112 protein-coding genes, 1 tRNA gene, 2 pseudogenes and 1 riboswitch (2 of these 116 cut by a window edge) are annotated in these 111,464 nt (G+C 57.8%); of the genes and pseudogenes, 77 read left to right on the top strand and 38 right to left on the bottom strand.

The window, feature by feature from the left end; genetic code table 11:
* From mbhE to NHF56_RS10910, 10 genes are all read left to right on the top strand, one after another.
* Window positions 1-287 carry the end of a hydrogen gas-evolving membrane-bound hydrogenase subunit E gene (gene mbhE, locus NHF56_RS10955; protein ID WP_252804238.1) on the top strand. The gene continues 2,155 nt to the left of window position 1, outside the view, so only the last 287 of its 2,442 coding nucleotides appear in the window; its start codon lies beyond the left edge, outside the window; the stop codon is at window positions 285-287.
* Window positions 288-297: 10 nt separating this feature from the next.
* Window positions 298-717, top strand: a complete 420-nt coding sequence (locus tag NHF56_RS10950) for a Na(+)/H(+) antiporter subunit B (protein WP_252804236.1) — start codon at window positions 298-300, stop codon at window positions 715-717.
* Window positions 717-1,094 (top strand): Na+/H+ antiporter subunit C, encoded by a 378-nt coding sequence (locus NHF56_RS10945; RefSeq protein WP_252804235.1) that lies wholly within the window; start codon window positions 717-719, stop codon window positions 1,092-1,094. The genes NHF56_RS10950 and NHF56_RS10945 overlap by 1 nt, the downstream gene beginning before the upstream one ends.
* A 21-nt stretch (window positions 1,095-1,115) precedes the next feature.
* The gene (locus NHF56_RS10940; protein ID WP_252804233.1) at window positions 1,116-2,690 is read left to right on the top strand and encodes a Na+/H+ antiporter subunit D; all 1,575 of its coding nucleotides are present in this window, start codon (window positions 1,116-1,118) and stop codon (window positions 2,688-2,690) included.
* On the top strand, window positions 2,687-3,160 hold the full coding sequence (locus NHF56_RS10935) for a Na+/H+ antiporter subunit E (RefSeq protein WP_252804231.1): 474 nt from the start codon (window positions 2,687-2,689) through the stop codon (window positions 3,158-3,160). Before NHF56_RS10940 ends, NHF56_RS10935 begins: the two co-directional genes overlap by 4 nt.
* Entirely contained in the window at window positions 3,157-3,489 is a 333-nt protein-coding gene (locus NHF56_RS10930) for a cation:proton antiporter (RefSeq protein ID WP_252804229.1), read from the top strand. The genes NHF56_RS10935 and NHF56_RS10930 overlap by 4 nt, the downstream gene beginning before the upstream one ends.
* Window positions 3,486-3,857: a monovalent cation/H(+) antiporter subunit G gene (mnhG, locus tag NHF56_RS10925; RefSeq protein ID WP_252804227.1), complete on the top strand. Its 372-nt coding sequence runs from the start codon at window positions 3,486-3,488 to the stop codon at window positions 3,855-3,857. Before NHF56_RS10930 ends, mnhG begins: the two co-directional genes overlap by 4 nt.
* A gap of 263 nt (window positions 3,858-4,120) precedes the next feature.
* The gene (locus NHF56_RS10920) at window positions 4,121-4,546 is read left to right on the top strand and encodes a MucR family transcriptional regulator (protein ID WP_373456297.1); all 426 of its coding nucleotides are present in this window, start codon (window positions 4,121-4,123) and stop codon (window positions 4,544-4,546) included.
* A 236-nt stretch (window positions 4,547-4,782) separates the two neighbouring features.
* Entirely contained in the window at window positions 4,783-5,274 is a 492-nt protein-coding gene (locus tag NHF56_RS10915) for a helix-turn-helix domain-containing protein (protein WP_252804223.1), read from the top strand.
* The gene (locus tag NHF56_RS10910; RefSeq protein ID WP_252804221.1) at window positions 5,264-6,070 is read left to right on the top strand and encodes a DUF6456 domain-containing protein; all 807 of its coding nucleotides are present in this window, start codon (window positions 5,264-5,266) and stop codon (window positions 6,068-6,070) included. The genes NHF56_RS10915 and NHF56_RS10910 overlap by 11 nt, the downstream gene beginning before the upstream one ends.
* Before the next feature lie 18 nt (window positions 6,071-6,088).
* On the opposite strand, the gene NHF56_RS10905 is transcribed toward NHF56_RS10910, so the two are convergent.
* The gene (locus tag NHF56_RS10905) at window positions 6,089-6,502 is read right to left on the bottom strand and encodes a SufE family protein (RefSeq protein ID WP_252804219.1); all 414 of its coding nucleotides are present in this window, start codon (window positions 6,500-6,502) and stop codon (window positions 6,089-6,091) included.
* A 141-nt stretch (window positions 6,503-6,643) separates the two neighbouring features.
* The gene (locus tag NHF56_RS10900; RefSeq protein WP_252804217.1) at window positions 6,644-7,042 is read right to left on the bottom strand and encodes a DUF5330 domain-containing protein; all 399 of its coding nucleotides are present in this window, start codon (window positions 7,040-7,042) and stop codon (window positions 6,644-6,646) included.
* 471 nt (window positions 7,043-7,513) lie between these two features.
* Here NHF56_RS10900 and NHF56_RS10895 point away from each other — a divergent pair, with 471 nt between their 5' ends.
* Together NHF56_RS10895 and NHF56_RS10890 are read left to right on the top strand one after the other, a co-directional pair.
* Window positions 7,514-9,022, top strand: a complete 1,509-nt coding sequence (locus NHF56_RS10895) for a HAMP domain-containing sensor histidine kinase (RefSeq protein ID WP_252804968.1) — start codon at window positions 7,514-7,516, stop codon at window positions 9,020-9,022.
* A complete protein-coding gene (locus tag NHF56_RS10890; RefSeq protein WP_252804215.1) occupies window positions 9,000-10,067 on the top strand; it encodes a peptidoglycan-binding protein in 1,068 nt (355 codons plus the stop codon). Before NHF56_RS10895 ends, NHF56_RS10890 begins: the two co-directional genes overlap by 23 nt.
* Before the next feature lie 59 nt (window positions 10,068-10,126).
* On the opposite strand, the pseudogene NHF56_RS10885 reads toward NHF56_RS10890, so the two are convergent.
* Window positions 10,127-10,426, bottom strand: a pseudogene (locus NHF56_RS10885) (methyl-accepting chemotaxis protein); the annotation flags it as partial.
* Window positions 10,427-10,987: 561 nt separating this feature from the next.
* On the opposite strand from NHF56_RS10885, the pseudogene NHF56_RS10880 reads away from it, so the two are divergent.
* Window positions 10,988-12,004 (top strand): annotated as a pseudogene (locus tag NHF56_RS10880) (methyl-accepting chemotaxis protein); the annotation flags it as partial.
* Window positions 12,005-12,052: 48 nt separating this feature from the next.
* Here the strand turns inward: NHF56_RS10880 and NHF56_RS10875 are convergent.
* Window positions 12,053-13,732 (bottom strand): sulfatase-like hydrolase/transferase, encoded by a 1,680-nt coding sequence (locus NHF56_RS10875; RefSeq protein WP_252804211.1) that lies wholly within the window; start codon window positions 13,730-13,732, stop codon window positions 12,053-12,055.
* A gap of 191 nt (window positions 13,733-13,923) precedes the next feature.
* Between NHF56_RS10875 and NHF56_RS10870 the strand changes: the two genes are divergently transcribed.
* Window positions 13,924-14,265, top strand: coding sequence for a DUF1491 family protein (locus NHF56_RS10870; protein ID WP_252804209.1), 342 nt, complete (start codon window positions 13,924-13,926; stop codon window positions 14,263-14,265).
* Between the two features lie 12 nt (window positions 14,266-14,277).
* Here the strand turns inward: NHF56_RS10870 and NHF56_RS10865 are convergent, their stop codons facing one another.
* Window positions 14,278-15,309 (bottom strand): DUF2336 domain-containing protein, encoded by a 1,032-nt coding sequence (locus tag NHF56_RS10865; RefSeq protein WP_252804207.1) that lies wholly within the window; start codon window positions 15,307-15,309, stop codon window positions 14,278-14,280.
* 377 nt (window positions 15,310-15,686) lie between these two features.
* On the opposite strand from NHF56_RS10865, the gene NHF56_RS10860 reads away from it, so the two are divergent.
* Window positions 15,687-15,857 carry a hypothetical protein gene (locus NHF56_RS10860; protein WP_252804206.1) on the top strand — a complete coding sequence of 57 codons (171 nt, stop codon included), beginning with the start codon at window positions 15,687-15,689 and terminating at the stop codon, window positions 15,855-15,857.
* A 94-nt stretch (window positions 15,858-15,951) separates the two neighbouring features.
* Here the strand turns inward: NHF56_RS10860 and NHF56_RS10855 are convergent, their stop codons facing one another.
* From NHF56_RS10855 to NHF56_RS10830, 6 genes are all read right to left on the bottom strand, one after another.
* On the bottom strand, window positions 15,952-16,284 hold the full coding sequence (locus NHF56_RS10855) for a helix-turn-helix domain-containing protein (RefSeq protein WP_252804204.1): 333 nt from the start codon (window positions 16,282-16,284) through the stop codon (window positions 15,952-15,954).
* Window positions 16,277-16,663, bottom strand: a complete 387-nt coding sequence (locus NHF56_RS10850; RefSeq protein WP_252804202.1) for a type II toxin-antitoxin system RelE/ParE family toxin — start codon at window positions 16,661-16,663, stop codon at window positions 16,277-16,279. Before NHF56_RS10850 ends, NHF56_RS10855 begins: the two co-directional genes overlap by 8 nt.
* A 95-nt stretch (window positions 16,664-16,758) precedes the next feature.
* Entirely contained in the window at window positions 16,759-17,235 is a 477-nt protein-coding gene (locus tag NHF56_RS10845; RefSeq protein ID WP_252804201.1) for a DUF2127 domain-containing protein, read from the bottom strand.
* 36 nt (window positions 17,236-17,271) lie between these two features.
* Complete coding sequence (locus NHF56_RS10840) at window positions 17,272-17,820, bottom strand: DUF1254 domain-containing protein (RefSeq protein ID WP_252804199.1); 549 nt, start codon at window positions 17,818-17,820, stop codon at window positions 17,272-17,274.
* On the bottom strand, window positions 17,813-18,400 hold the full coding sequence (locus tag NHF56_RS10835; RefSeq protein WP_252804197.1) for a DUF1214 domain-containing protein: 588 nt from the start codon (window positions 18,398-18,400) through the stop codon (window positions 17,813-17,815). The genes NHF56_RS10840 and NHF56_RS10835 overlap by 8 nt, the downstream gene beginning before the upstream one ends.
* Before the next feature lie 398 nt (window positions 18,401-18,798).
* Window positions 18,799-21,000, bottom strand: a complete 2,202-nt coding sequence (locus NHF56_RS10830; protein ID WP_252804195.1) for a transglycosylase domain-containing protein — start codon at window positions 20,998-21,000, stop codon at window positions 18,799-18,801.
* A gap of 478 nt (window positions 21,001-21,478) precedes the next feature.
* Here NHF56_RS10830 and NHF56_RS10825 point away from each other — a divergent pair, with 478 nt between their 5' ends.
* From NHF56_RS10825 to NHF56_RS10815, 3 genes are all read left to right on the top strand, one after another.
* Window positions 21,479-21,934, top strand: a complete 456-nt coding sequence (locus NHF56_RS10825; protein ID WP_252804194.1) for a YcgN family cysteine cluster protein — start codon at window positions 21,479-21,481, stop codon at window positions 21,932-21,934.
* 20 nt (window positions 21,935-21,954) lie between these two features.
* Entirely contained in the window at window positions 21,955-22,572 is a 618-nt protein-coding gene (locus NHF56_RS10820) for a LysE family translocator (RefSeq protein WP_252804192.1), read from the top strand.
* An 88-nt stretch (window positions 22,573-22,660) separates the two neighbouring features.
* A complete protein-coding gene (locus NHF56_RS10815; protein WP_252804190.1) occupies window positions 22,661-23,026 on the top strand; it encodes a carboxymuconolactone decarboxylase family protein in 366 nt (121 codons plus the stop codon).
* 385 nt (window positions 23,027-23,411) lie between these two features.
* Here the strand turns inward: NHF56_RS10815 and NHF56_RS10810 are convergent, their stop codons facing one another.
* Entirely contained in the window at window positions 23,412-23,612 is a 201-nt protein-coding gene (locus NHF56_RS10810) for a hypothetical protein (RefSeq protein ID WP_252804188.1), read from the bottom strand.
* Window positions 23,613-23,861: 249 nt separating this feature from the next.
* On the opposite strand from NHF56_RS10810, the gene NHF56_RS10805 reads away from it, so the two are divergent.
* The 5 genes from NHF56_RS10805 to NHF56_RS10785 all read left to right on the top strand — a co-directional run bounded on the left by NHF56_RS10805 (window position 23,862) and on the right by NHF56_RS10785 (window position 28,337).
* On the top strand, window positions 23,862-24,395 hold the full coding sequence (locus tag NHF56_RS10805; RefSeq protein ID WP_252804186.1) for a hypothetical protein: 534 nt from the start codon (window positions 23,862-23,864) through the stop codon (window positions 24,393-24,395).
* A 220-nt stretch (window positions 24,396-24,615) separates the two neighbouring features.
* Complete coding sequence (locus tag NHF56_RS10800; protein WP_373456296.1) at window positions 24,616-25,851, top strand: DNA-packaging protein; 1,236 nt, start codon at window positions 24,616-24,618, stop codon at window positions 25,849-25,851.
* Between the two features lie 42 nt (window positions 25,852-25,893).
* Entirely contained in the window at window positions 25,894-26,286 is a 393-nt protein-coding gene (locus NHF56_RS10795) for a TM2 domain-containing protein (protein WP_373456295.1), read from the top strand.
* An 85-nt stretch (window positions 26,287-26,371) separates the two neighbouring features.
* Window positions 26,372-27,022, top strand: coding sequence for a hypothetical protein (locus NHF56_RS10790; protein WP_252804184.1), 651 nt, complete (start codon window positions 26,372-26,374; stop codon window positions 27,020-27,022).
* A 160-nt stretch (window positions 27,023-27,182) separates the two neighbouring features.
* A complete protein-coding gene (locus tag NHF56_RS10785) occupies window positions 27,183-28,337 on the top strand; it encodes a phage portal protein (RefSeq protein WP_252804962.1) in 1,155 nt (384 codons plus the stop codon).
* 252 nt (window positions 28,338-28,589) lie between these two features.
* Here the strand turns inward: NHF56_RS10785 and NHF56_RS10780 are convergent, their stop codons facing one another.
* Entirely contained in the window at window positions 28,590-29,567 is a 978-nt protein-coding gene (locus NHF56_RS10780) for an isopenicillin N synthase family oxygenase (RefSeq protein ID WP_252804182.1), read from the bottom strand.
* 49 nt (window positions 29,568-29,616) lie between these two features.
* On the opposite strand from NHF56_RS10780, the gene NHF56_RS10775 reads away from it, so the two are divergent.
* The 33 genes from NHF56_RS10775 (at window position 29,617) to NHF56_RS10620 (ending at window position 59,051) form a co-directional block, all read left to right on the top strand.
* The gene (locus NHF56_RS10775; RefSeq protein ID WP_252804180.1) at window positions 29,617-29,886 is read left to right on the top strand and encodes a hypothetical protein; all 270 of its coding nucleotides are present in this window, start codon (window positions 29,617-29,619) and stop codon (window positions 29,884-29,886) included.
* A gap of 19 nt (window positions 29,887-29,905) precedes the next feature.
* On the top strand, window positions 29,906-30,214 hold the full coding sequence (locus tag NHF56_RS10770) for a DUF6107 family protein (protein WP_252804178.1): 309 nt from the start codon (window positions 29,906-29,908) through the stop codon (window positions 30,212-30,214).
* A 75-nt stretch (window positions 30,215-30,289) separates the two neighbouring features.
* Window positions 30,290-30,667: a type II toxin-antitoxin system RelE/ParE family toxin gene (locus NHF56_RS10765; RefSeq protein WP_252804176.1), complete on the top strand. Its 378-nt coding sequence runs from the start codon at window positions 30,290-30,292 to the stop codon at window positions 30,665-30,667.
* Window positions 30,664-30,999 (top strand): DNA-binding transcriptional regulator, encoded by a 336-nt coding sequence (locus NHF56_RS10760; RefSeq protein ID WP_252804174.1) that lies wholly within the window; start codon window positions 30,664-30,666, stop codon window positions 30,997-30,999. Before NHF56_RS10765 ends, NHF56_RS10760 begins: the two co-directional genes overlap by 4 nt.
* A gap of 81 nt (window positions 31,000-31,080) precedes the next feature.
* A complete protein-coding gene (locus NHF56_RS10755; protein ID WP_252804172.1) occupies window positions 31,081-31,641 on the top strand; it encodes an HK97 family phage prohead protease in 561 nt (186 codons plus the stop codon).
* A 166-nt stretch (window positions 31,642-31,807) separates the two neighbouring features.
* Window positions 31,808-33,061: a phage major capsid protein gene (locus NHF56_RS10750; protein ID WP_252804170.1), complete on the top strand. Its 1,254-nt coding sequence runs from the start codon at window positions 31,808-31,810 to the stop codon at window positions 33,059-33,061.
* Window positions 33,062-33,281: 220 nt separating this feature from the next.
* A complete protein-coding gene (locus NHF56_RS10745) occupies window positions 33,282-33,851 on the top strand; it encodes a head-tail connector protein (RefSeq protein WP_252804169.1) in 570 nt (189 codons plus the stop codon).
* Window positions 33,852-33,853: 2 nt separating this feature from the next.
* Window positions 33,854-34,189: a phage head closure protein gene (locus NHF56_RS10740; protein WP_252804167.1), complete on the top strand. Its 336-nt coding sequence runs from the start codon at window positions 33,854-33,856 to the stop codon at window positions 34,187-34,189.
* A complete protein-coding gene (locus tag NHF56_RS20890; protein WP_256995395.1) occupies window positions 34,186-34,311 on the top strand; it encodes a hypothetical protein in 126 nt (41 codons plus the stop codon). The genes NHF56_RS10740 and NHF56_RS20890 overlap by 4 nt, the downstream gene beginning before the upstream one ends.
* Window positions 34,308-34,712 carry a DUF3168 domain-containing protein gene (locus NHF56_RS10735; protein WP_252804165.1) on the top strand — a complete coding sequence of 135 codons (405 nt, stop codon included), beginning with the start codon at window positions 34,308-34,310 and terminating at the stop codon, window positions 34,710-34,712. The genes NHF56_RS20890 and NHF56_RS10735 overlap by 4 nt, the downstream gene beginning before the upstream one ends.
* A 100-nt stretch (window positions 34,713-34,812) precedes the next feature.
* Window positions 34,813-34,998 carry a hypothetical protein gene (locus NHF56_RS10730; RefSeq protein WP_252804163.1) on the top strand — a complete coding sequence of 62 codons (186 nt, stop codon included), beginning with the start codon at window positions 34,813-34,815 and terminating at the stop codon, window positions 34,996-34,998.
* A gap of 198 nt (window positions 34,999-35,196) precedes the next feature.
* Window positions 35,197-35,610 (top strand): phage major tail protein, TP901-1 family, encoded by a 414-nt coding sequence (locus tag NHF56_RS10725; RefSeq protein ID WP_252804162.1) that lies wholly within the window; start codon window positions 35,197-35,199, stop codon window positions 35,608-35,610.
* Window positions 35,610-35,954, top strand: coding sequence for a gene transfer agent family protein (locus NHF56_RS10720; RefSeq protein WP_252804160.1), 345 nt, complete (start codon window positions 35,610-35,612; stop codon window positions 35,952-35,954). Before NHF56_RS10725 ends, NHF56_RS10720 begins: the two co-directional genes overlap by 1 nt.
* Window positions 35,951-36,217: a rcc01693 family protein gene (locus NHF56_RS10715; RefSeq protein WP_252804158.1), complete on the top strand. Its 267-nt coding sequence runs from the start codon at window positions 35,951-35,953 to the stop codon at window positions 36,215-36,217. The genes NHF56_RS10720 and NHF56_RS10715 overlap by 4 nt, the downstream gene beginning before the upstream one ends.
* Window positions 36,218-36,364: 147 nt before the next feature.
* Window positions 36,365-36,943 carry a phage tail tape measure protein gene (locus NHF56_RS10710; RefSeq protein ID WP_252804157.1) on the top strand — a complete coding sequence of 193 codons (579 nt, stop codon included), beginning with the start codon at window positions 36,365-36,367 and terminating at the stop codon, window positions 36,941-36,943.
* Between the two features lie 33 nt (window positions 36,944-36,976).
* Window positions 36,977-37,603 (top strand): DUF2460 domain-containing protein, encoded by a 627-nt coding sequence (locus NHF56_RS10705; protein ID WP_252804155.1) that lies wholly within the window; start codon window positions 36,977-36,979, stop codon window positions 37,601-37,603.
* Window positions 37,600-38,487 carry a DUF2163 domain-containing protein gene (locus NHF56_RS10700; protein ID WP_252804153.1) on the top strand — a complete coding sequence of 296 codons (888 nt, stop codon included), beginning with the start codon at window positions 37,600-37,602 and terminating at the stop codon, window positions 38,485-38,487. Before NHF56_RS10705 ends, NHF56_RS10700 begins: the two co-directional genes overlap by 4 nt.
* 6 nt (window positions 38,488-38,493) lie before the next feature.
* On the top strand, window positions 38,494-38,955 hold the full coding sequence (locus NHF56_RS10695; protein ID WP_252804151.1) for an NlpC/P60 family protein: 462 nt from the start codon (window positions 38,494-38,496) through the stop codon (window positions 38,953-38,955).
* A complete protein-coding gene (locus NHF56_RS10690; RefSeq protein WP_252804150.1) occupies window positions 38,956-42,819 on the top strand; it encodes a glycoside hydrolase/phage tail family protein in 3,864 nt (1,287 codons plus the stop codon).
* A 14-nt stretch (window positions 42,820-42,833) separates the two neighbouring features.
* Window positions 42,834-43,040, top strand: a complete 207-nt coding sequence (locus NHF56_RS10685) for a hypothetical protein (protein ID WP_252804148.1) — start codon at window positions 42,834-42,836, stop codon at window positions 43,038-43,040.
* Between the two features lie 114 nt (window positions 43,041-43,154).
* Complete coding sequence (locus NHF56_RS10680) at window positions 43,155-43,403, top strand: hypothetical protein (RefSeq protein ID WP_252804146.1); 249 nt, start codon at window positions 43,155-43,157, stop codon at window positions 43,401-43,403.
* Window positions 43,404-43,444: 41 nt separating this feature from the next.
* Window positions 43,445-44,104 (top strand): response regulator transcription factor, encoded by a 660-nt coding sequence (locus tag NHF56_RS10675; RefSeq protein ID WP_252804144.1) that lies wholly within the window; start codon window positions 43,445-43,447, stop codon window positions 44,102-44,104.
* A 1-nt stretch (window position 44,105) separates the two neighbouring features.
* Complete coding sequence (locus NHF56_RS10670; protein ID WP_252804142.1) at window positions 44,106-45,527, top strand: HAMP domain-containing sensor histidine kinase; 1,422 nt, start codon at window positions 44,106-44,108, stop codon at window positions 45,525-45,527.
* A gap of 115 nt (window positions 45,528-45,642) precedes the next feature.
* Complete coding sequence (locus tag NHF56_RS10665; protein ID WP_252804140.1) at window positions 45,643-46,065, top strand: hypothetical protein; 423 nt, start codon at window positions 45,643-45,645, stop codon at window positions 46,063-46,065.
* A 73-nt stretch (window positions 46,066-46,138) separates the two neighbouring features.
* Complete coding sequence (locus NHF56_RS10660) at window positions 46,139-48,052, top strand: hypothetical protein (RefSeq protein ID WP_252804138.1); 1,914 nt, start codon at window positions 46,139-46,141, stop codon at window positions 48,050-48,052.
* Between the two features lie 83 nt (window positions 48,053-48,135).
* On the top strand, window positions 48,136-49,275 hold the full coding sequence (ccmI, locus tag NHF56_RS10655; protein ID WP_252804136.1) for a c-type cytochrome biogenesis protein CcmI: 1,140 nt from the start codon (window positions 48,136-48,138) through the stop codon (window positions 49,273-49,275).
* Complete coding sequence (gene ccmE / locus NHF56_RS10650) at window positions 49,272-49,724, top strand: cytochrome c maturation protein CcmE (protein ID WP_252804134.1); 453 nt, start codon at window positions 49,272-49,274, stop codon at window positions 49,722-49,724. Before ccmI ends, ccmE begins: the two co-directional genes overlap by 4 nt.
* Window positions 49,721-51,706 (top strand): heme lyase CcmF/NrfE family subunit, encoded by a 1,986-nt coding sequence (locus tag NHF56_RS10645; protein ID WP_252804132.1) that lies wholly within the window; start codon window positions 49,721-49,723, stop codon window positions 51,704-51,706. The genes ccmE and NHF56_RS10645 overlap by 4 nt, the downstream gene beginning before the upstream one ends.
* Window positions 51,703-52,158 carry a cytochrome c-type biogenesis protein gene (locus NHF56_RS10640; protein WP_252804131.1) on the top strand — a complete coding sequence of 152 codons (456 nt, stop codon included), beginning with the start codon at window positions 51,703-51,705 and terminating at the stop codon, window positions 52,156-52,158. The genes NHF56_RS10645 and NHF56_RS10640 overlap by 4 nt, the downstream gene beginning before the upstream one ends.
* A 155-nt stretch (window positions 52,159-52,313) precedes the next feature.
* Window positions 52,314-53,852, top strand: coding sequence for a Do family serine endopeptidase (locus NHF56_RS10635; RefSeq protein WP_252804128.1), 1,539 nt, complete (start codon window positions 52,314-52,316; stop codon window positions 53,850-53,852).
* 111 nt (window positions 53,853-53,963) lie between these two features.
* Window positions 53,964-54,653, top strand: a complete 690-nt coding sequence (locus NHF56_RS10630; RefSeq protein WP_306431163.1) for a response regulator transcription factor — start codon at window positions 53,964-53,966, stop codon at window positions 54,651-54,653.
* 2 nt (window positions 54,654-54,655) lie between these two features.
* The gene (locus NHF56_RS10625) at window positions 54,656-56,062 is read left to right on the top strand and encodes a HAMP domain-containing sensor histidine kinase (RefSeq protein ID WP_252804124.1); all 1,407 of its coding nucleotides are present in this window, start codon (window positions 54,656-54,658) and stop codon (window positions 56,060-56,062) included.
* Window positions 56,063-56,099: 37 nt separating this feature from the next.
* Window positions 56,100-59,051 carry a bifunctional [glutamine synthetase] adenylyltransferase/[glutamine synthetase]-adenylyl-L-tyrosine phosphorylase gene (locus NHF56_RS10620; RefSeq protein WP_252804122.1) on the top strand — a complete coding sequence of 984 codons (2,952 nt, stop codon included), beginning with the start codon at window positions 56,100-56,102 and terminating at the stop codon, window positions 59,049-59,051.
* Here NHF56_RS10620 and NHF56_RS10615 read toward each other — a convergent pair.
* The 3 genes from NHF56_RS10615 to NHF56_RS10605 form a co-directional block, all read right to left on the bottom strand.
* Entirely contained in the window at window positions 59,048-61,393 is a 2,346-nt protein-coding gene (locus NHF56_RS10615) for a PAS domain-containing sensor histidine kinase (RefSeq protein WP_252804119.1), read from the bottom strand. The two genes, NHF56_RS10620 and NHF56_RS10615, sit on opposite strands and share 4 nt — an antisense overlap.
* Window positions 61,394-61,616: 223 nt before the next feature.
* Window positions 61,617-64,265 carry an aminopeptidase N gene (gene pepN / locus NHF56_RS10610; protein WP_252804118.1) on the bottom strand — a complete coding sequence of 883 codons (2,649 nt, stop codon included), beginning with the start codon at window positions 64,263-64,265 and terminating at the stop codon, window positions 61,617-61,619.
* 111 nt (window positions 64,266-64,376) lie between these two features.
* Entirely contained in the window at window positions 64,377-65,372 is a 996-nt protein-coding gene (locus tag NHF56_RS10605; RefSeq protein ID WP_252804116.1) for an alpha/beta hydrolase, read from the bottom strand.
* Window positions 65,373-65,531: 159 nt separating this feature from the next.
* Between NHF56_RS10605 and NHF56_RS10600 the strand changes: the two genes are divergently transcribed.
* Complete coding sequence (locus tag NHF56_RS10600; RefSeq protein ID WP_252804114.1) at window positions 65,532-67,835, top strand: xanthine dehydrogenase family protein molybdopterin-binding subunit; 2,304 nt, start codon at window positions 65,532-65,534, stop codon at window positions 67,833-67,835.
* Between the two features lie 35 nt (window positions 67,836-67,870).
* On the opposite strand, the gene NHF56_RS20930 is transcribed toward NHF56_RS10600, so the two are convergent.
* Entirely contained in the window at window positions 67,871-68,920 is a 1,050-nt protein-coding gene (locus NHF56_RS20930) for a methyl-accepting chemotaxis protein (RefSeq protein ID WP_306431162.1), read from the bottom strand.
* Window positions 68,921-69,235: 315 nt separating this feature from the next.
* On the opposite strand from NHF56_RS20930, the gene NHF56_RS10590 reads away from it, so the two are divergent.
* Entirely contained in the window at window positions 69,236-70,177 is a 942-nt protein-coding gene (locus tag NHF56_RS10590; RefSeq protein WP_252804112.1) for a DMT family transporter, read from the top strand.
* 36 nt (window positions 70,178-70,213) lie between these two features.
* On the opposite strand, the gene NHF56_RS10585 is transcribed toward NHF56_RS10590, so the two are convergent.
* From NHF56_RS10585 to NHF56_RS10555, 7 genes are all read right to left on the bottom strand, one after another.
* Complete coding sequence (locus tag NHF56_RS10585; RefSeq protein ID WP_252804110.1) at window positions 70,214-70,360, bottom strand: hypothetical protein; 147 nt, start codon at window positions 70,358-70,360, stop codon at window positions 70,214-70,216.
* Between the two features lie 14 nt (window positions 70,361-70,374).
* A complete protein-coding gene (locus tag NHF56_RS10580; RefSeq protein ID WP_252804108.1) occupies window positions 70,375-70,545 on the bottom strand; it encodes a hypothetical protein in 171 nt (56 codons plus the stop codon).
* Window positions 70,546-70,685: 140 nt separating this feature from the next.
* Window positions 70,686-71,522 carry a uracil-DNA glycosylase gene (locus NHF56_RS10575; protein WP_252804106.1) on the bottom strand — a complete coding sequence of 279 codons (837 nt, stop codon included), beginning with the start codon at window positions 71,520-71,522 and terminating at the stop codon, window positions 70,686-70,688.
* Window positions 71,523-71,585: 63 nt separating this feature from the next.
* Window positions 71,586-72,872: an Hsp70 family protein gene (locus NHF56_RS10570; RefSeq protein ID WP_252804104.1), complete on the bottom strand. Its 1,287-nt coding sequence runs from the start codon at window positions 72,870-72,872 to the stop codon at window positions 71,586-71,588.
* Between the two features lie 150 nt (window positions 72,873-73,022).
* Window positions 73,023-73,217, bottom strand: a complete 195-nt coding sequence (locus tag NHF56_RS10565) for a hypothetical protein (RefSeq protein WP_252804102.1) — start codon at window positions 73,215-73,217, stop codon at window positions 73,023-73,025.
* Window positions 73,218-73,229: 12 nt separating this feature from the next.
* On the bottom strand, window positions 73,230-74,018 hold the full coding sequence (locus tag NHF56_RS10560) for an SDR family oxidoreductase (RefSeq protein WP_252804100.1): 789 nt from the start codon (window positions 74,016-74,018) through the stop codon (window positions 73,230-73,232).
* Between the two features lie 166 nt (window positions 74,019-74,184).
* Entirely contained in the window at window positions 74,185-74,844 is a 660-nt protein-coding gene (locus NHF56_RS10555) for an outer membrane protein (RefSeq protein ID WP_252804098.1), read from the bottom strand.
* Between the two features lie 401 nt (window positions 74,845-75,245).
* Here NHF56_RS10555 and NHF56_RS10550 point away from each other — a divergent pair, with 401 nt between their 5' ends.
* From NHF56_RS10550 to NHF56_RS10540, 3 genes are all read left to right on the top strand, one after another.
* Window positions 75,246-76,910, top strand: coding sequence for an electron transfer flavoprotein-ubiquinone oxidoreductase (locus NHF56_RS10550; protein ID WP_252804096.1), 1,665 nt, complete (start codon window positions 75,246-75,248; stop codon window positions 76,908-76,910).
* A gap of 464 nt (window positions 76,911-77,374) precedes the next feature.
* Window positions 77,375-78,478, top strand: a complete 1,104-nt coding sequence (locus tag NHF56_RS10545) for a branched-chain amino acid aminotransferase (protein ID WP_252804095.1) — start codon at window positions 77,375-77,377, stop codon at window positions 78,476-78,478.
* Between the two features lie 33 nt (window positions 78,479-78,511).
* On the top strand, window positions 78,512-79,021 hold the full coding sequence (locus NHF56_RS10540; protein ID WP_252804093.1) for a GNAT family N-acetyltransferase: 510 nt from the start codon (window positions 78,512-78,514) through the stop codon (window positions 79,019-79,021).
* 72 nt (window positions 79,022-79,093) lie between these two features.
* On the opposite strand, the gene NHF56_RS10535 is transcribed toward NHF56_RS10540, so the two are convergent.
* Both NHF56_RS10535 and NHF56_RS10530 read right to left on the bottom strand, forming a co-directional pair.
* The gene (locus NHF56_RS10535; RefSeq protein ID WP_252804088.1) at window positions 79,094-80,239 is read right to left on the bottom strand and encodes a DUF2778 domain-containing protein; all 1,146 of its coding nucleotides are present in this window, start codon (window positions 80,237-80,239) and stop codon (window positions 79,094-79,096) included.
* A 201-nt stretch (window positions 80,240-80,440) separates the two neighbouring features.
* Entirely contained in the window at window positions 80,441-81,352 is a 912-nt protein-coding gene (locus NHF56_RS10530) for a DMT family transporter (RefSeq protein ID WP_252804086.1), read from the bottom strand.
* A gap of 139 nt (window positions 81,353-81,491) precedes the next feature.
* Between NHF56_RS10530 and NHF56_RS10525 the strand changes: the two genes are divergently transcribed.
* A complete protein-coding gene (locus NHF56_RS10525) occupies window positions 81,492-81,971 on the top strand; it encodes an Lrp/AsnC family transcriptional regulator (RefSeq protein ID WP_252804084.1) in 480 nt (159 codons plus the stop codon).
* 129 nt (window positions 81,972-82,100) lie between these two features.
* Window positions 82,101-82,715 carry a L,D-transpeptidase gene (locus tag NHF56_RS10520; RefSeq protein WP_252804082.1) on the top strand — a complete coding sequence of 205 codons (615 nt, stop codon included), beginning with the start codon at window positions 82,101-82,103 and terminating at the stop codon, window positions 82,713-82,715.
* Window positions 82,716-82,780: 65 nt separating this feature from the next.
* Here NHF56_RS10520 and NHF56_RS10515 read toward each other — a convergent pair whose 3' ends face one another.
* Window positions 82,781-83,671: an EamA family transporter gene (locus NHF56_RS10515; protein ID WP_252804080.1), complete on the bottom strand. Its 891-nt coding sequence runs from the start codon at window positions 83,669-83,671 to the stop codon at window positions 82,781-82,783.
* A gap of 79 nt (window positions 83,672-83,750) precedes the next feature.
* Between NHF56_RS10515 and NHF56_RS10510 the strand changes: the two genes are divergently transcribed.
* The 4 genes from NHF56_RS10510 to NHF56_RS10495 all read left to right on the top strand — a co-directional run bounded on the left by NHF56_RS10510 (window position 83,751) and on the right by NHF56_RS10495 (window position 87,275).
* Window positions 83,751-84,236 carry a MarR family winged helix-turn-helix transcriptional regulator gene (locus tag NHF56_RS10510; protein ID WP_252804960.1) on the top strand — a complete coding sequence of 162 codons (486 nt, stop codon included), beginning with the start codon at window positions 83,751-83,753 and terminating at the stop codon, window positions 84,234-84,236.
* 101 nt (window positions 84,237-84,337) lie between these two features.
* Window positions 84,338-84,540: riboswitch (cobalamin riboswitch) on the top strand.
* A 119-nt stretch (window positions 84,541-84,659) separates the two neighbouring features.
* Window positions 84,660-85,907 carry an SRPBCC family protein gene (locus tag NHF56_RS10505; RefSeq protein ID WP_252804958.1) on the top strand — a complete coding sequence of 416 codons (1,248 nt, stop codon included), beginning with the start codon at window positions 84,660-84,662 and terminating at the stop codon, window positions 85,905-85,907.
* A gap of 17 nt (window positions 85,908-85,924) precedes the next feature.
* On the top strand, window positions 85,925-87,040 hold the full coding sequence (locus NHF56_RS10500; protein WP_252804078.1) for a hybrid-cluster NAD(P)-dependent oxidoreductase: 1,116 nt from the start codon (window positions 85,925-85,927) through the stop codon (window positions 87,038-87,040).
* 1 nt (window position 87,041) lies between these two features.
* Window positions 87,042-87,275, top strand: a complete 234-nt coding sequence (locus tag NHF56_RS10495; protein WP_252804076.1) for a hypothetical protein — start codon at window positions 87,042-87,044, stop codon at window positions 87,273-87,275.
* 16 nt (window positions 87,276-87,291) lie between these two features.
* On the opposite strand, the gene NHF56_RS10490 is transcribed toward NHF56_RS10495, so the two are convergent.
* The 4 genes from NHF56_RS10490 to NHF56_RS10475 all read right to left on the bottom strand — a co-directional run bounded on the left by NHF56_RS10490 (window position 87,292) and on the right by NHF56_RS10475 (window position 89,855).
* Window positions 87,292-88,791 carry an AMP nucleosidase gene (locus tag NHF56_RS10490; RefSeq protein WP_252804074.1) on the bottom strand — a complete coding sequence of 500 codons (1,500 nt, stop codon included), beginning with the start codon at window positions 88,789-88,791 and terminating at the stop codon, window positions 87,292-87,294.
* A 62-nt stretch (window positions 88,792-88,853) separates the two neighbouring features.
* Window positions 88,854-89,036 carry a hypothetical protein gene (locus NHF56_RS10485; RefSeq protein WP_252804071.1) on the bottom strand — a complete coding sequence of 61 codons (183 nt, stop codon included), beginning with the start codon at window positions 89,034-89,036 and terminating at the stop codon, window positions 88,854-88,856.
* 145 nt (window positions 89,037-89,181) lie between these two features.
* On the bottom strand, window positions 89,182-89,352 hold the full coding sequence (locus NHF56_RS10480; RefSeq protein WP_252804069.1) for a hypothetical protein: 171 nt from the start codon (window positions 89,350-89,352) through the stop codon (window positions 89,182-89,184).
* Between the two features lie 161 nt (window positions 89,353-89,513).
* The gene (locus NHF56_RS10475) at window positions 89,514-89,855 is read right to left on the bottom strand and encodes a DUF2147 domain-containing protein (RefSeq protein ID WP_252804068.1); all 342 of its coding nucleotides are present in this window, start codon (window positions 89,853-89,855) and stop codon (window positions 89,514-89,516) included.
* Between the two features lie 570 nt (window positions 89,856-90,425).
* Here NHF56_RS10475 and NHF56_RS10470 point away from each other — a divergent pair.
* A complete protein-coding gene (locus NHF56_RS10470) occupies window positions 90,426-90,689 on the top strand; it encodes a sel1 repeat family protein (protein ID WP_252804066.1) in 264 nt (87 codons plus the stop codon).
* Between the two features lie 146 nt (window positions 90,690-90,835).
* Here NHF56_RS10470 and NHF56_RS10465 read toward each other — a convergent pair whose 3' ends face one another.
* The 4 genes from NHF56_RS10465 to NHF56_RS10450 form a co-directional block, all read right to left on the bottom strand.
* Window positions 90,836-91,948: a pyridoxal phosphate-dependent aminotransferase gene (locus NHF56_RS10465; protein WP_252804064.1), complete on the bottom strand. Its 1,113-nt coding sequence runs from the start codon at window positions 91,946-91,948 to the stop codon at window positions 90,836-90,838.
* A 65-nt stretch (window positions 91,949-92,013) separates the two neighbouring features.
* Complete coding sequence (locus tag NHF56_RS10460; RefSeq protein ID WP_252804956.1) at window positions 92,014-92,382, bottom strand: PilZ domain-containing protein; 369 nt, start codon at window positions 92,380-92,382, stop codon at window positions 92,014-92,016.
* A 105-nt stretch (window positions 92,383-92,487) separates the two neighbouring features.
* Window positions 92,488-92,763: a MoaD/ThiS family protein gene (locus NHF56_RS10455; protein WP_252804062.1), complete on the bottom strand. Its 276-nt coding sequence runs from the start codon at window positions 92,761-92,763 to the stop codon at window positions 92,488-92,490.
* Window positions 92,756-93,835 carry an exo-alpha-sialidase gene (locus NHF56_RS10450; RefSeq protein ID WP_252804060.1) on the bottom strand — a complete coding sequence of 360 codons (1,080 nt, stop codon included), beginning with the start codon at window positions 93,833-93,835 and terminating at the stop codon, window positions 92,756-92,758. Before NHF56_RS10450 ends, NHF56_RS10455 begins: the two co-directional genes overlap by 8 nt.
* Before the next feature lie 151 nt (window positions 93,836-93,986).
* Here NHF56_RS10450 and NHF56_RS10445 point away from each other — a divergent pair, with 151 nt between their 5' ends.
* Window positions 93,987-96,173 (top strand): caspase family protein, encoded by a 2,187-nt coding sequence (locus NHF56_RS10445; protein WP_252804057.1) that lies wholly within the window; start codon window positions 93,987-93,989, stop codon window positions 96,171-96,173.
* 555 nt (window positions 96,174-96,728) lie between these two features.
* Here the strand turns inward: NHF56_RS10445 and NHF56_RS10440 are convergent.
* Complete coding sequence (locus tag NHF56_RS10440; protein ID WP_252804055.1) at window positions 96,729-97,928, bottom strand: porin; 1,200 nt, start codon at window positions 97,926-97,928, stop codon at window positions 96,729-96,731.
* Window positions 97,929-98,346: 418 nt separating this feature from the next.
* On the opposite strand from NHF56_RS10440, the gene NHF56_RS10435 reads away from it, so the two are divergent.
* The 4 genes from NHF56_RS10435 to NHF56_RS10420 all read left to right on the top strand — a co-directional run bounded on the left by NHF56_RS10435 (window position 98,347) and on the right by NHF56_RS10420 (window position 103,686).
* A tRNA-Ser gene (locus tag NHF56_RS10435) sits at window positions 98,347-98,437 on the top strand.
* Window positions 98,438-98,979: 542 nt separating this feature from the next.
* The gene (locus NHF56_RS10430) at window positions 98,980-100,755 is read left to right on the top strand and encodes an N-acetylglutaminylglutamine amidotransferase (RefSeq protein WP_252804954.1); all 1,776 of its coding nucleotides are present in this window, start codon (window positions 98,980-98,982) and stop codon (window positions 100,753-100,755) included.
* Between the two features lie 10 nt (window positions 100,756-100,765).
* On the top strand, window positions 100,766-102,517 hold the full coding sequence (ngg, locus tag NHF56_RS10425; protein WP_252804053.1) for an N-acetylglutaminylglutamine synthetase: 1,752 nt from the start codon (window positions 100,766-100,768) through the stop codon (window positions 102,515-102,517).
* The gene (locus tag NHF56_RS10420; RefSeq protein WP_252804051.1) at window positions 102,514-103,686 is read left to right on the top strand and encodes an osmoprotectant NAGGN system M42 family peptidase; all 1,173 of its coding nucleotides are present in this window, start codon (window positions 102,514-102,516) and stop codon (window positions 103,684-103,686) included. The genes ngg and NHF56_RS10420 overlap by 4 nt, the downstream gene beginning before the upstream one ends.
* Before the next feature lie 3 nt (window positions 103,687-103,689).
* On the opposite strand, the gene NHF56_RS10415 is transcribed toward NHF56_RS10420, so the two are convergent.
* Both NHF56_RS10415 and NHF56_RS10410 read right to left on the bottom strand, forming a co-directional pair.
* Window positions 103,690-104,634 (bottom strand): acetamidase/formamidase family protein, encoded by a 945-nt coding sequence (locus NHF56_RS10415; RefSeq protein WP_252804049.1) that lies wholly within the window; start codon window positions 104,632-104,634, stop codon window positions 103,690-103,692.
* 20 nt (window positions 104,635-104,654) lie between these two features.
* Entirely contained in the window at window positions 104,655-105,905 is a 1,251-nt protein-coding gene (locus NHF56_RS10410; RefSeq protein ID WP_252804047.1) for a Zn-dependent hydrolase, read from the bottom strand.
* Between the two features lie 143 nt (window positions 105,906-106,048).
* On the opposite strand from NHF56_RS10410, the gene NHF56_RS10405 reads away from it, so the two are divergent.
* The 4 genes from NHF56_RS10405 to NHF56_RS10390 form a co-directional block, all read left to right on the top strand.
* Window positions 106,049-107,605 carry an ABC transporter substrate-binding protein gene (locus tag NHF56_RS10405; RefSeq protein WP_252804045.1) on the top strand — a complete coding sequence of 519 codons (1,557 nt, stop codon included), beginning with the start codon at window positions 106,049-106,051 and terminating at the stop codon, window positions 107,603-107,605.
* Window positions 107,606-107,745: 140 nt separating this feature from the next.
* Window positions 107,746-108,690, top strand: coding sequence for an ABC transporter permease (locus NHF56_RS10400; protein ID WP_252804043.1), 945 nt, complete (start codon window positions 107,746-107,748; stop codon window positions 108,688-108,690).
* The gene (locus tag NHF56_RS10395; protein ID WP_252804041.1) at window positions 108,690-110,627 is read left to right on the top strand and encodes a dipeptide/oligopeptide/nickel ABC transporter permease/ATP-binding protein; all 1,938 of its coding nucleotides are present in this window, start codon (window positions 108,690-108,692) and stop codon (window positions 110,625-110,627) included. The genes NHF56_RS10400 and NHF56_RS10395 overlap by 1 nt, the downstream gene beginning before the upstream one ends.
* A protein-coding gene (locus tag NHF56_RS10390; protein ID WP_252804040.1) for an ABC transporter ATP-binding protein crosses the window boundary here: on the top strand, window positions 110,620-111,464 show its 5' portion. It continues 136 nt past the right edge of the window; the window shows 845 of its 981 coding nt (coding positions 1-845); it begins with the start codon at window positions 110,620-110,622; the stop codon falls past the right edge of the window. The genes NHF56_RS10395 and NHF56_RS10390 overlap by 8 nt, the downstream gene beginning before the upstream one ends.

Genomic DNA, 111,464 nt, shown 5'->3' with positions numbered 1-111,464 from the left:
GCGCTGCCTGCGGCCTCGGTTTCGGTGCGATGCTGCTGAAATCCACCCAGGTGCCGTTCAACACGATGCTCACCGAATTCTTCAACGCCTATTCCAAGGTAATCGCCCACGGCCACAACGTGGTGAACGTCATTATCGTGGACTTCCGTGCAACCGATACGCTCGGCGAAATCGCCGTTGTCGTCGTCACGGGTCTTGCCATCCTGGCGCTCATCCGCATTCGGGTGCCAAGCGCCAAGCCGCCATTGAAAGACAACCCGGCCGAAGCCGCACCGGAAACGCAATAAGGGGACGTTCATGAACACGCTGATCTTCAGAACGATGGCACCCTATCTGACCGCGCTCATGGTGCTGTTTTCCGTTTTCGTGCTGCTGCGCGGCCACAATATGCCGGGTGGCGGCTTTATCGGCGGGCTGATTGCCGCCTCCGCATTCGCCATTCAGGGCATTGCCGGCGGTGTGGCCGCGGTGCGCCGCGCACTGTGGTTTCACCCCATGGCCATTTCGGCAGCCGGGCTGTTCTTTGCAGGTTTCGCCGGTCTCATGTCGATCCCCTTTGAGGTACCTTTCATGACCGCGCTGTGGGTATTTCCGAAATTTTTCGGCACCGAAGTCGCTCTGTCCACGCCACTCCTGTTCGACATCGGGGTCTATCTGGTTGTCACCGGCTCGATCACCTCGATTGCGCTCGCCCTGGAAGAAAGGGAGGATCTGTAATGGAAGCCGTCTTTGCTGTCGTTGTCGGCATCTTTTTCGCCTTCGCGATCTATCTGATGCTGTCCAAGCACACGATCCGCATCCTGCTCGGCGTGGCCATCATGGGCAATGCCGTCAACCTTTTGCTTTTTGCATCTGGCCGCATCACCAAGGAAGTGCCGCCGATCATTCCCCCCGCTGGCGATATCCTGGGTGCGGGCGCGGCAAACCCGCTGCCGCAGGCCCTCATTCTCACCGCGATCGTGATTTCGTTTTCCTTCTTCGCCTTCCTTCTGGTTCTGGCCTACCGCGCCTATCAGGACCTGAACACCGACAACACCGACGAAATGCGGCTTGCAGAGCCGGAAGACCAGCCGCTTCCGCCGCTCGGCTATTGAACAAGAGGTAACAGGTAACATATGGCAGCCGCAACGAGCCTTCCCGAAGCCGAACTTGCCAAGGCACTGGTCATGGAGCCGGTCGAGCCCTCCCATTGGCTCATCATTCTGCCGATCGCGTGGTGCATCATGTTTGGCGCGGTGTTGATTGCCTTGCGCAAGAGCACCGACCGGCAGCCGCTGATCGCCTTGCCTGGGCTTGGCGGGCTTGTTCTCATGACCGGGCTTCTCTTGAAGGTCGTCGTTGATAATGGACCCATCACCATGACGATGGGACGCTGGCTGCCACCATTCGGCATTGCCTTCACTGTCGATATCATGGGCGCGCTGTTTGCCTTTGCCGGCGCCATCGCAGCGCTTGCCGCCGGCATCTATGCGCTGAAGGAAGTGGATAGTTCCAGCCGCCGCTATGGCTTCTACCCCTTTCTTCTGTTGATGATGGCCGGTGTGACCGGCGCCTTTCTCACCGGCGATATCTTCAACTTGTATGTCTGGTTTGAGGTGCTGCTGATTGCATCCTTCGGCCTGTTGATCCTGGGCTCCGAACACGAGCAGATCGACGGCGCGATGAAATATGCCATCCTCAATCTGATGGGCACGACGCTGTTTCTGATTGCGACCGGCTATCTCTATTCGATCTTCGGCACGCTCAACATGGCCGATATTGCGGTCCGCTCGAAAGAAATGACGGACGCAGCACCGCTGATGACGCTGGCCAGCCTTTATCTTTTGGCTTTCGCCATGAAGGCTGCGGCTTTCCCGGTCAATTTCTGGCTGCCCGCATCCTATCACACGCCGCGCGTGGCCGTCGCCGGCGTCTTTGCCGGCCTGCTCACCAAGGTGGGTGTCTATGCACTCATCCGCACGCTGATCATGCTCCTGCCCGCCGGCCACCGCGAACTGGGTTTCGTATTGGAGCTCGTGGCGGCCTCGACCATGATTGTCGGCGTGCTTGGCGCTCTGGCGCAAAACGACGCGCGGCGCATGTTCGGTTATCTGGTGATATCGGGCATTGGCGTCATGCTTGCCGGTATTGCGCTTGGCACGCAGGACGCCTTGTCCGGTGCCGTCTTCTACGCGCTGCACTCAATGATTGCCATGCTGGCGATTTACCTGCTCGGCGGCGTCGCAAACAAGCTGAGCGGCACCCATGAACTGTCCTGGATGGGCGGCCTTTATGGCAAGAGCCCGCTGTCGGCGGTCTTTGCTCTGGCGATCTTTTTCTCCATTGCCGGGCTACCGCCCTTTTCCGGCTTCTGGCCCAAGGTCATGCTGGTCAAGGCCTCATTCGAAAGCCAGGATTGGTGGCTGGCCGGCACCATCTTGCTGACCGGCTTTCTCACCACCATCACGCTTGGCCGTTTCTTCGCGCTTGCATGGTGGCGACCGGGTCTGGCAGGGCAGGCGGGCGAAACCTTGCCGGCGAAAATGGACACATCCGCCATGATTGCCGTGGCCGCCCTTGTGGTTGTCATCACCGGTTTTGGCGTCCTGCCGAATGGCCTGATGGCGTTGACCGACAAGGCCGCAGAAGGCGTGCTCAATCCGGCAGCCTACATCCAGTCCGTTTTTCCTGAAGGAGCGCCCGAGCAATGATGATCTTTGTCATCAACGTCATTTTCGCCCTTCTCTGGGCAGCCGTCAGCGGGTCTTTCACGCTGCTGAACCTCGCATTCGGTTTCGTGCTCTCGGCGATTGCCCTTTATCTCCTGCGTGAGCAGACGGGCGGCACCGGCTATCTCTTCCGGGCGCGCAGGATATTGTCACTGTTTCTGTTGTTCATGAAGGAACTGGCGCTGTCGGCCTGGAAAGTGGCTACACTTGTGCTGTCGCCGACCATGAACCTGAAGCCGGGCATCTTTGCATTCCCGCTCACCGTCGACCGCGATTTCGAAATCACGCTTCTGGCCAACATGATTACGCTCACACCGGGCACGTTTTCCGTTGACGTATCCGATGACGGGCGTTTCCTCTATGTCCATGCCATCGACTGCTCGGACAAGGAGGCGGCCATTCGCGATATTCAGAACGGTTTCGAGCGCAAGATTTTGGAGGCATTCCGATGATTGATGCCCTGGTCATCGTCGATTACGCGACGAATTTCGCGCTTGTGACGCTCACGCTCGCCTTTCTCATCAGCGTGATCCGTGTCATTTTGGGACCAACGCTCGCCGACCGGGTGGTGGCACTCGACATGCTGGTGGCGATTGCCATCGGGTTCATCGCGGTCATGGCCACCAAGACCGGCTACCATCTCTATATCGATATCGCCATCGCGCTGAGCCTCGTGGGCTTCCTGGCCACAGTGGCGCTCGCACGCTTTGTGGTCACCCGTGGTGCACGGGTCAAAGGGCCTGTCAAGAAAGGCCCCAGTCGCAGAAAGGCACAGCTATGATAGAGTTTCTGCTCGAAATCGCAGCGGCTGTTTTGCTGGTGGTTGGCGCGCTTTTCGCGCTTGTTGCAGCCTTTGGCATCATTCGCCTGCCGGATGTCTATACCCGCATGCATGCTGCGGCCAAAGCCGGCACTGTGGGCTCGGGCCTTCTGCTTCTGGCCACAGGGCTGGAATCGCAGGATCCCGCCATTTTTGCCCGCGCCATCGCCGCTTTTGTTTTCTTCATTCTCACAGCGCCCGTTTCGTCGCATCTCTTGGCGCGCGCAGCCCACCGGGCTGGCTGTGAAATGGCCGCGGTGACGGTACGGGACGATCTCGCTGAAGACGATTTGGCGCATACAAAAAAGAAACCAAATCAAACAAATTGAACAATCTAGAACATTTCTACTGGACTTTTCGGGTGCCGGTGGTAGGTCAGTATTGCTTCCTTTGTTTGTTGATTTGAAAAGGTCAAGCAGAGCATTGGTGGACGTATATCGAATAAAATATAGATATATTTTCACTGTCGGAAGACCAGTTCCCATCGAAGAAATTGCTTATGGATCGCCCCGCCTTTTTTAAGCGATATTTGTAAGTATTAATAGGAACGAGATGCGAATTGGTAGTTTAAGACGAGGAGAATAAGAAAATGATGGATACGCCTGAAAAGGCTGATGGCAACCTTTTGGTAGAACTTACCGCAGATATTGTTGCAGCTTATGTAGGAAACCACATGGTCCCCGCCGTGGATATTCCGAAGCTGATTTCCGATGTACACGCCGCTCTGATTGGCACGGCAAACCCTACGGCTGTCGTTGCTGCTGCGGAAAAGCCGAAACCAGCCGTTTCTGTGCGCCGGTCGGTGCAGGATGATCAGATCACGTGTCTTGAATGCGGCGGCTCGTTCAAGTCACTGAAGCGTCATCTGATGACCCATCACGGTCTGACGCCGGAAGAGTATCGCGAAAAGTGGGATTTGGCTGTGGATTACCCCATGGTCGCGCCCGCCTATGCCGAAGCACGGTCCCGCCTGGCAAAGGAAATGGGGCTCGGTCAGCGTCGCAAACGCGGAAAATAAACCTTCGCGCGTATTAAACGCACGCATTGAGAATAAAAAAGCGGGCTGCGGATTGCGCGGCCCGCTTTCGCGCATCCGGAGAGATGCTTCGAAAACGAGGAAAAAAATCCTAGAAAAATTCCGTCTTTTCACGGAAAATGCAGCAAAAACAATGCTGGGTTGTGGCGAAGCGCTTTATTTCATCCCCGCATTTCCTTAGGCGTGTATGAATTAATTCCTATCATAAGGAGTCATTCATGCATTTTCATAACGAACCGGCGTCGCCTCCATTCGATGTCCCGAAAAACACTGTCGTCCCTGGTGAAGAGCAGTTCAGGGGCGAGGCACGCAAGCGCCAGGCCTGGCGGACGGGTGCATCTGATGAAGCGATGGATGCGGCCACGGCCCATCGCATCAAGCTCAGGGTGCAGCCTGCGTGTGACGCCGTGCAGCTCTTGACCGATGAAATGATCCGGCTGGCCGGTGGCGCGACCCCAGGTAAAACGATCGATCGCCGCCGCCGTTGCCACACACGCCAGATCGCCATGTATGTCTGCCATGTCGCGCTCGGCATGACACTGACCGATATCGGCCTCGGCTTCGGACGCGACCGCTCAACGGTTGCGCATGCCTGCGGCGTGGTGGAAGACCGTCGCGACGACCGCCTCTACGACGAGTTTGTCGCCACACTGGAGCGCATTGTGGTTTCCGCAACAGCCATCGGGCAGGGGGCCTGCCATGATGTCTGAGCTCGGAACCGCCCGCAATGGCAAGGCACTGGCGTCGCTGCTTCGTCTTGCTCTGAAATCGCCACTGGCTATTGCCGAGCCGTCCTCAGCTCAATCTGCACTGACGTTACAAAATGCAGATGGAAAGATCGTCATCGCCGCAAGCCTTCTCAGACAGGCTGCTCAGTCCGGCTTGCTGCGCCAGGTGGCGGGCAAGGTCGTTGCCACCAGTGAGGGGCGCGCGCATTTGAAACGCTATCTGGCCGCCCCGGACGAAGGGTTCGTTGCCCAGCACGGCGAACTGGCGACGACCCTGCTGCGGGAAGAGGAGGAAGAACGTCCCGTTCGTGTCAATCTGGAACACTCCCCGCTTTCCAGTCTGGCACGGTTGAAGGACAAGACGGGCTCAGCCTTCCTGCCGCCGGAAGCGCTCTCGGCGGGTGAGCGCCTGCATGCCGATTTCACCCGCGGCCAGCTTCAGCCGCGTGTCACACAGACCTATGAACCGCGTCTTTCCTCCAAAACGAAGGGCGCACGTGGCGGCATGGAGGCGCTTTCCGACAGCGCCATGGCTGCCCGCATGCGCGTGAACCGCGCCCTTGATGCGCTGGGTCCGGAATTGTCAGGCGTTGCCCTTGACGTGTGCTGTTTCATGAAAGGATTGGAAACCGTGGAGCGTGAACGGCAATGGCCGGCCCGCTCGGCCAAGCTCATGCTGCGGGCAGCGCTTCTCGCCCTTGATCGCCACTACCAGCCGCCAAAGCGCAACACGCCCATGCGGCATTGGGGCGAAGACGGTTTCCGTCCCAGCCTGTGAGGGCATGACTCTGCCGTTTTACGCAAATGCCGCCGCTTCGTCCTTGATGCGGCGGATCATCAAGCGCAGCCCATTGGCGCGCTGGGCGGACAGATGCTCCATCAGCCCGATCTTGCCGAACACATCCTGTGCATCCGTCTCGGCGATTTCGGACGCCTTGTGGCCGGAATAGATCGCAAGCACGATCGCCACCAGTCCGCGCACGATATGCGCGTCGCTGTCGCCCTGAAAGGTAATCACCGGATCGCTGACATCCTCGGCATGCGATACCAGCCACACCTGGCTTGCACAGCCCTGAACCTTGCTTTCCGGCGTTTTCAACGCTTCGTCCATGTCGGGCAGGTCCTTGCCGAGCTCGATAATATAGCGGTAGCGGTCTTCCCACTCATCGAGAAAGGCAAAGTCATCAATAATCTGTTCAATCGGCGTCATGGTTCCGTCCGGCTGTTCTCGTTGACCCCTATATAGAGAGGATCGGCAGAAATTGAAAACGATTGGACAAGAAAAACGCCGTGAAGACGAGCTTCACGGCGGTCGCAAAATGCGAGTTCAGGCAGGGAATGGCGGTTGTCTTCAGTTGGAAGGATCGGGACGCGCGGTCGGAATAGGGATAACGGTGGCTGTGGTGATGGGGTCAGCGCTCGTCTTGGCAACAGCCGCAACGGCAGCGTCCTTCACCTGTGTCACCGTTGTGTCACCGAGGTTCTCATCGATCAGCTTGTAGGCAACACGCGCGCCCTCCTTGGCGCGGTAGCCGAGCGCATTCAGCGCTTCGCCGCCCTTTTCGCAAACGGCAGGCCGGTCGGCGCAGATCTTCGTCATGTAATTGATGGCACCGGCTGCGGCCAGCACCGCATCCATGGTCTCGACCTGCGGCGCATTTTCCAGCGCCTTATCGGCATCGTCATCGAAAAATGGCAGGAACACCAGAACGACTGCAAACCAGAACGCTGTCTTGATCAGAAACCGCATTGCTTCAACCCGTTATTTCCATCCGGTCTTGTGCCGGAATTGTTGCTGCCCGTTTTGGGCTTGTTGAAGGCGAATCTACGACGGGCATGCAAAAAGCCGATTAGAATGATTGCTCGGTTTCGAGACAAATTTATCTAAAATGCAATCAATCCCGGCGAAACGGGAATTTGCGTCGTATTTTAGCAATCGGCGTTAATCATTGTGACGACTGCGGCCTTGCAGGGCAGGCGATTGCGCCGCACGTACCCGCCTAAATTCTTAACGCGAATGCTCAAATTGAATGAAAACAGGTGCTTACGCCCTGTTAACCACGTTTGCCAAAGGTCGCAAAAAACGGCCCATTCGCCCTTTTCGACCGTGATCGCAATGTGAATTTTATCCTTTCCTTAAGCCCCGGCTGCGATTCTTGGGGCAGTTGAAATATCGAGTATTGAGTACAGCGTGCGCGTCATTGCAAACATAGCCGGCAGAATGGCCCAGGTGGCGGATAATATCGCTGCAGGCTGGTTGCCGTCCGATGGTGAGCCGGCAGCGCATGTGCGCGAGCAACATCTGCTGCGCCACATTCTCTTAAGCGGCGCCGCAGGTTCGCTGACGCTCCCCTTTGCACTGTTGCCGGTTCTGGGGCCCGCCGTGGCGCTGCCCGCTGGCGTTGGCACGGCCTTGGCCGCATCGCTGCTCGCCGCCTCGCTGGCATCTTACAATATGCGCAAGGCAGCGCTTGCCAGGACAGAGGCGCCGGTGGCGGCCAATATATCCGGTTTTGACGGACGCCTCATTCCAGGTCTCCTGACAATCCACGATCCCGCCGGTGTCGTGACCGCCGTTTCCGGCCGCGACCGCGAAGCCTATCTGGCCAAAATCGACAGTCCGGCCGGCAAGGGCTTCATCGACCATATTCATGTTTCCGACCGCATTGCCTTTTTCCGTGCACTCGACGATCTGCGCCAGGGCGGCCAACAGGCTGATGTGGAACTGCGCATGGCACAGATTCTCGACGGCAGCAAAACGCAGTTTCTGAGCCTCAAGGTCATGATGACCGCGCTGCGCGATGCCGACGGTGCTTTCCTCGGCTTTGCCGCACAGTCACTCGACAATCGTGATATGGTGGCAAGCCGCACCGAAACCGACCGCTATCGCGAGGAAGCCGAAAGCGCCAATGAGGCGAAAGCGCGGTTTCTGGCCGCCGTCAGCCACGAGCTGCGCACGCCGCTGAATGCGATTCTGGGCTTCTCCGACGTCCTGGCCGGTGAATATTTCGGCAAGCTGGAAAACGACCAGCAGCGTGAATATGTCGGGCTGATCAACCAGTCCGGCCAACATCTTCTCGGCGTTGTCAATTCGATGCTGGATATGAGCAAGATTGAGGCCGGCCACTATGCGCTGCACGTAGAGCCTTTCCCTATACGAGACATTGCAATGGCCTGCGAAGCCATGCTGGAGCTGCAGGCGCGTCAGAAAAAGGTGACCTTGACCTTCCGTGTTGCCAGAAACGCCGGCGAGGTCGTTGCCGACCCGGGCGCACTCAAGCAGATTCTGATCAATCTGGTGGGCAACGCAATCAAGTTCACCGATGTGGGTGGGGTCGTTTGTGTCGACATCGCCGTGCGCGACAATGATCTGGAGCTGGTCGTCAGCGATACGGGCATCGGTATTCCGCGCGAAAAGATCGTACTGCTGGGCCGACCGTTCATGCAGGTGGACAACGAATATACCCGCAAATTTGAGGGTACGGGCCTTGGTCTTTCTCTCGTCAAGGGATTGGTTGCCCTGCACGGCGGCGTGTTCAAGATCGACAGCGAATTCGGTCACGGCACCGTGGTCACCGTAACAATGCCGGCGGACGGTTCAGGGGCCAATGCGTTCGCCGAAGCGAATGCAGCCGATGGGGCGGTCGAGTTTCCGCCGCGCCTTCAGCGGGCCGCAAAGCCGATTGAGGAAAATGGGGTAATCGAGAATGCCGAAGCGAAAAGCGCCTGATAAAAAGCGGGCGCGCCGCAGCTGGCTGATGTCCGGCGTTGCTGCGGTCGCAAGCCTTGCCATGAGCCGTCCCGGCGTTTCGGGCGGAACGATGGTGTTTGGCATCATCTTTTCCTTCGTGGCTGCCAATGCGCTCTGGTATCAGCCCAAACACCCCCACCCCATGCTCGACACGCGCTCGGCCTTCAGCGCCTATGTGGCCCGCGCTGCCGCCATTGCCGAAGACGAAGACAATGTCACGACCTTCCGCATCGAGCGGCAGAATGAAGCACCCAAACAGGATGCGCCGACCACCACCGCGGTGCGCGCGACAAAACCATCGACAGTCGGCGACATCATCGTGCTGGACGATACGCTGGCAGGCAATTTGCCTGCAGCCGGCGAAGCCTCCGAACTCGTGCGCCAGATTCAGCAGAACCTCACCCGTCGCGGTCTTTATGATGGCACGATCGATGGCCTGATGGGGCCGCAGACGGAAGCTGCCATCACCTTCTATCAGCAGACGCGTGGCATCGAAACCAATGGTGAACCAAGTATCTCGGTCCTGAATGCGCTGAAAGCGGACAATGCCGAATTTGCCGTTGTGCCGCCGGATCGACCGCAGCCGGAAATCACCAATGCGATTGCGGCCAAACCACCAGCCGCAGACGATGGCGTTGCCGCTTTGATCGAGGCCAACTGGACGCCACCCGTGCCTGTCATGCGGCCGGAACGCGCTGCCAATGTGCCGCAGGCGGAGCAGAAGCCGGTTGCCGCAGCACCCGAACCGACCCCGGTGGTGCTGACAAAACCCGCAACACCTGAGACAAAGAAACAGCCAGCGGCAGCGCCAACGCTGCCGGTCGTGAATGCCGATCCCGAACTGGTGAAAAGCATCCAGCAGGGCCTTTCCAATCTCGCTTATGCCGATATCAGCATCGATGGCGTGGCCGGTGCGCAGACGCAAACCGCCATCAGCCATTTCCAGAAGCATTATCGCCTGCCGGTCACCGGCAAGCCGGATGAACTGGTGCTGGAAAAGCTCAAGCAGATCGGCGCGCTTTAACTGACGAACAAGAAAACGCCGGGCTGTGCCGGTGTTAGCAAAAAAGGACGTCAAAAACGTCCGTCGGCCGCTGCAGACAGCCGGTTCGTTGCTGCACTGGTTTCTTCCACAATGGCCGCATTCTACTGCGTGGACTGGTCCATCTCGCCGACGGCTGTATTGACCTCACGCAGACCGGTGGACTGTTCCTGAGCCGATTTTGCAATCGAATTGACGTGATCGTCGATACCTTAGATCTGCAGCTTGACGCGCTCCAGCGCCTCGCCGGTCTGTGTCACAAGTTTTACCCCAGAAGTCACTTCGTCGCCGGAGCGGGTGATCAGATCCTTGATGTCGCGGCCTCGCGCGGCTTGCCTTTTGTCAGGTGAGGCGCACATTCCCCTCTATGTTCATGAATTCTTATACAAGATTCATCTAATATTAAGCATAAAGCGCAATTCTAATCGGATAGATTGGAGGATGAAATGGTTGCCGTTCAGTACAATCACGACGTGAACGCAGGCGCGTCCACCAGTGAGGCCGACGAAGATGCTAACCGGCTCAAGGCGCTTGAGGTCATTCGTTTGAAGGACGCCGTTGTTCGCCTGGCCGTTGACGCGTCGCGCCTGGGAATTGATCTCGCCGATATTGCGGGCGCAATCCAGGATGTGGCTGCCGCCTCGCGCCGCCATGGCGATGTCTTCGAAGACCTGATCGGCGTATCGCATGAAATTGCGAAGGCAAATCGTGAGATTGCCAATTCGCTGCGCGAAACGGATGAACGGGCAGGCGGCGCGCGCGACGTGCTGAACCAGACTGCGGAAGGTTTCTCAAAGGCAGTCTCCCAGATCGACGAGATGGCAGGTGCAAACGCCGAAATTGCAACCGAGATTTCCGCCTTTTCAGGCTCAGTGGAAAATGTCACCAAATTTGCCGGCGAAATCGGCACCATTGCCCGCCAGACCAACCTTTTGGCCTTGAATGCGGCAATTGAAGCAGCCCGTGCGGGGGAGGCGGGCAAGGGCTTTGCAGTGGTCGCCGCAGAAATTCGCGAGCTATCGCTGCAGACCTCCAAAGCCACTGAAACTATTCAGAAAACGCTGGTGGAAATTCGCACCAAGATCGAACGCCTGATGCAGGCGGGTGAGGGCGCTTCGCGTTCGGCAGAAGAGGTCAAGGCGATTGCGCTGGCGACACAAAGCTCATTCAGCGAAATGGAAACGGCCTTTTCCCACATCCTCGATTCCTCCCACCAACTGGTGGACACCACCAATGCAGTGGAAGGCAGGTGCAACAATTTCGTCGGGCACCTCGACCGTACCGCCGAGGAAATAAACGGCTCCAATGTCAAGCTTCAAGGCGCCGCCGAACGGGTGGACGGCCTTGTCAAACTGTCCGAAAACCTTGTCCAGGTTACCGCCAATACCGGCGTTGAGACGCCCGACAGCAAATGGATCGGCAAGGTCTGTGATGTCGCAGCCTCCGTATCGGCGGCCTTTGAACAGGCAATCGACGGTGGCAGGATCGGTCTTAACGATCTCTTCGATCGTGATTACAAAGCAATTGCCGGCACCCAGCCCGAGCAGAAGTCGACGCGCTATCTGAGCCTTGCCGAGAGCGTGCTGCCGAATATTCAAGAGCCGGTGGCTGGCAGTGATCCTGCCGTGGTGTTCTGCGCCTGTGTCGACGAAAACGGCTATCTGCCGGTGCACAACGCCAAATTCTCCCAGCCGCAACGTCCAGGCGATGTCGAGTGGAACACGGCCAATTGCCGCAACCGCCGCATCTTCGACGACCGCACAGGTCTCGCAGCCGGCCGCAACACCGATCCTTTCCTCGTCCAGACCTATCGCCGTGACATGGGCGGCGGTAACTTTGTCATGATGAAGGATATTTCCGCACCGATCTTCATCAAAGGCCGCCATTGGGGCGGGGTGCGGCTGGCGGTGAAGATATAAAGTCCAGGTGGCGAGAAACCTGCTTTGACCTGCCCAAATCAGGTCTTACTATTCGACCACAATCAATCCACCGTCGATGCGCGCCTTGAGATCGCTTTGAACCGCATCCCGGTTGATGCAACTGTAAAACCGGCCCTGGCAGGTCTTGCTCAGCGCACTCAGGTTCTCAAATTGCGGTGAGTTGACCAGGTCGGCGGCCGCAAGCAGGTCTGCGGCGAGAAAGCCGGAATCGAGCGTTTCGGGCAACGTGTCATAGTCGATCGCGTGCCCGTAGCCGTGCACCGAATAATAGGTGCGGTAGATGTCGGATTGCGGTTGGATGAGCACCGCCTGTTTGTTTCTGTCCTTGAGAACCAGTGCTTCGGTTGCAGTCGCCTGATGGTCGCCGAATTCAACAAGCACGCTGCCCTGTGGCCCGGGTTCAGATGAAACCCAGTCGTGAAACCTGTCGAAGTCCCGGCGCGATATGATCACGCGGCGCGCATATTCCGAGGCCATCGTGTTTTTCGCCAATGGTCCATCGCCCTGAAGCTTGATGTCGGGCCTCTGGATGGTGTCATAGGGCTGATGGCTGAACATGGTCTGGATGTGAATGAAAAGCGGTTGGTCCCCGTTTTTGCGGCGGTGCTCGATGGTCAGTTTTCGGGCAAAGTCGAAATAGGCCTCGTCGTCCGCTGTTAATGGATCAATGCCTGTTGCGTCCGCGTCGTAGACCTCCTGAAAGCCGATCGAGCTCAAAAACCGGCCTTCATTGAGGGCGTTGAAGGCGAAGGGAATGAGCACCACCGTACGATAGCCGCAGCGGCTGAGAATATCGGGCAAGGCACCCTTGATACGGCCTTCCATCAATTGCGTCACATAGGCTGCCCGCCATCCGAATTCGCGAGTGGAAAGGCCAGACAGAACCGAAAAATTGGTCATCCAGGTACCAGCACCCACCGTTTCCACAAAAAGCGAGCGCAACACACCGTCGCCGGAGCGAAAGCTGTCGATGGTAGCCTTGGGAAAGCGAATATCCGGAAACAGTTCAGGCGTTGCCTGGCTTTCCGCCAACACCATGAAAATATCGGGATTTTTGCCCGTGGCGTTGCAACGCACGCTGTCGGGTAGGGGGCTGACGGCACCAAGATCCTCTGTCGCTTTTTGAAGGGGCACAGGGCGCAGCATGTCGGGCAGATAGAGCAGGGAAAGCGGAAAGGCCGAGGCATTGTAGCCGGCGATATAGGGCAGATAATCAGCCTCTCTCGGATTGTGCATCGGATGGGTAAAATAGGCCACAGCCGCGAAGATAAAGACCGGAATTGCACGCACCCCGGCTGGAATCCCGACCGGGCGCTCATAGCGGAAAAATCCGATGATGAAAAACACGATCAGGACAAGTGCAACGACGGCTCCGGCGGTCAAGAGCGGAAAGGCCTTGGCAACGAACACCATGCTCCAGACATCCGTACCGCTGAAGATGAAGTCGTAGGCATGCAGCGCAAAGCCGATGAAGTGGAACTTGGCTGTGGATACCAGCGTCAACCCGAAGATGATGAGCGCGGCGGCATAATTGGATGCAAAGAAGCGCCGCGAAACCACGAACAACAGGGCACCAAGCGTCGCGGTGGTGGCCAAGGTATAGGGAATGAACCGCCACCTGGTATCAAAGACATAGACCATGACGAAGAAGAGTGCGCCGATGCAGAGCGCAACGACAATATTCGACAAAAACGCGTAAATCTTCATAACGAATCGATTGTATCCCCAACCATTCGATATGATAGGCATCTGGGGACGGCTGTAAAACGCGAGTTGCTTTCTTGGTTAAAAGCAACCGTTGCAAGTGTGCCCCGTATCCGAAAAGCTTTTGTCGCCGACAGCATTGCGGTTGGCCGCATATTGCGCCAAATATCTGAATTCAAAGAGAAAGGGCGTTCATGCGTTTAACATCGGAAATGTTCATCTCCGCACTCGTGCGCCGCGCTTTCTCTGCCGGCGATTTTGCGGCCATCGAAGTCAAAGGGGCGCACGAAGCCGGTGCCATCTTCATCCGCCAGCGTTTCCGTGATGGATTGCAGACGGTCTACGCGCCAGCGCCGCAAAGCTTTTTCGACGAGCGCAAACCCGATGGGCGGCTGTTCGAAATCCGCCTTGATAAGGTGGACAGTGCCGAGGCTGACAAGCTGATTGGCCGTGAAAAGAATTTCGACCCCGACCTGTGGGTGATCGAGATCGAATCCGACAAGGTCGCCGCGCTGATCGATGTCGTCGAGGATTGAATGTTGGCCTTATCAAGCCTTGCGGCGGCTTGAAACCGGCACATAACGGTGAGCTGCCTGTCGCGGTGCCTGCGGCTGGGCAATATCCACATTGGCCGGTTCCGGCGCAATGTCGGCGATATCGCCACTGTTGGTGTAATGGTCGGCACGCCGCCAGGCCGCAAGACGCATGGCGCATTCGCCGATGTCGAGCGACAGAATGAGCCTGTGGGCGCGGGTGCGGCCTTCACTTGCCTCCGTCAGATGCGGATAGAAATTGCACAGGATCTCGCGAATTTCGCTGACCGGCAGCCCGAGCGCAAGCAATGTGGTTGCAAGCTGAGAACCCGAGAGATCAAGCAAAATGCGCTCGGCCAGCGAACGGCTGGACTTGATCGTTTCTGAAAGCGTGGCGGCAAAGAAGCCGGCTTCGCGTTGACGCGAGAAGCGTATGAGAAGCGCTTCCTGCAGGCCGGTCGCACCGCCGGTAAGCGGCGGCGGTCCAGCCTCGCGCTCGTGCAGCAACAGGTCTTTCAGCTCTTCACGGATGGCCTCTTCGCGCGCGCGGCGTGCGGCTTCGCGTTGATCTTCCGCAGCCAGCGCAGCAAGTGGCGTATTGTCGGATATGCCGTTGGGACCGGTTTCTGCATCGATCTCGATCCACAGCGCATGGCTTTTCTGATCGACGCCCGAACCGTTGTGAATGGCAGCCAGTGCATCGACAAGCTTGGGCGATAAATCATCGCGCTTGGCAATGGCACGTGCGTGATCGGCCCCTTGTGTGCGGGCAATGGCAATCAGCGTATCGTCGGGTATGGCCTGACAGGAGGTAAGAAAGGGCGCTGCAATCCCGATGGGTTGGGAACCGAGGAAATAGCAGACGGAAACCGGCAGAACCGCGCATTGCGAGAGGGCGGCGGCAGCCTGTTTTCGCGCCTCCTGGGTGGAGGCTTGATAAAGCGGCAGAAACAGTTCGGCAAATTGCTTCAGTTCGGCCTTGGAGGGGTATTTGCTCGATTCGAAACTCGTCACTGTGGCCATGAGAACCACATCCTTCTTCCGCATGGGCTGCGGCCTCTCCAAATCCCTGAAGCTGTCAGACACGGTAACACCTACGCAATACCTACTCTTAAAACCGGCATTAAAACTAACTAGCCGGAACCGTTTGGATCAAATTAGAGCAAAAGCCTTTACAAGCTGTTAACCAACCTGTGCGTGAATGGTCTTGCAGTTTCGATCTGTATGAGAGAGTTGTAATGCACGTTCGAACTGAACTTGGAGCCAAACAGTAATCAGTATGATGAAGCGCGTTTGAATGCTTTGAGAATGATGCAAATGTCCCGGCTTGGGTTGCCGGTGAGTGCATCAGCCCGCGCAACCAAGAGAATGCGGGCAGGATGAAATTGGGTTTCATTCATCTGTCTCGACGAATGGAGACGAGAATGACGAATGTCGTCAAACTATCGGACAGAATGCCGCGCGGCCCGCGCAAGAGTGTCAATCAGCCCGAGGACGCAAAGATCCTGCTTTTCACAGGCGTGCGCTACGAATACCGGCTGCTGCCGGGGCAGGCCGAGGCCAAGGCACCGATCACCGGTCCACGCAAGCATTAGGCTTGGCGGGGGCTGATTAGCCGTAGCCGCGCGAGAGCATTTGAGGCGAAGTGCGTGCCTGTATTTGCGTCGCCTGATGACCAAAATCGCTCGCTTAAGCCATTTCGGCCTTGAGCGTTATCTGGCCCTGTTCTCCGGCTTTTGGATGACGCCGGACGACGATTTCCACATCGCGGCTGAAACAGGTCAGAAAGGCCATGAGGCGCTCCACAGAGAAATCACGGAACTGTCCTTTCAGCATGCGCGACACCTCAGGTTGGGAAATCCCCATTATCTTGCCTGCAGCCGTTTGGGTGAGCTTCTGGTCATCAATGATGTCTTCGATGGCACTGACAATGCGCGCTTTCAATTGATGTGTGTCTGCATCTGGGTACCCCGTGTCAGCAAAGACATTCCGGCTGCCTATCTTCACTTCGATCTTACTCAACGTCGGGCTCCTTAATGGCATTGGTCCTGTAATCCTCCTCGGCCATACGCAGGCGTTGGCGGATAAGATCCAAATCTGATTTTGGGGTTGCTATTCCCTTTTTCGACTTCTTCTTGAAGGCGTGGAGGATGTAAACAACCTCGGCAAATTTCACGGTGTAAACGGCCCTGTAGGTATCTCCATCGTGGTCATCGATGATCTCGACAGCCCCGCTTTGCGAACCTTTGAGCACCTTCGAATGACGCGGTATCTTACCTTCCTGCACACGATGTATGGCGTATCCCATCGTATCATGAACTGCCTGAGGGAATTCCATATAGTCTTCGTAACTGGAACCAATCCAGCGAAGGCTTTTCAAAGGGCGCATCACCTCACTCATACATTATTTATGACGATATCATCATAATCTGTCAATAGGTCAGTGAGCATCAATTCGAGATACGGGCTCCCGTATACTTAACCCGACGAGGCAGATCACCGAACACTGCGGCCCTTCCGCACCAGCCGGTATTCGTGCCAGATCATCAAAACCACAAACAGGTCGAAGATCGTCAGGGCAATGAGCATTGGGCCATGGGTATGGGAGAAGCGGTAGAGCTGATAGACGATGAAGAGTCCAAGGACCCACAGCGAGGCGGGATAGGCCCAGTATTTCTCTTTCCACAGTCCCGCAACAAGCAGAAGTTTAACAAGGCCGTGGCTGGCAAGATAGAAGGCGTAGAACGTCTTGGTGCTGACAGAGAATTGCTGTGCCCATTGCAGCAATGCATTGGCCACCGCGTCACTCGGGTCTTTGGTCAATTCGTGCAAGGTAAGGAGACTGACAAGATGCAGGATGGATTGGGTGCTGATGAAAGCAAGTGCCAAGCCGCATGCAAACTCCACCAGCGCGTCAAACCCTTTGAGCGCAATACTGGCTTTGAAGATGCGATGGATTTCGCGCTCGTTCATGCTGTTTTCTCTCAGTCAGCGTGCGGCGACCTTGGTTCAACCCGTTCCCAATGGTGCACAGGATGCCGAGGCTATGAAGGCATCTGCGTCCTTCTCGATGCTGGTTTCGGGATAAAGGGCACGCAGGACAACGTAGCCGCGTGATGCGGGGAGCTCAATCAGGAAGGCTTTTGATGTCGAAGGATCGGCGGAACGGCGGATTGCTGCAAGCTGACCCGGCGTTCCCGCCACGAGGTCGAGCGCACCATCAACGGCGGTGCGGTCGTTCATGCTGAAGACCTCGTTGGAATCCTCATCATAAACCGCCGCTGACCAGAATGGCACGCGCCCCTCTGCGAAAATGGCAGCGGGACCATAGTCCACATCAAATGCGCATACAGCTTCCTTCACGAAGGGAATATTGTTTTCGAGGCCCGATTGATCGGTTTTCTCGCCAAGCGGATGAAATTCGTTGAGATCGCCCTCGTCGAGAACCCGGCTGAAAGCATCGATACCGGAAAACGAGGGCGCTGCCAGAATGACGACAATGTGGAGGAGAACCGCACCGATAAGGCCAGCACCCACGGCATAGAAAATGCTACGCATCGCTGCACCCCGCCTTTTCAATGGTCGGCATGGAAAGGTCGATCAGGCCCGAATTGCCGGCAGCCGGTGTGTCGAAGAGCGTCAGGATCAGCTTGAAGCGCCTATCTGCCGGCACGGCCAGCCAATTGTCCGGCTGGGCCCTCGACGAAACGGTAAAGGAGAGCGAGCCATCCTTGTTATAAAGTGCTGTCCAGGAACTGTAGGCAGATGGCAGACCCGCGCCTGCGCTGAGAGGCTTGTTGTCGCCATCGGCAGCCGTCAGCACCCAGAAACGGGCGGTTGGTATTGCGCCCGACACGACGTAGTTACAAGCCGGATCGAAGCGATTGCCTTCGCTGTCGGTCAGCGCTGAAAAGGCGAGCCCCTCGGCACTGCCGAGAAGCAACTGACCGGCCTTGGCACGGTGGTTGCGGGCATAAGGGTCAGCGTCCGAGGTCTGGGCTTTGGGAAAGGCCTGCCACGCACCAACAGAGATTGCGCCAAACCCCGTGGAGTAACGGATGGCGTATTGGGTCGCATAAATACCGCCGCCGAAGGCGATGGCCAATGTCAACAGAACGAGAAACGGAACCCTGAACATGGCTGAATGCTTAAACCAAGGAATGATTCACGCCAAGCTTGGACATGAACACGCCCCCAAGTTCAAGCATTTAATGATGTTCCGACAGCAGCCAGTGTCATCATTCTGTCTAACAAGTTGACCTATCCGAAGCTGCACATCTGACGGGAATCAGAAAAGGCCGGTCTGTTTTTGCAGATCGGCCTTTTCTATGCGGCATTTCATATTCACCCGCTTCTGAGGTCTTCCGGTTCAGGCAAGGCCCAAAAGGGAGAGCACAAAACCGATGACCACGATCAGCCCAACGAGATAGATAATAGCGTTCATAATCAAACTCCTTCCTTTGTATCTCAAAACCGGGAAGGCGGCGGATTGTTCCACTGCAACTGCGCGCGGTGCGCCCGTGCCTTGGCAGAAATTCAGTTGCTGGCGACGTTGCCGGTGCTGCTGACGGGGTTGCCTTTATAGTCCAGCCGAAGGTCTGAAACCTGGTTGTTGAGCGGATCGGCCTTGCGCAGCACATTGCCGATCTCGCGGATAAGGCGCGTGGAGGCTGTTGAAAGCGAACGGGGCCGCTCGATCGCCATGGTGCCCTCATCGCCTGACTTGGCACCGTTTTCCGCGATCTGCGGGTGGGTTCCGTTCGGCAGTGGATTTTCGATGCCCGGAATGGGCTTCAGCTCGATGCCCTGATGGGCGTAATCCATCAGCTTCTTGAAGGTCATGGCGGGCAGGGAGCCGCCGGTGACACGGCCCGTGGAGGTGTAATCGTCGTTGCCGAACCAGACGGCGGTCGTGTAGTTGCCGGTAAACCCGCAGAACCAGGCGTCACGATAGGCCTGTGTGGTGCCGGTCTTGCCGCCGGTCACGATACCGTTTTCAAGGGCTGCGCGCCGCGCGGTGCCGCTGACGGGAATGGTGACGAGGATCCTGTTCATCGACGACATGGCCTGCTCGGACAGGACACGCTTTGCCGGTGGCTCGTCACGATTGAAATCGTAGACCACGTTGCCGTCATAATCGGTGATCAGCGAAATGCCGTGACGGCGCGACTGGAAGCCCCCGGCGGGGAAGACGGCATAAGCGGTTGCCTGATCAAGCACGGTGACTTCCGAGGTGCCGAGCGGAATGGTCTTGTCGTGGCGGATCGGTGTTTCGACGCCCATGGCCTTGGCCATGTCGACAATCGGATCGATGCCGAGAAAATCTTTGGCAAGGCGGACCGGCACGGTGTTGTAGGAATGGGCAAGCGCGCTCTGCAGCGTGACGCGTCCATGGAAGGAGCGGCCGTAATTCTGCGGCGACCAGCCACGCCAGGAAATGGGGCCATCCAGCACGGTGGATTCGGGCGTGAAACCGTTTTCCATGGCAACAGAATAGGTATAGACCTTGAACGACGATCCCGGCTGGCGCAGCGCACTCGTGGCGCGGTTGAACTGGCTCTCGCCATAATCGCGCCCGCCAACCATGGCGCGCACGGCACCACCGTTTTCAATCATCACCAGTGCGCCCTGGCCGACATGCAGGCTCTCGCTATATTGGCGAAGTGTGGATTCAACGGCTGTTTCGGCTGCCGTCTGCAGGCCGGGATCAAGCGTGGTGCGCACGATCATGCGGCGCACGCCGAGCTTGGTGCCGATACGCTTGGCCTCGTCATAGGCCCAATCAAGGAAGAAGTCGGGCGACTGCTGGCTGGCGCGGTCAATGGGGGTTGCCGGGTTGCGGCGCGCAGCAATGACCTGGCCTTCGGTCATGAGGCCGGACTGGACAAGGTTTGTCAGCACTTCATTGGCGCGGGCGCGGGCGGCCGGCAGATTGACATGCGGGGCGTATTTGGCCGGTGCCTTGAAGAGACCGGCGAGCATGGCCGCTTCAGCAAGATTGACCTCGGTCAGGTCCTTGCCGAAATAGAACTGCGCGGCAGCTGCCGCCCCAAACGTGCCGCCGCCCATATAGGCGCGGTCGAGATAGAGGCTAAGGATTTCTTTCTTCGAGTAATGCGTTTCCAGCCAGAGCGACAGGAACGCTTCCTTGATCTTGCGCTGAAGCGAGCGTTCGTTGGACAGGAAGAGGTTCTTGGCAAGCTGCTGCGTGATGGTGGAGCCGCCCTGAACGACACCGCCGGCACGCGCATTTTCACTCAAGGCGCGAACGAGGCCCAGAAAGTCGATGCCGTAATGATCGAAAAAGCGACGGTCTTCGGTCGCCAGAACCGCCTTGATGACATGATCGGGCAGCTGGTCGATGGGCACTGACCCTTCGTGGATGACGCCGCGATGGCCAAGCGGATTGCCGTAACGATCAAGCAGCGTGACGGCAAAATCATCCTTGGAACGCCAGTCCTGTTTGGTGATTTCGAAGGCGGGCAGGGCCAATGCCAGAAGCAGGATGAAGCCCGCCGTGCCGATGTTCATCGCCTCGCCGGACAGCTCGAAAAAGGCCTTGTAAATGCCGCGCGCGCGGAAACGGCGGAAGAAGATGGTGATGTCTTCCCAGATTTCGGAAAAGCGGAAACCGGCATTCCAGATGGACGAATCGATCCACGAATCGATGCGCAGGAAAAAGAAGGCGATGCGCCGCCCAAGGCTCGGTTTTTTCTGTTTTTCCGGTTCGTCAGACATCGATTTGTCCTGTTGAGGCGCTGGCCATCATAATGAGCTTTTGCTTGACGCGCTACGGTGGACGGGCTAGCGCGAGGTGTTTATACCAATGACCGATCATTAGAACCCATATGATGAGAGCTGGAACGGCCAACCGAGTAGGAAAATACCGCAGAGCGATGCCTGAGCATCGGTCGAGGATTTTGACGCCCGCGGTGGCCTTTTCCAGCCTCACCCTGCCGCAGATTTGCTTTGCAAATCTGCAAACAGATAAAGCAGTGGCCACAGCTTTCGCGTCACCTTGTGACGCGGCGTGGCCATGGGCCGGGCGCTTTTGACTTTCGGACGTTGTCGAAAATCCTCGCCGTAGCTATGGCTACGCCTGCGGTTTTCTCCTAGCCGAAAGACAAAATCGCTCCGGTCATATGGGCTCTAATGATCGGTCATTGGTATTATGCGGTTTTGGTGAATGCCGCAATCGGTTGCAAGGACATTGAACGTGACGGACGCGCCTTTCTGGAGGACCAAAAGTCTTGCCGAAATGAGCAACGCGGAGTGGGAAAGCCTCTGCGATGGCTGCGGGCTTTGCTGTCTGAACAAGCTGGAAGACTGGGAAACCGGCGAGATTGCCTGGACGGCGATCCGCTGTCGGTTGCTGGACGGCGAGACCTGTCGCTGCATTGACTACGAAAACCGCCAGAAGACCGTTCCCGACTGTATCCAGCTGACTGTGGAACAGGTCAACGAAATCAGCTGGTTGCCGCCGACCTGCGCCTATCGGCTGGTGCGCGACGGGGAAGACCTCTACTGGTGGCATCCGCTCGTGTCCGGTTCACCCGACACCGTGCATGAAGCGGGCATTTCCGCACGCGGCATGACGGTGAACGAAGAGGCTGTGGAGCTCGACGATTACGAAGACTACATTGTCGACTGGCCGACGAAACGTCAGCCTTAGCTCTGAGACTCGGGCGCTCCATGGATATCACCAGCCTTTTATCCTCCAACATAGCCGCCTTTGCGCTGGCAAGCCTGCTGATTGAGCTGACGCCCGGCCCGAACATGAGCTGGCTTGCCATGCTGGCGGCAAGCGAGGGGCGGCTGGCAGGGTTGAAGGCAGTGGCAGGTATTGGTCTGGGGCTCGCACTCGGTGGCGCAGTCGCTGCCTTTGGCGTTGGCGAACTGATACAGGCCTCAGACCTTGCCTATGAGGTGCTGCGCTGGGCAGGCATCGGGTTTCTGCTTTATCTCGCCTATGATGGCTGGCGCGAGCCGACCGGTGATGGCGTTGGCCAAAGCGCGCGCAATTTCTGGCGCGGGCTGATGGCAAACCTCCTCAACCCCAAGGCTTATATTTTCTATATTTCCGTCCTGCCCGCCTTTATCGATCCCAAAGGCGATCCAATGCATCAGACATGGGTGCTCACGGCAGTTTATGTGGCCATTGCAACGGGTGTTCACCTGGCCCTGGTGATTGCTACAGGCACCTTGCAGCCGGTTCTCTCCGTGCCATCAAGGGCAAGGATTGTGCGGCGGGTGATGTCGGTTCTGCTGGCGGGCGTGGCACTGTGGTTTGCCATTTCGACGGCGCGCTGAAACACAGGAAATGATTGATCTGACGCAAGGTTTTCGGCCAGAAAGATAAAGATATTGAGAATAATATGTATTCTTTCAGGAGACCACCGTGAACAAGAGCTACCCGGACATCACCCGCAGCATTTCGGCCAATGCGCGCAAGCTGCGCAGATCCATTCCCGACACAATGGGGGGCTTTTCGCAGCTTGCACACGGCGCCTGCAAGGACGGTGCGCTGACCACCAAGACCAAGGAAATGATCGCCACCGCGATTGCCATCGCCACGCGCTGCGATGGCTGCATCGGCTTTCATGTCGAGGCGCTGGTGAAGCTTGGCTGCACCTGGGACGAATTCAACGAAGTGCTTGGAATGACAATCTATATGGGCGGCGGCCCCTCCCTGATGTACGCCGCCGACGCCGTGACGGCTTTCGAACAGTTTTCCCTTTTGCATGCGCCGGAGAAGGCGGGGTGAGGGGGACGCTGATGAACGCGCAGCGAGAAAAATTCATTTTATAGGAAAATATACCTTGACGGCGTGACGGTTGTTTGGTAGGGTTTAGGCACAGTCGCAGAGTTGCGGCTGCACAATAGGGAAACCCCGCTTTCCCTTCCGGAGCCTTGCTGCGTCGGTCTTCTTTGGAGGATTGCGGCGTGGGGTTTGACCGGCTTGCGCAAAGCAAAAAGACGGGCAGTTGCGGATGTAAAAGGATTATTATCCTATCCGACTGCCCGTTTTTTGCGTCTGAGCCTGTGTCCACCACGAGCCGCCGAATGGCGCACGGCGATTTTTTGCCTGCGGGTGTGGCCGCGTTGGTTTGCGGGCAACGCCTTTGCAGGCTTTGGTTGTTTAAAGGGCTTTACCGCTCGGGAAACTGACGCCGGACCTGGCTGGGTGCGATATTGAAGACCTTGTTGTCGCGGTCAAGCTCGCTGCGCAGGGTCTGTTTGCCGGTGAACATGGTGGACACCCATTCGGGGTCGGCATTGGCGGCAAGCAGAACGAACACCGCGACCGCAAGGACCGGTAGGCTTAAGAGGGCCTTGTCGATGTCGCGCATGAGCTGCGCCTCCGTATGAACGTGGGCGCACACTAGCGGCAAGGTCTTTGCGATATCCTAATAGAACATCCGCAATTTAAGTGAGGGCATCGCTAAATTTCGCGGGTTCATTCTGATGGTTTTTGTTGGCGCACTGCCGAATATCAAAACCAGGAACAAAGCTGATTTACTGTCCAATACATGAAGGCGTCTTCTCCGGCATCTGTTTCGATGCGGGAAAAGCGCCCGTTTTGCCATGGGAGTTTGCCGATGGATGCGCATGAAACAGATGCCGAGCTGGCGCTCTTTATGCCGTGGGGCGCAGATGGTCGTCCGGCTTCCAGGGCGCTGGTGGACCGGGATGTTCTGCTCGAGATCAAGTCGGCGGAGGCGGCGGCCAGCGGTGAAGACCTTCGCTGTGTGCTCAATGATTTGACGGCTGAGCTGAAGGCGCAGTTTGCAACATTCAAACGGTTGCGGCTTGCGGCGGAAAAGACGCTGGATGAGGCCGGCTGCGACGAGGCGACAGCCAAGCTTGCCAAGGCCGATATCAAGGCTGCAAGCGAGGCGATCAGCCAAATCGTGCGCACGCTCGAAAAGGTGGACAATTTGCAAAGGAGCATGGCCGATGCCCGTGCCAGCGCCGCAGACGACGCCGTTACCGATGCCGAAATCGACGCCATGTGCGACGTCTTTGCTGGTCTTATCGAGGAGCGGGCGCGCGAACTGGCCCGCCGTTACGCTGATGGGAATGGCGCAGACGATGCGCCAGGCTCTGGAGAAATGCCCGACCCCGGCGGATGAGCCGCTTTATGCAATCCCGGAATGGCTCAAGGCCTTCCGCATTCATGACGCGCATGAAACGGCGATGAGGGAGTTGCGGGTGAAACTGCAAGTGATGCGGGACGGGATCAGCGAGAGCGAGAAGCTTGCGACATACATGGAAGGCAGGCGAGAGGTGGCTGCTGCTGCGAAGGTCGCCGCGCCAGCGCTCACGCGGCAGGTGACGGTGCTCGATCGCACGATGCACTATGATCTGTTCAACGCGGTGGGCCACCACTGGCGCTTCCAATTGCGCCATGCGCAGATGCCGCCGGAAGGCGAATGGCGCAACTGGCTGCTGATGGGCGGACGCGGCAGCGGCAAGACACGCGCCGGTGCCGAATGGGTGCATGCGCTGGCAAGCCGTCAGGACGCAGGCGCGCTTCGCATTGCCCTTGTGGCCGAAACGCTGGGGGATGCCCGCGAAGTGATGATCGACGGGGTGTCCGGGATCATGCGGGTGGCCAGGCGCTATCGTCCGCAACTGGAAATTTCGCGCCGCAGGCTGGTCTGGCCGAATGGCGCGGTGGCGCAGATTTTCTCATCTGAAGATCCTGAAAGCCTGCGCGGCCCGCAATTTCACTATGCCTGGTGCGATGAACTGGCGAAATGGAAATATGCCGAAGAAACCTATGACATGCTGCAATTCGGGCTTCGGCTGGGTGACAAGCCGCAACAGCTGATTACCACGACACCGCGCGCCGTGCCGCTGTTGAGACGGCTGATGGCGGACAAGGCAACGGCGGTGCGGCGGATATCAACGCACGAGAATGCCGCCCATCTCTCACCGGGCTTCATGGCTGCGATGCAGGAGCGCTATGGGGGCTCAAGACTTGGGCGGCAGGAACTGGACGGCGAACTGATTGAGGATCGCGAAGATGCGCTCTGGCGGCGTGACGCCATTGCGGTGACGACGCTTGTCGCAACCGGCCCGATGCGGCGCATCGTGATCGGTGTCGACCCGCCCGCAGGTGCGGGCAAGGCAAGCTGCTGCGGGATCGTGGCGGCGGGCCTTGCCGGCGACGGAAGGGCGGTGGTTCTCGCCGATTGTTCGGTGACCTCGCCATCGCCGGCGGAATGGGCGCGCGCGGTGGTGGCTGCATACCGGCGCTTTGAAGCCGACCGGGTGGTGGCCGAAATCAACCAGGGCGGCGACATGGTGACAGCCATGCTGCGCAGCGTGGACGTCAACCTGCCGATCACCGAGGTGCGCGCAAGCCGCGGCAAGTTTACCCGTGCTGAACCGGTGGCCGCCCTTTATGAACAGGGCAAGGTCGCCCATGCGGGCCGCTTTACCGCGCTGGAAGACCAGATGTGCGACTTCGGCCCCGATGGACTGTCGGGCGGCGGCTCGCCGGACCGGATGGACGCACTCGTCTGGGCGCTGACCGCACTGATGCTGGACGGTGTCGGCGAACCGCGCGTGCGGGGACTCTGAGTTTGTTGAAATAGAGGTTGCCGTATAGAGCGTAAGTTGAAAGTGCGAGCAAAAGCTGCATATTACTCTTGGGGCAATTTTAAGGGGGCAAAAATGGGGCTGTCGGTTCAAGAGCAGATGCTCATCGAGCAAAGGGTAACAAACGAAGCTAAATCTGTTGGCGCAGCCTATGTGATTTGGCTGTTTTTGGGCGGTCTGGGCGTGCACAGGTTTTACTTGGGCCGTACAGGAAGCGGTACAGCGATTCTCATCTTGATGATACTTGGTTGGCTCACAATAGCGCTCGGAGTTGGATTGGTATTTCTCTTCGTCGTAGGCCTTTGGGTGTTGATTGACGCTTTTCTCATTCCGGGAATGGTCAATCAGCATAAGGATGCCGTGCGGCAAAGGCTGACAACTCAAGCATTGGTTCAGCAAACAGAGCCAACGGCTTAGACGCACGATTTCATCGTGATCAGACTATGACCCCGCTTTCAAGCGGGGTTTTTTGTTCCCTGAACATCACAGAAAAGGACTGAACATGCTGAACCGGGTCACCGAGATTGACCGGGCGCGATTTTACGCGCGCATTCGCGAGAGCCTGGCTGGCGGGCGGCTGACACAGGGACAGGTGGACGGGATGAACCTGATCCTGGACCGGTTCGAAGCCACACACGCGCTGAGCGACAAACGCTGGCTTGCCTATATGCTGGCGACCGCCTGGCACGAGACGGGGGCGAAGATGCAGCCGGTCGAAGAGCGGTTCAACTATTCGCCAGCACGGCTTCTGACGGTTTTTCCGAGACGCTTTTCGGCAGATGAGGCCAAGGAATTTGCAGGCCACCCTGAACGCATTGCCAACCGCGCCTATGCCAAGCGGCTCGGCAATGGTGGCGAGGCAACGGGCGATGGTTGGCGCTATCGCGGCCGCGGGCTGGTGCATATCACCGGACGGGCCAACTATCGCACATTCGGGATCGAACGCACGCCGGAGCGGGCGCTGGAGCCGGAACTGGCAGTACGCATCTTGATGAACGGGATGGTGAGCGGAGCCTTTTCCGGAAGGCGGCTGGCAGATGTCTTTTCCTGGAAACGCGAGGACTGGGTGGGTGCGCGCGCCATCGTAAACGGCAAGGATCGCGCCGAAGATCTTGCGGTCTATGGACGGGCGTTTTTCGAGGCGCTGACCTGACCCCCCTCTCCCTGCGTTGCGGGGAGAGGGCTGGGGTGAGGGGCCTTCGCAGAATGCACTGCGTCCAAGATGTTGCGGGTTCGACGCTGCCCCTCATCCGCCCTTCGGGCACCTTCTCCCCGCAGGCGGGGCGAAGGGGAAATCGACAGAAAGGCAAATGATGAAAATTCCATTTTTGAAGTCACCGCGCGCGAAAGCCGAGAGCGTGGCCGAAACGAAGGCGCATGGCGGGTTCTTTGCCTTTGCGGGGGCGGGCCATGCGCATTGGAGCATGCGCAATTATGCCGGGCTGGCGCGTGAGGGCTATATGCGCAATCCGGTGGCGCATCGCTGTGTGCGGATGATCTGCGAGGCGGCGGCCTCCGTTCCCTGGCTTGCTTTTGAAGGCGGGCGGGAAATGGATGAGCATCCGGTTCTGACGCTGTTCAAGAAGCCGAACGGACGGATGAGTGGCGCGGAGTTTTTCGAGGCGCTTTACGGCCATCTGCTGATTTCGGGCAATGCCTTTATTGAGCCTGTTATGCTGGATGAGGAGCTGCGCGAACTGCATTTGCTGCGGCCCGACCGGCTGCGGATTATCGAAGGGCGCGACGGCTGGCCAACGGCTTATGAATATCGGGTCGGCAACGCCATGCGGCGCTTTGCGGCAGACGGTGAGATGACACTGTTGCATCTGCGGCTCTTCCATCCGCTCGACGACCATATGGGGCTGGCACCCTTGGAAGCCGCAGGTTCCGCACTCGATCTCTCCAATGCGGCGGCAAGTTGGAACAAGGCGCTCTTGGATAATTCCGCCCGGCCATCGGGCGCACTGGTCTATCAGCCGAAGGAGGGCGGCAACCTGACAACAGCACAATATGAGCGGCTGAAGGCGGAACTGGCCGAGGGCTATTCGGGACCTGCGCGCGCGGGACGGCCTATGGTGCTGGAAGGCGGGCTCGACTGGAAAGCGATGGGCATGAGCCCGCGCGAAATGGACTTTGCCGAAGCCAAAAACGGTGCCGCGCGCGACATCGCGCTCGCTTTCGGCGTGCCGCCCATGCTGCTCGGCATTCCCGGCGACAACACCTATGCCAATTATGCCGAGGCCAACCGCGCCTTCTGGCGGCTGACCGTGTTGCCGCTGATTGCGCGCACGGCCGAGGCGCTGACCGGCTGGCTCGATGCGACCTATGACGGGCTGCGGCTGACCCATGACCTGGATCAGGTGGCCGGGCTTTCTGCAGAACGCAGCGAACTCTGGGCGCGGGTGGGTGCTGCCGGGTTCTTGACCGATGAGGAAAAGCGGCAGGCTGTGGGTTATGGGGTGAGCTGATTTACCCCTCGCCAAGCGCGCCTTCCAATCGCCTTTGGCTCTTGGGGCTTGGCTCACCTCTCCCGCCAGGAGAGAGGTAGGGCATTGTGCTTGCGGCATGCTTCCTTCTCCCCGCTCGCGGGGAGAAGGTGCCCAAAGGGCGGATGAGGGGCAAAGCGACTTCGGCTGTTTTGATGGCAGGCGTGGCTGCGGTGATCGCCCCTCACCCTAGCCCTCTCCCCGCACGCGGGGAGAGGGGACCTTTTGGGGTCTTTACATCACCGTGCTTTTGAATTTGCTCATGAGATAGGGGCCGGACAGCACCGGCTCGTATTTGGAGACCTCACCCTCTGCAAGGCATGAGGGCAGGGTGGCGATTTCGGCGTGCCAGTCGGGCTGGTGGAAAAAGGCAATCGACTGGCGGCGCTTGAGGCCACCGAGTTCGGGCGCAACATTGACGACCCGGTGGAGGGTGGAGACCCAGCGATCATTGGTCCAACGCGCCATCAGGTCACCGATATTGATGACGAAGGCACCATCAACCGGCGGCACCTCGCGCCAGGTGCCTTCGGGCGTGAAAATCTCAAGCCCGCGCGACCCGGCATCGGGCAGCAGAATGGTGAGGCTGCCATAGTCTGAATGCGCACCGGCGCGCAGCTGGCCCTCGGGCGGGGCAACCTCAAGCTCAGGATAATTGAGCGCGCGCATGGCGCTGACCGGATATTGGATGAAGGGATCGAAGAAAGTGGTTTCGAGATCGAGCGCCTCGGCAAAGGCGCGCATGATGCGGGAAGCGAGATCGGTCATCGCGCGGTAATAGGCCTGCCAGGCGTCGCGGAATTCCGGCGCGTTTTCGGGCCAGAGATTATCGGCAAAGCAGAAGGCCAAAGCTTCTGGATCATCCATGCCCGGCGGGCGCTTGAGCGGACCACCATTGAAGCTTTCCTTCAGGTCCGGCGGGGAGGCGGCATTGCGTGATTTGGCGAGCGCCTCGGTGCCGGGACCAAGATAGCCATAGGGGTAACCAGGATAGGGCGGCGCGACCTTGTGCTTCTCCTCAGGTGAGCGGTCGAAGAAGGCGCGCGCCGCGGATGTGAGATTGGAAATGGTCTGTGGATCGACACCATGATTGGCAATGGCGAGAAAGCCGGTTTCGCGGCAGATGCGGTCGAGTTCGGCAGCGTGTTTGGCGCGTTCGGCGGGGTCTGCGGATTCGAATGCGCCGAGATCGAAGACGGGAAAATCAGTCATGCAATGGGAACTCCTTTGAAGGCGCCAATTTGGAATCTTTTTCAAAGGCTTGTCCAGCGCAGATGAATCAAGTGGGCGTTTTTTAAGGTATCACTGCAATGGTCACAATCAATTGCAAAAACAGCGGCTTGCACGCGTTTTGAGACTCAATCTGGAAGCTTTTTTTGAATCGTTTTGTGAAGTCGTTGAATCGGCTTTTGAAGACATTCGCCCAAGCGATTCAAAAGAATCAGCTTTCGATCAATCCCTGACGCAACGGAAGGTTTGGGAAAGTCCCGCCAGGGCGTTTAAGACACGCCTGGCGCCGAAAGGTGAATGATAAGGTTGAGAGATTAAGAATGGCTTACTTCTCCGAGACGCAGGACCTGTGGCTGCCGCGCGCCGTGGGCGCATGCGCAGGCGCTGCGGTGTCGCTGATCTACATGCTTCCCAAAGGTCGCCGCGAGGCGGCGTCGCGTTTCATGACCGGACTGGTCTGCGGGCTGATCTTCGGCGGGCCGGTTGGCCTCTGGGGTGCCGAGCGCATGCATCTGGCAGGCGAACTTTCCGCAGGTGAAATCACGCTTGCCGGATCGGCGCTCGCAAGCCTGACGGCCTGGTGGGGGCTTGGCGTGCTTGCCCGGCTGGCGGAGAAGTGGGGGCGGTAATAAGAATATCTTCTATTGATGGTCTTGTTAAACTGTGTTTAATAGCTACGTGTTACACGTAGTTGAGGATTGCGCATGTTTTGCGTGCTTCAGACGGATGAGTATGTGCGGTCTGTCAAGCGTCTCGGACTCTCTGAGGCAGAGGCGCACAATATCGTCCAAAAGATATCGGAGAATCCGCTGATCGGAGACCTGATACCCGGCACAGGCGGAGCGCGTAAATGGCGTGTACCGATGGTCAACAAGGGAAAAAGTGGCGGGTATCGCGTCGTCAGCTATTACGCAGGTGACGATATTCCCGTGTTTCTGCTGGATATTTTCGCAAAAGGCGAAAAGATTAATTTGTCCAAGCGGGAACGAAATGAGCTGAGAGAGATTTTGGGTGGCATAGCTGAGGATTATCGGAACGGTGTGCGCGAGAAGATTGCTCAGTTAGCGGAGACAGGAACATGAGTGACGCAGGAAACAGACTTATAAAATCGGCTCTGCAGGCAAGAGAAATTGCAAAGGGCAATGTCAAACCGGCAAAAGCTTACATTCCTGCCGAAATTGACGTGAAGGCAATTAGAGCCAAGCTACGGCTGACTCAGGACGACTTCGCTTCGGAGTTCGGCTTCACGGTAAGCCAGATACGTGACTGGGAGCAGAACCGCTACCGGCCGCTCGGGAGTGATCGTGCTTATTTGTTGTTGATTGATCGCCACCCGGAAACATTGCGTCAGCTGTTGCGGGAGGTCATGAGCGAAAGCGAAGGGCGGGAGCTACCGGAAGCGGCTTCGATGTAGATGTGCTCCAGAAGAACAATTCGGTGTTTCAAAACCCGGCCATCGCGCCGGGTTTTTTGTTGCCTGAGAAAAGAGGATGCGATGGAACGGATGGTTGCGGCGGACGAGGTGAAATTTATCGGGCTCGACCTGAAGGGGCTGAGCGAGACCGGGGTGTTTGCCGGTTATGCGAGTGTATTCGGCGAGGTGGACCTGGGCAAGGATGTGATTGCGCCGGGGGCTTTTGCCCGCTCGCTGAAGAGCCGGGGTGCAGGTGGCGTGCGCATGCTGTTTCAGCATGACCCGGCCGCACCGCTGGGACGCTGGACGAAAATCCGCGAGGATGCGCGCGGGCTTTATGTGGAGGGCAAGCTCTCTCAAGGCGTGGCCAAGGCTGACGAGGTGTTGAGCCTGATGCGCTCCGGGGCGCTGGACGGGCTTTCCATCGGGTTCCAGACGGTGCGCTCGAAAAAGGATGCCAGGACCGGCGTGCGCCATATTTTGGAGGCCGACCTCTGGGAGATTTCCGTGGTGACCTTTCCCATGCTGCCGGTGGCGCGGGTGAGCGAGGTGAAGGAATATGGCCGGGCGGGCGAGGCGGCGAGCGCGGAATGGGCGCTGGTGCGCAAGATGAAGGCGGCGGCGCAGATGATGAAAGGTTGAGGGTGGGGTCTTCTCCCCTTGGGGAGAAGACCAGGCGGGTGAGACGCCGCCGTCCTCTCGCCACGGATAGACGATGGGACGATAAGGTTTCCGGTGGCTGGGGCTGCCGGGTTTTGGAGGGGTCGTGTTTGCGGCCCCTTTTTCATGTCCAGAAAAGGAAGAGGTAATGACTGAAGAAACGATGACGGCTGCCCCGGAGATCAAGGCTGTGCCGGAAACGATGAATGCGGCGTTCGATGAATTCATGAGCGCGTTTGAGACGTTCAAGGAGACGAATGACCGTCGCCTGGAAGAGCTTTCGAAGAAGATGAGCGCGGATGCGCTGACGGATGAAAAGCTGGAACGCATCAACAAGGCGATGGATGAGCAGAAGCGTGTGCTGGACCATCTGGCGCTGAAGAAGGCGCGACCGGCGCTCGGCCGCTCGTCCGTGCATGCGATTGACGCAATCGAGCACAAGCAGGCCTTCGAGAACTACATCCGCCGTGGCGACGAGAGCGGGCTGAAAGAGATCGAGGCCAAGGCGCTGTCTGCAGGCACAGGGGCCGATGGCGGCTATACGGTGCCGGATGAAGTGGACAGCGAGATTGGCCGCAGGCTGGCGGCGATTTCGCCGGTACGGGCTCTGGCAACGGTGCGGCAGGTCTCTTCGAATGTGCTGAAAAAGCCCTTTGCGGTGGATGGCATGTCGACCGGCTGGGTGGCTGAGACGGGTGCGCGGGCGCAGACCGCAACGCCGCAGCTCGCCGAACTCTCCTTCCCCGTGATGGAGCTTTACGCCATGCCGGCGGCAACGCCGACGCTGCTTGAGGACTCGGCGGTTGATATCGAAGCCTGGATTGCCGGCGAGGTGGATATCGCCTTTGCCGAACAGGAAGGGGCAGCCTTCATCAATGGTGACGGCACCAACAAGCCGACCGGCATTCTCTCCTACACGACCGTTGCCGATGACAGCTGGAGCTGGGGCAAGCTCGGATATGTGGCAACCGGTGCGTCCGGTGCCTTTGCCGCAAGTGGGCCAAGCGACACGCTGATTGAAGCGATCTATGCGTTGAAGGCGGGTTATCGGCAAAACGCGACGATCCTGATGAACCGTCAGACGCAGGGGCAGATCCGCAAGTTCAAGGATGCTGACGGCAATTACCTCTGGCTGCCGCCGAGCGGTCCCGGCCAGGCTGCAAGCCTGATGGGCTATCCGGTGATGGAGGCTGAAGACATGCCGGATGTGGGCGCAGGCAGCTACTCGATTGCGGTGGGCGATTTCCGCTCCGGCTATCTGGTTGTCGACCGCACCGGCGTGCAGGTGTTGCGCGATCCCTACTCCGCCAAACCCTATGTGCTGTTCTACACGACCAAGCGCGTGGGCGGCGGCGTGCAGAATTTCGAGGCGATCAAGCTTGTGAAATTTGCGGCGAGCTGATGACGTCCCTCGGTCATCCTCGGGCTTGACCCGAGGATCCACGCGCAGGTTTGCGTTTGGATGGTCGGGTCAGGCCCGACCATGACGGGGGAAGGGGCGTGAACGCCCCTCATCCGCCCTTCGGGCTCCTTTTCCCCGCAGGCGGGGCGAAGGACAAGGCGGCGTCCGTTTTCCTCCCCGGCGGACGCCGCATCTCAATTGCACATTTTCGGAGAAATTCATGACCTATGCGCTTGTGACACCACCGGCGGCAGAGCCGCTGACCCTTGCCGATGTGAAGGCGCATTTGCGTCTTGATGGGTCCGATGAGGATGATCTGCTGGCGGCCCTGATTGCGGCGGCGCGGCAACATCTGGAAGCGTCAACGGGGCTTTGCCTGATCACGCAAGGCTGGCGGCTCTATCTGGATCGCTGGCCGTGGAACGGGATGATCGAGATTGCCAAAGGGCCGCTGCAGCTGGTTGAAAGCGTCACCGTTTATGATGGTGACGGGGTTGGCGAAGACGTGTCACTCGACGGGCATGTGCTGGATGCGGCATCCGAGCCTGCGCGGTTTTTCCTGGAAAGTCAGCCGCTGCCGGGGCGGGCGTTGAACGGGATCGAGATCGATTTTCTGGCGGGCTTCGGCGATGCGGCAACCGATGTGCCGGACGCACTGAAGCGCGCCATGCTGATGCATGTGGCGCTGATGTATGAACTGCGCGGGGCGGTGAGCGCCGACATGCAGCCCGCGGCGGTACCCGCAGGCTATGAACGGCTGATCTCGCCCTATCGCACGGTGAGACTGTGACCATGCCGGTGCTGTTTTTTGATCCCGGCCAGATGACGGCGCGGCTGGAGCTGGAAAAGGCCGTTGGTGTGTCCGACGGGCAGGGCGGCGCGAGCCTCACCTGGGTGAGTATCGGGGCGCTATGGGCGCGCATCGAGCCGGTGTCGATGACACCGGATGAGGTGGCGGGGCAGGAACGCGGCCTGCTGACGCATCGTATATGGATACGTCACCGCGCCGATATCGAGACCGGCATGCGGCTGCGCAAAGGGGCGCGGGTTTTCGATATCCGCGCGCTGCGCGACCCCGACGAAACGCGGCGTTATCTCGTGTGTCTCTGCGAAGAGGGGCGGCCATGAACATTTCGGTGAATGTGACCTTGAGTGATCTGACAGAGGCCTTGCGGCGGCTGGCGGAGGAGGCGCGTGGCGCGAAGGCGCAAGATGAGCGCCAGAGTGAGAAAAAGGAGAAGCCGCGATGAGTTCGGCGGAAAGCGCGCTGCAGCAAGCCGTCTATGCGGCACTGGCAAGCGATGGCGGACTGAGCGCGATGATCGGCGCGGACGGCGTGCATGACCGGCAGCTAACCAAGACGGATATGCCCTATGTGCTGATCCGCGAGATGACGGCAAGCGACATTGGTGCCGATGGTGACGGGATGCAGGAAATTCTGCTGACGCTGGAAGCCTGGTCGGCGGGTGCGGGCCATGCCGAAGTGCAGTCCATCGCCGGGCAGGTGCGTGCTGTGCTCGATGATGCGGGCCTGGTCCTGGCCGACGGTTTTTCGCTGATCAGCCTCTATCACCGCAAGACGCGCATTCGGCGCGAGACGAAAACGCGGCTGCATGTTGCGGAGATGACCTTTCGGGCGGTGGTGGCATAGGGGCGCTGGATCGCGTTGAAGGGGGCCTGCTCGAAGGGGTCAGGGAACAAAGCCCTCTCCGCTTCGTTGTTCAATCGGTCAACTGAGAGGAGCAGGAACCATGGCTACCGAAAACGCCCCGACTGAAAAGGGCAAGGACTCTGCCGAACGTTATCGCCAGGAAACGCGCGCGGAAGAGGAGCGCGTGGAAGCGCAAAAAGGCTCCGACCTCGCCAAGGGAGCTGACCGCGTGGAGGAACGTTCGGAAAGCTCCGACGGGAAAGACCCCGGCGAGAAGCAGCAATAAGGCACATCAGGATTTTTGAAATCTGCGAAAGCGACCGGACGCTTGGAAAAGCGGCCGGAAAGAAAAAATAACAACGATTGTGTGTGAGAAGGCTGAAGCCGCGTCTGACGCGGTGTGTCAAACGCAAGCCCTTCGATCACAACCAAGCTCAAGCGCCCCATCGTGGGCGCTTTTTTTTATGGTGCGAAAGGATAAACCATGGTGGCGCAGAAGGGGCGTGATCTTCTTTTGAAGATCTATGATGAGAACAGTTCGGCCTTTGTAACGGTGGCCGGGCTCAGATCGCGCAAACTGGCATTCAACGCAGCCCAGGTGGATGTGACGGATGCCGAAAGTGCGGGGCGCTGGCGCGAACTGCTGGAAGGGGCCAGTGTGCAACGGGCGTCACTTTCGGGTTCAGGGATTTTCAAGGATCAATCCTCCGATGAGCTGGTGCGGGCGGCATTTTTCAACGGCAGTATTTTCAACTGGCAGGTGATCGTGCCGGATTTCGGGACGGTGAGTGGACCTTTCCAGATCACGGCGCTGGAATATTCCGGCCAGTATAATGGCGAAGTGCTGTTTGAACTGGCGCTGGAATCGGCCGGTGAACTCACCTTCGGTGCGGCCTGATGAGCGGGCGGGCAAACAAACGCCGCGGCGAAGTGGAGGCCGTGATCGGGGGCGAACGGCGGGTGCTCTGCCTGACGCTCGGCGGACTGGCGGAACTGGAAACGGCTTTTGCGGCTGAAAACCTGAACGATCTGGCAGCCCGCTTTTCCTCCGGCAAATTGAAAGCCGATGACATGATCCGCATCATCGGAGCGGGGTTGCGTGGCGGCGGCAACCTGTTTTCCGATGAAGACGTGGCCTTGATGGAAATCGAGGGCGGCATTGCAGGTGCGGCCAGGATCGTGGCCGAGCTCCTGATGTCTGCCTTCGGCGGTGCAGCGGAGACACCCACCGGCCGCCCTTGAAAGCCGCAGCAGGTGTTAAGACGGCAGGGCCTGAGCCATTTCCCTGGGCGCATGTGATCCATGCCGGTCTCTGCCTGCTGCGGCTGGACCCGAAAACATTCTGGGCGATGAGCCCGCGCGAATTTCACGCCATGACAGGCGGGGCCATGCCGAAGGTGGCGCTGCCGCTGGCGGAACTGATGGCGCGGTATCCGGATGACGGTGATGGTGTCCTCGCCCCTTGTGGGAGAGGACGTGATTTCAACATCTTAGCCAAGGGCTAAGTGTTAGAAATCACTGGTGAGGGGATGTTCGCTCAGGCGCTGCACCCCTCACTTGCAAAATCTAAGACTTAGCTTTGCTAAGCCCAAGATTTTGCTTTCTCTCCCACAAGGGGAGAGACGAAATTGCGGCAACCAACGGAGTGAACCATGACAGACGGAAATCTCTCGGTCGGGATCGATGTGGATACGGGCGAGCTGAACGATGTGCTCTCTGATCTGGAGGCGCGGTCGCGCTCTTTCGGGGCAGCGCTCACGGGCGCGCTGAAGTCGGCGGCAAGCGATGGCAAGGGGCTGGAGGATGTGTTGCGCGGGCTGGCACTGCGCGTGAGCGAGATTTCGCTGAGCGCCGGCTTGAAGCCGCTCGAAAATCTGCTGACGAGTTCGGTTTCATCGGTTGCCTCCAGTCTGCCCAGCCTGTTGGGCTTTGCCAATGGCGGCGTACCAGGGCGGGTGCAGCCGTTTGCCGCGGGCGGTGTTGTTTCGTCTCCGACCTTCTTTCCGATGGGCGGCGACGTAGGCCTGATGGGCGAAGCCGGAACCGAAGCGGTGATGCCCCTGAAACGCGGTGCCGACGGCAAACTGGGCGTTGCGATGAACAGTGCAGGCGGCGGCAGCCAGATCGTCTTTAATGTGCAGGCAACGGACGCGGCGAGTTTCCGGAAGTCGGAAGCGCAGATTTCGGCGATGCTGGCCCGCGCCGTGGGGCGTGGGCAACGGGGTGTATAAGGCACCTCCATCTAACGAAACAGGAAATCCAAGATGACCTCATTTCACGAGGTTCGCTTTCCGTTGCGGCTGGCGCTGGGCGTCAGTGGTGGGCCGGAGAGGCGGACGGATATTGTCAATCTTTCCAACGGGCGCGAGGCGCGCAATGCGCGGTGGAAGAATTCGCGCCGGGTTTATGATGCCGGTTCGGGTGTGCGCTCGGTGAGCGATCTTTATGAGGTGCTCGCGTTTTTCGAGGCGCGCTCGGGCGAGCTTTACGGGTTTCGGTTTCGCGATCCGGTCGACAACAAGAGTTGTGCGCCACTGGCGACGGTGAGCGCTGCCGATCAGGTGATCGGCACCGGCGATGGCGTGAAGACGGCTTTTCAGCTGATCAAGACCTATGCAGACGCCGGTGGCAGCAAGGTGCGTGAAATCGCCAAGCCAGTGGAGGGATCGGTGAAGATGGCCGTCGGCGGCGTGGAGACGAGCGGCTTCGCGCTCGATGCATCGACCGGTATCGTGACACTGAATGCGGCACCGGCGGCGGGAGCCACGATTACGGCGGGTTTTGAATTTGATGTGCCGGTGCGCTTTGCCGTCAGCCGGATCGATATCGACCTGCAGGCCTTCAATGCCGGGCGCATACCAACCATTCCCTTGATGGAGATCTTGCCATGAGAAAGATACCGGCGGCATTGAAAGCGCATCTGGATGGCGGCGTGACGACCACCTGCCGCGCCTGGCGCGTGACGCGCAGAGACGGCACGGTGTTGGGCTTTACCGAACATGATGGCGACCTGACATTTGACGAAACGACCTTTTTCGCAGCCAGCGGCTTTCAGGCAAGCGACGCGGAGGCGGCAACCGGAATGGCGGCCGCCAATGGCGAGGTCGCCGGTGCGTTTTCCTCGCAGGCCATTTCCGAAGAGGACCTGATGCTGGGGCTCTACGACGGGGCCAAGGTGGAGGTCTTTGTCGTCAACTGGGCCGAGCCGAGCCAATATGTCCTCGAAGCGGTGCGCGAGATCGGCGAGGTGACACGAACGGCAGACCATTTTCAGGCCGAATTGCGCGGGATTGCAGCAAGGCTGGATCAGCCACAGGGACGCGTTTATGCGCGCGGCTGCGACACGGAACTGGGCAGTCCGCAATGCGGGATCGATCTTGCCCAGGAACGCTTTTCGCGCACTGGTGCAATCGTTTCTGCAAGCGCGACACAGGCGACAGTCTCCGGGCTTGAAGCCTTTGATGATGGCTTTCTGCGCTTCGGCGTGCTGACTTTTACAAGCGGGGCGCTGGCCGCAACCAAGGTCGACATTGGCGCGCACACGAAAGGAGCAGACAGCGTGACGCTGGGCTTCTGGCTGCCGCTGCCGAAAGCGCCGCAGGCTGGTGATACATTCTCCGTCGTTGCCGGGTGCGACAAGCGCTTTGCGACCTGCAAGGCCAAGTTTGCCAACGCGGCGAACTTTCGCGGCTTCCCGCATATGCCGGGATCGGACTTCGCCTATTCCTATGCCAGCGGTGCAAGCGCACACGACGGCAGTCCTCTGTTTGGGTGAACCCAGATGGCAAAGACGGCAAACGAACGGGTGCTGGCAGCAGCACACGAATGGATCGGCACGCCCTACAGGCATCAAGGATCACGGCGCGGCGTTGGCTGCGATTGTTTAGGCCTTGTGCGCGGGCTTTGGCGGGAAATCTATGGTGAAGAGCCGGAGAGCCCGGGCAACTACGCGCCCGACTGGGCCGAAAGAAGCGGCAAGGACAGGCTGCACGAAGCGGCTAAGCGGCATTTGCTGCCGGTGGAGCCGAGGGAAAACATGCAGCCGGGCGATCTTCTGCTGTTTCGCTGGCGCGACGGATATCCGGCAAAACATGCGGGCATTCTGGCGGAGGGCGGGCGTTTCATTCACGCCTGGGAACATTCAGGCGTTGTTTCTTCCCCGCTGGTGCCGGCATGGCGAAGGCGTCTGGCGCATGTGTTTCGTTTTCCCGAGATCAATGAAATGAAAACCGAGGGGGCCTGAATGGCAACGATTGTTTTGCAGGCGGCGGGTGCTGCGCTTGGCAGCGTTTTCGGACCCGTTGGGGCTATCGTTGGCCGCGCGGCAGGTGCGCTTGTCGGTTCGGCCATGGACCGGCAGCTTTTCGGCAAGAGCACGACAAAGGTTGTGACCGGAAGCCAACTGTCGACCGCGCGTATTCCAGGTGCGGATGAAGGCATAGCCATGACGCGGGTCTATGGCACGGCGCGGATCGGCGGCACGCTGTTCTGGGCGACTCGCTTTGAAGAGCAGGTGACGGTGGAGCGCAGCACCGGCGGTGGTGGCGGCAAAGGGGGATCGCGTTCCACCACCACGGTGGAGACGCAGAAATATTACTACTATGCCAATTTTGCCCTCGGCCTCTGCGAGGGACCGATTGCGGCGGTGCGGCGGGTGTGGGCGGACGGTCAGGAAATCGATCTTTCCGGCATCACCATGCGGCTTTATCGCGGCACGGAGAGCCAGGAGGCCGACCCGTTGATTGAGGCTAAACAGGGGGCGGGCAACACGCCTGCTTACAGGGGGCTTGCCTATGTGGTGTTCGAGCGGCTGCCGCTGGAAGCCTATGGCAACCGCATTCCCGTTCTGGAGTTTGAAGTGGTGCGGGCGATCGGCGCGCTGGAGAAAAACGTGCGTGCGATCACGCTCATTCCCGGTGCGACCGAACATGGCTATCATCCCGAGCGGGTGACAGAGACACTGAGCGCCGGTGAACAGCGGATCATCAACCGCAATGTTTCCTACGCCTATTCCGATTGGACCGCTTCGCTTGATGAATTGCAGGCGCTCTGCCCGAACCTGGAGCGGGTGACGCTCATCGTCAGCTGGTTTGGTGACGATCTGCGGGTAGGGGTGTGTACCGTGCAACCCGGAGTGGAAGTGCCTACACGCAGCAATGAATCAAGCCCCTGGCGGGTGAGTGGCGTGGAGCGCGGCGGTGCCTATCTTGTATCGCGCAGCAATGGCGCTGCCGCCTATGGCGGAACACCAAGCGATGCAAGCGTTGTCGCCGCAATACGCGACCTGAAGGCGCGTGGGCTGAAAGTGTTTTTGCATCCCTTCATTCTGATGGATGTGCCGGCGGGAAACGGAAAAACTGATCCATATGGCGCTGGCGAGCAGGCGACCTATCCCTGGCGCGGGCGCATAACCTGTCATCCGGCAGCAGGGATTGCGGGCAGCACGGACAAGAGCGCTGACGCCCGCGCACAGGTGGAGGCATTTTTGGGAAGTGCGGCACCCGGCGACTTCAACACCAACGGGACGGAGGTGAACTACTCCGGGGCTGAAAAGAGCTATCGCAGGATGATGCTGCATTACGCGAAACTGGCGGCAGTGGCTGGAGGTGTGGAAGGTTTCCTGATCGGATCGGAACTGCGTGGGCTGACGCGTATTCGCGATGCGGCAAATGCCTTTCCTTTCGTGGAGGGGCTGGTGCGGCTGGCGGGCGATGTGAGAGCGGTTCTGGGGTCCGGAACCGCGGTGACCTATGCCGCCGATTGGAGCGAATATTTTGGATATCAGCCTCAGGACGGGTCCGGCGAGGTGTGGTTCAACCTCGATCCGCTCTGGGCCAGCAGCCACATCGATGCGGTCGGCATCGACAATTATATGCCGCTTGCCGATTGGCGGGATGATGACCTGAGCGCGGCCAATCCCGACGGCATGACGGCTGCCGACGATGTGGCAGGACTGCAGGCAGCGATCACGTCGGGTGAGGGGTTTGACTGGTATTATGCCAGTGCCGCCGACCGCGAAAGCCGGTTGCGCAGCGCGATTACCGATGGATTGGCGGGTAAACCGTGGGTCTACCGGTACAAGGATATCGAAGGCTGGTGGTCCAACCGGCACTATAACCGCGTGGGCGGGGTGGAAGCGTCAGCGCCGACGGCATGGACGGCCCGCGCGAAACCGATCTGGTTCATGGAACTCGGCTGCCCGGCGATCGATCGCGGTGCCAACCAGCCGAACGTGTTTGTCGATGCGAAATCATCGGAAAGCGCTTATCCCTATTTTTCGGGCGGTGCACGAAACGACAGCCAGCAACGCCGGTTTCTGGACGCACATCTTGGCTGGTGGACGTCGACGGCGGCACCCGCCGGAATGGTCGATCCGGGTCATGTCTTTCTATGGACATGGGACGCCCGGCCATCACCGGCTTTTCCGGAAAATACAAGCCTCTTTGCCGACGGCGTGAACTGGCACAAGGGCCATTGGCTGAACGGGCGGTTGGGCGCGGGTACGCAGGCGGAAATTATTGCCGCGATCCTCAAGGATCATGGGTTCGCAGATTTCGACGTCAACGGCGTGAGTGGTGACCTGACCGGCTATGTGCAGGGCGATGTGACATCGGCGCGTGAACTGCTGCAGCCGATCATGGAGGCTTTCCAGATTGGCGTTGCTGAGCGCGCGGGTGTGTTGACCTTCTTTTCAAGATCAAAGCGTTCGCTTTCAGCTCAAGTGATCGATGTGGTGGCGGACATCGAAGACGAGCCGCTTTGGCAGGAAAAGCGGGCGCAGGAGAGCGATTTATCAGGACAGGCAATTCTGGACCATTACGACGAGGCGGGAGGCTATGACCGTGCGGTGGCGCGTTCGCGCAAGGTGAGTGCGGCCAGCGACCGGATATTGCGGGTGGCGCTGAATGGCGCGTTGGCCGAACCGACGGCAGCGGCAGCAGCCGAGGAACTGTTGCGCGACCACCGGGTGCAACGGCGCTCGATCAGCTTTCGTCTGCCGCCGACAGCGCTGGAGCTGGAACCGGGCGATACGCTGAACATGGCCGAACTGGACGGTACGTTTCTCGTCTCACGCATTGAGGATGGCGAAAGCCGTGTGGTGGAGGCCGGTGAATATACGCCGTCGCATGCCGTGAGCACCTATGAGGCGGTCTCAAGGCGCATTGAAAGCCAACAGGCTTCGGCGGCGTTCGACCCTGTTATTCACCTGATGGACCTGCCGAAGCTCGGCACCGGCAATGCGGTGGACTTTGCCTGTGCGGCGGCCTTTGTTGCGCCCTGGCGCGCATTGACGCTGCTTTCCAGTGCGACCGATGAAGGCTATGCCGCGCGCGTGACGCTGAGGACGCCGGCGGTGATCGGCGTTTTGAAAACCGCTCTGGAGCCGGGGGTCGCAAGCCGCATCGACCATGCGCAGGCGCTCAATGTGCAAGTGACCTCCGGTGGCTTTTCCGCCGCAGAAGAGGTGCAGGTGCTGAACGGCAAGAACCGGCTGGCGGTGCAATCATCGACGGGGGTTTGGGAAGTCGTAAGCTTTATCAATGCCGAGCAGGTGGAAAGCGGTTCCTGGCGCTTGACCGGATTGATCCGCGGGCAGGGCGGAACCGAGGATGCGATGGTGGCTGGCGCACTGGAGGGCGCGCCCGTCGTGCTGCTGGACGAGGCGGTGAAGTCGCTGGGGCTTGACCAGAGCGAGGCCGGTCTGGCGCTCAACTGGTATGGTGAGGCGGGTGATCAGCAATCCGAACGGATGCCGTTCACAGGCGGGGTGCGGGCGCAAACGCCGCTTGCGCCGGTCCATCTGAAAGCGTTTCGTGAAAGTGGCGGAACCCGGTTTTATTGGGTACGGCGCGGGCGCGAGGACGCCGATAATTGGGCGGCCTACGAAATACCGCTCGACGAGCCGGAAGAGCGCTACCTCGTGGAGGTAATGTCCGGCGGAAACGTGGTGCGCCGCGCAGAAGCGGATGAGCCCGGATTTTTCTATGCAATGGCAGATGAGCTTGCCGATTTCGGCATGGAGCAGAGCGAACTGACGCTGCGCGTGCGCCAGCTTGGCTGGAGCGTGGCCCAAGGGCTCGCCGCCACGAAAACCTTTATTTTGTGAAGAAGGAGACGAAAATGGATGATCTGAAACTGTGGTATCAGTCCCGCACCGTGTGGGGTGCATTGATTGCAATTCTGGCTTCTGTTGCCCAAATGGGTGGTGTTCACGTGGATACTTCGACCCAGGGCGATATTGCCGCAAATCTGGTATCGCTTTCCGGTGCGCTGGGTGGCCTCATCGCGATCTACGGTCGGGTGAAGGCGAACAAGCGCCTCGGCTGATTTTTCGGCCGCGAAAATGCGTTTCCGTTTCAATCCGTCCTCCCATTCATTTGCCATTCAGACTTGAACGGTTATCTTCCGCTCAAGATTGGTAACAGATGTGAGGACGAACCAATGGGAACTCTTTTCGCGGCCGCCCTCCTGAGCGCAGGCGTCGGCCTCTCCGCCGGCAGCGCGAATGGGATTGACGCTAAAATCATGACGGTGGCAGGCGACTGCTCCGGCGCGGCCGCACAGGTTGCCGCCCAGACCGGCGGGCAGGTGCTTTCTGCACAACCTTCCGGCGCGGAATGCGTGATCACGGTTCTGGTGCCGGGCGAAGGTGGCCCGCCCAAGAAGATGACCGTTCGCGTGCCGATGTGATAGCTTCCGGCGAAATTCTGAACTGAGAATCGGGAGAATCAATGCGCATTCTGGTTGTTGAAGACGATGAAAACCTGAACCGGCAGCTTTGCGAAACGCTGCAGGAAGCAGGTTATGTTGTCGACCGTGCCTTCGACGGTGAGGAAGGGCATTTTCTGGGCGATACCGAACCGTATGACGCTATTGTTCTCGATATCGGTTTGCCGGAAATGGACGGGATCACCATTCTGGAAAAATGGCGCGAAGCGGGGCGCAATATGCCGGTGCTCATCCTGACGGCGCGCGACCGCTGGAGCGACAAGGTGGCCGGCATTGACGCCGGTGCCGATGATTATGTGACCAAGCCGTTTCACACCGAAGAGGTGCTGGCGCGCATCCGGGCGCTGATCCGCCGCGCGGCAGGTCATGCCTCGTCGGATATCGTCTGCGGACCGGTTCGGCTCGACACGAAAGCCTCCAAGGCAAGTGTGGATGGTGTGGCGCTGAAACTGACCTCGCACGAGTTCCGCCTGCTGTCCTATCTGATGCATCACATGGGCGAGGTGGTGTCGCGAACCGAGCTGGTCGAGCATATGTATGATCAGGATTTCGACCGTGATTCCAATACAATCGAAGTGTTTGTGGGACGTCTCCGCAAGAAGATCGGTGGCGACCTGATCGAAACCGTCCGCGGCCTCGGCTACCGTATGCAAGCCCCTTGAGATGACAGAAGAACCAACCGAGAAGCGCCGCACGCAATCGCTGACGGGCCGTGTCCTGGTCTTCGGGACCGTCTGGGCGGTGTTGGCGCTTCTGGTGATCGGGATTGTGATCTCCACGATTTACCGGCGTGATGTCGAAAAGGGCTTTCGCGAACTGCTGCGCGCGCAGCTTTTCAATGTGGTCAACTCCATTTCGGTATCGCCGGACGGGGTTTTGATCGGGACCCCGCAAATGGGCGACTTGCGCTTCTCGCAGCCGAATTCCGGCTGGTATTGGGTGGCCCAGCCTGTTGGTGAATTTGGAGCACGGGCGCTGTCGTCGTCGTCGCTGGCCGAAAGGGCGCTTCCGCCCATGCCGGAAAGCCAGGTGCCCTTTTCCACCGCCTATGAGCGTTCCTACGAAATGGTGGACGGTGCCGGCAACGATGTGCAGGTACTGGAACTGGAAGTGGTTCTTGACGATCAGGGCCATATCGTGCGCTTTCGCGTGGCCGGCAATCGCGATGTCGTGGCCGAATCCGTCAATGCTTTCCTGCAGAAACTGACACTCGCACTTTTCATATTTGGTATCGGCAGCATCGGCTTCAATGCGATTGCGATTTTGCTGGGCCTGAAACCGCTGGACAAGGCGCGCGATGCGCTGGAAAAGATCCGCGGCGGCGAAGCCGAACGCCTGGAAGGCAATTTCCCCCGTGAAATCGAACCGCTGGCCAATGAAGTGAACGCCATGATCGACAACAATCGCCGTGTCGTGGAGCGTGCGCGCATGCAGGTCGGTAATCTGGCGCATTCGCTCAAGACACCGATTGCTGTTTTGCTGAACGAAGCCCGCGTGATGGACAAAGGCCATGGTGCGCTGGTGGCGGCACAGGCCGAAGCCATGCAAAACCAGGTTCAGGCCTATTTGAACCGCGCCCGCATTGCAGCCGAACGCGGAACCGTGCTGGCGCGCACCGAGCCCGAGCCTGTTCTGGAACGGCTGGTGCGGGTGATGCGCAAGCTGAACCGGGAAATCGCGTTTGAACTCGATATAGCCGATGCAGGCATTGTTCTGGCTGTGGAAGCGCAGGATCTGGAAGAAATCATGGGCAACCTCTTGGAAAATGCTGCCCGCTTTGCCCGGTCTGGCGTTTGGGTGAGCGTGAACGCTGTTGCAGCACCACAGGACGAGAAGAAAGGCCGGAACAATTGGGTGCGCATTACAGTTGAGGATGACGGACCGGGGCTGACAGCCGAGCAGATGAAGGAAGCCATGAAACGCGGTCGCAGGCTGGATGAAAGCAAACCGGGATCGGGACTTGGACTGTCCATTGTCAAAGAGGTGGCAAGCGAATACGAAGGCCGTTTCCGGCTTGCAAATTCGCACCGCGGCGGGCTGGCAGCAGAGCTTGTTTTGCCGGCAGTGATGATTGAGCGACGGTGAGTTAACGCAACTGTTTGTTGCCGCTCGATTGCGGGAGCGGTAGTCTATTAACGCGAATTGGACAAAATTACGCCACAAGCGCATTGGAAATATGCGCGAAGAAGGCAGGAACGGCATGAATATATCGAAATCGATTTTTCTTTTGGGACTTTCCATCACCTTGGCTGGTTGCTCCACGAGCAGTGGTGGCGGTTCAATCGCGCCGCTTGCTTTTTCATCCAGCGGATCAAGCACCTATCTGAAAGCACTGCATGGCGGCATCGTCTCGCGGGTCAATGGTGTTCAGCTTGACCGCACCGATTCGAGACTGGCGCTCGAAGCCGAGTATAGGGCGCTTGAAGCCGCACCTGGCGGACAGGCTGTGGAATGGCAGGGTGGTGACGGTGTGGCTGGCAAGGTGGTGGCCGCTGCTCCCTATCAGGTCGGTTCGCAGAATTGCCGCCAATACACCCATACGCTGACCTTGGGCATGCGCTCTGAAGTCGCCCGCGGCGCCGCCTGCCGCAACGGTGACGGGACCTGGACACCGCTGACCTGACCGTTTCAGCTTCAAGCAAGCATTGACCGATTAAACTTGTCCATTAGCGGATATCGCGGAGGATGAGTGCCGAATGGCAAAAATTCAGGAGGCTTTGGCCCACTATCAGGCTGAGCGGTTTGATGCTGCTCTCAAGCTTGCCAAGGCCGCATTGATGCAGACCCGCGCGCAGGAGCGAGCGCCGGTTCTTTTGTTGCTGTCCAACATCCATCTGAAGCTGGGCAACAAGCGCGCGGCAGCCGACAGCTTTGTCGCCGCAGCCAGAATGATGCCGGAAAAGCGCGCCGCTTTCTTCAAATTTGCCGTTGGTCTTTACCGCGATGAAAATGATTATGGCGCGATCGCGGATATCGCTGCGGAGGCTGCAGCGGCGCTGCCCGATCCCGATTTTCTCTTTGAACTGGCCAGTGCCTGCAAAGAGGCCGGCCGGCTGATTGAGGTCAAAGAGTTCATTACTGGTCTGGACTTTTCGCAGTCGCCGCATTTCATGATGCTGAACGCATTTGGCGCGGCGCTGGGTGAGGCGGGGAAATTCAGCACATTCCTTGAAGATGCCTGCCAGAAAAAGCCCGACGATGGTATCCTTCTGAGCCTGCGGTTTGCGGTCGCTGCCAGCATTTGTGATTTTCCGTCGGTGAAGGCACTTGACCGGCTGGTGGCTGATCCGACCACGCCCCTTGCTATGACGCTCCTGGAAAATGAATTGGCCTACCGCCGCTTGTTGCGAAACAGCGATGAAGCGCATCAGACCCTGCCGAGCTATGACGAGCGCGCACTGCAGTTGGCCGGCGGTGCGGTACCGGCACAACGGCGTGCTTTCTCGCCACCGGGGACGAAAATCAAGATCGGCTATCTCTCCAACGATTTTCACCAGCATGTGACCATGCGGCTCTTTGAAGAAGTGATGGCGCTGCACGACCGCGACCGGTTCGAGATCGTGATTTTCTGTTACACCGATGAGGACAGACGCGACTATCAGCGCGCCTGGCCGGAGATTTTGCGGCAAAGCGTGGTGCAGGTGGGATCGTTGTCCGATCAGCAGGCTGCGGACGCTATTGATGCTGCCGGGGTGGATATTCTTGTTGACCTGAAAGGTTATACGCAGGGCGCAAGGCTTGGCATCGTGCGTCGCTGCAGGGTGCCGGTGAAGGCGACCTATCTTGGATTTCCCGGACCTGTGCGCGGTGCCGACCTCGATTATGCGATCACCGACCGGATCGTCACACCTGAAAGCAGCAGGCCGTATTATGAAGAAAAATTCTGTCGGCTGCCGGAAAGCTATCAGTCGAACGGGAGCAAAAACCGGGCGCGTCCACAGCCGTTGAGCCGCTCCGAACTGGGGCTGCCGGAAAACAAGATCATTCTGGGCTCGTTCAACACGCCCACGAAAATCTCGCCCGAGGTCCTGCGCCTGTGGGCAGCGATCCTGAAACGGATTCCTGATGCGGTTTTGAACCTGTTGTGCAGCGATGCGACGGCGCGGCAGAACATTGCCGCGGCGCTTGCAGAAGAGGGTGTGGATCCGGCCCAACTGCTGTTTTTTGCGGGTGAACCTTATTTGCGTTTTCTGGCAAGAATTGCCGCGGTCGACATCGCGCTCGACACGTTTCCCTATAATGGCCACACGACCACATCCGATATCCTGTGGATGGGAACGCCGGTGGTGGCGATGAAAGGCACGCATTTTGCCGGGCGGGTCTCCGAAAGCCTTCTGGCAGCCATCGGCGCACCTGAACTGGTGGCCACGGATGCAGACGGCTATTGCGATCTGGCGGTCAGGCTTGCCAGCGACGCAGCGATGCGCGAGACGGTGCGCAACCGTCTTGCATCAAACAGGCGTCTTTGGCCGCTCTTTGATACCGAGCGCTTCACCCGCCATCTTGAGCTTGGCTATGAAGCGATGGCGACACGCGCAAGACAAGGGCTTGCGCCAGATCATCTCGATATTGAAGCACTTCGTGCAAGGACTGATTCACTGTCGATCTGATAGTAGATCTGGGGACGCGTCAAATTGACGTGAGCGGGGAGTTAGCAGTTGGCTTGAGCCGGCGCTTCAGGTATGGGGCAGGCATGATTTTGTGGATAGCAATCGCCGTAGTGACGGCACTGGTGGCAGTGGTTCTGGTTTTGCCGTTGAGGCGGGCTTCAAAGCCTGTTTCAGACGGATTTGCTTATGACGCGGAGGTCTACAAGGACCAGCTTGCGGAGTTGGAGCGCGACCAGAAGGACGGACTGATTTCATCGGAACAGGCCGAATATGCGCGCGGCGAAATCGGTCGGCGTCTTCTGTCTGCCTCGGCAAAGATGAAGGCAGACGTGAGCGAAAGCGCCAAACCGGCACGCACAAACCATATCCTTCTCGTTGCTGTCGTGCTGATGGTGCCGGTGATCTGTCTGAGCCTCTATCTGAGAGAGGGCGCGCCGAACCTGCCGGACCAACCGCTGGAGGCGCGGCTCGCCAATCCGGGTGATAATATTGCCCTTCTGGTGGTAAAGATGGAGCGTCATCTTGCCGAAAACCCGGATGATGGACAGGGATGGCAGATCCTTGCGCCGGTTTACGCACGCCTCGAACGCTACGATGACGCCGTCAATGCCTATCGCAACGCGGTGCGTTTGCTGCCGCCCGATGCCGAGCGTTATGGCGGTCTGGGCGAAACGCTGATTGCGCAGGCTGGCGGACAGGTGACCAAAGACGCGCAAGCGGCATTTGCCAAGTCTCTGGAACTGCAGCCCAACAATCCGCGCGCCGAATTCTATCTGGCACTGGCAAAGGCCCAAAGTGGAAATACGCAGGAAGCGCGTGCCGACTATGATGCCCTGCTGAAGAAATCGCCCGCCGACGCACCCTGGGTGCCGCTGGTGAAGCGTGCCATTGCCGAGCTCGATGGCATGCAGAAAAATCCCGAAGCGCCAGGCAATCCGGATGCTGCCGATGTTGAAGCTGCACAAAACCTGAGCGCACAGGATCGCCAGGAAATGATCAAATCCATGGTGGCGAGCCTCGACGAACGGCTGAAAGAAAATCCCGATAATTTCGAAGGGTGGACACGGCTGATCCGTTCTTATGTTGTGTTGAAGGATGAAGCGAAGGCAAAAGACGCGCTGAAACGGGCGCTGGCGCAGTTTCCACCTGACAAAGATCAAGGCAAGGCTCTCATTGCTCAGGCAAAGGAGCTTGGTCTGACGATTGAGGGAGAAAACCCATGAGCCGCAAACAGAAACGATTGGCAATCATTGCCGGCGGCGTGAGCTTCATTGTGGCAGCCGTACTTCTGGTGATGTTTGCCTTCAGCCAGTCGGTGGCCTATTTTTACGTGCCGGCCGATTTACAGAAGACCGAGCTTGCGCCAGGCACACGCATTCGCCTGGGCGGTCTGGTGAAGGTCGGCTCCTGGGTGCGCGGCGCGGGAACGACATCGACTTTCGACGTGACCGACACGCTGGCAACGGTCCCCGTGACCTATACCGGCATTTTGCCTGACCTGTTCCGCGAGGGACAGGGCGTGGTGGCAGAAGGCACCTTTGGGCCGGACGGCAAGGTGTTCGTGGCTGATACCGTGCTGGCAAAGCACGATGAAACCTATATGCCGAAGGATGTTGCGGACCGCTTGAAGGAGCAGGGCGTGGAGCTTGGCGGTGAGGAGGTCATCAAGTGATTATCGAATTCGGACACTACCTCCTCATTCTGTCGCTGGCCGTTTCGCTGGTCATGGCGATCGTACCGATGATCGGTGCCTGGCGGCGCGACGCATCGCTGATGCTGGTTGGTCACAATTCGGCCCTGCTGCTCTTCGTGCTGGCGACCTGTTCTTTCGCAGTTCTGGTTCAGGCGCATATGGCGTCTGATTTTTCGGTGAAGAACGTGTGGGAAAATTCCCACTCGCTGGTGCCGACGCTTTTCAAATTTTCAGGCGTCTGGGGTAATCATGAAGGCTCCATGATGCTCTGGCTGTTCATTCTGGTCCTCTTTACCGCACTTGTGGCGATCTTCGGCGGGAACCTGCCGGAGACGCTGAAAGCCAACGTGATTGGCGTGCAGGGCTGGATTTCCAGTGCTTTCATTCTGTTCATTGTCCTCACCTCCAATCCGTTTACGCGCCTCGACCCGGCGCCGGTGGAGGGGCGTGACCTGAACCCTGTCTTGCAGGATATCGGACTGGCGATCCATCCGCCGCTTCTCTATCTCGGCTATGTCGGCTTTTCGGTCTGTTTTTCCTTTGCCGTTGCCGCCCTTCTGGAAGGCCGTATTGATGCTGCATGGGCACGCTGGGTTCGCCCCTGGACGCTTGCCGCCTGGACATTTCTGACGGCAGGCATCGCCATGGGCTCATACTGGGCCTATTACGAACTGGGCTGGGGCGGCTGGTGGTTCTGGGACCCCGTGGAAAATGCCTCCTTCATGCCCTGGCTTGCCGGTACGGCGCTTCTGCACTCCGCTTTGGTGATGGAAAAGCGCGAGGCCTTGAAGATCTGGACGATTCTGCTTGCGATTTTGACATTTTCGCTTTCGCTGCTCGGCACATTCCTGGTGCGCTCCGGTGTTTTGACATCGGTGCATGCCTTTGCGTCCGACCCGACACGCGGCGTGTTCATCCTGGCAATCCTTGTTCTCTTTGTCGGCGGTGCGCTGACACTCTTTGGCCTGCGCGTGCAACGGCTGGGAGCCGGGGGCATTTTTGCGCCGATCTCGCGTGAGGGTGCGCTGGTTTTGAACAACCTCATTCTCACCGTTTCAACCGCAACGGTGCTGACCGGAACGCTTTACCCGACCGTTCTCGAAGCGCTGACGGGCTCGAAAATTTCCGTGGGTGCGCCGTTCTTCAATCTGACCTTCGGGCTCTTGATGGTGCCGCTTTTGCTGGCAGTGCCCTTCGGACCGTTACTGGCCTGGAAACGCGGCGATCTGCTGGGGGCGGCACAAAGGCTGATGGCTGCTGCAGCTGGCGGACTGGTTGTCGCGGCAATCGTCTACTATGCCAATAATGGCGGCCCGATACTCTCGCTTCTCGGTATGGCCATCGGGTTCTATCTCATGCTTGGTGCATTGACGGACCTTTGGATGCGCGGTGGCTTTGGGCGGGTGAAAACCAACATCGCGTTCCGCCGCCTGATTGGCCTGCCGCGCTCAGCGTTCGGAACAGCGCTTGCACATTTTGGCCTTGGCGTGACGGTGCTGGGAATTGTCGCCGTGAGTGTCTATGCCACCGAAACAGTCTTGGAAATGAAGCCGGGCGATACGGCGGATGCCGGCCCGTTCACCGTGCACTTCGACAAGATTGAGGAGCGCCGCGGCCCCAATTTCACGGAAGAAAACGGTGTCTTCAGCGTCAAACGCGCCGGTGCGGATGTGGGCCAGGTGGCTTCGGCAAAACGCATTTACACCGTGCGCAAGATGCCGACCACAGAGGCGGGGATCAGAACCTTCGGCGTACATCAACTTTATGTCTCGCTCGGCGATCTCACCGATGCGGGCGGTGTCGTGGTGCGCGTGTGGTGGAAGCCGTACATTCTCTGCATCTGGCTCGGTGCGCTCATCATGATGGTTGGCGGCTTTGTTTCGCTGTCGGATCGCCGCTTGCGTATCGGCGCACCGTCGCGCCGTTCCTCGGCAAAACCCGCGTTGGAGGCGGCGGAATGATCAAACGGCTCATTCTGATCGTTGCACTTCTGTGCAGCGCGTTTCCGGCGTTTGCGGTCAATCCCGACGAAATGCTGGCCGACCCGGCGCTGGAAGCCAGGGCGCGGGAAATTTCAACCCATCTGCGCTGCCTGGTTTGCCAGAATCAGTCGATTGACGATTCCAATGCTGAACTGGCCAAGGACCTTCGAGTGCTGGTGCGTGACCGCATTGAGAAAGGCGAAACCAACGAACAGGTGATCGACTACATCGTCTCACGTTACGGCGAGTTCGTTCTGCTCAAGCCGCGTTTCGAGATGCAGACACTGCTTCTGTGGGGCATGCCGGCGTTTCTTGCGCTGGTCGGGCTTGTCGGCATCGTCGTCTTTTCCATCAAGCGTCGAAAATCGCCTTCCGGAAAGCCATTGAGCGAGGCCGAAAAGGCAGCCTTGGAGCAGATTTTGAAAAACTGAACCGAGGCACCTTTTTCGCTGCAGTTCCAATTATTTCGAACATTACGTAATTTTCATAAACTCTACACCTTGCGGTAAGGTGATATTCTTTATTCCTCACTCCATCGAACGTGCCTTTCCCCCTCGGCACAAGAGAAAGTGAGAAGAGGAAAAATATGTCCATGAACATTCAACGCCGCATTTCCTACAAGACAGTTTTGAAGTCCACCGCAGTCGCGGGTCTCGCGGCGGTTCTGCTCTCAACCGGTGTGCCGGAACACGTCCGCCAGTCTTATGCGGACGCGGTCAAGCTCGATGCACCCAAGGTCGCAAGCTTCGCCGATGTTGTCGAAGCCGTTTCGCCCGCAGTTGTTTCGGTTCGCGTTGAATCGCGCATCCAGCCTGCTGCTGACAATGGCTTTTCGTTCAATTTCGGCGGGCCGGGCTTCGACAATCTCCCCGACGACCATCCGCTGAAGCGTTTTTTCCGTGAATTCGGTGGCCCCTTCGGCGAGCAGGGCCCCAAGGGTAAGCCCGCTCCGCGTGGCGAAGGCCGTCTGCGTCCGACCGCTCAGGGCTCCGGCTTCTTCATTTCTGAAGACGGCTACCTGGTGACCAACAACCACGTGGTGGATGACGGTGCTGCCTTTACCGTTGTCTTGAACGACGGCACCGAACTGAAAGCTGATCTCGTTGGCCGCGACAGCCGCACTGACCTGGCCGTGCTGAAGGTCAATGCTGACCGCAAATTCACCTATGTGTCCTGGGCTGATGACAGCAAGGTTCGCGTGGGCGACTGGGTGGTTGCCGTTGGTAACCCGTTTGGCCTCGGCGGCACGGTAACGGCCGGTATCGTTTCGGCCCGCGGTCGTGACATCGGTTCTGGTCCTTATGACGACTACATTCAGGTGGACGCAGCCGTGAACCACGGTAACTCCGGCGGCCCGACCTTTGACCTGAACGGTCAGGTTGTCGGTATCAACACGGCCATCTTCTCCCCGTCAGGCGGCAACGTTGGTATTGCCTTTGCAATTCCTGCCTCGACCGCCAAGGACGTTGTCAACGACCTGATCAAGGACGGCAAAATCGAACGCGGCTGGCTCGGTGTTCAGATTCAGCCGGTGACGAAGGACATCGCTGAATCGCTTGGTCTCTCGGAAGCTGCAGGTGCACTGGTTGTCGAGCCTCAGGAAGGTTCGCCAGGCGCTGCAGCCGGCATCAAGTCCGGCGACGTTGTAACTGCGGTCAATGGCGAAAAGGTTGAGGATGCACGTGACCTCGCCCGCAAGATCGGTGCAATCGCACCGGGCACCAAGACTGAACTCAGCATCTGGCGTGATGGCAAGGCTGAAACGCTGGACCTGAAGGTTGGCACACTGCCGCAGGAAAAGCAGGCATCTATTGATGACCAGCAGCCGGGTGCACAGGACCAGATGGACCAGACTGCGCTCGACAATCTCGGCATTACCGTTGCGCCGTCCGAAGATGGTAATGGTGTGACGATCGTCTCGGTCGATCCTGACTCCGACGCTGCCGATATCGGTCTGCAGGAAGGCCAGAAGATCGTTGCGGTCAACAACAACGATGTGAAGTCTGCCGCCGACATCATGAAGCAGATGAAGGAAGCCGACAGCAAGGGCCGCACCAAGGCGCTGTTCCAGATCGAAACCCAGCAGGGAACACGCTTCGTTCCGCTTCCTGTCAAGGTTGGCTGAACAAAGGCCTGAATGAAACGGGGGCGTCGGATGAAAACATCCGGCGCCCTTTTCACAAACGCCCGCCTTCCGCAAATGCGTCTGACCGTTTGAAATCCCGCCAAAGGTTGTATGATGATACATATGAAGATTCTGGTTATTGAGGATGACCTTGAGGCTGCCGCCTACCTGGCAAAGGCGTTCAAGGAAGCGGGTATTGTTGTGGACCACGCCAGCGATGGCGAGAGTGGTCTCTTCATGGCAAGCGAAAACAATTACGATGTGCTGGTCGTCGATCGCATGTTGCCGCGGCGCGATGGCCTTTCGGTCATTTCCGAGCTGCGCAAGAAAAACGTCAATACGCCGGTGCTGATACTGTCGGCGCTGGGGCAGGTGGATGACCGGGTGAAGGGCCTGCGCGCCGGCGGCGACGACTACCTGCCGAAACCCTACGCCTTTTCTGAGCTTTTGGCGCGTGTGGAAGTGCTTGGCCGACGCACCGGCGCACCCGAACAGGAAATGTCTTACCGGGTTGGAGACCTGGAGCTTGACCGGCTCTCCCACGAGGTCAAACGATCCGGCCAGCCTATCCTTCTGCAGCCGCGGGAATACCGTCTGCTGGAATATCTGATGAAGAATGCCGGCCAGGTGGTGACCCGCACCATGCTCCTGGAAAACGTCTGGGACTACCATTTTGATCCGCAGACCAATGTGATCGACGTTCACGTCTCACGTCTGCGCTCCAAGATCGAAAAAGGCTTTGAAACACCGCTTCTGAAAACCGTCCGCGGTGCCGGTTACATGATCAAGGACGAAGGCTGATCATGAGCCATCTTCGCGTTCTCCTGAAGAACACGGCCGTTCGTCTCTCTGCGCTCTACATCCTGCTTTTTGCGCTCTGTGCGGCTGTGCTGGTGTTTTATGTCGGCGGTTTGTTTGAGAGCTTCCTGCGCGATCAGGCACGCTCGGCAGTAATGCAGGAATCCAGCGATGTTGAAGGAATCTACGCCAAACGTGGCATGGAAGGACTGCTGGCGACGCTGGAGCAGCGGTCACGTCAGCCGGGTACGAATATTTATATCATCGCAAGCCCACAAGGCGACATTCTTGCCGGTAATGTGCTCTCGATACAGAAAGGGATATTGGACCAGACCGGCTGGATCGATACGCCTTTCAAGTATCAGCGCTTTACCGAAGAGCGAACCGAAGACATGCATTACGCTTTAGCGCGCGCAATCGTCCTCCCCAACGGCTTGCATGTGCTGGTGGGAACCGACCTTGGCGATCCGCGCAGACTCGGTGCATTGATCCGCCAGGCGCTGCTTCTGGCTCTCGGGGTCATGGGCATCGGCGCGGTAGTGATCTGGTTCGGTGTCGGGCGCAACGCACTCAAGCGAATATCGCGCATGTCTGAGGCGAGTGGCCGCATCCTGGCTGGGGATCTTTCCCAGCGTTTGCCCGTCGTCGGGTCCGGCGACGATTTTGACAAGCTTTCGGGATCGCTCAACACCATGCTGGCGCGGATTGAGAAGCTGAATGAGGGTCTCAAGCAGGTTTCGGACAATATCGCCCATGACCTGAAAACACCGCTGACGCGACTGAGAAACAAGGCCAGCGATGCGCTGACCAAGGTTGAAAAACCGGCAGAAGCCCGCGAAGCGCTGGAGGGCATTATCGGCGAGGCCGACCAGCTGATCCGCACATTCAATGCGCTCTTGATGATTTCGCGCGTGGAAGCGGGTTCAGCGGCTGCTGAAATCGCCGAAGTGAACCTCTCGGCCATCGTTGCCGATGGTGCCGAGCTTTATGAACTCGTTGCCGAGGAGGCGGGTCTGGAACTGAGCGCGGATATCGCGCCGGACCTGCGCATTGACGGCAACCGGGAACTCGTTGGGCAGGCGCTTTTTAATCTGATCGACAATGCCATCAAATACACATCCGGAGAAGGCACGCGCGTTTGGGTAACGCTTTCGCGACAGGATGACATGGCAGTTTTGAGCGTGAGCGATGACGGCAATGGTATTCCCGAAGACAAATATGAGGATGCCGTGCGCCGCTTCGTACGGCTGGATGAAAGCCGTTCCAAGCCGGGAACGGGGCTTGGCCTTTCCATGGTGAGCGCGGTTGCCGAATTGCACGGCGGCAGGTTGGAGCTTTCAGCCAGCAATACTGAAGGCAGTGAAAGGCGCGGATTGAAGGCATCGTTGATTCTTCCGCTTGCGAAGGTCTAATCACTGCTCCATTCTGCTCAAGGCAGAAGGAGGAGTCGTGCCGGACAACGAAAAGACAATCGCAACTTTCCTCACGGAAAATCCGCTTCATCCGCTCAACAAGACTGAGGCGCGCGCGGCCCTTTCCGTTATCAGGGATGTCGCCAAAGCAGAGCCTGCGCTGGGTGAATTTGCGGCAAGCGAAACGCCCTTGCGGGATTTTGCTGTGGCTGCTCTCTCCCTTTCCCCTTTTTTGAAGGATACGGTCCAGGTCACGCCAGCGCTGTTGGAAAAGGCTCTGTTTCAGCCGCTTGATAGCCAGCTGGATAGTCTCATTGACACAGCAAGGAACGCGTGGCGCGCTGACCCGAATTCAAGCGAAAGCCCCGAAGCGCAGGTGATGAACCGGCTGCGGCAGATCAAGCGTGAGACGGCTTTCCTGATTGCCTTTGCTGACCTGGCGCGGCTTTTCGATGCTTCTGCGACCACGGCATGGCTGAGCCGGCTGGCAGAAGCCTGTATCGCCGCCGCAGTCGATTTTCTGCTGCATTCTCTTGCTCAGGACGGCAAGGTGCGGTTGAAGGATGAAAATAATCCTGCACTCGGCTCCGGGCTGATTGTGCTTGGAATGGGAAAGCTGGGGGCCGGAGAGCTCAACTATTCCTCCGATATCGACCTCGTGATTTTCTACGAGCCCGAAGCCGGGCTTTGCGACGACATTTATGATTTGCCGGAACTCTTGGCCCGCATGGCGCGTCGACTGTTGCGCATTTTACAGGAGCGCACGGCCTACGGTTACGTGTTTCGAACAGACCTTCGCCTTCGCCCGGACCCGGGATCGACGCCGCTTGCCATACCGGTTGAAGCAGCACTGATCTATTATGAAAGCCGCGGCCAGAACTGGGAGCGGGCCGCCTATATCAAGGCAAAACCCGTTGCCGGTGATATCGAGGCCGGACAAGCCTTCCTCAAGGAACTCACCCCTTTTATCTTCCGCAAATATCTGGATTATGCGGCAATTGCCGATATTCACTCGATCAAACGGCAGATCCATGCCCATAAGGGGTTCGGCGAGATCGCGGTGAAGGGCCACAATGTCAAGCTCGGCCGCGGCGGCATCCGCGAAATCGAGTTCTTCGCACAAACGCAGCAATTGATTGCCGCCGGCCGCCTGCCTGATCTGCGCGTGCGGCGCACCGAAGATGCGCTTTACGCACTGACGTCCGCCAACTGGATCGACAAGCAGGCGGCTGACGAGCTTTGCCGCTGCTATTGGTTCCTGCGCGATATCGAACACCGCATTCAGATGGTGCATGACGAACAGACGCATATTCTGCCCAAGCAGGAGAGTGAGCTGAAGCGCATTGCCTTCATGGCCGGTTTTGACAGCGTAGCTGCGTTTTCCGCCGCCTTGGAGAAGGTGTTGCGCACTGTGGAGCGGCGCTATGCGCAACTCTTCGAAAACGAAGGCACGCTGGCTTCCAAAACCGGCAATCTGGTCTTCACCGGCCAGCGGGATGACCCCGGCACCCTTGAGACGCTTGCATCCATGGGGTTCGAACGTCCACAGGATGTCGCCCGCGTGGTGCGCACTTGGCACTCGGGACGCTACCGTGCAACACAATCGGCAGAAGCACGCGAGCGACTGACGGAACTCACGCCGCAGCTGATGGAGGTCTTTGGCCAGTCCAAACGCGCCGATGAAGCCATCATGCGTTTCGATGAATTCCTGAAAGGCTTACCCGCAGGCATTCAGCTGTTTTCGCTTCTGGGCAACAATCCCTCGCTTTTGTCTCTGTTGGTCCTGATCATGTCGTCTGCGCCGCGACTGGCAGCCACCATTTCCGGGCGTCCGCATGTGTTCGACGGCATGCTTGATCCCGCCCTGATGCAGGAGATGCCGACGAGAGCCTATTTGTCGGAGCGGCTTGAAAACTTCTTATCAGCGAGCCGGTTTTACGAGGAAACACTCGACAGGTTGCGCATCTTCGCCGCCGAGCAGCGCTTCCTCATCGGTATTCGTCTTCTCACGGAAGCCATCGACGCCGACGATGCCGCGCGCGCCTTTTCCGATCTCGCCGATCTGGTGATCGAGGCTGCGCTGACAGCGGTGAAGAGCGAAATCCAATCCGCGCATGGCGCATTTCCGGGCGGCGAAATTGTCGTACTCGGAATGGGTAAACTCGGAAGCCGTGAGTTAACCGCGGGCTCCGATGTGGACCTCATTCTGCTTTACGATCACGACAGCGGTGCGCTGGAAAGTGATGGGGAAAAGCCGCTTGATGCGACGCGCTATTTTACCCGCATCACGCAGCGGCTCATTGCTGCCCTCTCTGCCCCCACGGCAGAAGGGGTGCTCTATGAAGTGGACATGCGGCTCAGACCATCCGGCAATCAGGGGCCGGTGGCGACACGCATCAACGCATTCGAAAAGTATCAGAAGGAGGAGGCCTGGACCTGGGAGCATATGGCACTGACGCGCGCGCGCATTATCTGTGGCGATGCCGGTTTGGGTGAAAGGGCTGAAACCGTGATCGGCCAAGTGCTGTCGAGCGAACGGGATAAAGGCAAGATTGCCGCTGACGTTTTCGAGATGCGGACACTGATCGACAAGGAAAAGCCGGCCGGCAGCATATGGGATCTGAAGCTTATCGCCGGTGGCCTGATCGATATTGAATTCGTTGCGCAATTTCTGCGGCTGACGGCGACAGCAGACGATAGCGAGGTTGAGGGTTTGACCGGCACGTTCGAGGTGCTCGGCAACTATTCCAACACGCTCGACGCAAACGATCTTGAGCCATTGAGAGAGAGTTTCAGTCTTTACTCTCGTCTGTCCCAGGTTACGCGGCTTTGCACGGAGGAACAGTTCGATCCTCAAACAGCGCCTGCCGGACTGGTGGAGATGCTTTGCCGCGCAGGTGAATGCCCGGATATCAAAACACTGGAAAGCGAGATCAAGCGCCGCTCCAAGTCGGTCCGGGCTGTTTTCCGCAAGCTTGTTGGTCCTTAAGCCGACATCAAGAGGCTCTCAGCGCAGACTTTACAAGGAATGCGCAGCGTGATGATGGTGCCTTCGCCTTCATTGGAGAAGATGCGCATCTTGCCATCGTGAAGGCGCACGAGCGAGCGCGATATTGCAAGGCCGAGCCCGGAGCCACCCTGGCTCTTGGCATACTGGCTTTGAACCTGTTCGAAGGGCTGTCCCATTTTCTGCAAGGCGGATCTTGGAATGCCGATACCGGTATCGCGGATCGAGAGCGTAACCGAACCGGCGACCTTGCGGGCGCGCAGCGTGATGTCGCCGCCTTCATTGGTGAATTTCACCGCATTCGACAACAGGTTCAGCATGATCTGTTTCATGGCGCGACGGTCGGCATGCAGCGAGAGGCCGGCACAAACATCCTGGGTGACCTGAATATTCTTCTTGGCGGCCGGAATGGAGATGAAGCGCAAGGTCTCGTCAATGAGCGGCTGCAGATCGATGGTCTCGCATTCGACCTTCACATGGCCTGCCTCGATCTTCGACATGTCGAGAATATCGTTGATGACGTTGAGCAGGTGCTTTCCGCTGTCGTGGATATCCTTGGCATATTCGTTGTATTTTTCCGAGCCCAGCGGCCCGAACATGCGGTTGAGCAACATCTCCGAAAAACCGAGAATGGCGTTGAGCGGGGTTCTCAACTCGTGCGACATGTTGGCCAGGAATTCGGATTTCGCGCGGTTGGCAGCCTCGGCACGTTCTTTTTCTGCCAGGTATTTGGTGTTGGCAACGGAAAGTTCGGCCTTCTGCTTTTCCAGGATGCGGCGGGATGCAGAAAGATCGCCGATGGTCATCATCTGGCGGCGTTCGGATTCGCGCAGGCGCTCCTGATGGCGCTTGAGAAGCGTAATGTCTGTGCCGACGGAGACTAGACCGCCGTCGCGGGTGCGCCGCTCGTTGATCTGCAGCCAGCGCCCGTCTGCAAGCTGAACTTCCGATGTCTGCGAGTGCGGTGAGGATTGATCGGGATCGGCAATGCGCCGCACGATGACGGGACGGGCTGCCGCCGCATTCAGTGAAGAGCGCTCGGTGCCAGGCACCAGAACCTGATCCGGCAGGCCATAGGCTTGCTGGAAGATGCTGTTGCACATGACGAGACGGTCATTCTTGTCCCACAGCACGAAGGCCTCGGACGTTGATTCAATGGCATCCGCGAGGCGTTGGTCGGCCTCGGCATAACGTTCGGCCAGCCGGTGCTGCTCACTGACATCCATGGCAATGCCAATCAGATGGGCGCGACCGGATGTCGTGCGGATGATCTGCGCACGCGCGCGCATCCACACATAATGTCCGTCGGCGTGGCGCATGCGGAAAATCTGGTCGACCTGGTTGGAATTGCCGCGGATGATGGCGCGTGCCAGTGAATAAATGCTGCCGTCGTCGGGGTGCATGAGGCGGGCAGCGTCGTTGAAGGAGAGCACGGAGGCCGAGGAGGGAAGCCCCAGCATCTCATACATGGACCGCGACCAGAACAGCTGCCGCGACGCCAGATTGAAATCCCATAGCCCGCAGCGTCCGCGCGAAAGCGCCGTTTCGACCCGCTGATTTGACTCGATGAAAATCTGATCGGCTTCCTTCGCCCGCCGCGCCTGTACGTAATAGGCGTAGAGGATGACGAAGAGGATCGATGAAATGCCCGCAAACAGCGTGACATTGAGCGATATCTCGCTTCGCCAATGGTCTTCGATGGGCGCAATGGGGGCCGCAGACAGTATGAAGCCTGCATTATCGGCTATGTTGGCGAAGGAAACGAAAAAGGGTGCGCCATCGATCTCCGCGCGGATCACGCCGGCGCGCCTTCCGAAAGCGCGCATGGAGGATGCCTGTGGCGCAACGCTGAGCAAGGTGCGACCGATATAATCTGTGCCGCCGATTGTGCTCGCAAAGATTCGCCCTTCCGGTCCGGCGAACAGCAGGAAAGCGCCATTGGTGAGATTGGATTCGGAAATGAAGCTGCCGAGTCTGGCTTCCAGCGCGCTGCGGTTGAGCGCCTTGAACTGTTCTTCCTGACCATCGAGCGCGGCCGCAGCGGTGATGGATGCCATGGAGACCGAATATTGTGCGGCAGATTCCATGCGCTCGCGCTCGGTGTCGATGCCGACAAGCCGGGAGAGGGCTACAACACCCAGAAAAGCCACGATGAGAATGGGAATGGATTTTTTTAAGGCAGGTTCGGCGCTGTTGAGCGTATCGCTGGCAAAGGAAACCAGTTTGAGTTTGGTTTGTCCCCATTTTTCGGTAAGGTCGTGAACCCTGCCGAACTTCAATTGCAAGCCGTCGCCAGCTGCGCGCCCTCGCTGCGCTTCTGCCATATTGTCACCCTGTATGCCCGCCGTTCAGTGCCGCCGCAGCGCCGAACTGATCCGAGTGAATCAGAGGTGATTCGCCTTGTCCAGTTGTTAAATTTAAGTTTTTCTTAACTGATTCTAATCGTGCGGATTTTTTTGCCGAAGCTACATTTGTTTGCGCTAAATGAAGCGGCCGGCGAGCGCTTATACGCCCCCGGCCTGCAAATCACTAAGACAAGGCCTCGCTCTAAGCCGCCAGCATGCGTTCCACGATATCGCGAACATCTATGGAGAGGCTGTCATTCTGCTCGACCGACAGAAGGGCTGCCCGGGCGTGGGATGCGCGTCCCTGCTCAAGTGAATGCCACGAGCGAAGTGCAGTGAGAAGCCGCGCGGCAAGCTGTGGATTGCGCTTGTCGATGGCAAGAACCTGCTCGGCCAGGAACGTGAAGCCTTCCCCATCCGGGCGGGCAAAGCCTGTCGGGTTGGCAAAGGCGAAGGTGCCTGCAAGCGCACGTACGCGATTGGGGTTTTCCGCATTGAATTGCGGATGCGTCATTAAGGCTTTGACGCGCTCCAGTGTGCCGTGGCCCGGGGCTGAGGCTTGGACGGAAAACCACTTGTCGAGAACGAGCGCATTATCGCTATACCGTGCTAGGAAAGCCCGCAGCGCTTCCTTTGTCTCATCGGAATCGGGAAACTCGTGCGCGAGCACGGTGAGCGCCTGGCTCAGATCCGTCATATTGGTTGCTGTATCGAAGGCAGAAAATGCACGGGCGGGGGAGTCCTCCGCATGGGCGAGATAGAAAAGGGCAGCATTGCGCAGCGCTCGTTTTCCGGCACTTTCCGCATCCGGGCTGAATGCGTCGGGGGTTTTCATCCTATCGAAGAGCTGCGCGAAAACGGTCGCACCTTTGAGAGCAACGGCTTTCAACAATGCGTTGCGGGCGGCATGGATTGCATCGGGGTCTGTGTCCCTTGCAATCTCGCGGGCAATGTCACTTTCGCTCGGCAGCGCCAAAACCTGTGAGCGGAATGCCGGTTCCAGCTTTTCGTCACCGGCCACGGAAACCAGCGTATCAACCAGTGTGTCGCTGAAATCTGCAGCACCGTTTGCCCGAATGGACGCGGTCGCCATGATCAGTTCCGGCAGGGCAAGTTCGGTCACGGCATACCAGCGCGAAAACAGATCATCGTCATGATTGGCAATCAGCGCAAGATCGGCAGGATTCTGGTCAAACTGGATATTCACCGGCGCCGAAAAACCGCGATTGAGCGAGAGAGCCGGGCGCGTCGGCAAGCCGGTGAAGGTCAAGACCTGCTTGCGCTCGCGAAGGTGTATGACGCCTTTGCTGACATCGCCGCCGTCAATGCTTTCCGGCTCGGCCTTCGAGCCATCGGGCAGCAGCAGCGCGAAGGACAGCGGAATGTGCATCGGCACCTTGTTCGGCTGGCCAGGTGTTGCCGGGATCATCTGTTCGAGCGAGAGTGTGAAGACACCTTTGCCGGCGTCGTAATCCGTTGAGACCGAGATCAGCGGCGTGCCGGCCTGATGATACCAAAGCGCAAACTGCGTGAGATCGGCGCCGGACGCATCCTCAAAGCACTTGATGTAATCCTCGATCGTCACCGCCTGACCGTCGTGACGTTCGAAATAGAGATCCATACCCGCCTTGAAAGCCTTCCGCCCCAGAATGACGGAAATCATGCGGGTGACCTCGGCCCCTTTTTCGTAAACGGTCGCCGTATAGAAATTGTTGATTTCCTTGTATGTCGTCGGGCGCACGGGATGGGCCAGCGGGCCGCCATCTTCGGGAAACTGATCGGCCTTCAACCGGCGCACCTCGGCAATGCGCTTGACCGCGCGCGACCGCTGGTCGGCGGAAAATTCGTGATCGCGAAAGACTGTAAGACCTTCCTTGAGGCAGAGCTGAAACCAGTCGCGGCAGGTGATGCGGTTGCCTGTCCAGTTATGGAAATATTCGTGCGCGATGATCGCTTCGATATTCGCGTAATCCACATCCGTCGCGGTTTCGGGATCAGCCAGGACATATTTGTCGTTGAATATGTTCAGCCCCTTGTTCTCCATCGCGCCCATGTTGAAGTCCGACACGGCAACGATCATGAAAATGTCGAGGTCGTATTCGCGGCCAAACACCTCTTCGTCCCACTTCATGGAGCGTTTCAGCGCATCCATGGCATAGGCTGCGCGTGGCTCCTTGCCGTGCTCGACGTAGATTTTGAGTGTCACCTCCCGGCCGGTCATGGTGGTGAATGTATCTTCCACGACGCCAAGATCACCGGCGACAAGCGCAAAGAGATAGGACGGTTTTGGATGCGGATCGAACCAGGAAACAAAATGCTTGTCGCCGCCATAGGGCGCGCCGCCAAGGCAATTGCCGTTCGACAACATGATCGGGCAGGATGTCTTGTCCGCAATGATATGCGTTGTATAGACGCCGAGTGAATCCGGACGGTCATAGGCATAGGTCATGCGCCGGAAGCCTTCGGCCTCGCATTGGGTGCAATAGACCCCGTTGCTTCGATAAAGCCCCATCAATTCGGTGTTGGTGGATGGCGAAAGAAGCGTCTCGACGGTGATCTCGAAAGCGATTTCCGCCGGCAGGTTGCTGATAATGAGCTGCCTGCCGTTTTCCTCATAGTGCTCGCGGGGCATTTCAACGCCATCAAGCAGCAACGATGTCATGTTCAGTTCGTCGCCATCAAGAACAAGGGGTGCATCTGCGCCGGCACCTTCGCGCCTGTGATAAAGCGAACGGGCCGTCAGTTTCGTCTCTTTCGGGTCCAGTTCAAATGTCAGGTCCACCCGCTCGAGTACGAAATCAGTTTCTTTGTAATCCTCAAGGTGGACGGCCTTGCCAGTGTCAGTGCGCATCAGAAGCTTGGTTCCCAGTCAATTTTTACAGTCGCCCGCCGCGTCCTGACGTCGCCCGAAACGCAGCAGAAATGGCGGAAATTTCCAAAGAAAATACCCGCATTCTTGCGATTACATTGACAGCCAATTCTGAATGATTGCTAAAATTTTCGGCGAATTGACCAAATTTATATGGTCTGCATTGCCAATAATCTCGACATCGACGTTGCTGGAATATTTGGAAATTTCATCCTTATACTTGGAAGCATCGAACAGCTCGTCTTGTTGGCCCGCGATGACCAATACACCCTCGTTCATTGACTTCAGTCCGGGGCCAAGAACCCCTTTCGGGTCGAGAGATGAGAGCGTGTTCCAGGTGATATCAGGCGTTGCCGTGTAGCCAAGCGGATCGTTGCGAAGGCTTTCCGGATAGGCAAGTTGTAAGGCGATCTCTTCGCCTCCGATGTGGAGACCTGCCGTGTCGAAGAGTTCGAGGCCAGTGATCCTGCGGCTGAGCGGATGCAACAGAGGGTCTGCGTCTGCCCGGTTCACGGCGGAGTTGAAACCCAGAAATGGTGAGAGCAGGATATAGCGTGCGTCAACCGAAGACTGGTGTGAGGCTGCAAAGCGAATGGCAAGGCTGCCGCCGAAGGAATAGCCAACGATGACAATCGCGTCGCCTGGTTCGGATGTTTGCTTGATCAGGTCCATCAGATCGTCTTCAAGCTGGCCGGGATAGTCCACGGCACCGCGTCTGGCCGGAGAAGCGCCATGCCCGCGCATGTCGGGAACAATCACGTCACCAAGGCCGGTATAGGCAATGGATGTGGCCAGCCGATGGAGGGCCATGCCGTGCCATCCGATATCATGAAGCAGGTATATTTTGCGGCTTTCTTTCGACGCGGCGTGATAAAGACGGTAAGGAAGCAAGGCCGAATCCCGTGCCGTGAAATTGTGGACCCGCGGCATGCCGGACAAATCGGCTTTGGTAAGAATGGAATAGTCCATTCGACTGGTTTCGCTTGGCGAGAAGCGCTCTTGTGGACCTTGAGAAATGATGAGGCCATAGATCACGGCAATCAGCAAAACCGGTATGGCGATCACTGCCGCTATTAACTTGCCAAGCATGAGACGCAGTCTTTCATTTCGAGTCACGCAGCATATATCACGTTGTTATGATATAGAGTTTTTTCGCGAAAGCGACCCCGAAACATCTTGCAGGCGCATCATCTCGTCCTATTGTTAGGGGCAGCGCCGTCTCAGCGGCAAAAGGGAGAGGATTGCACAATGAACGTTTCCATCAAGAAGTTTGGACTTGGCGCTTCGGTCCTTCGCAAGGAAGACCAGTCGCTCTTGATCGGGAAAGGCCAGTTCACCGATGACAGGACGCTTCCCGGCCAGCTCTTCGGTTATGTTGTGCGCTCCCCTTATGCGCACGCCGAGTTTGAAATCCTGTCAACAGAAGATGCAAAGTCTGCACCCGGCGTGAAATTGGTTCTCACCGCCGCTGACCTTGCCGATCTTGGCCCTGTGAAATGCAAGATTCCTGTTACCCAGCCGGACGGCACGACGCAGGAAATGCGCCATACACCCGTCTTGAGCCAGGGGAGAGCCCGCTATGCCGGCGATGCGGTGGCCTTTGTTGTTGCTGAAACGCAGGACCAGGCCGAAGATGCCGCCGAACTGATCGAAATCGATTGGGATGTGAAGGATGCCATCGTCGATCCGAACGCCGCGCTTGAGCCCGACGCTCCGCAGGTCTGGCCCGAACTTGGCAGCAACCGCGCCTATCTTTTTCAAAAGGGCGACCGGTCCGGCGTGGATGCCGCCCTTTTGAAGGCCGATAAGGTCATTGAGCTTTCGGTGGTCAACAACCGGCTGATCGCGAACTTTCTTGAGCCCCGTTCCGCCATTGCCGACTGGAATGGCGATGAACAGCACTGGACGCTCTATTGCGGCTCTCAGGGTGTTCATAGCCTCCGCAATTCGCTGGCGGCGGATGTGTTTGGCGTGTCCCCTGACCAGATCCGTGTGGTGACGGGCGACGTTGGTGGCGGGTTTGGAACCAAGGCCATCAATTATCGCGAATATCCGCTGGTGATGGAAGCGTCACGTCGACTTAACGCGCCGGTAAAGTGGCTTTCCAGCCGTATGGAGCATTTTGCTGCCGATGCGGCAGGTCGCGATTCGGTCGCGCATCTGAAGGCCGCAGTGTCCAGCGATGGCAGGGTTGAAGCGCTGAAAATCAAGGTGCTCGCCAATATGGGTGCTTATCTCTCCCAGTTTGGCCCGATGATTCCCACCATGACAGGGTTGATGCGGACCGGCGTCTATGACATCCAGACAACGGATTTCGAGATTGAAGCCGTTTATACCCATTGCACGCCGACCGATGCCTATCGCGGTGCCGGTCGACCTGAGGCGGCATATTTCATCGAGCGTCTGATGGACGCCATCGCCTACGAACTCGGCATGTCGCCCGTGGACGTTCGGCGCAAGAATTTCATTCGCCCCGAACAGATGCCATATCAGACTCCCGGAGGCCCGCTCTACGACAACGGCGAATTTGACGGTCATCTGCAAGAGGCAATGAAAAATGCCGATTGGGACGGATTTGAACAACGTGCAGCCGAGGCCAAGACCCGTGGCCGCATCCGTGGCATCGGGCTTTCGACCTATGTCGAGATTTGCGCATTTCCAGGCTCTGAAGCCGCCCACCTGCAATTGAACCAGGACGGCACCGTGACGCTTTTCATCGGCACGCAGACCAACGGGCAGGGGCATGCAACCGCCTATAGCCAGTTTGTCGCTGAAAAGCTCGGCATTCCCTTTGATCAGATCATCGTGCGCCAGGGTGATACGAATGAGCTCGCCAAAGGCGGCGGTACGGGCGGCTCGCGCTCCATCCCGCTCGGTGGTGTCTCCGTCATCGCGGCCAGCGAAAATCTTGCCGACAAGATCAAGGACATGGCCGCTGACGAACTGGAAGCCGCAGCTGCCGATATCGAGCTTGTCGATGGTGTGGCACGCGTTGCCGGCACCGACCGTCAGGTCAGTTTTGCCGATATTGCAAAGGCCGCCCCTTCACCGGAAGCCGTGCTGGCCGTTGCCGATATCAAACAGGAACAGGCGACGTTCCCGAACGGCACGCATGTGGTGGAAGTGGAAATCGACCCGGAGACCGGCACGACCGAGATCGTCAATTATCAGATCGTCGACGATTTCGGCGTAACCGTGAACCCCGTCCTGCTTCTGGGACAGGTGCACGGTGGAGCAGCTCAAGGTATCGGTCAGGCCCTGCAGGAAGGCACGACCTATTCGGCTGATGGTCAACTCCTGAGCGCCAGTTTCATGGACTACACCATGCCGCGGGCTGATACGATGCCGAACTTCAAGTTCGATACCCGTCATGTCGCCTCAACGCACAATGCGCTCGGCATAAAGGGCGCGGGCGAAGCAGCCACCATCGGATCGACGCCTGCCGTGATGAATGCCGTGATCAATGCACTGCATCGCGAATATGGGATCAAGGCCTTGGACATGCCCGCCACACCGCAAAAGATTTGGCGGGCCATTCAGGACGCAGCTTAAGGGGCTCAGTTGTGGCGGCTGGCCAATGCCAGCCGCTACTTCTTTGCGATGATTTCCAGCGCCGCGCGTTCGTCTTCAGTCTTCTGAACGATCACACCATACCAGCCGAGCCCGTCATAATCTTCGTAACCAAGCGTCTTGGCGAAAGCGACTATGGACCCGTTGCCGTCATAATAACTGCCGCTTGGCGCATTTTGCGGATTTTTGAGTGCAAAACTGCGATACATCAGCTCCTTGCGGCTGCTGGCGATCACCGTCCCGTTCTGGTCGAGCAGCATCACCGTGGTTCGGCTTGCAACTTCCGGCGGGAGATTTGCTTCCTTCTCGACAATGGCCTGGCCCTGATCCTGCCAGTCGAAATAGACACCAAGAGCGCCCAGGAGTTCGCCTTTCGGCTGCCCTCCGCGACGCACGCCGGTGGCGTAGACGAGCACGTCGCGTTTTTCGTGATGTTCGCTCTGGCGAACCTTGTCCACGCAATAATCATCGCCTGTGGGTGTTTCAAAGGCTGCGCGCACCCAATCTTCCGATGCCAGATTACGGCCTGCCAATGGGCGACGGTAGTTGGGATTTGCGCTCGCAACCACCTTACCTTCACGGTCGACCATCACCAGATCGAGATAGACGGTATAAAACTTGTTGATTTCGCCAAGTCGCGAGGCCGCGTAGTCGAACGTTGCTTTTTCAGGGTTTTGCAGCGCCTGCCACAGCGAGGGATCAGTCGCCCACCAGCGAACGTCGGCAGTCCGCTCAAATAGATTGCGTACGATAAGCTGAACCAGCGTCAGGCTGAGGTCGATCAGGCGGATACCCTCCATCTGATGAACCAGCTTTTCGGAAATGTCGCGGCTCATGCCGACCCGGCTCATGACGTTTTTCTGGAAGACTGCCGCGATTTCCTCGGAGCTTTCCGAGAGTCTGCGCACCTCGCCGGCGACAACCGCAAAACCGCGCCCAGCTTCGCCCGCCCGTGCAGCCTCAATCAAGGCATTTGTCGCAAGAAGCCTGATCTGGCGCACAATGTGCGAGTTGTCGGTCGCAAATCTGCTGAGGGCTGAACCAATCGTGTCCGTCAATGCCCGCATACTACGCGGTGTTGCTGGGATTTCGTCAGAGGTTGATTGTATGCGTTCTTTGGGGGTGCTCAAGGTGTTTGCCTAAAAAATGTGCAGTATTGAATTATTTCAACTATCGCTATTTTTATGTTCTTTGGTTAAAGTTTGCTTAATGTTTGCAGAATCTTGAATGAAAATTCGTGCTGATACTTTTCGGCCAAGAAAAGAGGTGATTGGTGCGAATTTATACTTGCCGAGCAAAGGCTGTCTGGCGCTATCGCTCGCCGCTGAGATGCGCTATGGAGATTGAAACCTCCAATTTCTGCGTGAATCGCAAATAGGACAATGGCTGTTTCCCAAGAAGAAAACCCGTTGCGCGGCATCGTGCTGAAACTTGCCTCTGTCACATGTTTCATGTGCATGCAAACGGCGATCAAGCTGGCGGGACCTGGAATAGCCACGGGCCAGATAACCTTCTACCGTTCGGCATTCGCGATTTTTCCGATTGTTGTTTATCTGATGTTTCGCGGCCAGCTCGCCACCGCATTGAAGACAAGCCGCCCATTTGGGCATTTTTTTCGCGGCCTTGTCGGTGTCGTGTCCATGTCACTGGGATTTTATGGGCTTTTGAACCTGCCGCTGCATGATGCCGTGGCGCTTGGCTATGCCATGCCGCTTTTCGCGGTTCTATTTGCGGCCGTGTTTCTGGGGGAGACGGTGCGCCTTTATCGATTGACCGCAGTTGTTGCGGGTTTTGTCGGCGTGCTTGTCATTTCATGGTCGAAATTCAGCGTATTGAAGGGCGACCTGACAGAAAGCGCACAGGCGCTCGGCGTCCTCGCAATCATACTTTCCGCAGCGCTGGGCGCGACCGCCATGATCCTGGTGCGCAAACTGGTTGCCACGGAAAAGTCGGCAACGATCGTGTTGTATTTTTCAATCACGGCATCCGTGCTTTCCGCCGCATCGTTGCCTTTCGGCTGGGCTGACCTGTCGAGCGGTTCCTTGGTGTCGCTTGGCATTGCAGGCATTTGTGGCGGGGTCGCGCAAATTCTCCTCACGGAAAGTTACCGGCATGCCGATATTTCGACGATTGCGCCCTTCGAATATGTTTCGATCCTCTACAGCCTGATCATTTCCTACATGCTGTTTGCTGAGGTTCCCGAGCCGTTGATGTTGCTGGGGACGGCCATTGTTGTGGCCGCGGGCATATTTATCATCTATCGCGAGCGGAAATTGGGCTTGGAGCGCGCATCCATGCGAAAACACGTCACCCCGCAGGGATGACGTGTCATAAACTGAAAATCATGTCAGTTTGGCGTCTTAAAGCGGCAGAACGGAAATATCGTTCTTGCCAGCACGGCGCATTTCGGCAACGCGGCGATAGTCCTGCGAGGCCGACACTGCGGTTTTCACAGCTGCATACGTATCAACAATGGCAGAAAACGGGCGTTTTACATGCGGTTTCATCTTGGTTTCCCCTCTTAGCGTTGAATGAAATCTGCAAAGGCAGGCGCGTGACGCCGCGTGCAGGCACCACTGATGGTGCGCCGTGCAACATTGCTGAGGCTGTTGGGGGTTACGCGATGCCGCACGATGCCATCGGCATAAAGGATATCGCGGTTTGAAAAGTTCGTTCTGAGTTCCTGTATCATAGCCTTGGTTCCTGATTCGATTCCTCCCAAGACGTGATTTGATATTGCAGTGCAGCATTGCTTTTGCAAGGCGCGAGCGAGAAAGGCAGCTATGCACCTTTCGCATAGCTGTTTACATAAATTGTTCATCTTGGGGCTAATCAGCGTTTGAGTGCTGCTTCGAAGCTCAAGAGATCGCTCCAGGCCAGGCGTTTGCTGGCCGGCGCAAGGATCAGGTCCTGGGGATGCAGCATGGGAAGCGCGGGAATGTCCTGGCCGTTGACCGACAGGTTTTGCCAGGTTCCCCGGACGGAATGGACGGTTGCGCCGTTCCCGAGGAAAAACCGAACACTGATATTGCCCATCAACATGATGATACGCGCTTGGCTGAGCATTATGAGCCGCTCGGCAAAGGGGCGGCAGATTTCCATCTCAGCCTGTGTCGGCGGACGGTCGCCGGGCGGACGCCAGGGTATGCAGTGCGCCAGCGTCACATCCTGCATCCCGATATTGATGGCGGCAAGCATACGCTCAAGGAGCTCGCCATAGCGACCGGCAAATGCCGAGCCTTCCCGGTCATCATCGGAGGAGGGCATCGGTCCCAAAATAAGGATACCGGTATCGGCCGCCGTTTTGGGAAAGACCGGATTGCGGGCGCTATTTTTCAGATTGCAGGCCTCGAAACCGGCAACAGCCTCATACAAACCAGCGAGGTCTTCTGCTGCAGCGGCAGCAGCCCGTGCCGCAGCCACGGCTTCATCGTCGGGCACGGGCAGGGGAGCAGAAGGCCGCATGGCCGGTGCTGAAGGCACCTGTCTCTGCGCACGGGTGGTTTCTCGCACATCCTTGCGCCCCGATTGCCGCTGCGCTTTCTGCACTTCAAATTCGGCAATGCTGTCGACGGCCTCTTCCTCCAGCAGATAATCAACCCCCGCATCGGCATAAAAATGCAGAAGGGCTGCGAGTTCCTGTGCTGAAAGGTCCTGAACGTCCATCATGTTTCTACTATAGGCGTCTCGCCGGCTGGAGGAAACTCTTTCCCGCCACTCTTCCAGTCGAATTCACGCTGCCCATGCGGTGGCATCGTCGCGCTCCCCAATCAGCGCAAGACCATGCGCAATGGAAAGGAGCTCGCCACCGCTTTCAATTCGCGAAGCATCGAACCGGTCGGTAAAGATGCGGCGCACAGCCGGCACAAAGGACGTCCCGCCGGTCAAGAACACCTTGTCGATGTCGCTGGCCGCCAGCCCGGCATTGTCGACAGCCTCGTCCAAGGCGTTGGCCATCTGTGCAAGATCATCTTCGATCCAGCTTTCAAAATCGGCGCGCCGGACGACCTTCCTGCTGTCGGCACCCAGTGGTGCAAAGTAAAACTCTGTCTCGTCGGCCCCCGAAAGCGCCATCTTCGTTTTCGCGACCGCCTGATAGAGCGGATAGCCTTCGTCATCCTCAATCAGCTCGACAAAGCGCTCCAGCTTTTCCGGCTCGACGGCAAAGCGCACGATATCCTGCAGGTCTGCAAAGTCTCTGGTGGTCTTGAAGATGGACAACTGGTTCCAGCGGGCAAAATTGGCGTAGTAGTTTGAGGGTATGTCGAGCAGTTTGCCGAAGCTCTTGAAATGGCTGCCCTTGCCGATGAGCGGACTGACCACATGATCAACGATGCGATAGTCGAACATGTCGCCGGCAACACCAACGCCGGAATGGCCGATGGGCGTTGCGTGAAGTTTACCGGCAATCCGCTCGAACCGGATGATGGAATAGTCCGATGTGCCGCCGCCGAAATCCGCCACCAGCACATTGGCATCCTGCGTGAGCGTTTCGGCAAAATAGAAAGAGGCCGCGACAGGCTCCAGAACAAACTGAACCTCCGGAAAGCCGAAACGTGAAAGTGCCGCATTATAGCGTTCCAGCGCCAGACCTTCATTGGCGTTGATACCGGCAAAGCGCACCGGACGCCCGGCAACAATACGTGTCACATTGCTTGGCCATTCGTCGCCCGCATAGACCATCAACTGACGCAGAAATGCTTCCATCAGGTCTTCAAATGCCATGCGTCGACCAAAAACGGCGGTATTCTGAAAAAGCGGGCTTGCTGCAAAGGTCTTGATCGACTGCAGAAAGCGGCTTTCGCCGGGATTATCGATAAAGGTGCGGATAGCCGCTGCCCCGGCATCCACCTTCAACGCTGCAGCGCCGAGGTCCTTGTCCTTCATGAAAGACAGACACGTGCGCATTGTGTCGGTACGTCCGCCCGAACTCACGAAGTTCAGCGATTTGGTGCCATTGCCGGATTTTATGGAGAGCACGGTGTTGGTCGTGCCGAAATCGAAGCCGAGGGAGGTCATGGTCAATACCTGGTAAATTGCTCGCCGCGATGGGACACGCGCTGAAATGATAAATGAGAAGGGCGGGCCTCATCGCACAACGGGCCCGGAAAAGCAATTGCCGGGTTTGATCCCGGCAATCGAAAACAACATCTGCTGCGCGAGATGAAATTACTTCAGTCTGCGGCTCAGCCACATGGCGATCAGCCCTGCGATGGCAACGATCGCTCCATAGGTAACCCAAGGGCTGTTATCGATCATGAAGCTTTGCGCCGGGTAGGGGAAATAGCCGCTCCCTTGCCCCGTCCAGATCGCGCCTATGACAACGGCCAGAAGTCCGCCCCAGAACAGAACCCGCCTGATCATATGTGTGGTCTCCTAGATTGACTTGGAAGCACCGCCGTCGCAGCGGATCATGGCACCGGTGATGTAGCTTGCCGGTTCAGAGCACAGGAAGGCAGCCGTGGCTGCAAATTCCTGCACGTCGCCCAGGCGGCCCGCCGGAATGGTGCGGACTGATTCAGCACGTACGGCCTCGAGCGACTTTCCGCTTTTTTGCGCATTCGCCGTGTCGAGTTCAAGAATGCGGTCCGTCAGAATGCGTCCGGGCAGCAAGAGGTTGGATGTCACGCCAAATTGCGCAACCTCGGCAGACAATGTCTTCGACCATCCGGCAAGTGAAGCGCGCAGCGTGTTGGACAGCGCAAGATTGGGGATCGGCTCGATCACGCCGGACGAGGCGCAGGTGAGAATGCGTCCCCAGCCGCGCTCTTTCATCTCCGGCAGGAGCAGATTGGTCAGCGAAATCACGCTCACGACCATGGATTGGAAATATTGTGCCAGCTTTTCCGGCGACATCATGTCGGTTGTGCCGGGTGTGGGGCCGCCCGTATTGTTGACGAGAATGTCGACGCCGCCGAGTATCTCTTTCGCCTTGGCGGCCATCATTTCGGCAAAGCCCGGATCATTGAGATCGGCCACCACGAAATCGGCCCGGCCACCGCTTTCCGCATTGATGGCATCGCAATTGGCGGCAAGCTTGTCTTCGGATCGCCCGCACAAAAGCACGTCCACGCCTTCGCGTGCGAGAGCCACTGCTATGCCATGCCCCAATCCGCGCGATGCTGCAAGCACCAGTGCGCGCTTCCTTCCAATGCCGAGATCCATGACTGCCTTTCTCTGCTAAAACGATTGTCGACCACCGTTTTAGTGCATGGGCGCATCCCTTATCAAGGTCGGTTGCCGGTTTAAGCACCCGTTATCTTTTCATAATGTCGTTTGCCAAAGGCGTGACAGCGAGCGCCTATCCTCCAAACCTTGCAGTTCGATACGCCTAGAAGTGATAGGAAACACCGAAATTGACGGCGTTCGTCAGCAAATTGGTTTTCATGCGAGCGCCGCTGTCGATTTTCACATCAACGCGGGAATAACTGCCCTTGTACTCGGTGAAAACCGACCAGTTCTTGTTGATCCGATAGTCGATACCGGCCTGCCATTGCAGGGCCACGCCGCCAAGCTGATAATCAAAGGTGTTTGCCGTGCCACGCGTGACCTCCACATGCGGAACGTTGATGCCGATACCGGCACCAAGATAAGGCGTCCATGGGCGGTTCTCCTCGGCAAAGCGGTAGAGCAGGTTCGCCGTCAGCAGGTTCAGGCCATCGGTGAATTCGAAATGCGACCAGCCGGCTTTGGCAAGCGTTGCGCCATCGGCATAAACCTTGTTGTGCGTGTAATCGATAGAGAGACCGAGATTCGGTTGATTGAGCTCTTCCATCCACCAGATGCCGCGCACACCCCAATAGGGCGGCGCCGAGAAGGATTTGCCGAGCCAGCGTGCAGTGAAATCAGCCTGGTCGCTGACCTGCACATTCGAATGTGGTGCGGTCTGATAGCCGCTATAGGCAGAAAACTGCATTTCTGCAGAAGCCGCACCCGCCAAACCAAGGCTCAGGAGGCATGTCAGCGCAAGCGTTGCAGTGGAACTTCTCATTGTTAAATCGCTCTGTGTCTGAAGGTTTTTTGCCTCGTTGGCAGGCACTATGGTCAATTTGTATCTGACAAGCCATCAACAGCGGACACTGTCGATGGCGAGGTGGATTTCAATTTTTACGCTTAGCGAAGCAAATTCCGCGAAACAGTTGAATCGTATCGCTTCGAAACCAAAATGCAAAACTGGATCGGCAAATTTAAGGCGCTTTTCACTGTCGGTGTGGCAATTTGGCCCACTTTTCGCGTTTTGTTTGACGTTCACGTAAACGTAATATAATTCTGCGTTATAAATTCGCAAAATCGATATCAAATAGCGGAACCCGGCTCGACACCGGGCACCACATTTGCCAAACAGGCTGGAAGGCAGGAGAGCCCTTCAAGGTTGGGACACGGAGAGACTGAATGAGCGAAGAAATGGAACTTCCCGAACGCGAAAGCATGGAATTCGACGTTGTTATCGTTGGCGCTGGTCCGGCCGGTTTATCTGCCGCGATCCGTCTGAAACAAGTCAATCCCGAACTGACGGTGGTTGTTCTGGAAAAGGGCGCGGAAGTGGGCGCGCACATCCTTTCTGGCGCTGTTGTCGATCCGATCGGCGTTGATGCCCTGCTGACCGACTGGCGCGATGATCCCGACCATCCGTTCAAGACCGAGGTGACCGACGACCAGTTCCTGATGCTGGGTCCGGCAGGCTCTGTTCGCCTGCCCAATGTCCTCATGCCGCCGCTCATGAACAATCATGGCAATTACATTGTATCGCTCGGCAATGTGTGCCGCTGGCTCGCCGCCAAGGCAGAAGAGCTTGGGGTCGAGATCTATCCCGGATTTGCTGCTGCCGAAGTGCTCTATAATGAAGAGGGCGCAGTCTACGGCGTGGCGACCGGCGACATGGGTGTCGAACGCGACGGCACGCCCGGTCCCAACTATGCCCGCGGCATGGAACTGCACGGCAAATACGTTCTGATCGGCGAAGGTGTGCGTGGTTCGCTTGCCAAGCAGCTGATTGCCAGGTTCCAGCTTAGCGAGGGCCGCGATCCGCAGAAATTCGGCATCGGCATCAAGGAGCTCTGGGAAGTCAAACCCGAAAAGCACAAGCCCGGCCTTGTTCAGCACTCGTTCGGCTGGCCGCTGAATTCCACCACAGGCGGGGGCTCCTTCCTCTATCATCTGGAAGACAATCTCGTCGCTGTCGGTTTCGTGGTTCACCTCAACTACAAGAACCCGTATCTCTTCCCGTTTGAAGAGTTCCAGCGGTTCAAGACCCATTCGGCCATTCGCGACACGTTCGAAGGCGGCAAGCGTATTTCTTACGGCGCACGTGCGATTACCGAAGGTGGCTGGCAGTCCGTGCCGAAGCTTTCCTTCCCCGGCGGCGCTCTGATCGGCTGTTCGGCGGGCTTTGTGAACGTGCCGCGCATCAAGGGCAGCCACAATGCCGTGATTTCGGGCATGCTGGCAGCCGACAAGATCGCCGCAGCCATTGCCGCAGGTCGTGCCAATGATGAGCCCATCGAAATCGAAAACGAATGGCGCGCAACATCGATCGGCAAGGACTTGAAGCGCGTGCGCAACGTCAAGCCGCTCTGGTCCAGGTTCGGCACCTATATCGGCATCGGCCTCGGTGGCCTCGATATGTGGACGAACCAGCTCTTCGGCATCTCGCTTTTCGGCACACTGCATCATGGAAAGACAGATGCAGCCTCGCTGGAGCCAGCCGAAAAGCACAAGCCGATTGACTATCCGAAGCCCGATGGCGTGTTGACCTTCGACCGTCTGTCGTCCGTCTTCCTGTCGAACACCAACCACGAAGAAGACCAGCCCTGCCACCTGCAGGTCAAGGATCCGGCGCTGCAGAAGGCGTCCGAGCTGGAAATCTATGCCGGCCCCTCATCGCGCTACTGTCCTGCCGGCGTCTACGAATGGGTGGAGAAAGACGGCGAGAAGCAATTTGTCATCAACGCCCAAAACTGCGTCCACTGCAAAACCTGTGACATCAAGGACCCGAACCAGAACATCAACTGGGTGCCGCCACAAGGAGGCGAAGGTCCGGTTTATCCGAACATGTAATGTTTGGATGAAACGGGGCCGCACGGACCTCCGTGAGGAAATGTGGCGAAGGTCCGGTCTATCCGAACATGTAATGTTTGGATGAAACGGGGCCGCACGGACCTCCGTGAGGAAATGTGGCGAAGGTCCGGTTTATCCGAACAAGTCATGTTTGGGTAAAACGGGGCCGCACGGACCTCCGTCAGAAAATGCGGCGAAGGTCCGGTTTATCCGAACAAGTCATGTTTGGATGAAACGGGGCGCAGAGGCTCTTTAGTTTAAGACAAGGCGGGTGGTTTGCCCGCCTTTCTTTTTGCCCGTTGATGTCAAAAAGCCGAGGATTCAACCCCAATATAGGCTTTGCAGCAGTTTCAACTTTGCGGTAAGGCTCGGCTTAAGGTGTCGAGACTGCAGGGGCAAATGTGGCTTGACGTGATTAAAAAAGGTCAGTATCACTGACCTATAATCAAAAAAGAGGTTGCGCCATGTTGGCCGAGACGGAAACACTCAAATTCGCAATACATCCCAACACTGCGCCGGTTTCGGCAGCAGATCGTGCAAAACTGTTTGAGGATCTTGGATTTGGCCGGATCTTCACCGACCATATGGCGGTGGTGCAGTGGACCGAGGGCAAGGGCTGGCATTCGCCTGAAATCAAGGCGCGCGGCCCCTTTGCAATCGACCCGGCGGCAAGTGTTCTCCATTACGCGCAGGAAATTTTCGAAGGTCTGAAGGCCTACCGCGCTGCCGATGGGCGCGCTGTGCTCTTCCGTCCTGACCAGAATGCCAAGCGCTTCAACCGCTCTGCCAAGCGTCTTGCGATGCCTGAAGTGCCGGAAGCGCTTTTCCTGGAAGCTGTCGAGCAGCTCGTGCGCATTGATGCGGCATGGTTGCCGGAAGGTGATGCGAGCCTTTATCTGCGCCCCTTCATGTTCGCCACCGAGGCGTTCCTGGGTGTTCGCCCGGCCAAGAGTTACATTTTCTGTGTCATCGCCTCGCCAGTCGGTCCCTACTTCAAGGGTGGCGCGAAGCCGGTTTCCATCTGGGTTTCTGAAAACTACACGCGCGCTGCTCCCGGCGGAACGGGTGCTGCAAAATGCGGCGGAAACTACGCCGCAAGCCTGCAGGCACAGGCCGAAGCCTATGAACATGGCTGCGATCAGGTGGTCTTCCTCGATGCCCGCGGCGAGCAGCATATCGAAGAGCTGGGCGGTATGAACGTGTTTTTCGTTAGGGATGACGGCACGCTGGTCACCCCGCCGTTGAATGGCAACATTCTGGAAGGCATCACCCGGGCATCGGTTATCGAGCTTGCCAAAGAGAGCGGCCACGCGGTTGAAGAGCGCTTCTACTCCTTCTCCGAATGGAAGGCCGATGTCGAAAGTGGCAAGGTAACAGAAGTGTTCGCCTGTGGGACCGCAGCCGTCATCGCTGCCATCGGCACGGTGAAGTTCAACGGTGGCGAATTCTCCATCAACGGCGGCGAAACGGGCGCTCTGACGGAAGAACTCCGCAACAAGCTCGTTGGCATCCAGCGCGGCAAGACCAACGATGAGCGCGGCTGGGTCCGCAGCATCGAAGGCATCTGATCGCGCTGTTATTCAAAACCGCGGGGAGGGAGCATGCAGATCGCAATCCGTCCCGCGGGGCGTGAACATTTCAAAGACATTCAAAATGTGGAACTTGCCGCTTTCGAGACCTTGAGAGCGGCAGGTGCCGTTTTTGGCTCGCCCATGGCAAGCAGCGATGCGGAACTTGAACGCTGCTTCAATGACGGCTTTCTGCTGGGTGCTTTCACGCATGCCGAAAGACTGATTGGATATGCAAGCGCCTATATAGTGGAAAACGAAATCTATGTCGCAGAGCTGGATGTGCATCCGGATTTCCAGCGCCAGGGTATCGGTCGGCGCTTGATGATGGCACTTTTGAGCGAAGCGGCAACACGCGGTTTTGTATCCGCAACCCTCACCACAGACCGGCTGGCGCCTTTCAATATGCCTTTTTACGCGGCGCTGGGTTTTAAAGTCGTCGAGCCGGCTGTTTGCCCGGCATACCTTTTAGCCATCCTCAACCGTCAGATCGCAGCAGGACTGGACCCTGCGCGTCGGGTGGCGATGCGGTTCATTCTTTAGCTATGCCCCCAAAAACAAAACGCCTAGCTCCAGTAAGGCCAGGCGTTTGTTTTTCCTGTGAATTTTTCTCGATCAGCCGCCGAAGAGGGAGGCAAGCGAGGTCGGACGCTTGTTCATCTGCTCGACCACGATAATCTCTTTCACAAGGCCCTTTTTGTAATAGTCGAGGAACTTGTAATAGTCCTTGAAGGCGATGCAGCCAGCGGAATCGCCGGGGCGTTTGCGCAGATAGGTATGGGCCAGAATGCCGTTTCGGCCATGCATTTTCGACCAGTCCGTCGGTGTCATCCGCAGTGCGGGAACACCATGGAAAGGCTTTTCGCGCATCGAAAGCTTGTAGCGGTTCGGCGGTGTGGGGCCGCGACCCTTCACTTTGATATATTTCGGGTTGTCGCGCATGTTGCCGAGGCCGGAATGGGCTTCCATAATCGTTCCGTCGGGCAGGTAAACCTTCTGCGCGGTAATGTCATAGATGGCAACGCCGCGGCTGAGTTTCGGGCCGACCTTGGCTTCGGGAAGTACCTCATCCATGCCCGCATCCGGCGCGGCATAGGCAAGCTGGGTGGAAGGCGCTTTCTGTGCCTTCACCCGCGGACGCGACGCAGGCAGGGGAATTTCCAGATCGGGATCGTTCAAAACCGCTTCAAAAGGATTGGTCTTCGGCTCTGCCAATGCCAGTTGCTGCGCCACCTCGTTTTGCGACTTGACCGGAATGCTGCCTGTAATCTGCGGTTCAGGAATGGAGGCTGTTTCGACAGGCGCCAGAAGTCTGGAATTGGTCGTGTCTTCGGCCTTGGCAATATTGACCGGCGGCTCGACGGCAGGCTGGGTGACCAGCGCCATTTCAAAGTTCTTCAAGAGCGGGTTCTTGCCCACGGCAGCGTCAGCGGCTGAGGCAAACCGTGCGCTGACGCTCTCATGAACCGGTAGATTGAGACGATCGAATTTCTTGCCCTTGAAGGTGCGGGCCGAGGCCATCTCAGCATTGATCTTCGGTGAACTGATCATGAGCGCCGAAAGGCCGCCATGGCGCGCATCATTGGTGCGCGTGCTCACCGATGTTGCCGATAGTGTCGCCACGGCCAGCAGAGCGGTGGTCACCGTTCCGGCAGCGATGAACATGGCGGCTTTGGCCAGTCGGGAGGAGAGAAGAGGGCGTTTCGATCCGCCGGCTGAGCGGCCGATTACGCCTGAGCACGTCTGATACGCATACGCCATAAAAACGCTTTCCACACTTACGCAACACGGGGTCGGCGAAGCAGCTGAAACACAGGCGCTCGCCGAGAACACTCGCGATGCAGGTTAATAGTTCCCAAACATCGCTTATGAATTAATTATGACCGCTTATGGTAACCAAAGTGTTTATAATGTGCCATTCAGCAGAAAAATCGCCGAAAACACTCAGTTTCTTGCAGAAAATCAAACCCGGCGAGAGAAAATGCCGGTTGATAGCAGAACGCCAGCGCCTGTAACGAAGGCGGCTGCATACGTCATCAGGCCGGGTTGTTCACCCAGTACAAGTGCGCCTCCGAAGGCTGCCGCCACCGGGGTAATGGCAGTGTAGGCTGCCGCCTGTGTCCCACCCAGAATGGCCACCCCGGTTCCATAAAGAAGCGTTGTACCGAGACCGGATAGAATTCCCTGCGCGATCATCTGTGGCACAATCTGACCGATGGTCGCCTCCATGTAGTGGAGACCCAGGAATGGAATGAGCGCGACGTTGAATATCGTTGACCAGATGCAGATCAGGGCTGCACCCTCAATGGCGTTGAGGCCCGAATTGCGGAAGCTGTGCGTATAAATCGCCCAAAGAATGCCGCAGAAGGGCAGAACGACAAAGCCCTGCCACCCGATACCGTTGTTTTCCAGCATGCTTTCAGCAAGCAACATCAGGCCGCCAAGCAGAATGGCTGCCATGCCAAGACGCCGGCTGAGATCGGGGCGCTCACCCATGAACAGAATACCGATCATCGCCACCGAAAAAGGCATGAGCCCTGGCAGCAACACGCCGGCTGCAGAGGCTGGCGTAAATTTCACACCATAGGCCACGATCTGGAAAAATGGCGCACCCGAGCCCAAAACAATCAGCAGGATTGTCCACTTCGATACGCCCTTTGGCAAAAGCCCGGTTTTTAACCAGACCGGCGCGAGCACAAGTGCGGGAATGCCATAGCGCAACAGGCTGAGATCAAGCGGCTTCAGGGGTGTCGCAGTGGCATAGCGCGTGGAAACAAGCCACGTCGCCCAGATGAACACGACCGACAGCGATGCCGCAACGCCGGCAGCTTTTCTGGACGCGCTCATTTCCGTTTCGCCTGATGGAATTGCCATGTGCCGGTTCCACAAAATTCGCTGTTGAAATCTGCAGAGATATTAGGGGCAAAAGGCGTGGCGTGTCCTTGCTTTTTATAGCATGATGTGAGCCTCTTATGGTAGATTTCATAAGTTCAGAGAACAAAATTGGTGGATTATGCTAAAACTAGATAAGTATGATCACGCCATCCTTCGTGAACTGCAGAAGAATGCCCGCGCGACCAATGTCGAGATAGCCGAAGCCGTCAATCTTTCCCCGTCGCCCTGTTTGCGGCGTATCCGGATCATGGAGAAAGCGGGTATCATCCGCGGCTACGGTGTGAATATAGACCGCACCGCCATTGGGCTTGAACTGACGGTTTTCGTCGAGTTCAAGGTCGAGCGGCATAATCGCGAGAGTGCACAAAGGCTCCAGGATGCGCTGGAAGAACTGCCTGAAGTGGTTTCCTGCTTCATGATTTCCGGCGACACCGATTTTCTAGCCGAGGTCGTCGTGGAAAATCTCGCAGCCTATGAAGCACTGTTGACGGAGAAGCTTCTGTCCCTTCCATCTGTGATCGACATTCGTTCCAACTTTGCCGTCAGGACGGTCAAAACCGGTGGGGCGATCAAGCTGCCAAAGCTGGAAGGTCGATAAGGCTAAAGCCCGGTCCCAGGCAGAAAGATAAGGGCTGTTGCATATACGGCATAGTCTCGGCTTTAAGGATGAATTAACCATAAATGTAATAATGACGAACGACGAAATTCTTTAACTGGGGTCATAAGCATGCCGATTTCGCGCCGAGGTCTTCTTATTGGTGCTACCGCACTTCTTGCCGGTTGCAGCTCGGAATATTCCGATCAGCTGAAAAACTATGCGGCCAAGCCGGACGAAAAGTTCCCGATGAAGAAGATGGAGCTTTCGAAGATCAAGAAAGAGTTCCGTCGCACCGAAGTCGCCTACGAGACCAACCATAAGCCGGGTACCGTCATCGTCGATACGCCGGCACGCCGTCTTTATTATGTGCTCGGCGATGGCAAGGCCATCCGCTATGCCGTCAGTGTTGGCAAGGAAGGCAAGCAGCTTCGCGGCAATGCCTATGTGGGCCGCAAGGCTGAATGGCCGAACTGGACACCAACGGCGAACATGATCCGCAACGACCCGCGCAACCGCAAATATGCTGGTGGTGTTCCAGGTGGCCTGAACAATCCGCTCGGTGCCCGCGCGCTCTATCTCTATCGTGGCGGTTCCGATCTCAACTTCCGCATCCACGGCACCAACCAGCCCGAATCCATCGGCTATGCAATGTCGTCCGGCTGCATCCGCATGCTCAACCACGATGTGATCGATCTTTACAGCCGCGTTCCGACCGGCTCCAAGGTGATCGTGCTTCAGGCTTGATCGGTCCGACGCGTTTCTTGAAAACCCCGCCCGGAGCGATCCGGGCGGGGTTTTGCATTGACGGTTCAGCGATGCGCCGTCGCGGCCTTCAAGGTGGAGGCGATCACCGGTTCTTTTCTGCGCCATTGCGCCATCAGAATGCTCACGGCAATCAGCCCAAATCCCAAGATCTGTGCGCCCGAGAAATGCTCACCGGCCAGAAGCCATCCGAGCAGAACCGCAACCGTCGGGCTTAAGAAACCCAGCGGCGAAACAAGGTTTGGGTCGAGCCGGGCAATACCACGAAACCAGACCCAGTATGTGACGACCGCGCCAATGGGCCCGAGGTACAGGATCGCGCCGAGACCAGCCAGAGTAAATTCGACATGCGCGAGGTCGACAATGAAGAGCACCGGCAAAAGGAGGATGCCGCCCGCCGTCAATTGCCACGCGGTGAAGGTCAAGAGCGGCACGGGCGGGCGCCACCGTCGCGTCAACACCGTTCCGGCAGCCATGGAAACGGCGCCTGTAAGACCGGCTGCGATGCCGACGGTATCAAGTGCGGCATCCGGTGTCAGGATGAGCAGGCCAACACCAACCAGCCCCATGACTGCTGCGATGAGGGAAACACTGCGGATCGGCGACCCCAGGGCAAGGCGCGCGAGGAAAACCACGATCAGCGGCTGCACCGCGCCGACTGTTGCAGCCACACCGCCGGGAAGCCGATAAGCCGCCAGAAAAAGCATCCACCAGAAAATCGAAAAATTGAGCGCACCGAGTACAAAGATGCGCAACCACCAGAGCCCGGTCGGTAACCGCCTGACAAACAACAGCATCAAGAGCCCGGCAGGCAGGGCCCGCAACAGCGCAACCAGCATCGGGTCAAGTCCCGGCAGAAAGGTGGTTGTGACGATATAGGTGCTGCCCCAGATCATCGGTGCCAATGCCGTCAGCAGCAGATCGGTCCAATGTCGCATGGTCTCTCTCCAATTTATCTTGACGTCAAGATAAATGAATAAATCTTGACGTCAAGATATTAACGTGTTCAGGTTTCTTATGGACGACGTCGACAAGATCATCGAGCAGTGGCACCGTGAAAGGCCCGACCTGGATGTCGAGCCCATGGCGCTCATCGGCCGGCTCGCCCAGCTGCGTGAGTTTATAGCCCGGCGTCATGAGGCCATCTTCAGCCGCTTTGGTTTGAACAGCGCATCCTTCGACGTTCTGGCCACATTGCGCCGCTCCGGTTCGCCCTATCAGCTATCGCCCGGCGAATTGATGGAAAGCATGATGATCACATCGGGTACGGTCACCAACCGTATTGATCAGCTCGTCAAGGCAGGCTTGGTAACGCGCCAGCAGAATCCGCAAGATCGCCGCAGCATGATCGTGACCCTGACGCCTGCAGGCTTAGCGCTGATCGAAGAGGTCGTTGCCGCGCATGTGGAGAATCAGCGTGCCCTTGTTGCGCCCTTGAGCGAGCAGGAAAGGGAAGCGCTGAACGCTCTTCTCAAGACATTTCTCGCGAAGCTTTCAAACTAGGTGCTGTCTCAGACCTCTGATTGCCCTTTGCAAATTTCAAGTTTTTCTTTGAACGGCAGATTCATGTCGCAAACGATATCGCCACTGCAAAAATCCTGTGGTGATATGGGTTCAATCGAGGTGCTTGAGCATTGTGGATGTTTCAAGAGAATTGGGAAGCCGGTGAAAGTCCGGCGCTGCCCCCGCAACGGTAAGAGGATCAAAGCGCGACGGGAGGCCACTGGGCAAATGCCTGGGAAGGTGTCGCGCAGTTCGAAAGGACAATTCTCTAGCCCGGAAACCAGCCTCGGAAAAATTGAATCTGACTGATCGCGGTGGGCGGTCAAGGAGCGGATGACCCTGTTTGCCGGAATTCCGGGCGGGGCGGTCGTTTCCAATCGTGTCCACAGGCCCAGTCCTTGTTGCTTTTTCGAGGACCAAATGATGGATATTCGCTCTGATATGCTTTCCCGGCTCCGTAACCGTAAGCCCGGTTACACACTGGACCGGCCTTTTTACAACGATCCCGATTACTTCCAGGTCGACCTGGAAAATATCTGGTACAAGGACTGGCTCTTTGTCGGTCATGATTGCGAAGTGCCCAACCCCGGCAACTATATGACGGTCGATGTCGGGGCCTATTCCGTGATCATCGTGCGCGGTCGCGATGGTAAGATCAACGCACTGCATAACTCCTGCCGCCATCGCGGTTCGCGCGTCTGTGCCGAACATCGCGGTAGCGCGGCCAATCTTGTATGTCCCTATCACCAGTGGACCTATGATCTGGATGGCTCGCTGATGTTCGCCCGCCAGATGGGCGATAATTTCGACCCGTCGCAATTCGGTCTGAAACAGGTGGCTTGCGAGAGCGCCGGCGGCTACATCTTCATTTCGCTCGCCGACGAACCGATGAATTTCGAGCCGTTCCGCAAGACGATGGAACCCTATTTCCTGCCGCACCGTCTGCGTGAGGCCAAAGTGGCTTACGAAAGCACGATCATTGAGAAGGGCAACTGGAAGCTCGTCTGGGAAAACAACCGCGAATGCTACCACTGCGCTGGCAACCATCCTGAGCTTTGCAAAACCTATCCGGAGAACCCCTCAATCTCCGGCGTCAGCGGTGCGGCCGATGACCCGGAAACGGCCGAACATTGGGCCAAATGCGAGGCAATCGGCCTGCCGAGCAAATTCCAGATCGACGAAGACGGTCAGTTCCGCGCAGCCCGCATGCCGCTTCTGCGCGATGCGATCAGCTACACGATTTCGGGCCGCAAGGCCGTGCACATGCGCCTTTCGGATCAGGTCAATCAGGATCGCATCGGAACCCTGCTTCTGTTCCACTATCCGACGACCTGGAACCACGTTCTGTCCGACCACGCGATTACCTTCCGCGTCATGCCGATCAGCGCGACGGAAACGGCGGTCACGACCAAGTGGCTGGTCCACAAGGACGCCGTCGAGGGCATTGACTACCGCCTGGAGGAACTGACCCACGTCTGGACCGAAACAAATGATCAGGACCGCCAGATCGTTGAGGAAAACGCCCGCGGCATTCTCTCGCCGGCATACGAGCCGGGTCCTTATTCCGAGGTTCATGAAGGCGGCGTTGCTCAGTTCGTGGAGTGGTACACACGCTTCATGGAATCGCGCCTGTCCGGCGAGGGTAAACCATCCTTGCGCTCTGTTGCCTGATTGGGAGATAAGCTGAGATGAACGCAGTCGCCCTCACGGGAGCCGTTCCCGCAGCCTTGCATCTCGATGAGATGAAGCCGTGGAATTCGTCACGCCAGATGCTGGTGTGTCTGAATGTTGCCGACGAAGCCCCCAATGTGAAAACCTTCACTTTTGCGGTGGAGGGGGGCGGCTGGTTTCGTTATCTGCCGGGCCAGTTCATTACGCTGGAACTGCGCGCCATGGGCGGAGACCTGCATCGCACCTATACGATTTCGTCTTCTCCGTCGCGTCCTTATGCCATTTCGATCACCATCAAAGCGCAGCCCAACAGCATTGGAACGCGCTGGATTTTCGACAATGTTCACCCCGGTTCGCGCATCCGTGCCTACGGGCCGAATGGTCATTTCACGCTGAGCCGCAAGCTTGCCAGCCGATATCTCTTCATATCGGCCGGTTCTGGCATCACGCCAATGATGTCGATGACCCGCTGGCTGAGCGATTGTGCACCGGCAACAGATATCACCTTCATCAACTCGGTACGCACCCCGGAAGAAATCATTTTCCGCGACGAGCTGCATTTCATGTCCACCCACATGGAAAACTTGAAGCTCGGCTTCATTTCCGAAACCCGCACCCGCTCCACGCCCTGGGCCGGTTTCACGGGCCGCATCGACCTGCAGAAGCTGAAAATTCTGGCACCCGACTTCCTCAAGCGCGAAGTGTTCTGCTGCGGCCCCGAGCCGTTCATGAACGCCGTCAGCAGCCTTCTGAGGTCGGAGGGCTTCGATATGGCCCGCTACCATCAGGAAAGTTTCGTGGTGGCACCAGCCGCGAAAACCCCGCTCATGGCCGTCGACGAAATCATTGCCGAAGCAGAAGGGGCGCTCGACGGTCATCGCGTGGAATTTCTCTCGTCAGGCACGGTTGGCACCGCACTGGACGGTCAGACCGTTTTGCAGACGGCGCGCGCAAGTGGCGTTCGCATTCCCGCTGCCTGCGAAAGCGGCCTTTGCGGTACCTGCAAGGTCAAAAAGCGCTCCGGCGAGGTGGACATTCAGCACAATGGCGGCATCTCGGACAGCGATCTGGAAGACGGCTATATCCTCGCCTGCTGCTCGCGTCCGCTAGGACCAGTTGAAATCGAGGCTTGATATGAATCAGAAGAGCGCGGACAAGATTGAGTTGATTGCCAAGGAAATGTTTCTGGATTGGCTCTTGAGCCTGCCAATAGACGTGGACCCTTTCATGGCGGCCTCGGACGAAATCCAGCGGATCGAAAGCCTGGAATCACCGCAGTTGCTCGATCAGGAACTCAAACAGCTTTTCTGCCAGATGGCGCCGGTGCCAAGAGAACTGCGCGACCGCAGGGTGCGCTCGCTGCATTAGCCGGAAATGAAACCGCCTATTGGAAGGCGGTTTCGAAGAAAGAGCGCAATTTGCGTGAATGCAGTTTTTCTTGCGGCATCTCTGCCAGCTTCTGAACAGCGCGAATGCCGATCTGCAGATGTTGGCTCACCTGCGTCTTGTAAAACGCGGTTGCCATGCCCGGAAGCTTCAATTCGCCATGCAGCGGCTTGTCCGATACGCAAAGCAGCGTGCCGTAGGGAACGCGGAAGCGGAACCCGTTGGCGGCAATGGTTGCCGATTCCATATCGAGCGCAATGGCCCGCGCCTGGCTGAGTCGCTTCACCGGACCCCGCTGGTCGCGCAGTTCCCAATTCCGGTTATCGATCGTCGCGACCGTGCCGGTGCGCATGATGCGCTTCAACTCATAGCCTTGGAGGCCCGTCACCTCTTCCACTGCATCTTCCAGCGCAAGCTGAACCTCGGAAAGGGCAGGGATCGGTACCCACACGGGCAGATCATCGTCCAGAACATGGTCTTCGCGCATATAGGCATGCGCCAGAACATAATCGCCCAGACGCTGCGAATTGCGCAGACCTGCGCAGTGCCCGAGCATGAGCCACGCATGCGGGCGCAACACGGCGATATGGTCGGTGATCGTTTTGGCATTCGACGGGCCAACGCCGATATTCACCATGGTAATACCGGCATGCCCTTTTTTCTTCAGGTGATAGGCCGGCATCTGTGGCAGGCGCGGCGGTCCGCCCTCACTCGGGTTCCTTTCCCCCGCATGGGTGATCAGGTTGCCGGGCTCCACAAACTCCGTATAGCCGTTGCCACCGGCAGCCATCTGTTCGCGCGCCCACCTGCAGAATTCGTCCACGTAGAACTGGTAGTTGGTAAACAGCACGAAATTCTGGAAATGACGCGCGCTGGTCGCCGTGTAGTGGGAAAGTCGGGCCAGCGAATAATCGATGCGCTGCGCCGTGAAGGGCGCCAGCGGCTGCGGCTCGCCGGGCTCCGGCTCATAATTGCCATTGGCAATTTCATCATCGGTTGTGTTGAGGTCAGGCGTATCAAACAGATCGCGCAATTGCACGTCCTGCAATTCGGCCACCGGCGCATCCACCGAGGCGCCTTCACCAAAGGCAAAATGCAGCGGGATCGGCGTTGTCGATTCCGACACCGTCACCTTGATACCGTGGTTCTTCATCAGGAGATCAAGCTGCTGCCTGAGATAATAGCGGAAAAGCTCAGGCCGTGTGATTGTCGTTGCATAAACGCCGGGTGATGTCACGTGCCCGTAGGAGAGACGGGAATCGATCAGTCCGAAGCTGGAGGTCTCGATGCTCACCTGCGGATAGAACGCGCGGAAACGCGTGCCGGGCGTCACGCCCTTGGTCATGGCATCGAAGGCATCGATCAGAAAGTCGGTATTGCGCTTGTAAAGGGCCTTCAATGCATCGACGGCTTTGGCCGGATCATCGAAAACCTGGGGCGCTGCAGGTTCGGGGGAAATGAAGGGTAGCGGTTGTGAAGAAAAGATTCGTTTGTCCATAAGCCATTATAGATCAAACAATGTGACAGGCAATTGGCGCTGACTGTCGGTCGAAGCAAAGATCAGCCACCCATCGCATTGCGCTGCAGGCTGACGTAAAGAACAAAACCGGCACCCTGCTTGCTGACGTTCATGCCGTCGCTGTTGTTGAAGGCCATGGCACCGACCGGCACCATGAAGATGGAAGAAAGGATCAGTGCGCGGATGACGTAACGTGCAGAGAATGTCTTGATGCTGGTGGCCATTGTTTTCGCTCCCCGTGGGTTCCTGTCGTTTCGATGATCCCGTTATGCAGGATTGCATCTGAACCAACTCTGAGAGGGGCGTTCATTTGGCGTTCAGATTTCTGAAGCATGTGACGAAGGCGGGATTTACCCGCCTTCGGAAGGGTCACCGTAGATCGACACAAAAGGTGCTGGCGGGATGCAGGCAGGCGACCGAGGTTCCCGCGTGATAGCGCTGAGCATGGTCCTGCTTGGACTGAACGATGGCAGAGAAGGTGAGTGCAAAGGCCATGCTCATACATGCGATGAGGGCCATGCGGCGAACAATAGGTTCCATTTTTCCGTCCCCGAAAAAGGTTACGCAGTAATACACGCTGCCTTTTTGGCGCATTTGAACTGAACCAAGCCTGAGCCGTCCGTTCATCCGCTGTTCATCTCTGCGGGCACAAAAAAAGCCCGCGAAAAACGCGGGCTCAAGCAGGGAGAAATTGTCTGGATTTACTGGCGCACGAGGCTGTCGCTCTTGCAGATCAAGCCGCCCAGCGCACAGCCGGAGAGTTTCATGGTGTTTCCACTCACATTCGCTTTGCCGGAATAGGTCTTTCCTTCGTCGAGCTTATTGACCTCGCCCTTGTAATCCGCGCCGCTGCCTTTCATGCAGCCGATGGACTGGCCCTTGTATTCGCCGTTCAGAACCTTTCCGCAGAACTGCCCGCCGCTGGCTGAATACTTGATCAGAGTGCCGTTGGAACGTTTCCACGTACCCTCAATCGGCTCAGCAGCGAATGCAGGGGCGACAAACAGAATAGCCAAAGCTGTGGCCGAAAGCACTCTTATCATTCGAAATCCTCCAAAATTTGCGGCCTGAACCATGCAAGTGTGGTTTGCACCTTATACCAAACCAACCTCCCGCCTTCATGACATCGAATATATTTAACGCGCACGTAAAGGTAAATAGGAAATTCTGCGTCTCGGCCTCGATGAAACGCGTCATTTTCCGGATATCTTCGCCCTGTTTTTCACCATCTGAAAAAATGCCTTCGTTTTTCGTGGTTACCGTTTGGTTGAAATGACAGCCTCAATATTTCGTAAAATTTTCGGCGAAATTGCAGAAATGCAGGCGTTGTGATGTTTAACAAAAACCCAAATTTACCAATCGTTTGAGTTTTGTTTGCTTCAAATTAATCATGCATTTTAAGCGAGTATTGAAACCCCTGCCACATACTGAACCCATCAAAACGAGCACGGGAGACAACCCGGCCGCAAAGCAAAAGACGGCGAGAAAAACGACCGGATTTGTTTTGAAGACATAAGCCAGGCAGGCCCCAGCCCGCATCAAGACGGGCAGGGCCAGCAGGGCTCAAGAGGTAAAACAGGCAAACTGAAAAACAGGCAACAGGGATTAAGAAAATGGCACGTTTTGAAATGAATGAAATGAGCGCAATGGGCGGTGAAGCCAAGGCCGATGTTCTTTGCGAAATGGGTTTGATGTACGCCGCTGGCCGCGGTGGATGCGAGATGAACCTCGTGACGGCGCACAAGTGGCTCAACATTGCAGCGATCAAAGGCTGTGAACGCGCAGCTGCCCTTCGTGCTGACCTCGTCGAGTGCATGACCAAGGCACAGCTGGCCCAGGCGCTGCGTGAAGCGCGCGAATGGATGACGATGCACTAATAAGACGCGACGGTGCAAGCGTTTGACGGCATGAAGGCCGCACAGGATTTCAAGACCAAGAAGCCCGGCAAACGGGACAACAATGGCACGAGGCAAGTAGCCTCGAGAACATGAACCGCGCTGGATGATTCAGCGCGGTTTTTTCTTTATTCAAGTGATTTCAAAACCTTGGGAAGTGCGGCTTCCAAAAGCGCCATATCCCCCTCGCGGCCGGCACTCACCCGGATGCATCGGTTGAGCGGCGCAACACCGGGCATGCGGATGAAGACGCCGTGTTCCATCAAGCCATCGACGATTGCCTTCGCATAAACGCCATCCTTGCCGCAGTCTATGGCAACGAAATTCGTGGCTGAGGGAAGAGGTTCAAGTCCGTTCGCGCGCGCAATGTCTGAAATGCGATGGCGCGAGGCACGGATGTTTTCAACCACCGTTTCCAGATAGGCCTTGTCCTTCAGCGCAGCAAGCGCTGCCACGGAAGCCAGTCGGTTCAGCCCGAAATGATTGCGCACCTTGTTGAATGCATTGGCCGTTCCAGCCGTCGAAATCGCATAACCGACACGCATACCGGCCAGACCATAGGCTTTGGAAAAGGTACGGGTGCGGATCACATTTGGCAGATCAATGAGCGCGTTGATGGCGGGCAGGGCATCCGCCGGACCGGTTTCGCAATAGGCCTCATCCAGCACGAGCGCGGTTGTTTCCGGTAGTGCCTTCGCAAATGCAACGACATCGCTGGCCGAATGCCAACTGCCCATCGGATTATCCGGATTGGCAAAATAGACGAGGGGTGCATTTTCGCGCCTGACCGCATCCAGCAATGCGTTCAGATCCTCACGATCATCACGATAGGGTACAGTCACCAGCCGTCCGCCATAGCCGTTGACGTGATAATTGAAGGTCGGATATGCGCCAAGTGACGTAACAACCGCGCCGCCCGGTTCAACGATCATGCGCACGATCAGGCCTAGAAGACCGTCGATACCTTCACCAATGGCGATATTGTCTGCCTGCGTTCCCAAATGCGCGGCAAGTGCGGCAGCCAGATCGAAATTCTCGGGATCGCCATATTGCCATACACCGCCGATCGCATCGGCAATCGCTTTCTGCACGGACGGCGCTGGACCGAATCCGTTTTCATTCGCGCCGATGCGCGCCATTACGGTGAGACCACGCTGCCGCTCAATGGCTTCGGGGCCAACAAACGGTACGGTCGCCGGCAGAGATGCGACGAGGGGCGTGAAACGCGAGAACATGGACATGGCGAGCCTCGAAATTGAAGTTGCGCCACAATAAGAGAATTTTGCCGCCGGGCAAGAGTAACCGTTCAGCGACGGAGATTGACGGCACCGGCGCGGAAATCTGCACGCACGATGCTGCTCAGCAACTCGCCATCAATGTTACCCAGAAACTTGACGCCGATGCGTGTTCCGTTGCGGTGAACCTCGGCACAGCCGAAGCGGTTGGGAAAACCGAATACGCTGAGATAATAGTGCTGCGGCAGCTTTATTGACAGCGGCAGCTCTAGCCCGGCACCGCCTTGCGACATGTCCAGAACCTTCACGCCGATCTTGCGCAGTCCGCCGAGCCCTGATTCCAGGTAGGCAATTTCACCGGGTCGATTGATGGGAAAGCGCTCATAGCGCCTTTCATACATTTCAGAAGGTACGCGGGCCAAATAGGTCGCTCGTTCCATCAATTCACTATCCCAGCTTATACTGCAGGCCAAAATAGACACACTCTACTAGGGATTGGGAAACAGAACTGTTCAAATTTTAGCGTTTATCAAGATTTGGGACGATTATCCGCCTGAAATCGCCGTCAAAATATAGACAGTCTCGCCTGTTTCCAGTGGTGTAGACAGTACTGCCCGCTCGCCCCGGACAAAGACATTGATGTGTTTACGGATGGACGGCCGGTTGTCGCGCAGGCATTCGGCCATACCCGGAAAATGCGAATCAAGCGCCTCAAACAGCTCATCGACGGTGCTTGCAGCCAGATCAAGCCGACGCGGTGCCTCTGGAAAAAGCCGCACAAGAGCATCAGGCAGGACCGTGTGAACCTTGCATTCAGCCATCAAGCGTCACGGACTCAACAGAGTGAATCACCGGCAGGTGCGCAGCAATCTCCCGCCAGCTGTCGCCTGCATCATTGCTGGCAAAGAGGCTGCCGGTATTGGTGCCGAAGTAAATCCCGGCGTTTGCTTCCTTGTCCGTTGCCATAGCCTGCCGCAACACGCCGAAATAGGCGTTTTCCTGTGGCAAACCGGTGCGCAGGTCCTGCCATGTTTCACCCGCATCACGGCTGCGCCAGACAGCGGCTTTGCCGTCCGGCACGTAACGCCCGCCGCTGTCGCTGTTGAGGGGGATATAATAAAGTGTGTCGGCGTCATGGGGATGCACGGCCACGGGAAAGCCGAAGCTGGAGGGAAGACCTTTTTCCACGCTTCTCCAACTCTTGCCGCCATCGTCGCAGCGGTACATGCCGCAGTGATTTTGCTGATAAAGCCGTTCAGGCCGTCCTGGAGCCATCACGATGCAGTGCACGCATTGGCCGGTTTCGGGATAGCGCATGTCTCCGGGATAATAGTCGCAGCGCGTACCCTTGTTGCGCGCCTCCCAGCTCTTGCCCCCGTCTGCGGTGTAAAACACGCCGGCGGCTGAAATGGCAATCCACGTCTGATTCGCATCGTCGGGATGACGCACGATATTGTGCAAAATGAGCCCTCCGGCGCCAGGCATCCAGTCAGGCTTCGAAGGGTGATCGCGAAGCCCGGAAACATGCGTGAAGCTCTTGCCGCCATCGGTGCTTTCAAACAGGCCCGCCGGCTCGACCCCGGCATATAGACGGCCATGTGCGCTGGAAAGGCTCCAGGCCGACGTCACCGGCGCTTCGCCCTCGCTATAAGCAAGGCCATCAGCAGAGCGGGTCCAGCTCTCACCGAGATCTGTCGATTTCCACACCGCCGGGCCAAACCATGCATTGCCGCCCGCCGCATAGAGCGCACCATCCTCACCGGCAATGACATGGTTGATCGGCCAGGCCTCGCAATAAGGCCCATTGATCGACCATTGAAGGCGGCTTTCGTCGCTCTCCAGAACAAAAGCCCCCTTGCGCGTTCCCACCAGCAGCAACACCCGTTTTGCCATGAACCTCTCTCCCATGTCATTTAGGTTTATATCAACATAATTCGCTATGGGCTGCAACCGCCAAGTTTTTCAGGTGCATGTTTGGCGCGCGTCATTGAAACCCCGCCGCTCATCCGTAATGATCCTGGTTATGGAAAAGAGGGGAGAAACGATGCGCCGGTTGAGCCGCTCCGTATTGCTGACACTCGCATGCCTGCTCATGCTGGCATTGATGAATGGCGCTGCGTCTGCACAAACGGGCCGCCGCGTGGCACTGCTGATCGGCAACCAGACATATGAGAATGTCTCCAATCTGAGCAATCCGCGCAATGATGCGGAGTTGATGGCCGGTGTGCTGAAAGAGGCCGGCTTTTCAAGCGTCGAGATCGCGTCCGATCTTGATCTGCGCGGCATGCAGAAGGCGCTGCGCGATTTCGAAGACCTGGCAGATGGTGCCGAGGTCGCACTTGTTTATTATTCCGGCCACGGCATGGAAATGAACGGCAGGAATTATCTCATCCCGGTCGATGCGACCCTCAAGTCGGATCGCGATGTCGCCGACGAAACCTTGGTTCTCTCACGTCTGGAGCGCGCATTGAACGGTGCCACCCGTCTGAAGCTGGTGATATTGGATGCCTGCCGCGACAATCCTTTTGCAAATACCATGACCCGTTCTGTCGCCAGCCGCTCGCTCGGAAAGGGTTTGGCCAAGGTGGAGCCGAAAGCTCCCGATATGCTGGTTGCATTTGCATCACGCGCCGGAACCGTCGCGCTTGATGGCTCCAGCGGCAATTCGCCCTTTGCATTGGCCCTGTCGAAGTTTCTCGTCGAACCCGGCCTCGATATCCGCATCGCGCTCGGCAAAGTGCGCGACTATGTGATTGAGCTGACAAACCGTCAGCAGGAGCCCTTTGTTTATGGTTCACTCGGCGGAGCTCAGGTGATCCTCAATATCAACGAGGCCACAATCAACATGGGGAGCGGGGCAGGGGAGAATTCTGCGGCTGCCGATTGGGAAAATATACGCGACCTCGCCGACAAGGAATTGATTGAGGTCTTTCTGGAGCGCCATGGAGCTGACCCGGTCTATCGGCTGCTGGCTGAAAAGAAGCTTGAAATGCTGAATGCACAGGACCAGTCCACTGCCGGCAAGGCCGACGATATCGCCTGGGAGGCCATTCGCGGCTCTTCAGATGCTGCAGCGTTTGTGCGTTTTCTGGAACGTTATCCCGACAGTGCCCACCGGCGTGCTGCCGAGAGTCAGATCATCGCGCTGGTGCCGCGCGCTAGCGCAAATGAAGAATCAATCAGCCCCGCGCGGCGGGACTGTTATCTGCTTGCCGCCGAACCCGGCGCAATCCCGGGCTATCCGGGTGTTGCCTTGAAACGCATTGACGCCGGCCGCGCATTGACGGCCTGTGCCCAGGCCGTCAACGAAGAGCCCGACAATGGCATGTTGATAGACTTTCTGGCACGGGCGCATGAAGCATCGAATAACGCCAAAGAGGCGAGCGAGGCCTATGAGAAGGCAGCCGCAGCCGGCAACACTTATGCGATGACCAATCTTGGCTGGCTCCATTTGGATGCAAACGGTGTCGATGCCGATGGCAATCGTGCCCGCACGCTCTTTGAGCAAGCCGCGAAAGCCGGCAATCCTTTCGCTCAGACATCCTTGGCGTGGGCCTACAGAAACGGCAAAGCCGGCCTCGACAAAGACATGAAACAGGCCCTCAACTGGTACCGCCAGGCTGCGGAACAGGCTTATGGCAAGGCAATGGCTGCACTCGGATTTCTCTACCGCGAAGGCGATGGCGTCGACCAGAACTACGTCACCTCGTTGAATTGGTATCGCAAGGCAGCGGAAGCCGGTGATGTGGACGCCATGACGGCCACCGCCTATGCCCATGAGCAGGGCTTGGGGACTGCGAAAAACATGGAATCAGCACGGCAATGGTATGAAAAAGCTGCTCGTGCCGGCGATGCCTATGCCATGGCGGTGCTCGGCTATCTTTACGATGCAGGCTCCGGCGGCAAACAGGACTATACCGAAGCCCGCTACTGGTATGAAAAGGCGGCTGCGGATGGAAGCAGTTACGCCATGAGCCGACTAGCGCGGATCTACGACAAGGGGCTCGGCATCGCTCCAAATCCAAAGGAGGCAGCCCGCTGGGCACTCAGCGCCATTGAACACGGCGAAAAAGCACAGTTGCAAGCGCTCACCGACGAACCGCAGGAATTCACTCATCAATTTGCGACCGAGGTTCAGAGGCTTCTGGCCGAAAAGGGCGCGTTTAACGGGAAGATGGATGGCGCGCTTGGCCCCGAAACGTTAAAGGCGCTGGAAGAAAGACTGCCCTAGGCGCTTGCCATTGTTTGCGCCGGCGCGCTGATAAAGCAGCGAATTCAAACATCCTGACTTCGCCCGGAAATCAGCACAGATAACTTTGGTTCGCGCAAAACGGTTGCGGCTGTTGGTACCCACGGTTGGGTGCAAGAGAAGGCTCAGCGCTTCGTCGCAGCAGCAATTCCAACAGATGGATGCATTTCTGTCCAACCCAAAAGGCAAAGCATAATTCCTCCTGGCTGCGTTGAAGGCGCTTACGGATAGCTTGCTGATCTGACCGATGGAATAGAAACACCGTGATGCACACACAGCATCGGCAAAAGCCTGGTGCCTGAGGAACCTGAGCACACGCTCCAAAGTTGGCCGAGATTTGAGGTCCTCAATACCGCCGCTAACCACCGCAACGGTTTGAGCTGGCCTTCGTCGCCGCTGCCGTTGGGCATGATTTTGCCCTCGAACAGACAAGATCCCGCAGGACCAGAAGCAACCTGATCCTCGTCCGGCTTTCGAAGGCAAAAAAAATTGGCCCGGCGTGAACCGGGCCAACTCAATCAACAGGTTCTAATCAGATTAGAACGAGCGCTGTACGCGGAGAGCAACAGCGTTGCTGTGTGCGCCGGCGGTACGAGCGTGAGAGTATTCACCGGAGATAGCGAAGCCGCTAGCAACGTTCCAGGTCAGACCAGCGGAAACGCCGTAGTTCTTCGAAGGCTTTTCAGACCAGGTAGCAGTCGTGTAAGCAACAACGTCGTCCGTGACGTTGGCCTTCAAGCTGCCGAGGATGAAGAAGCCGTAGCCAGCCTGGTAGAGGCTGCCGTTCTTGTCGGTGTAAGAAACCTGTACCTTGGCGGTAACCGGGCTGAATTCAGCTTCGAGAGCGCCCTTTACGGTGAAGGCCTTGACAGCAGAGTCGTAAGCTACGCCGAATACTGCAGAAGCAGGACCGAAGGAACCCTTAACAGCGCCGAAAACGCCAGCCTTGTTCGGAACGCCGGTGAAGTCAGCGTTGGCGATGAAGGAAACGCCGCCGAGGTCAGCAGAGTAGCTGACGTACTGGCCGAGGTTGTAGCCGTATGCACCATCATAAATGGTGTTGTAGCCGCCGTAACCGAAGAAACGGTGCCACTGACGGTCATAAAGGCCGAGTTCCAGACCACCGATGCCCATGTAACCCTGGGTACCGCGGGTAGCGTCGGTCATGCGGCCGTTGTTCGTGCTCTGCGGCTCGAAACGGATGCGGGAGTAAACCGTGCCGTACTCGGAGTCGTTCTTGGCGTCGAGCTGGATACGAGCGCGGAACTGGCTTGTGTAGTCCTTAGGACCAAACGTGTATTCGCCATCGTAACGCAGGAAGCCGCTGATGGCCAGGCAGGTTTCGGTGCCGGGGATGTAGAAGTAGCCGTCGCCGTAAGCGTCGCAAACCTTTACGTATTCCATGGGCTCGGGCTCGGCAGCGACGATAGCGTCGGCAGCCTGAGCGCCGGATACTGCTGCGAGAGCTGCAGCGGAGCCGAGAAGAAGGCTCTTAATAGTCATGTGTGACCTCCAGTCAAAGTTATGTTGGGTCTGGGTATTTGCTGATGGCCAGCATTCCCTGCCCATCCCCAGCGTTTCTTTAGAAGGCGTACGTTTCCGCCGCTGCTTCCGAAGCTGAAAATACAAAACGCTTTCCGTCACGCAATCGCCAAACGCATTTCTTGCTGCCAATTTGATGTTCTTACCGATAAGCTGTTGCGCAAAAGTCACGCAGACATCACGCAATCGGTTCATTTATTTACCTTCTGTTAATAAATGCGTTTTTTTCCAGTGGTTTAGCGCGTGCATCGCAACCTTCGACATTTGCCGCGCAAAGACCTCTTCCTTTATTGGAAATGCTGCCTTTACTGGTTCTTTGTCTTCAAAGCTCCCGCCCAAAGCCACGAATCCGTCTCTTCAGTGGCGTCAATTCGAAGGCTGAGCTGTGCCGAACTGACACGGAATCACCGATGGCGGGCTCGCGAGTCGCCCATTTAAGTGTGTGAAGTCGCCGTGCCGGATGGCCTTCTTGAAGGGGCCTGTTTCGCTGGTGGGGAAGGCTGTGACGATTCCATCTCTTGTCCGTCACGCATCAAGGTCGTTGCAATTGCGGATTTCTGGAAAATTGGAGTTGATTAAGCCTCAGCTTTTCTTTATCAGCGCCAAAAGACGCGGAGAGGTGGCCGAGTGGTCGAAGGCGCTCCCCTGCTAAGGGAGTATACCTCAAAAGGGTATCGAGGGTTCGAATCCCTTCCTCTCCGCCATTTCCTTTTGTGCCCATACCGTAGACATAGGTAACAGAGTTTGCCTAAGACACAGGCGACAAATTCAAGCCTATTGGGTTGTCGGATGATTACGGTTTTTTGTCTGCGGCATCGATATTTCCTAGATCATAGTTGATGAGAGAGACGGGCCAGATTTCGGCGTCGATCTCAATGCCGAGGCTGAACTTCCCTTGAAGTCTTCTCACGGTAGGTCTTCGGCGCGGCGGGCGCTTCAATAGGATAACGCTGCGCTCTACGGGGTTGTGCCACAAGGCCGGGCCCCTTTGCGTGCCTTTGAATTCGAACCGGATCCTTCCCCGTCGCACATCCAGATGACGCTGGCTAAAGCATCGTCCGCCGTCTTGCCCAGGGCTGGTTTTGTATATGCTGGCCTTACGCTGCCGGCCCGAAAATTTGAAACGCGGAACTTTTTGCGTTAGTGAGGCATTATGAAGAGGCGCGGCGCTGTCCGCGCCTTTTTTATTTTAGTTTCAACAAGGCAGGGTATGGCATGTCCTGCAGAAGTGGAAGGTGGAGCCAATATGTGTGGAATTGCCGGAGAAATCCGATTTGATGGATCGTTTGCGGATAGCGCAGCTGTTGAAAAAATGACTGCGGCGCTTGCGCCCAGAGGCCCCGATGGAACGGGCATAGTGGCCAGGGGAGCCTTTGCATTCGGACATCGAAGGCTGAAGATCATCGACCTCTCCGAAAATGCCGCACAGCCGATGGCCGACCCAGCGCTCGGGCTGACGATCGTTTTCAATGGCTGCATTTACAACTACCCTGAGTTGCGCAAAGATCTGACCGACGCCGGCTATAGCTTTTTCTCCCATGGCGACACGGAGGTGATTCTCAAGGCGTTCCACCATTGGGGCGAGGCCTGCGTGGAGCGTTTCCATGGCATGTTCGCCTTCGCAATCCATGAGCGCGAAACCGGCGCGGTGACGATTGCCCGCGACCGCTTTGGCATCAAACCCTTCTATTATTCACACAATGGCAAGCGTTTCCGGTTTGCCTCCACCTTGCCTGCCGTCCTCGCCGCTGGTGACACGGATACCGAAATCGACAGGGCGGCGCTGCACAATTATATGAGCTTTCACGCCGTCGTGCCGCCGCCGCGCACGATTCTCAAAGGTGTGCGCAAGCTGCCGCCTGCAACCATCCGCCGCTATGAAGCCGATGGCAGCATGCGTGAGCATGTCTACTGGCAGCCGCCTTATCTGCGCCGCACCGAAGACAAGGACGTCACCCGTGAAGAGTGGCGCGACCGCGTGCTCGATGCGCTGCGCACAGCTGTGCGCCGCCGCATGGTGGCTGATGTGCCGGTCGGCGTCCTCCTGTCCGGCGGGGTTGATTCGAGCGTCATCGTCGGCCTTCTGGCAGAAGAAGGCCAAAAGGATCTGATGACCTTCTCCATCGGTTTTGAAGAGGCCAATGGTGAAAAGGGCGACGAATTCGTCTATTCCGATCTCATTGCCAAGCATTTCGGCACCGATCACCACAAGATCTTCGTCCCCGGCGACCAATTGATGGAAAATCTGCCCGGCACGATCCATGCGCAGTCTGAACCGATGGTCTCCTACGACAATATCGGTTTTTATCTCCTGTCGCGCGAAGTCTCGAAATATATCAAGGTCGTGCAGTCCGGGCAGGGCGCCGATGAGGTGTTTGCCGGCTATCACTGGTATCCGCCGCTGATGAATTCCAATGATGTGGCAACCGATTACGCCAAGGTCTTCTTTGACCGCAGCCATGCAAAGCTCGCGACGCAACTGTCACCGGAATGGATGGCTGACGAAGACGAAAGCTTCAACCTTGTGACAACGCATCTGATGATGCCGAATGCCGAAACGCCGGTTGATCGCGCGCTTCGCCTCGACAGCCAGGTGATGCTGGTCGATGATCCGGTCAAGCGCGTGGACAACATGACCATGGCCTGGGGGCTTGAGGCCCGCGTCCCCTTCCTCGATCATGAACTGGTGGAATTGGCCGCGACCATACCGCCGGAATTCAAGTTGAACGATGGCGGCAAGGGTGTCTTGAAGGATGCCGCGCGCCAGGTCATCCCAAGCGAGGTCATTGACCGCAAGAAGGGCTATTTCCCTGTTCCGCAGCTGAAATATATCGAAGGCCCCTTCCTGGAGATGGTCAAGGACACCTTGACCTCGGAAAAGGCAAAATCGCGTGGTCTGTTTCAGCAAAGCTGGCTGGACCAGCTTTTTGCTGCACCTGCCGATCACATCACGCCACTGCGTGGCTCGGAGCTTTGGCAGGCTGCGCTTCTTGAAATGTGGTTGCAGTCGCACGCAGTTTGAGGGCGGGAAAATGGCGGAACCTAAAACCGAACAGGCAGCCGATATTTCAGGTGAAAGCCCGGCTGCAAAGGAAAACTATTCGCTCGATTGCGGTTGGGGCCGGGTCGTCTTCGGGCAGACCTTTGATAGCCCCGGACAATTGACGGGGGCCTTGCGCGAGGAAAAGCCGGATTGCCGCGACATTGCAATGTATGTGCAGGATCCGCATGTGCTGCTGGCCAGTGCGCCGCAGGAGATATTTCTCGATCCCTCGCACACCTATCGTCTCGACCTGAAAGACTACAAGCCGAACGATCGGGAACCGCAGGGCTTCTTCATCCGCCGTCTGACGTCGCGCGACGATGCGGTGGAAATGAATCGCATTTATGCCTCGCGCGCCATGGTGCAGGTGGCGCCCGAATTCTTCTGGTCGAAGCGTGATGCGCGTGCGCTTGTCTATTTCGTCGCAGAGGATGAACGCACCGGCGAGATCGTTGGAACCGTGACCGGAATTGACCATGAGCGCGCCTTCGGCGATCCACAGAAGGGCTCCTCGCTCTGGTGCCTGGCGGTCGACCCGCAGGCGGCCCATCGTGGCATCGGCGAGATGCTCGTGCGCCGGTTGGCGGAATATTTCGTGGCACGCAATGCCAAGCACATGGACCTTTCTGTTTTACACGACAACCAGTCGGCGATCGCACTCTATGAAAAGCTCGGGTTTCACCGGGTGCCGCTGTTCACGGTCAAGCGCAAGAATGTCTTCAACGAAAAGCTCTTCACCGGCCCTGAAATTCAGGAAAAGATGAACCCCTATGCGGAGATCATCGTCAACGAAGCGCGCCGCCGCGGCATCCAGGTTGATATTCTGGATGCGGCAGGCGGCTTTTTCCGTCTCACTCAAGGCGGTGTGACGGTTCGCTGCCGCGAGGCGCTGTCTGAACATACAACCGCCGTCGCCATGTCCATCTGTGATGACAAGGCAGTCACCCGCCGTGTTGTCGAACGGGCGGGCGTCGTGGTGCCGAAACAAATCGGCGCGAATGCAGAGCCTGAAGAGCTTGAAGCGTTTTTGAAGGAACATCCCCGTGTGGTCGTCAAGCCGGCGCGCGGCGAACAGGGCAGGGGCATATCCATCGGGCTCACCGATGTGGAGGGGCTCAATGCGGCAATCGCCGATGCGCGACAGGTCGCTGATGAGGTGTTGATCGAAGAGATGGTCGAGGGACAGGACCTGCGTCTTGTCGTCATCAATTTCAAGGTCGTTGCAGCCGCCATTCGTCGCCCGCCCGTGGTCGTGGGTGATGGCGAAAGCACGATTGAACAGCTGATCGAGGCCCAAAGCCGCCGCAGAATGGCCGCCACAGGTGGCGAATCGTCCATTCCTGTCGATGCCGAGACCAAACGCACGCTCGAAGCCAAGGGCAAGACCTTGGCCTCCGTGCTGGCCGAAGGTGAGGAACTGACGGTGCGAAAAACGGCCAATCTTCACACCGGCGGCACGATCCACGATGTTACGGAGATCGTTCATCCAACACTCATCCAGGCCGCGATTGATGCCGCCTATGCCATTGATATTCCGGTGGTTGGCATCGATTTCATGGTCAAATCGCCGGTCTCTGAACATTATGCCTTCATCGAAGCGAACGAACGGCCTGGTCTTGCCAATCACGAGCCGCAACCAACCGCCGAACGGTTCATTGATTTGCTCTTTCCTCTTTCAATGCCTGCAACAGCGCGTAGACTGCGCCAAAATCAGGACCATAAGGAACGGGAGGAAACATGACGCGGCTTACAATTGATACGGATTATCTGCAGTCGATTTTGGCTCAGCTTTTGGCCATTCATAGTCCGACAGGTTACACCGATACGATTGTTCGTTTCGTCACGGAAGAATTAAAGCGTCTGGGTCTCGATGCGGAGCTGACCCGGCGCGGTGCCATTCGCGCCGTGCGCCAGGGGTCGCGCCGCAAGGGTGCGCGCGCCATCGTCACCCATCTCGATACACTCGGTGCGCAGGTCAAATATCTGAAATCAAACGGGCGACTTGCCGTCGTGCCGATTGGCAACTGGTCTGCCAGATTTGCAGAAGGTGCGCGCGCAACCATCTTCACCGACCGTGGCTCCTATCGCGGCACCATCCTGCCGCTCAAGGCGTCCGGCCACACCTATAATGACGAAGTGGACACCCTGCCTGTAGGCTGGGAGTTCGTGGAGTTGCGAGTGGACGCGCTGGCCCGTGATGCCGAAGATCTTGAGCGCCTGGATATTGAAATTGGCGATATCGTTGCCATCGATCCGGCCCCCGAATTCATCGACAACGGCTTTATCGTTTCGCGACACCTGGACAACAAGGCCGGCGTCGCAGTGGCGCTTGCAGCCTTGAAGGCCATGCAGGACAATAATATCCGCACGCCGGTCGACATCCATTTCCTCTTCACCATTGCAGAAGAAGTGGGCGTTGGGGCATCTTCGGTGCTGACACCCGAAGTCGCTTCCATGGTCTCCGTTGACAATGGCACCTCGGCACCTGGCCAAAATTCCGCAGAATTCGGCGTCACGGTCGCCATGGCGGACCAGACCGGTCCCTTCGATTATCACCTGACGAAGAAGCTTGTGGAACTCTGTAAGGAAAACGATATCCGCTACCAGAAGGATATTTTCCGTTACTACCGGTCCGATTCGGCAAGCGCTATCGAAGCCGGCGCAGATGTGCGCACAGCATTGATTACCTTCGGCGTGGACGCGTCCCACGGCTATGAACGCATCCACATGCATGCGCTGCGTTCGCTGGCCGAGCTGATCACGGTCTATGTGGCCAGCAAGGTTGAAATATCCAAGGATTACGAGCCGACCACGGAAGGCATTGCGGGCTTCACACGCCAGAAAACCAGCGAGGCGGAGCAGGAGCTGAAGGCGGATGTCAAGAGCCGGGAGCTTGGCTCGCAGTCATAGATTTCAATCAAAGACGACGCGCGGAAAGTAAAAGGAAATAACCCAGTTCGGCGCGTCGACGATTTCGCTGATCCGCAAATCGCCACACACAGACGCCAGCATATAGGCGTCGACGGCAGAGACCCCGTGCTGAGCCGATATGAGGTCCACCATCCCTGAAACCGCATCCCGCGCTGCCGCCATCAGGTCAGGGCCGATGCCGGTTGTCACCTCGTAACCCTTGCTGTCCAGATGGTTGGTGACCGGGCCAGGCGTCGAAAAGCGCGGCATCTTCAGGTTTGCGCCCTTGATGAGGTCAATCGTCATCACCGCATCCATCGGGCTTTCAATCGCCGTTCCGCAGACCTCGCCATCCCCTTGCGCCGCATGGGTGTCGCCGACTGAAAGCAGCGCGCCGGAAACTTCAACGGGCAGATAGAGAACCGAACCGGCGGCGAGATCGCGAATATCCATGTTGCCGCCCACCCGGCGTGGCGGGATGATCGAATGTTTGCCGCGCTCTGCCGGCGCATTGCCGATCGTGCCGGCAAAGGGCTTCAGCGGCACCTGTGCGTGCTGGCCATAAAGCGCTGGTCTCAAGCCCACAGAATCATAGTTCCATATATGCAGTGCAGTGTCGGGAAACTGATCCGCCAGCAGACCGAAGCCCGGAATATTCGCTGTCCAGCCGAACACGGACGGGGCAAAACTTTCAATGGTGATCTTCAGCGCATCACCCGGCTCGGCATCGGCAACATAAATCGGTCCATTCACCGGATTGGCCTTGGCCGGGTCCATCTTCGCGATGTCTTCGACCGTGCTTGTGCGCGTGATCTGACCCGCTGACGCATCCTGACATTTGAACAGAACGGTCGAGCCTGGCGCGACCGTTTCAGCCGGCTCCAGACTGTTGTCCCAGCCGAAATGGTGCTGTGCCGCGTGGATCGTGTAGTTGCAGATGCTGCACATGGCCTGCTCCTGTCTCGATTTTAGTCTGAGGCACCCGCGAGCCGCACAATGGTGTTCAGCATCAATTGAGCGCCCTTTTCGATATCGGCCCAGTCGGTCCATTCCTGCGGCGCGTGGCTGACGCCGTTGCGGCTTGGAACGAAAATCAGGCCGGCAGGGCAGAAAGCCTGCATGGTCTGGGCATCGTGTCCCGCACCCGACGGCATGACCCGGTGCGACAGTCCCAACGCCTCAGCCTCCGCCAGAAAGGCCTCACGGATATTCAGATCAAGCGTCTGCGGCGGCAAAAAACTGCGCGCCTCGATTTTCACCTTCAGGTTGTTATGAGCGGCCGCGCTGGCGATGCTGGTCTCGATTTCCCGCCGCAGGCTTTTCATCACGCTTTCCGATGTGTCGCGGATGATGATGGTAAACTCGGAACTGCCGGCGATCGTATGGGGAAAATTCGGCGAGAGTTCGACTTTTCCAACTGTCACACGCGATTGCTCTGTACCGGCGCGCTCGATAATCCCCGCAATCGAGCTGCCAACCTCGGCAAGGCCAACAAAGGCATCGGCCCGCATGTTCATCGGCGTGGTGCCGGAATGGTTGGCAATGCCCTCAAAGCGCACGCCAAGCACCAGAATGCCGGAAATGCCCTCAACCACGCCGACCGCCAGCTTTTCGCCCTCCAACACGGGGCCTTGCTCGATATGGAGTTCAAGGAAAGCCTTGATACTGCCGGGCTTCCATGCCGCTTCGCCGGCACATGACGGCTCGAAACCTTGGGCGCGCATGGCATCGCTGAGAAGCACCCCATCTGCGTCAGCGGCGCTTTCCAGCCAGCCATCGGCAATCTGCCCGCTGATTGCCTGCGACCCCAGCATGCCGCCGAACCGGCCTTCCTCCTCAGAGGTCGCCGCAACGACCAGCGGCGTTTTTAGATTCATCCCCGCATCGCGGATTGACCGGGCACATTCCAGTGCAACAGCAGCCCCCAGTGCGCCGTCAAATGCGCCGCCCTCAGGCACCGTGTCGAGATGCGATCCCGCCATGATGCAGGGCCCACCTTGAGGCCCCATTCGCCCGAACAGGTTGCCGACCGAATCCATCGACACATCCAGCCCGTCAGCGCGCATCTGATCGCAAAACCATTGCCTGACAGCCATGTCTGCATCGGAAAAACCAACCCGGTTGAACCCGCCCGTTTCTGCATTGAGCCCGAATGTGTTGATCCCGCCGAGCAGCGCCTTCAAACGACCGGAATTGATCTTGGCTTCAGGCTTGGGCATGTGGCGCTCCCTTTTTGGTTAAATCCTATTTTTATGCATAAATTATAAGCAATCAAACGGGTTTGATGAATTTATTATAATAAATACTTGTCACGGCGGAAAATTTGAGGACTAATTGGCCAATGACAAAGAGGGAGAACGCTATGAAAACGCTACTGACCGCAGCGCTTGCTGCGGCGTCGTTGCTATTTGCATCGCCAAGTTTTTCGCAAACACCACCGAATGTGTTGATCGTCGGTCAGATCGCCGAGCCGAAGTCGCTTGACCCGGCAGCAGATACGGCAGTCAACGACTTCCGCATCCTGGTCAATCTCTATGATGGCCTGGTGCGCTACAAGGACGGAACCCTTGAGGTTGAGCCGTCACTGGCCACCAGTTGGACCATTTCGGACGATGGCAAGGTCTACACGTTCAAACTGCGTGAAGGCGTGACATTTCACGACGGCACACCGTTCAATGCCGAAGCGGTGAAATTCAATTTCGACCGGATGCTCAAGGAAGATCATCCCTATCATGACACCGGTCCGTTCCCGCTGGCCTTCTTCTTCTCCACGGTGTCCGAGGTGAAGGTAATCGACGATATGACCGTCGAGTTCGATCTTTCGGCACCCTATGCGCCGTTCCTGTCAAACCTTGCCTATCCAACCGGTCTCCTGATCTCCCCTGAGGCTGTGAAGGAATATGGCAAGGATGTCGGCCGCCATCCAAGCGGCACCGGTGCCTTCAAATTCGTCGAATGGGCATCGAACGAAAAGGTCGTGGTGGAAAAGAACCCCGATTATTGGGATGGCGCGCCGCCGCTTGAGGCCGTCGTCTACCGTCCGATCACCGATGCCAACACGCGCGTGGCTGAAATGCTGGCCGGTGGGCTTGATGTAATGGTGGAAGTGCCGCCGGATAACCTTGCCCAGTTCCGCGACGATGCAAGCTTCAAGGTCTACGAACAGGCCGGTCCGCACCTTTGGTTCCTGATCCTCAATACCAAGGACGGTCCCTTCGCCAACAAGGAAATCCGCCAGGCCGCCAACTATGCGATCAACAAGCAGGCGCTGGTTGAAAACGTTCTTCAAGGCACCGCAGATGTTGCCGCAGGCCCCACACCGCCGGCCTTTGCCTGGGCGCATGACGATTCGCTGGAGCCCTATCCGTATGACCCGGAAAAGGCCAAGGCCATGCTCAAGGAAGCCGGTTATGACGGGTCTGAAGTGACTTTCTATGTCACCGACGGTGGCTCCGGCATGCTGAACCCGACGGCCATGGGGACAGCCATTCAGGCCGACCTTGAAGCCGTTGGCATGAAGGTCAAGATCGAAACCTACGAGTGGAACACGTTCCTCGGCAAGGTGAACCCCGGTCTTGAGGGCAAGGCAGACATGGCCGAAATGGCCTGGATGACCAACGACCCCGACACGCTGCCCTTCCTGGCGCTGCGCAGTGAAGCATTCCCGGATAAGGGCGGCTTCAACTCGGGCTACTATTCCAACCCGAAGGTGGACGAACTTCTGGAAAAGGCCCGCCAGTCGACCGATCAGGCCGAGCGCGCCAAGCTCTACAAGGAAATGCAGCAGATCGTTCATGACGATGCGCCCTGGGTCTTCGTCGCCAACTGGAAGCAGAATGCGGTCACAAGTGCAGCCGTTGAAAACTTCAAGCTGCAACCGTCCTTCTTCCTGATGCTGCAGAAGGTCTCCAAGCCGTAATGGCCAAAAAATCCTCTCCCTCTGAAAGGGGGAGGGGAATGACAAAATAGACCGGCGTCATTCACGGATCCGACAGACCGGAACGTGGTGCAGGACAGCACCACCGGATTGAACAGCGAAACCATAACTGGAGCCAGACAATGGGCGCTTATATTGCCAAACGCCTGCTTGCGGCCATTCCCGTGATATTCGGGCTCTCCATCATCGTCTTCGTCATCATGGCGATGATCCCCGGCGATCCTGCTCTGGCCATTCTCGGGTCCTTTGCAACACCTGAAAATGTCGAGAAGCTGAACCGCGACCTTGGCCTCGACAAGCCCATGGTGCAGCAATATTTCATCTGGCTCGGCAACATGTTCCACGGCGATTTCGGCCGTTCCTACACGCTGAACCGTCCGGTGATTGACGAGGTGCTGGAGCGTTTCTCCGCAACCCTCATTCTGGCCGGGCCTGCGCTTCTTCTCTGTTCCATCTTCGGCCTTCTGGCCGGTATCGTCTCGGCTGTGCGCCAATATGGCTGGGCCGACAAGGTGATTACGTTCATCGTTCTCATCGGCATTTCCACGCCGTCCTTCTGGCTCGGGCTTTTGCTGATCCTGGTTTTTGCCGTGAAGATAAAGTTGTTTCCGCCAAGCGGCATGTGGGCGATTTATGGCGGCGGCGACTTGCCCGATCTTCTCGCCCACCTGACATTGCCGGCATTGACGCTGGCCGTTGTCGCAACCGGGGTGATTGCCCGTCTCACCCGCACATCCATGCTTGAGGTCCTGCGGCAGGATTACATCCGCACCGCCCGCGCCAAAGGCATCAGCGAGCGTCGGGTGATCTATAAACATGCCTTCAAGGCGGCCCTTGTCAGCGTGGTACCCGTGATCGGCATTCAGGCGGGCTTCGTGTTGGGTGGCGCCGTTTACATCGAAACGGTCTTTCAGTGGCCAGGCATCGGCTCCATGCTCGTAAAGGCAATTTCAACACGCGATATCCTGCTGGTGCAGGGCGGCGTTCTGGTTGTTGCTACAGCCTATGTGCTCTTCAACCTGATCGTTGATGTCGTTCAAACCATTCTGGACCCGAGGTTGCGCTGATGGCTGAGGTGACTGCCGGCACAGCGCCGGAAAAGAAGAAAAAGCGCGGACGCCCGAGCGCCGTCCGCCTGCTGATGAACAACACGCTGGCCGCCGGTGGCCTGGTCGTCTTGTGCCTGGTTATTCTCCTGGCCCTGGCAGCACCTCTCTTGCCCTTGCCCAATCCGGATGTCACAGCACCGGCAAACCGCCTGCAGCCGCTCTTTGCCGAGGGCCATCTTCTCGGTACGGACGCGCTTGGCCGCGACATTCTCTCACGCCTCATATGGGGAACGCGCGTCAGCCTCGCAGTGGGCATTTCCGCCACGCTGATCGCCGCCTTCTTCGGTTCGCTTATCGGTCTCGTTGCCGGTTATGCGGGTGGTCGCGTGGATAATCTGATGATGCGCGGCATCGATATGATCATGGCCTTTCCCTATATCCTGCTGGCGCTTGCAATTGTCGCAGCATTGGGCCCAGGGCTTCTGAATGCGCTTTATGCCATCGCCGTGGTCAATATCCCGTTTTTCGCACGCAATATTCGCGGCATCACGGTCGGGCTTTCCCGCCGCGAATTTGTCGATGCGGCCCGCCTGTCCGGCAAGTCCAATGCGCAGATCCTCTTCATGGAGATTTTGCCGAACGTACTGCCCGTCATCATCATCACCATGTCGACCACCATCGGCTGGATGATCCTCGAAACCGCAGGTCTTTCATTCCTGGGGCTTGGCGCGCAGCCGCCGCAGGCTGATCTGGGCTCCATGCTGGGTGACGGGCGCAAGATTCTCTTTACGGCACCGCATGTTTCGATCGTACCGGGTCTGATGATCTTTGTCCTTGTCATGAGCATCAATCTCTTGGGCGACGGCGTACGCGACGTGCTTGATCCGCGGCTGAAATCGGGCGCGTTGTCGCGTCCCGTTGCCCGAACGGCCGTCACCCGCACCAATGTGCCGGATGTTCGCCCGAAGACTGGAACCACACTGGACATGCAGGGGCTGAAAACCGAGTTCCATGTCGGCGGCGATATCTATAAGGCCGTCGGCGGCGTCGACCTGAAATTGAAGCAGGGCGAATGTCTGGGGCTTGTGGGCGAATCCGGTTCTGGAAAATCGGTCACCGCTATGTCGATCATGGGACTTGTGCCGACCCCGCCGGGCCGCATCGTCGATGGCGTCGCGCTTTTGGAAGGGGACGATCTGTTTTCCATGACGGATGAACAGGTGCGGCAATTGCGCGGCTCTGTCGTGAGCCACGTTTTCCAGGATCCGCTTTCAACCCTCCATCCGCTTTTCACAGTTGGGGACCAGCTGGTGGAAGCCATCCAGGCCCACCAGCCGCTTTCTTCTGCCGATGCGCAGAAGAAAGCGGCAGACCTGTTGGCCATGGTTCGCATTCCCAATCCGGCAGAGCGGCTGAAAGCCTATCCGCACGAGCTTTCCGGCGGCATGCGCCAGCGCGTGTGCATAGCCATGGCGCTCGCCAATGATGCCCGCATGATCATCGCCGACGAACCGACAACCGCGCTTGATGTGACGGTGCAGGCGCAGGTGCTCTCGCTGCTGGCGACGCTGCGCAAGGAGCACAATGTCGCGATCCTCTTCATCACCCACGATTTTGGTGTCGTCTCTGCCATCTGTGATCGCGTGGCGGTCATGTATGCAGGCAAAATCGTTGAAACCGGCACGACCGATGAAATCCTGTCTGCGCCCGCCCATCCTTACACATCGCGGCTGATTGCCTGTGTGCCGGTACTGGGCGAGCCGGGGCGGCGTCTCGATGCCATCGAAGGCCGCCCGCCGGTGGTCAACAACCTGCCGGAAGGCTGCGCATTCGCTGCCCGCTGTCCCAAGGCACAGCCCGACTGTCGAAGCGGCGAAATTCCTCTTGCCGAAATGAGTGAGGGACGGGCGGTGCGCTGCCTCTATCCGGAGACGAAGGAGCCAATCGATGCCTGAAGCTCTGCTGGAAATCACCGACGCTGAACGCCGCTTCGGTGGCGGACGAACGCTGTTCGGCAAAAGCCTGCCGGCGGTTCACGCCGTCCAGGGCGTCGCTCTCGACGTCAAGAAGGGCGAGACGATGGGCGTGGTGGGCGAATCCGGTTGCGGCAAGTCAACCCTTGCCCGGCTCATCGTCGGGCTCGATAAGCCAACTGGCGGCACGATCAGGTTTGATGGCACCGATCTCGTTGCCGAAGCCAAAGCCGATCCGCGCAAGCTCGCCCGCAAGGTGCAATATGTCTTCCAGGATCCTGTGGCCTCCCTCAACCCGCGCAAGACGATCCGCACCATTCTGGAAGCGCCGCTCATCCATTTGCGGGGCTTTGATGGTCAAAAGCGTGAAGAGCGGCTGAGAGAACTGATGGAGGCGGTCAACCTCGCGCCTGAATTCCTGGACCGCTACCCGCACGAGTTTTCCGGCGGGCAGGCCCAGCGTATCGGCATTGCTCGTGCGCTTGCCGCAGACCCGGACATGATCGTGCTGGACGAGCCGGTCTCGGCGCTTGATGTCTCGGTCCAGGCGCAAGTTCTAAACATCCTCGACCGGCTCAAGGACGAGTTCGGGCTGACCTATATCTTCATCAGCCACGATCTTTCAGTGGTCGAGAGCGTCAGTGACAGAGTGGCGGTGATGTATTTTGGCCGCATCGTCGAAATCGGACCGGCAAAGGAGGTCTTCGCCCGTCCGCGCCATCCCTATACGCATCTTCTGTTGAATTCCGCGCCTGTGCCGGGGCGCAAATCGCTGATCCCGGAAGATACCAATACAGAGCTGCCTGACCCCTACAATCC

The sequence above is a fragment of the Rhizobium sp. L1K21 genome (assembly GCF_024055895.1).
In the GTDB taxonomy this organism is placed as follows: domain Bacteria; phylum Pseudomonadota; class Alphaproteobacteria; order Rhizobiales; family Rhizobiaceae; genus Ensifer_A.
The sequence above is the reverse complement of the archived record's forward strand: the minus strand, read 5'-3'. Positions and strand labels throughout refer to the sequence as shown.

Excerpts from the sequence above, each read along its gene's own strand:
- NHF56_RS10750 (WP_252804170.1), top strand. The coding sequence starts at position 31,808 with ATGACTGAAGAAACGATGACGGCTGCCCCGGAGATCAAGGCTGTGCCG.
- NHF56_RS10560 (WP_252804100.1), bottom strand. The coding sequence starts at position 74,018 with ATGGATCTCGGCATTGGAAGGAAGCGCGCACTGGTGCTTGCAGCATCG.
- NHF56_RS10945 (WP_252804235.1), top strand. The coding sequence starts at position 717 with ATGGAAGCCGTCTTTGCTGTCGTTGTCGGCATCTTTTTCGCCTTCGCG.
- NHF56_RS10525 (WP_252804084.1), top strand. The coding sequence starts at position 81,492 with ATGCTAAAACTAGATAAGTATGATCACGCCATCCTTCGTGAACTGCAG.
- NHF56_RS10670 (WP_252804142.1), top strand. The coding sequence starts at position 44,106 with ATGACAGAAGAACCAACCGAGAAGCGCCGCACGCAATCGCTGACGGGC.
- NHF56_RS10835 (WP_252804197.1), bottom strand. The coding sequence starts at position 18,400 with ATGTTCAGGGTTCCGTTTCTCGTTCTGTTGACATTGGCCATCGCCTTC.
- NHF56_RS10450 (WP_252804060.1), bottom strand. The coding sequence starts at position 93,835 with ATGGCAAAACGGGTGTTGCTGCTGGTGGGAACGCGCAAGGGGGCTTTT.
- NHF56_RS10725 (WP_252804162.1), top strand. The coding sequence starts at position 35,197 with ATGGTGGCGCAGAAGGGGCGTGATCTTCTTTTGAAGATCTATGATGAG.
- NHF56_RS10930 (WP_252804229.1), top strand. The coding sequence starts at position 3,157 with ATGATTGATGCCCTGGTCATCGTCGATTACGCGACGAATTTCGCGCTT.
- NHF56_RS10530 (WP_252804086.1), bottom strand. The coding sequence starts at position 81,352 with ATGGCAATTCCATCAGGCGAAACGGAAATGAGCGCGTCCAGAAAAGCT.
- NHF56_RS10675 (WP_252804144.1), top strand. The coding sequence starts at position 43,445 with ATGCGCATTCTGGTTGTTGAAGACGATGAAAACCTGAACCGGCAGCTT.
- NHF56_RS10570 (WP_252804104.1), bottom strand. The coding sequence starts at position 72,872 with ATGACCTCCCTCGGCTTCGATTTCGGCACGACCAACACCGTGCTCTCC.
- NHF56_RS10860 (WP_252804206.1), top strand. The coding sequence starts at position 15,687 with ATGACGAATGTCGTCAAACTATCGGACAGAATGCCGCGCGGCCCGCGC.
- NHF56_RS10790 (WP_252804184.1), top strand. The coding sequence starts at position 26,372 with ATGCTGAACCGGGTCACCGAGATTGACCGGGCGCGATTTTACGCGCGC.
- NHF56_RS10475 (WP_252804068.1), bottom strand. The coding sequence starts at position 89,855 with ATGATAAGAGTGCTTTCGGCCACAGCTTTGGCTATTCTGTTTGTCGCC.
- NHF56_RS10940 (WP_252804233.1), top strand. The coding sequence starts at position 1,116 with ATGGCAGCCGCAACGAGCCTTCCCGAAGCCGAACTTGCCAAGGCACTG.
- NHF56_RS10785 (WP_252804962.1), top strand. The coding sequence starts at position 27,183 with ATGAAAATTCCATTTTTGAAGTCACCGCGCGCGAAAGCCGAGAGCGTG.
- NHF56_RS10935 (WP_252804231.1), top strand. The coding sequence starts at position 2,687 with ATGATGATCTTTGTCATCAACGTCATTTTCGCCCTTCTCTGGGCAGCC.
- NHF56_RS10695 (WP_252804151.1), top strand. The coding sequence starts at position 38,494 with ATGGCAAAGACGGCAAACGAACGGGTGCTGGCAGCAGCACACGAATGG.
- ccmI (WP_252804136.1), top strand. The coding sequence starts at position 48,136 with ATGATTTTGTGGATAGCAATCGCCGTAGTGACGGCACTGGTGGCAGTG.
- NHF56_RS10905 (WP_252804219.1), bottom strand. The coding sequence starts at position 6,502 with ATGACGCCGATTGAACAGATTATTGATGACTTTGCCTTTCTCGATGAG.
- NHF56_RS10415 (WP_252804049.1), bottom strand. The coding sequence starts at position 104,634 with ATGTGCAGCATCTGCAACTACACGATCCACGCGGCACAGCACCATTTC.
- NHF56_RS10420 (WP_252804051.1), top strand. The coding sequence starts at position 102,514 with ATGACGCGGCTTACAATTGATACGGATTATCTGCAGTCGATTTTGGCT.
- NHF56_RS10445 (WP_252804057.1), top strand. The coding sequence starts at position 93,987 with ATGCGCCGGTTGAGCCGCTCCGTATTGCTGACACTCGCATGCCTGCTC.
- NHF56_RS10585 (WP_252804110.1), bottom strand. The coding sequence starts at position 70,360 with ATGAAACCGCATGTAAAACGCCCGTTTTCTGCCATTGTTGATACGTAT.
- NHF56_RS10950 (WP_252804236.1), top strand. The coding sequence starts at position 298 with ATGAACACGCTGATCTTCAGAACGATGGCACCCTATCTGACCGCGCTC.
- NHF56_RS10810 (WP_252804188.1), bottom strand. The coding sequence starts at position 23,612 with ATGCGCGACATCGACAAGGCCCTCTTAAGCCTACCGGTCCTTGCGGTC.
- ccmE (WP_252804134.1), top strand. The coding sequence starts at position 49,272 with ATGAGCCGCAAACAGAAACGATTGGCAATCATTGCCGGCGGCGTGAGC.
- NHF56_RS10590 (WP_252804112.1), top strand. The coding sequence starts at position 69,236 with ATGGCTGTTTCCCAAGAAGAAAACCCGTTGCGCGGCATCGTGCTGAAA.
- NHF56_RS10755 (WP_252804172.1), top strand. The coding sequence starts at position 31,081 with ATGGAACGGATGGTTGCGGCGGACGAGGTGAAATTTATCGGGCTCGAC.
- NHF56_RS10915 (WP_252804223.1), top strand. The coding sequence starts at position 4,783 with ATGCATTTTCATAACGAACCGGCGTCGCCTCCATTCGATGTCCCGAAA.
- NHF56_RS10700 (WP_252804153.1), top strand. The coding sequence starts at position 37,600 with ATGAGAAAGATACCGGCGGCATTGAAAGCGCATCTGGATGGCGGCGTG.
- pepN (WP_252804118.1), bottom strand. The coding sequence starts at position 64,265 with ATGCGCACTGACACTGGCAAGGCCGTCCACCTTGAGGATTACAAAGAA.
- NHF56_RS10865 (WP_252804207.1), bottom strand. The coding sequence starts at position 15,309 with ATGCGGAAGAAGGATGTGGTTCTCATGGCCACAGTGACGAGTTTCGAA.
- NHF56_RS10480 (WP_252804069.1), bottom strand. The coding sequence starts at position 89,352 with ATGGAACCTATTGTTCGCCGCATGGCCCTCATCGCATGTATGAGCATG.
- NHF56_RS10820 (WP_252804192.1), top strand. The coding sequence starts at position 21,955 with ATGGATATCACCAGCCTTTTATCCTCCAACATAGCCGCCTTTGCGCTG.
- NHF56_RS20930 (WP_306431162.1), bottom strand. The coding sequence starts at position 68,920 with ATGCGGGCATTGACGGACACGATTGGTTCAGCCCTCAGCAGATTTGCG.
- NHF56_RS10745 (WP_252804169.1), top strand. The coding sequence starts at position 33,282 with ATGACCTATGCGCTTGTGACACCACCGGCGGCAGAGCCGCTGACCCTT.
- NHF56_RS10875 (WP_252804211.1), bottom strand. The coding sequence starts at position 13,732 with ATGAAGATTTACGCGTTTTTGTCGAATATTGTCGTTGCGCTCTGCATC.
- NHF56_RS10600 (WP_252804114.1), top strand. The coding sequence starts at position 65,532 with ATGAACGTTTCCATCAAGAAGTTTGGACTTGGCGCTTCGGTCCTTCGC.
- NHF56_RS10540 (WP_252804093.1), top strand. The coding sequence starts at position 78,512 with ATGCAGATCGCAATCCGTCCCGCGGGGCGTGAACATTTCAAAGACATT.
- NHF56_RS10665 (WP_252804140.1), top strand. The coding sequence starts at position 45,643 with ATGAATATATCGAAATCGATTTTTCTTTTGGGACTTTCCATCACCTTG.
- NHF56_RS10535 (WP_252804088.1), bottom strand. The coding sequence starts at position 80,239 with ATGGCGTATGCGTATCAGACGTGCTCAGGCGTAATCGGCCGCTCAGCC.
- NHF56_RS10770 (WP_252804178.1), top strand. The coding sequence starts at position 29,906 with ATGGCTTACTTCTCCGAGACGCAGGACCTGTGGCTGCCGCGCGCCGTG.
- NHF56_RS10840 (WP_252804199.1), bottom strand. The coding sequence starts at position 17,820 with ATGCGTAGCATTTTCTATGCCGTGGGTGCTGGCCTTATCGGTGCGGTT.
- NHF56_RS10550 (WP_252804096.1), top strand. The coding sequence starts at position 75,246 with ATGAGCGAAGAAATGGAACTTCCCGAACGCGAAAGCATGGAATTCGAC.
- NHF56_RS10465 (WP_252804064.1), bottom strand. The coding sequence starts at position 91,948 with ATGTCCATGTTCTCGCGTTTCACGCCCCTCGTCGCATCTCTGCCGGCG.
- NHF56_RS10760 (WP_252804174.1), top strand. The coding sequence starts at position 30,664 with ATGAGTGACGCAGGAAACAGACTTATAAAATCGGCTCTGCAGGCAAGA.
- NHF56_RS10720 (WP_252804160.1), top strand. The coding sequence starts at position 35,610 with ATGAGCGGGCGGGCAAACAAACGCCGCGGCGAAGTGGAGGCCGTGATC.
- NHF56_RS10495 (WP_252804076.1), top strand. The coding sequence starts at position 87,042 with ATGAATCAGAAGAGCGCGGACAAGATTGAGTTGATTGCCAAGGAAATG.
- NHF56_RS10850 (WP_252804202.1), bottom strand. The coding sequence starts at position 16,663 with ATGAGTGAGGTGATGCGCCCTTTGAAAAGCCTTCGCTGGATTGGTTCC.
- NHF56_RS10910 (WP_252804221.1), top strand. The coding sequence starts at position 5,264 with ATGATGTCTGAGCTCGGAACCGCCCGCAATGGCAAGGCACTGGCGTCG.
- NHF56_RS10780 (WP_252804182.1), bottom strand. The coding sequence starts at position 29,567 with ATGACTGATTTTCCCGTCTTCGATCTCGGCGCATTCGAATCCGCAGAC.
- NHF56_RS10605 (WP_252804116.1), bottom strand. The coding sequence starts at position 65,372 with ATGCTTGGCAAGTTAATAGCGGCAGTGATCGCCATACCGGTTTTGCTG.
- NHF56_RS10625 (WP_252804124.1), top strand. The coding sequence starts at position 54,656 with ATGAGCCATCTTCGCGTTCTCCTGAAGAACACGGCCGTTCGTCTCTCT.
- NHF56_RS10765 (WP_252804176.1), top strand. The coding sequence starts at position 30,290 with ATGTTTTGCGTGCTTCAGACGGATGAGTATGTGCGGTCTGTCAAGCGT.
- NHF56_RS10640 (WP_252804131.1), top strand. The coding sequence starts at position 51,703 with ATGATCAAACGGCTCATTCTGATCGTTGCACTTCTGTGCAGCGCGTTT.
- NHF56_RS20890 (WP_256995395.1), top strand. The coding sequence starts at position 34,186 with ATGAACATTTCGGTGAATGTGACCTTGAGTGATCTGACAGAGGCCTTG.
- NHF56_RS10520 (WP_252804082.1), top strand. The coding sequence starts at position 82,101 with ATGCCGATTTCGCGCCGAGGTCTTCTTATTGGTGCTACCGCACTTCTT.
- NHF56_RS10615 (WP_252804119.1), bottom strand. The coding sequence starts at position 61,393 with ATGGCAGAAGCGCAGCGAGGGCGCGCAGCTGGCGACGGCTTGCAATTG.
- NHF56_RS10455 (WP_252804062.1), bottom strand. The coding sequence starts at position 92,763 with ATGGCTGAATGCAAGGTTCACACGGTCCTGCCTGATGCTCTTGTGCGG.
- NHF56_RS10515 (WP_252804080.1), bottom strand. The coding sequence starts at position 83,671 with ATGCGACATTGGACCGATCTGCTGCTGACGGCATTGGCACCGATGATC.
- NHF56_RS10740 (WP_252804167.1), top strand. The coding sequence starts at position 33,854 with ATGCCGGTGCTGTTTTTTGATCCCGGCCAGATGACGGCGCGGCTGGAG.
- NHF56_RS10470 (WP_252804066.1), top strand. The coding sequence starts at position 90,426 with ATGGCACGTTTTGAAATGAATGAAATGAGCGCAATGGGCGGTGAAGCC.
- NHF56_RS10395 (WP_252804041.1), top strand. The coding sequence starts at position 108,690 with ATGGCTGAGGTGACTGCCGGCACAGCGCCGGAAAAGAAGAAAAAGCGC.
- NHF56_RS10555 (WP_252804098.1), bottom strand. The coding sequence starts at position 74,844 with ATGAGAAGTTCCACTGCAACGCTTGCGCTGACATGCCTCCTGAGCCTT.
- NHF56_RS10710 (WP_252804157.1), top strand. The coding sequence starts at position 36,365 with ATGACAGACGGAAATCTCTCGGTCGGGATCGATGTGGATACGGGCGAG.
- NHF56_RS10845 (WP_252804201.1), bottom strand. The coding sequence starts at position 17,235 with ATGAACGAGCGCGAAATCCATCGCATCTTCAAAGCCAGTATTGCGCTC.
- NHF56_RS10405 (WP_252804045.1), top strand. The coding sequence starts at position 106,049 with ATGAAAACGCTACTGACCGCAGCGCTTGCTGCGGCGTCGTTGCTATTT.
- NHF56_RS10400 (WP_252804043.1), top strand. The coding sequence starts at position 107,746 with ATGGGCGCTTATATTGCCAAACGCCTGCTTGCGGCCATTCCCGTGATA.
- NHF56_RS10460 (WP_252804956.1), bottom strand. The coding sequence starts at position 92,382 with ATGGAACGAGCGACCTATTTGGCCCGCGTACCTTCTGAAATGTATGAA.
- NHF56_RS10895 (WP_252804968.1), top strand. The coding sequence starts at position 7,514 with ATGGCCCAGGTGGCGGATAATATCGCTGCAGGCTGGTTGCCGTCCGAT.
- NHF56_RS10410 (WP_252804047.1), bottom strand. The coding sequence starts at position 105,905 with ATGCCCAAGCCTGAAGCCAAGATCAATTCCGGTCGTTTGAAGGCGCTG.
- NHF56_RS10920 (WP_373456297.1), top strand. The coding sequence starts at position 4,121 with ATGGATACGCCTGAAAAGGCTGATGGCAACCTTTTGGTAGAACTTACC.
- NHF56_RS10635 (WP_252804128.1), top strand. The coding sequence starts at position 52,314 with ATGTCCATGAACATTCAACGCCGCATTTCCTACAAGACAGTTTTGAAG.
- NHF56_RS10500 (WP_252804078.1), top strand. The coding sequence starts at position 85,925 with ATGAACGCAGTCGCCCTCACGGGAGCCGTTCCCGCAGCCTTGCATCTC.
- NHF56_RS10490 (WP_252804074.1), bottom strand. The coding sequence starts at position 88,791 with ATGGACAAACGAATCTTTTCTTCACAACCGCTACCCTTCATTTCCCCC.
- NHF56_RS10685 (WP_252804148.1), top strand. The coding sequence starts at position 42,834 with ATGGATGATCTGAAACTGTGGTATCAGTCCCGCACCGTGTGGGGTGCA.
- NHF56_RS10730 (WP_252804163.1), top strand. The coding sequence starts at position 34,813 with ATGGCTACCGAAAACGCCCCGACTGAAAAGGGCAAGGACTCTGCCGAA.
- NHF56_RS10575 (WP_252804106.1), bottom strand. The coding sequence starts at position 71,522 with ATGATGGACGTTCAGGACCTTTCAGCACAGGAACTCGCAGCCCTTCTG.
- NHF56_RS10505 (WP_252804958.1), top strand. The coding sequence starts at position 84,660 with ATGGATATTCGCTCTGATATGCTTTCCCGGCTCCGTAACCGTAAGCCC.
- NHF56_RS10870 (WP_252804209.1), top strand. The coding sequence starts at position 13,924 with ATGCGTTTAACATCGGAAATGTTCATCTCCGCACTCGTGCGCCGCGCT.
- NHF56_RS10440 (WP_252804055.1), bottom strand. The coding sequence starts at position 97,928 with ATGAACCGATTGCGTGATGTCTGCGTGACTTTTGCGCAACAGCTTATC.
- mnhG (WP_252804227.1), top strand. The coding sequence starts at position 3,486 with ATGATAGAGTTTCTGCTCGAAATCGCAGCGGCTGTTTTGCTGGTGGTT.
- NHF56_RS10545 (WP_252804095.1), top strand. The coding sequence starts at position 77,375 with ATGTTGGCCGAGACGGAAACACTCAAATTCGCAATACATCCCAACACT.
- NHF56_RS10890 (WP_252804215.1), top strand. The coding sequence starts at position 9,000 with ATGCCGAAGCGAAAAGCGCCTGATAAAAAGCGGGCGCGCCGCAGCTGG.
- NHF56_RS10630 (WP_306431163.1), top strand. The coding sequence starts at position 53,964 with ATGATGATACATATGAAGATTCTGGTTATTGAGGATGACCTTGAGGCT.
- NHF56_RS10660 (WP_252804138.1), top strand. The coding sequence starts at position 46,139 with ATGGCAAAAATTCAGGAGGCTTTGGCCCACTATCAGGCTGAGCGGTTT.
- NHF56_RS10680 (WP_252804146.1), top strand. The coding sequence starts at position 43,155 with ATGGGAACTCTTTTCGCGGCCGCCCTCCTGAGCGCAGGCGTCGGCCTC.
- NHF56_RS10800 (WP_373456296.1), top strand. The coding sequence starts at position 24,616 with ATGCACTATGATCTGTTCAACGCGGTGGGCCACCACTGGCGCTTCCAA.
- NHF56_RS10580 (WP_252804108.1), bottom strand. The coding sequence starts at position 70,545 with ATGATACAGGAACTCAGAACGAACTTTTCAAACCGCGATATCCTTTAT.
- NHF56_RS10485 (WP_252804071.1), bottom strand. The coding sequence starts at position 89,036 with ATGGCCACCAGCATCAAGACATTCTCTGCACGTTACGTCATCCGCGCA.
- ngg (WP_252804053.1), top strand. The coding sequence starts at position 100,766 with ATGGCGGAACCTAAAACCGAACAGGCAGCCGATATTTCAGGTGAAAGC.
- NHF56_RS10510 (WP_252804960.1), top strand. The coding sequence starts at position 83,751 with ATGGACGACGTCGACAAGATCATCGAGCAGTGGCACCGTGAAAGGCCC.
- NHF56_RS10430 (WP_252804954.1), top strand. The coding sequence starts at position 98,980 with ATGTGTGGAATTGCCGGAGAAATCCGATTTGATGGATCGTTTGCGGAT.
- NHF56_RS10735 (WP_252804165.1), top strand. The coding sequence starts at position 34,308 with ATGAGTTCGGCGGAAAGCGCGCTGCAGCAAGCCGTCTATGCGGCACTG.
- NHF56_RS10805 (WP_252804186.1), top strand. The coding sequence starts at position 23,862 with ATGGATGCGCATGAAACAGATGCCGAGCTGGCGCTCTTTATGCCGTGG.
- NHF56_RS10690 (WP_252804150.1), top strand. The coding sequence starts at position 38,956 with ATGGCAACGATTGTTTTGCAGGCGGCGGGTGCTGCGCTTGGCAGCGTT.
- NHF56_RS10565 (WP_252804102.1), bottom strand. The coding sequence starts at position 73,217 with ATGATCAGGCGGGTTCTGTTCTGGGGCGGACTTCTGGCCGTTGTCATA.
- NHF56_RS10705 (WP_252804155.1), top strand. The coding sequence starts at position 36,977 with ATGACCTCATTTCACGAGGTTCGCTTTCCGTTGCGGCTGGCGCTGGGC.
- NHF56_RS10900 (WP_252804217.1), bottom strand. The coding sequence starts at position 7,042 with ATGCGGTTTCTGATCAAGACAGCGTTCTGGTTTGCAGTCGTTCTGGTG.
- NHF56_RS10830 (WP_252804195.1), bottom strand. The coding sequence starts at position 21,000 with ATGTCTGACGAACCGGAAAAACAGAAAAAACCGAGCCTTGGGCGGCGC.